The following is an 80,774-nucleotide window of genomic DNA, read 5'->3' as shown; positions in this document are numbered from 1 at the left end:
CAACCAGGTCCAGCGCATCGTCATGGCCCGCAACCTCCCGTAATCGACGTCATCCGACCGTCACTTGACTTTCCGTCACTTGAAAGGAGCCAGGCCGTGACCCTGAGGATCGCAGTCTGTGTGAAGTACGTACCCGACGCGACCGGCGACCGCGGCTTCGCCGACGACCTGACCGTCGACCGTGACGAGGTCGACGGCCTCCTCTCGGAGCTCGACGAGTACGCCGTCGAGCAGGCGCTGCGCATCTCCGAGGAGTCCGACGACGCCGAGGTCACCGTCGTCACCGTCGGCCCGGACGACGCGAAGGACGCCCTGCGCAAGGCGCTGTCCATGGGCGCCGACAAGGCCGTCCACGTCAACGACGAGGACATCCACGGCAGCGACGTCATCGGCACCTCCGCGATCGTCGCCAAGGCGCTGGAGAAGACCGGTTTCGACCTGGTCATCTGCGGCATGGCGTCGACCGACGGCACCATGGGCGTGCTGCCGGCGCTCCTCGCCGAGCGGCTGAACCTGCCCCAGGTGACGCTGCTGTCCGAGGTCTCGGTGGAGGACGACCTCGTGAAGGGCCGTCGGGACGGCGACGCCGCCACCGAGCTTCTGGAGGCCCCGCTGCCGGCCGTCGTCTCGGTCACCGACCAGTCCGGCGAGGCGCGTTACCCCTCCTTCAAGGGGATCATGGCCGCCAAGAAGAAGCCGGTCGAGGAGCTGGACCTGGACGACCTCGGCATCGACGCCGACGAGGTCGGTCTGGCCGGGTCCTGGACCCAGGTCGGCGAGGTCACCGCGCGCCCGGCCCGTACCGCGGGCACGATCGTCACGGACGAGGGCGACGGCGGCAAGCAGCTGGCCGCGTTCCTGTCCTCGCAGAAGTTCATCTGACCGCTCACCGTTCACCGTTTCAGGAGCAATGAATCATGGCTGAGATCCTGGTTCTCGTGGACCACGCCGACGGTGCGGTCCGCAAGCCGGCGCTCGAACTCCTCACGCTGGCCCGCCGCATCGGCGAGCCCTCGGCCGTCGTCCTCGGCGCCGGCGAGGCCGCGGCGTCGATCGCCGCCACCGCCGGCGAGTACGGCGCGGCCACCGTGTACGTCGCGGACGGCGCCGAGTTCGCCGAGCAGCTCGTCGTGCCGAAGGTCGACGCGCTCACCCAGATCGCGAAGGACAAGGGCGTCGCCGCCGTCCTGGTGACCTCCTCCGGCGAGGGCAAGGAGGTCGCCGCCCGCGTCGCCCTGCGTCTCGGCTCCGGCCTCATCACCGACGCCGTGGAGCTGGAGGCCGGCGACAGCGGCCCGGTCGCGACGCAGTCCGTCTTCGCCGCCTCGTACCAGGTGAAGTCGACCGTCTCGCACGGCGTCCCGGTCATCACGGTCAAGCCCAACTCCGCCGCCCCGGAGGCCGCCCCGGCCGCCGGTACGGTCGAGAACGTGGCCGTCGCCTTCACCGGCAACGCCGCGAAGGTCGTCTCGCGCACCCCGCGCGTCTCCACCGGCCGTCCCGAGCTGACCGAGTCCGCGATCGTCGTCTCCGGCGGACGTGGTGTCGGCGCGGCCGAGGGCTTCGGGGTCGTCGAGACGCTCGCCGACTCCCTCGGCGCGGCGGTCGGCGCCTCGCGCGCCGCGGTGGACGCGGGCTGGTACCCCCACTCCAACCAGGTCGGCCAGACCGGCAAGCAGGTCTCCCCGCAGCTCTATATCGCGGCGGGCATCTCCGGCGCGATCCAGCACCGGGCCGGCATGCAGACCTCGAAGACGATCGTGGCCGTCAACAAGGACCCGGAGGCCCCGATCTTCGACCTGGTCGACTACGGCGTGGTCGGCGACCTGTTCGCCGTACTGCCGCAGCTGACGGACGAGATCGGCGCCCGCTAGGGACTCCCCGCAAGCTCTTGCCGTGCGCCGGAAGAGTGGGCCCGCACCGTCGGTGCGGGCCCTTCGAACGGTCGCCGATCAGCAGACGAGAACCGGCCCGGTGGCACTCTGTGCCACCGGGCCGGTTCTCGTCTGTCCGGGGTCAGATCCAGCCGTCGAGCGGGACCTCCTCGCACAGCCGGACGACCGGCTGGCCCGGCGCCCCGCCGCCCGAGGCGAGCTTGACCCGGACGCCGGGGCGTACCGCGTGCAGCGGCCCGTCGACCCGGCACCGTACGACGAAGCCCTCGGTCATGTGCACCGGCCACAGGTCGGCGTCGGCCGCGGTGACCCCGCGGCGTACGGAAATCACGCCCTCGCCCTCGCTGCGCTCGGGTGCGAGGTCGGTCGACCCGCAGGTCGGACAGAGCAGTCGCTGGAACGTCGTGGTGTGGCACCAGCGGCAGCGCTGGAAGTAGAGTTCGGCGCCGGCGGCCGATTCCTCGGTCCGGACGGCGCTTGCGTTCCTCAGTCCCGTGGATCCCGTGTGGAACACGATGCCTTCTCCTTGCACTCGGCGGCTCAACCGTGCATGGAGCAAAGATATGGCACTGAGTGCCATATAATAAAGACCTCAGTTCCCTCAATTGAAGATACTGAGAACCCTGACGCCGCTCCTCAGCCCTCGCCGAGGCTCGACTCCACCTCGCGCACCACCCGCCACATCGGGGTGGAGCGCTTGGTGATCACCACCACGACGTCCTCGGTCTCCTCGCCCGCGGCGCCGACGCCGGCCCCGGGGCCCGCCTCCGGGCTCCAGGTCTCGCGGACGAACTCCAGGGCCCGGTCCACCTCGGCCAGCGGGTCGCCCTCGCCGCCCGAGCGCAGCCAGTGCCGCAGCGCGTGGTTGTGGGCGGCCACGACCGCGGCGGCGGCCACGTTGGCGCGCAGGGTGCCATCGCGGCGGTCGGCGAAGCGGGTGCGCAGATAGTCGCCGAGCGTCTTCTCGTACCGCCAGACGACCGAGAGCTCGTACGTGCGCAGGCCGGCTACCTCGCGGGTGAGGCGGTAGCGCTGCACGGAGAAGGTGGGGTTCTCGGCGTACATCCGCATGACGAGCCGGGCCGCGTCGCAGACGCGGACCATCGGGTCGTCGCCGTCCCCGCTCGCCGCCAGGAACTCGGTCATGTCGGCGAGGCACTGTTCGTGGTCGGGGAAGACCACGTCCTCCTTGGAGGGGAAGTAGCGGAAGAAGGACCGCCGGCCGACCCCCGCCGTCCTGACGATGTCGTCGACGGTGGTCTGCTCGTACCCCCGCTCCAGGAAGAGCTCGAAGGCCGCCGCGACGAGGGAGTCACGCATCGAGGGCTTTGCGGGGTTGGTGCTCATGCCCCGAACCTAACACTCGGACCCCTCGCACGGCGGCACTTGGTGCCATGGGCCAGGTCAGCGCGGACGGGAGCCACGGTCAGCGCGGACCCGGGAGCCAGGTCAGCGCGGAGCCATGGGCCAGGTCAGCGCGGAGCCATGGGCCACGTCAGCGCGCCGCCATCCGCAGGGCGCCGTCCATCCGGATCGTCTCGCCGTTGAGATAGTCGTGCTCGGTGACCATCGTGACGAGCCGGGCGTACTCGTCAGGGCGGGCCAGGCGCTGCGGGAAGGTGACGCTCGCGCCGAGGCCCGCCCGGATCTCCTCGCTGAATCCGGCCATCATCGGGGTGTCGACGATGCCGGGGGCGATGGTGACGACCCGGATGCCGAACTGGGCGAGGTCGCGGGCGGCGGTGACGGTCATACCGGCGACGCCCGCCTTGGAGGCGGCGTAGGCGATCTGTCCGACCTGGCCCTCGAAGGCCGCGATCGAGGCGGTGTTGACCACCAGTCCGCGCTGGCCGTTCTCGTCCGGCTCCTGACGGGCGATGGCCTCGGCGGCCAGGCGCATCACGTTGAAGGTGCCGAGCAGGTTGACGTTGAGGACGGTACGGAAGAGGTCGAGGTCGTGCGGGCCCTTGCGGCCCAGGATGCGGGCCGAGGGGGCGATCCCGGCGCAGTTCACGGCGAGGCGCAGCGCGGCGCCGTCCGCCTCGATCCGGGCGAGGGCCTCGCGGACCGGCCCTTCCTCGGTGACGTCGGCCGCGAGCAGGGTGACGCCGTCGGGCCGCGGGCCCGCCGCGGCGACGGCCTTGTCCAGGTCCAGGCCGTAGACGGTGGCGCCCCGGGCGGCGAGGGCGGCGGCGGTGGCGGCACCCAGGCCGGATGCGGCGCCGGTGACGAGCGCGGCGGAGCCGGCGATGTCCATGGAACTCCTCGTGCGAAGGAAGGTCGGGCGGTGGTCAGCGGGCGAGCTGGCGGCTGATGACGAGCCGCTGGATCTGGTTCGTCCCCTCGAAGATCTGCATGATCTTCGCTTCGCGCATGTAGCGCTCGACGGGGAAGTCACGGGTGTAGCCGTACCCGCCGAGGACCTGCACCGCGTCCGTGGTCACCTTCATGGCGGCGTCGGTCGCGATGAGTTTGGCGGCGCTGGCCTGGCGGCTGAAGGGGCGGCCGAGGTCCCGTCGGCGGGCCGCGTCGAGGTAGGTGGCGCGGGCGGAGTCGACGGCGGCGGCCATGTCGGCGAGGAGGAAGCCGAGCCCTTGGTGGTCGACGATCCGCCGGCCGAAGGTGGTGCGCTCGTTGGCGTACTCGACGGCGGTGTCGAGGGCGGCCTGGGCAAGGCCCGTGGCGCAGGCGGCGATGCCGAGGCGGCCGCAGTCGAGCGCGCTGAAGGCGATCTGGAGGCCCTGTCCCTCGTCGCCGAGGAGCCGGTCGGCGTCGATGAGGGCGCCGTCCCAGTGGGCCGAGGTGGTCGGGACGGCTTGGAGCCCCATCTTCCGTTCCGGCTTGCCGAAGGTGAGGCCGTCCGTGGCGCCGGGGGCGAGGAAGCAGGAGATGCCGTGGCTGCCGGGGGCGGTGCGGGCGAACAGGGAGTAGAAGCCGGCCTTGCCGCCGTGGGTGATCCAGGCCTTGTTGCCGGTGATCCGGTACGCCGAACCGTCCTCGGTGCGCTCGGCCTTGCACGAGAGCGCGGCGGCGTCGGAGCCGGCCTGGGGCTCGGAGAGGCTGTAGCCGCCGATGGTCTCGCCGGCGAGCATCGCGGGCAGCCAGCGTTCCTTCTGCTCCCGGGTGCCGAAGGAGTGCAGGGGGTGGCAGGCGAGCGTGTGGACGCTGGTGGCGACGGCGACGGCTGCCCAGCGGGCCGCCAGTTCCTCCAGGACCTGCAGGTACACCTCGTACGGCTGGCCTCCGCCGCCGAACTCCTCGGGGTACGCGAGGCCGAGGAGCCCGGCCTCGCCGAGGGTGGTGAACAGACCTTCCGGGTACGTCTCGGCGGCCTCGTGCTCGTTCACGCGGGGAGAGAGTTCCTTGTCGGCGATCTCCCGGGTGAGGGCGATGAGGTCCGCCGCCTCGGGGGTGGGAAGCAGGCGGTCGACATCCATGGCGACTCCAGTGACACTCAGCACCGCTGTAGCGGTACTGCAGGCGGTACGGCAGTACCGCTGAGAGTAGCGCAGAAGGGGGCTCCCGTAACCCCCCGAACGGGTCGACCGGCATACTGTTCGGGTGATCGAGACCTCAGCCGCTGACGCTCCGAAGCTGACGGGCCGCGGCGCGGCCCGCCGGTCCGCCCTGTTCGAGGAGCTGGTGGCCCTCCTGGTCGGCGAGGGCTTCGCCCAGCTGACGCTGGACGATCTCGCCGCCCGGCTGCGCTGCTCCAAGCGCACCCTGTACGGACTGGCCGGCAGCAAGGAGCAGCTCGTCAGGGCGGCCGTGGTCCACTTCTTCCGGCGCGCGACCACCCGGGTCGAGGCGGTCCTGGCGGCGGAGTCGGAGCCGGCGGAACGCCTGGCGGCGTATCTGCGCGCGGTCGCGGCGGAGCTGGCGCCCGTCTCCCCCCGGTTCTTCGACGACGTGGCCGCCTTCGAACCGGCCGCCGAGGTCTACGAACGCAACACCCGTGCGGCGGCGGGACGGGTGCAGCAGTTGATCGAGGAGGGCGTGACCGCGGGCGTCTTCCGCGAGGTCCATGTGACCTTCGCGGCCGATGTCATCGCCTCGGTCATGGTCCGTATCCAGCAGCGCCAGGTGGCGGCGGCGACGGGACTCGCGGACGCGGAGGCGTACGAGCAGCTGGCCGAACTCCTTCTGAACGGCCTGCGCAGGGGCTGAGCCGCCTCGGGAGGAGATCGGGGCGTCCGCAAAGTATCGCCGTCCGCCCGAAGGGCGGGGCGCGCGGCGTCCGGTGCATGGGGCCTCCCAAGGCCCACAGGGCCCAGGGGGCGCGATCGCAAGGCGCCGGGATGCCCTCGTAGCGGAGCTACTTGAGCATTTGGGCAAGGCATTTCGGCAACGCGGCGTGGGGGCACCTCCCGTGCCGTAAGGGCTACGGGGGAGGGCGTGCCGGGCATCGCGGGCCAGGCGAGACTTTACGGAGACGACCTAGTAGAACTCGTCGTCGGTGTGCGGGAGCCGGGCCGTTCGCAGCGCCGCGTCGAACGCCTCGGCCGCGCCCGGGGTGTGCTCCTCCACCAGGCCGGCGGCGACCAGGTCCACGACCCGTGTGCCGCCGAGACAGCAGGCGCCGAGGTCCCGTACGTCGAGGGCGAGGTCGGCCGGGTCGGCGGTGGGCTCGTACCGTGCGCGGCCCGCATCCGCGGTGAGGCGGAAACGGCCGGAGTTGGCCGGGATCCGGCTGTCGTGCACCTCCAGGACGAGCTCCGCCCGGGCGGCCCAGCTCCGCGCGGTCAGCACCGCGCGGACGTCGATCAGCCGCAGCCACAGGGCGGGGTACACCCCGGTCACCTTCACCTGGTCGCGGTCCGCGGCGAAGAGGAGCAGCGGGTCGTCGAGCGGCCTGCCCCAGGCGCGGACGGTGCCGGTGAGGTCGATCGAGGCGAGGTAGCGCCAGAGCGCGGCGGCGACCGCTGGGGTGTCGGCCTCCACCTCGTCGACGCGTACCAGGCCGGGGGTGCCGGTCTCCTCGTTCCCGCTCCTGGTGCGGTAGACGGCATAGCCGGCGAGCGGCTCGCCGAGGGCCACGATCCGGGGCGGGGAGAGCTCGTCGTCCTCCTCGTCCTCGTCGACCAGCCACTCCCCGCTCCAGCGCTCCTCGTCGCGCGCGATCCGGCCGGCCCGGTGGGCGCGCGTGGCCTCGTGGTACGGACCGACGACGGCGGGCGCGTCGGCCGGGTCGATCAGCCGCAGGGGGCGGTCGTCCGGGTCGATGCGCAGGGCGAGGGGGCGTCGGGAGTCGATCTCGACGGTGGCGCCCTGGGTGGCGGGCCCGAAGCCGAACCGGCCGTAGATGGCGTCCTCGGAGGCCCAGAGCGCGGCGATCGGCACGGCGCGCTCCGCGCAGCGGCGGTAGACCTCGGCGAGCAGGGCGGAGAGTACTCCGCGGCGCCGGTGGGTGGGGGCGACGGAGACGAAGGTCAGGCCGGGACAGGGCAGTTCGCCGCCCGGTACGGAGAGGGCGAAGCGGTGGGCGGCGACGAAGCCGACCAGCGTCTCGCCGTCGTACGCCCCGATCCGTTCACAGGGGAGCAGGAGTTCGCGGTGGTGCTTGCGCTTCTCCTCGTCGGGACGCTGGTGGAAGACGAGGTACACGAGGTCGAGGGCACGGTCGAGATGTGCTTCCGGTACGTCACGGATGGCCACGTCACGGATGCCAACGTCACGGATGTCCACGTCACGGATGTCCATGTTCCGGACCCTAACGGGCGGGCGTGCGGTCCACGATCGCCGAAAGGCCGGTGTCCGTCCGTCCGACCGTCCGTCCGACCGGCCTCAACCGTCCTCGGCTACGCGACGGAACCTATCCGTCCATCGGGTTCGCGCGGGCCGTCGTGGTGGATCGGGGTGTGGGCGCCGGTGAGGGAGGCGCCGGAGCCGCCGCGGCGGTTGGCGACGATCTCGGCGGCGATGGACAGGGCCGTCTCCTCCGGGGTGCGGGCGCCGAGGTCGAGGCCTATCGGGGAGCGCAGGCGGGAGAGTTCGAGTTCCGTGACGCCGACCTCGCGCAGGCGCTTGTTGCGGTCCTCGTGGGTACGGCGGGAGCCCATCGCGCCGACGTAGGCGACGGGAAGCTTCAGGGCCGCTTCGAGGAGCGGGACGTCGAACTTGGCGTCGTGGGTCAGGACGCACAGGACCGTGCGGCCGTCGACCTCGGTCGACTCCAGATAGCGGTGGGGCCACTCGACGACGATCTCGTCGGCGTCGGGGAAGCGCGGACGGGTCGCGAAGACCGGGCGGGCGTCGCAGACCGTCACGTGGTAGCCGAGGAACTTGCCGACCTTGACCAGCGCGGAGGCGAAGTCGATCGCGCCGAAGACGATCATGCGGGGGGCGGGGACGGAGGATTCGACCAGGAGGGTGAGCGGCTGTCCGCAGCGGCTGCCGTCCTCGCCGATCTCGACGGTGCCGGTCCGGCCGGCGTCCAGCATCGCGAGGGCCTCGCCAGCCGCGGTGCGGTCCAGCTCGGGGTGGCCGCCGAGGCCGCCCTCGTACGATCCGTCGGGGCGGACCAGGAGCGCCCGGCCCCGCAGGTCTGCGGGGCCGTCGACGATCCGGGCGAGGGCCGCCGCCTCCGCCGAGGCGGCGGCCGCCAGCGCGGCGGGGAAGACCCCGCCGCGGACCGGCGTGACGAGGATGTCGATGACACCGCCGCAGGTCAGACCCACGGCGAAGGCGTCCTCGTCGCTGTATCCGAAGCGCTCGACGACGGTCTCGCCGTCTTCGAGTGCCTGTTGGCACAGGTCGTAGACCGCGCCCTCCACACATCCACCGGAGACCGATCCGATCGCCGTGCCGTCGCTGTCGACGGCGAGGGCGGCGCCGGGCTGCCGGGGCGCGCTGCCGCCGACCGCCACCACGGTGGCGACGGCGAACTCGCGTCCCTGCTCGACCCACCGGTTCAGCTCTTCGGCGATGTCCAGCATCTCGAACTCCTCGGTATGTGTGGAGGGCGACGGTACGGGCGTCAGCCGACGCCCAGCCAGCTCTCGATCGGATGGATCGCGAAGTACACGACGAAGATCGCGGTGAGGCCCCACATGAAGGCCCCCACTTCGCGTGCCTTGCCCTGCGCCACCTTGATGACGGCGTAGGAGATGACACCGGCCGCGACACCCGTGGTGATGGTGTACGTGAACGGCATCAGGACCACGGTGAGGAACACCGGGATCGCGACGGAACGGTCGCTCCAGTCGACGTGCTTGGCGTTCTGCATCATCATCGCGCCGATGACGACCAGGGCCGCGGAGGCGACCTCGGCGGGGACGATCGCGGTGACCGGGGTGAAGAAGAGGCAGGCCGCGAAGAAGGCGCCGGTGACGACGGAGGACAGGCCCGTACGGGCACCCTCGCCGACGCCGGTGGCGGACTCGACGAAGACGGTCTGGCCGGAGCCGCCGCCGACGCCACCGATGACGCCGCCGGCGCCGTCGATGAACAGGGCCTTGGAGAGGCCCGGCATCCGGCCCTTGTCGTCGGCGAGGTTCGCCTCGGAGCCGACACCGATGATGGTGGCCATGGCGTCGAAGAAGCCGGCCAGGACCAGGGTGAAGACGATCATGGTGATCGTGATGTAACCGACGTCGCCCCAGCCGCTGAACGACACTTCGCCGATGAGCGAGAAGTCCGGTGCGGAGACGGCGCTGCCGTTGAGCTCCGGCGCGCCGGAGAACCAGGCGCCCGCACCCTTGGCGGGGACGTCGCCGACGGCGTTGACGATCATGGCGATGACCGTGCCCGCGACGATGCCGATGAGGATGGCGCCGGGGATGTGGCGGGCCTGCAGCGCGAAGATCAGCAGCAGGGTGACCGCGAAGATCAGGACGGGCCAGCCCTGGAGCTCGCCGGCCGGGCCGAGGGTGACCGGGCCGCCGCCGGGCGAGGGGTTCTCGTGCACGAAGCCGGCCTTGACGAAGCCGATGATCGCGATGAAGAGGCCGATGCCGATGGTGATCGCGTGCTTGATCGCCAGCGGGATCGCGTTCATGATCATCTCGCGGAGGCCGGTGACCACCAGGAGACAGATCACCACGCCGTAGGCCACACACATGGCCATCGCCTGCGGCCAGGTCATGACGGCGATGACCTGCGAGGAGAGCACACCCGAGACGCTGAGACCGGCCGCCAGGGCGAGCGGGACCTTGCCCCAGAAGCCCATCAGGAGGGTGGTCACGGCGGCGGCGAGAGCGGTCGCGGTGATGAGGGCGGGCTGGCTGAGGACGTTGCCGGCCACATCCTTACCGCCGAGGATCAGGGGGTTGAGCAGGAGAATGTACGCCATCGCCATGAAGGTGGTGACGCCGCCGCGGATCTCCGTCGCGACGGTGGATCCTCTCTCCGAGATGTGAAAGTACCGGTCGAGCCAAGACCTGCCGGCGGGGACGTTCGAGCCGGAGCCCGCGTCCTCCGATGCGGTCTTGGGCTCCACTGACGACTGGGTCATGGGGCCTACTCCCAAGGTTCAAAGGGGCACCCGCATAAGACTTGGAGGGTCAGAGAAGCTGCGGGATTTGGGATGCTGCGTGGGCTGCACGACCCGGGGGACGGCCCGAGACGAACTGGGATGAATCAGGTCAATCTGATGATGCTCGGTACTGCGGGGTGGTGCTGGTACTGCGGGGTGGTGCCGGGGCTCCGGGCGGCGCGGGCGGGAAGTGTGACGTTCCTGGGAGGCACGCACCGCCCGGAGAGTCCTACAGGGTGCCGGTGAGCGCCTCGGGGCGGACCGGCGTCTTGTTGAGTTCCAGGCCCGTCGCGTTCCGGATCGCCGCGAGGACGGCCGGGGTGGACGACAGGGTCGGGGCCTCACCGATGCCGCGTACTCCGTACGGGGCGTTCGGGTCCGCCAGCTCGAGGTAGTCGACCGGGATGGTCGGCGTGTCGAGGATGGTCGGGATCAGGTAGTCCGTGAAGGAGGGGTTCCGCACCTTCGCGGTCTTCGGGTCGACGATGATCTCCTCCATCACCGCGACGCCCAGGCCCTGGGTGGTGCCACCCTGGATCTGGCCGACGACGGAGAGGGGGTTGACCGCCTTGCCGACGTCCTGGGCACAGGCCAGTTCGATGACCTTGACCAGGCCGAGCTCGGTGTCCACCTCCACCACCGCGCGGTGCGCGGCGAAGGCGTACTGGACGTGGCCGTTGCCCTGGCCGGTGACCAGGTCGAAGGCCTGGGTGGGGCGGTGGCGCCACTCCTCCTCGACCTCCACGGCCTGGTCCTCGAGGACGTCCGCGATGGTGGCGAGGGCCTCGCCGCCGTCGGTGACGACCTTGCCGCCCTCGAGGAGGAGTTCGGCGGTGGCCCACGCCGGGTGGTACGAGCCGAACTTGCGCCGGCCGATCTCCAGGACCTTCTCCCGGACGATCTCGCAGGAGTTCTTGATGGCGCCGCCGGTCATGTACGTCTGGCGGCCCGCGGACGTCGAACCGGCCGATCCCACCTGGGTGTCGGCGGGCTGGATGGTGACCTGCTGGACGCCGAGCTCCGTGCGGGCGATCTGCGCGTGGATGGTGACACCGCCCTGGCCGACCTCCGCCGCGGCGGTGTGGACCGTGGCGACGGGCTCGCCGTTGATGACCTCCATGCGGATCCTGGCGGTCGAGTAGTCGTCGAAGCCCTCGGAGAAGCCGACGTTCTTGATGCCGACGGCGTAACCGACGCCCCGCACCACACCCTCACCGTGAGAGGTGTTCGACAGGCCGCCCGGCAGCGCGCGGACGTCCGCGCCCTCGCCGGCGGCCTCCCACTGGCGCTCCGGCGGCAGCGGGCGGGCCTTGACCCGCCGCAGCAGCTCGGCGACCGGGGCCGGGGAGTCCACGATCTGGCCGGTCGGCATGGTCGTGCCCTGCTCCATGGCGTTGATCTGGCGGAACTCCACCGGATCCATACCGAGCTTGGCGGCCACCTTGTCCATCTGTGCCTCGTACGCGAAGCACGCCTGGACCGCGCCGAAGCCACGCATCGCGCCGCAGGGCGGGTTGTTGCTGTAGAGGCCGATCGCCTCGATCTCGACGTCCTCGACGACGTACGGACCGACCGAGAGGGAGGCGGCGTTGCCGACGACCGAGGCCGTGGACGACGCGTACGCGCCGCCGTCGAGCACGATCTTGCACTTCATGTGCGTGAGCTTGCCGTCCTTGGTGGCGCCGTGCTCGTAGTAGAGCTTCGCCGGGTGCCGGTGGACGTGGCCGAAGAAGGACTCGTAGCGGTTGTAGACCATCTTCACCGGCTTGCCCGTGCGCAGCGCGAGCACGGAGGCGAGGATCTGCATCGAGATGTCCTCGCGGCCGCCGAACGCGCCGCCGACGCCGGCCATCGTCATACGGACCTTCTCCTCGGGCAGGCCGAGGCAGGGGGCGATCTGCTTGAGGTCCGAGTGCAGCCACTGGGTGGCGACGTACAGGTCGACGCCGCCGTCCTCGGCGGGCACCGCGAGGCCGGACTCGGGGCCGAGGAAGGCCTGGTCCTGCATGCCGAAGGTGTACTCGCCCTTGACGATGACGTCGGCCTTCTTGGCGGCCTCGTCGGCGTTGCCGCGGATGATCGGCTGGCGGTGCACGATGTTCGGGTGCGGCACGTGGCCGGAGTGGTGGTCGTCCCGGTTCTCGTGGACCAGGATCGCGTCGGGAGCGGTCGCCGAGGCCTCATCGGTGATGAGGGGCAGCTCCCTGTACTCGACCTTGATCTTCGCGGCGGCGCGGCGCGCGGTCTCCGGGTGGTCGGCGGCCACGAGGGCGACCGGCTCACCGTGGTGACGGACCTTGCCGTAGGCGAGAACCGGCGTGTCCTGGAACTCCATGCCGTAGTTCTTCGCGGCCGGCAGGTCCTCGTGCGTCAGGACGGCGTAGACGCCGTCCATCACGAGGGCCTCGGAGGTGTCGATGGACACGATCTCGGCGTGCGCGACCGTGGACCGCAGGATCTGGCCCCACAGCATGTCCTCGTGCCACATGTCCGAGGAGTAGGCGAACTCGCCGGTGACCTTGAGGGTGCCGTCCGGGCGGAGGGTGGACTCGCCGACGCCGCCCTTGGTGTGGTTCTGGGTGACCTCGGTGGGCGTACCCACCGGAACGGTGCGTGTGTTCTCAGCCATCGTCAGACCGCCTCTCCCTGGCGCTCCTGGCGAGCGGCCGCGAGGCGGACCGCGTCGAGGATCTTCTCGTAACCGGTGCAGCGGCAGAGGTTGCCGGAGAGCGCCTCGCGGATGTCCGCGTCCGTCGGCGACGGGTTGCGCTCCAGCATCTCGTCGGCCGCGACCAGCAGGCCCGGGGTGCAGAAACCGCACTGCACGGCACCGGCGTCGATGAACGCCTGCTGGATCGGGGACAGTTCGACACCCTCGCCGGTCTGCGAGTCCTGACCCGGCTTGGCTTCCCACTTCTTGGCCGCGTCGAGCGAGGTGCCGCAGGCGCCGGAGGCACAACCGCCGTGCTCCTCACGCTGCTTGGCGTACTCCGCCAGGCCCTCGACGGTGACGACCTCGCGGCCCTCGGCCTGGCCGGCGGCGACCAGACACGAACAGACCGGCACACCGTCCAGACGGACCGTGCAGGAACCGCACTCGCCCTGCTCGCAGGCGTTCTTGGAGCCGGGCAGCCCCAGGCGCTCACGCAGGACATAGAGGAGGGACTCGCCCTCCCAGACGTCGTCGGCTTCCTGCGGACGACCGTTGACCGTGAAATTGACGCGCATGGTTATGCAGCTCCCTCAAGCGTGCGGCCGGTGCCGCGGTACTGCTCCCAGGTCCAGCCGAGCTGGCGGCGAGCCATGATGCCGACGGCGTGGCGGCGGTACTTGGCGGTGCCTCGGACGTCGTCGATCGGGTTCGCCGCACCCGAGCACAGGTCGGCGAACTGCTTGGCGATCGAGGGGGTGATGATCTTGCCGCTCTCCCAGAAACCGCCCTCCTCCAGAGCCGCGTTCAGGAAGGCCTCGGCCTCCTTGGCGCGGATCGGGGTCGGTGCGGCCGAACCGATGCCGGTGCGGACGGTCCGGGTCTCCGGGTGGAGCGCCAGGCCGAAGGCGCAGACGGCGATGACCATCGCGTTGCGCGTGCCGACCTTGGAGTACTGCTGGGGGCCGTCCGCCTTCTTGATGTGGACGGTCTTGATGAGCTCGTCGGGCTGCAGCGCGTTGCGCTTCACACCGGTGTAGAACTCGTCGATCGGGATGAACCGATTGCCGCGCACCGACTCGACCTCGACCTCGGCCCCTGCGGCGAGCAGCGCGGGGTGCGCGTCACCGGCGGGCGACGCGGTGCCCAGGTTGCCGCCGACACCACCGCGGTTGCGGATCTGCGGCGAGGCGACGGTGTGGGAGGCGAGCGCCAGCCCCGGCAGCTCGGTCCGCAGCTGCTCCATGATCTGGGTGTACGGAACGGAGGCACCGAGGCGGACGTTCTCCTCGCCGACCTCCCACTCGCGCAACAGTTCGATACGGTTCAGGTCCAGGAGGTACTCGGGACGCCGGTGGTCGAAGTTGATCTCGACCATGATGTCGGTACCACCTGCGATGGGCACGGCCGTGGGGTGCTCTGCCTTGGCGGCGAGCGCCTCCTCCCAGCTGGCGGGGCGAAGGAAGTCCATGGTGGCTCTCTTCTTGTGCTTCTAGTGATCGGGGGTCCGTCGCGCGGGCCCGGGGGAAGGCCGGCCCTCGACTTCGATTTCGTGTTCATGTGCTGTTCACGTGGTGTGGCCTAGTACACAAGCCAGGTCTCGCCCGGGTGCAGTCACCGAAAACATGAAGGAGTTGGCTGGTGACCTTCCTCGTCTTGTAGATTCGAACGAAAGGCGGGGCTCAGTAACCTCGCCGTTTTCCCCTGGAAACGGTGGCACCACGCCACCGACGACAACGCGACAGTTTTCGCGAATGACGAGAAGGAACGGCGGCGACGAGATGCGGCTGCGCGCACTGCTGGAAACCGACGCGCTGGGGCTGCGCCTGCTCGGCGGTGAGGACGAGCTCGACCGCACCGTCCGGGGCGTGATGACGACGGACCTCAAGGACCCCAGCCGGTATCTCTCCGGAGGTGAGCTGGTCCTCACCGGCCTCGCCTGGTACCGGGACCCGGAGGACGCCGAGCCGTTCGTCCGGATCCTGGCCTCCGCCGGGGTCGCCGGGCTCGCGGCCGGCGAGGCCGAGCTCGGCGACATCCCCGACGATCTCGTACAGGCGTGTTCGCGCCATCGGCTGCCGCTGTTCGCTGTGAACGAGTCCGTTGCGTTCGCGACGATCACGGAACACGTTGTTCGACAGGTCTCCGGCGAGCGTGCGGGCGACCTGGCGGCCGTCGTGGACCGCCACCGGCGTCTGATGACCTCCGGTCCGGCGGGCGGCGGCCCCGAGGTCGTCCTCGACCTCCTCGGCTCGGACCTCGACCTGCGGGCCTGGGTCCTCTCCCCCACCGGGCGCCAGATCGCCGGCGCGGGGGAGCCGCTGGACAGCGGCCTCGCCGCCACCCTGGCGGGCGAGCACCTGGCCGCGACCAGGACCGGACGGCGCGGCCCCCACCGCCTGTCCACCGGCGGAACCACCTTCTCCCTCTTCCCGATCCGCAACACCGGGCGCGGCGCCGCACCGGCCTCCCGCGACGTGCGCGAGACGGTGCTCTCCGACTGGCTGCTGGCCGTCGAGGCGGACGCGAGCGACTGGCCGGCCGCGCGGCTCGACCTGCTCCAGGGCGTCACCCAGCTGATCGCCGTGGAGCGTGACCGGCGCGACGCGGCCCGTACGGTACGGCGCCGGCTCGCCCAGGAAGTCCTCGAACTGGTCCAGGCGGGCGCCGCCCCCGCCGAGATCGCCGCTCGCCTGCGGGTGGCCGCCCCCGTCCTGCTGCCGGGCCTCGGGACCGCGCCGCACTGGCAGGTCGTCGTGGCCCGCGTGGAATGGGAGCCCGAGGCCGGAGCGGGCACCGTGGACACCGGCCCGGTCGCCCAGGCGCTCCTGGAGGAGATCCTGGTCGACCCGGCGACCGTGGGCGCCGACTCCGCCGACCGGATCGCCGTCGCCCACCACGGCGACGAGGCCATCGCCCTGGTCCCGCTGCCCGCGGGCCCGCTCCCGGACAGCGAGGACGAGGGCCAGGCCACCGGCGTCGGCCTGCACGCCGACGCGCTGCTCGCCGCCGTACGGGACCCCCTGTCGTCCGGCCTGGCCGACGACGGGCGCCTGACCCTCGGCGTCAGCGCCGCGGTCCACTCCGCGGAGGGGCTGCGCGGGGCGCTGGAGGAGGCCCGTCACGCCCGCCGTGTCGCCGCCGCCCGCCCCGGCCGCGTCTGCGCGGCCGGTCACCACGAGCTGGCCTCCCACGTCCTGCTGCTGCCGTTCGTCCCGGACGACGTCCGTCGCGCGTTCACGGCCCGTCTCCTGGACCCGCTGCGCGACTACGACCGCCGCCACCGGGCCGAGCTCATCCCGACGCTGGAGGCGTTCCTGGACTGCGACGGCTCCTGGACCCGCTGCGCGACCCGTCTGCACCTGCATGTGAACACCCTGCGCTACCGGATCGGCCGGATCGAGCAACTGACGGGCCGGGACCTGTCACGCCTGGAGGACAAGCTGGACTTCTTCCTGGCACTGCGGATGAGCTGATCGGGGTTCGGGGCTCGGGGCTCGGGGAGGGGGCGGAGGCCCCCCGGCCCGGCCCTGGGCCGCCCCGGGGTGTCTGGGCCGTCTGCGGCCGCCCCGGGCCGCCCCGGGCCCCCGCCACGGCGTACACGGGCCACGTCACCGGCGTGACGGGGCCCGTCACGGCGTGCGGGTCAGGAGCGAGGTGAACCGCCCGCCCCGCGCCGTCAGCTCGTCCCACGTGCCCGTTTCCACCACCCGGCCCCCCTCCAGGACCGCGATCCGGTCCGCCCGGCGGATCGTGGACGGGCGGTGGGCGATCACCACGGTCGTGCGGTCCCCCGCACCGTGCGCGGCCGCCAGCGCCGCCGTCAGTTCCGCCTCCCCCGCCGCGTCCAGGTTCGCCGTCGTCTCGTCGAGGACCAGGACCCGCGGCGAGGCCAGCAGCGCCCGTCCCAGGGCTGGGGCACGCGCAGCCAGATCATGGACCCGGTGTACGCGTCCACGAAGTTCTACAAGGCACTCAAGTCGGTCAAGGACTGGGAGAGCATGCCGCTCACCGTCGCCGCGCAGAAGGTGCAGAAGTCCGGCTTCCCGAACGCCTACGCCAAGCACGAACCGCTGGCCACCGCGCTGCAGCAGGCCATCGCTCCAACGCTCGGCGGTGCGGCCGCAGGCCCCGCTGGCACGCCCGCGTTCGCCAGCAGCTTCGGCGCCGACTGTGTCACCCAGGCCGGCATCGACTACGGCGACATCCCTGCTGGCACCCTGCCCGAGGGCTACCAGATCCCTGTCACTGCCCCTCTCCAGGTCCGCAACGCCATCCGATGGGCCCTCGGACAGCTCGGCACGGCGTACCAATGGGGAGGCACCTGCACCAACCCGCACGGCACCAACCCCCGCGACCGATGCGACTGTTCCTCCCTGATGCAGCGCGCGTACGGCATCGCCGGCGTGAAGATCTCGCGCACCACGTACACGCAGATCAACGACGGGCGGGCGGTACCAGCGGGCGCTCTGCAGCCGGGTGACCTGGTCTTCACCGAGGGCAGCGCCTCCCGCCCTGAGCACGTGTCCATGTTCATCGGGGACGGCCTGGTCGTGCATGCACCACGGCCGGGGCGCGTCGTGGAGGTGGCCAAGCTCGCGGGACACGGCAAGGTCCTGGTGGCCCGCCGGGTCGTCGGCTGACCGCACACGGCGCCGCCGTCGCACATGCGGGTGATCGGACTACGCCGGCCGTGACGGGCGCCGGGGGCCCTGTCGTGGGTGGTGATCTCCTGGGCCTGCGTGGCCAAGGAGAGTATCCGTTCTGCTGTCCGCCCGGCGGAGGCGGTGGCGGCGGCCCCGGCGGCCCCGGCCTGGTGGGCTTCGCCTACCGGCTGTGCCTGTGCCCGCCTGACAGCGGGACCGGCGGAGGCGGCGGAGGCGGCGGAGGCGGACCGGACACGGTGAGCAACACGGGGGTTCGGCCGTGCGTCTGCCCTGGCGAGGGTGGTGGCGGAGGGGGCGAAGGCCCCCCCCGTGCTGACGTGGCTGTCTGGGCTGGTGGATTTCCTCGTGTGTCGTGAGCCGGGCGGCGGAGGCGGGGGCCCCGGCACCTGACCGGGCCTATAAGGCTCCGCGGGGCGGTGCTCTGCTGCCTTTGGCCCGCGTGCTGGGTTGACGCGTCCGTGTCGTTAGTGGGGCGCGGCGCGTTGACGGGCTGACGCGCCCGTGCGGGTGTGTCGGCGGCCCGCTGTGTGTCCGCCCGGCAATGGAGCAGGCCGTGTCCCCTCTCACCTGGTTCAATCGGCCGGTGAAGAGTGGCCCCGGGACGTCATGGCTGATCACCCGGGGCCGCAGCCATCCTCTGCTGGTCTGGAGGGTTTGTGCAGGCCGTTCCCCATCACTCACCACGAGCTGGGAGACACGGGTCAGGCGGCGGCCGGCGAGATCGGAGCCTTGGCGACCAGAGCCGGTCAGCCACCCTTCGTCCTACTCCACGGCCAACGTCGTCTGGGCCTGCTGCCCCTGTGACGGCGGCGTGATTTGTCCGGCGACAGCGGGTTCGGCCAACGCTCCGCAAGCAGCAAAAGCGCACATGGCCGACGCCGCGCGCCTGCGTATCACGACCTGCATAACTCCACCCTGTTTCGATGTCCCTCCCCCCGACGTTGCTGGGGGTGTTCAGGATTCCTTCTCCCCAGCGAACTATCGACGGTTGCATCGCGCACCAGTCATTGAGCGCCGGCGGCTGACGTACGTGGCACCATCAGAGCAGGTGCGACCGCCCTTCCCCGGCGCGAGGGCGAAGGCGAAAGAGGGAGGCCGTAATGATTGCTGAGCGGCTCTGTCAGGCGATCAACAATCATGATCTAGATGCCTTCGTGGACTGCTTCCACCAGGACTACCGCAGCGAGCAGCCAGCGCACCCGGCCCGCGCGTTCCACGGCCGGGAGCAGGTCCGCAGAAACTGGTCGGTCTTCTTCCGCACGCTCCCAGACCTGCGGGCTGAAATTCTGGCGTTGGCCATGGCTGAGGCAGACGGTGTGGAGTGGACCGAGTGGCGCTGGCAGGGGAACCGAGAGAACTCCACGCGATTTGAGATGCGAGGTGTCATGATCCTCGGTGTTCAGGAAGAGCGCATTGCATGGGCCCGTCTCTACATGGAGGAAGTCGATGCGGCCAGTGAGGACATCGACTCCGCCGTCCGGAACCTCACCACGCCTAATCCCGCACGCGGCGAAACCTAAGCCCTCGCCCTCCCTAGTGACTCGTCTGCCCCCCGGTACCCGCCAGGGCTGTTCCGGCCCTGCCCTGGCGGAAGCCGGCCGTTCGCCGAACGTCTCACGCACCCGGCACCCGCAGGCACGGTCACCGAGAAGGGGACCCCTTATTGCAGCCGACTGCCAACTCCTGCTTGCGAAGCTCGAACAGATGGCCCAAGCCGTGCCCGGCGACCGCTGGTGATCTTCCCCGGCGCCAACCAAGGGCCAGAGCTACACACGGGGCTACTCTCACACGCAGCCGTAACCGGCCGGTGGTGCGGCATCGAGGAGCCCGGGTTACGCCCGGCGCCCCGGCATGCCCTGCCCTCCCCGCTGCCCTGGCGCGACCGGCTCACCTTCGCCTTCGGCCTGCCCGTACTCGCGATCGGCACCCTCGGCGTGACGACGCAGGCCCGCGCCGAGCCCGCCGCAGCCGTTGCCCCCGACCACCCGCCGACGGACGCGGCCCCGGCCCGACCCGACCCGCACACGGACCGGTCCGGCAGGCCCTGCCGCTGCGCACCCCCTGAAGCCCGGCAGCCCGGCCTGCACCTTGGCTTCTGGAGGAGACCGAACCGCGCTTCGGTCTCCTCCAGAAGCCGGTCGGCGAGGGTGAAGTCGCCCAGCTCGACCGCGAGCGCGGCGCGCACGAACGCGGTGAGCGGGATGCTGCCGGTGCGCACCTCGAACGACCGCAGGTCCCCGCCCATGTACGCGGCGCGATGCCGGCACTTCGCCTGGATGCAGTAGGAGGCCAGCCGGAATACGCCGGAAATAGGGCTGGCTCGCCGGGGCATACGTGAAACCCGACGGCCAGGAAGTCCGCGGCCGCACCTGGGACGAGGACACCCGATACCGCTACGGCCTCTACCTCGCCGGGACCGACGCCCCCAACGGATGGGCCAGGACTGGTTCACCTACATAGGCGATCTCGTCTGGCACTTCGAACCCCTTGACGTCCAGGACTGGGCCTTGAGACTCACCGCCTTCGCGGGCGGCGCCGAGGTCGCCTCCGCGCCGCGCGCTCGCCGGTCCCACCCCGCACTGGGGCGAGTGAGGCACCTGGTGTCACCGGTGTCTTCCGGACTGGGCAGCCCGCCGAATGTAAAGGCATTGCAAAGTCTCACGGTCGGTGTCTGAATCGGCCGCACGGCCTGACTTGGTCCAGGTGAAGGGAGTTCCACCCCGCACCGATCAGGAGGCCACCGTGCAGGACACCCCAGCGCTCCGGATGACCGCCCGGCGGCCGGCATGAACATCGCCAACCTGCCGGCCGCCGACGAAGTCCTCGCCAACCTATGCACCTGGGCCAGTACCGCAGCCCCGTACCTGGCGGCCGCTTCCCCGGTCGCCCTGGCCGTGTGGATCTGGTGGGCCATCCGGCGCGCCCGCCTCGTACGCGCCGCCCTCGCCGACCGGGTCACCTTGGAAGTCGTGCCCACCAGCACCTTCGACCCGAGCGAAGGGGAAGTGGGCCGCTGGGCACGCCAACTGGGGCGCGTCCACCATTCCACTCAGGGCGTCCCGGCCCGCGGCTCGGCCGCCCGGCTGCGCTACAGCGCCGAGGACGGCAAAATGCGCTGCTTCCTCGAGGGCCCGGCCACTGCGGCCGCCGTCCTGGCCATGCCAGGCTTTGCCGAGGTCGAAGTCCGCGCCCACCGCGCGCAGAAGGACATCCAGCCCGTCCGCTTCCCCGCACCCCGCGAGGGGGCAAAGTGACCGCCACCGTCGACTTCACCAAGCCCACCGCCGCCCCCCGGCCGCCCGCCCGCCGCTACGTGCAGCGCGCCGAGCTCACTGTGGCCATGGGCGACCAGAAGCCGCTGGCATCCCTCGGCCTCAACCCCGATCCGCTCCAGCAACTGGCCGCCGCCATGGCTTCGGTACGCACCGAGGCCGGCGAGCGCGCCGATGTCGTCCTGGACGTGGTCCCCGTCCGGGAACGGCATCTCGCCAGGCGCCGGCGCCGGCTGCTCGCCCAATCCAAGCGCCGCGGTCCCTCCGCGTACGGCGAGCGCCTGACCGGCGGCCTCGGCGGGGGAGGAGTGTGGGGCTCGGTCACCGCCGCCTGGTCCGGCGGCAAGACAGCCAGCGGCCGCGGCGAGCGTCTGCCCCGCATGACCGACCTTCGCGACGGCGTCGGCAAGTTCGAGCCCTCGGCCGGCGCGGTGTTCGCGGTACAGCTGCTGCTGCGCACCGAGGCCGCGCACCCGCAGGCCGCTCTGGCCCGCATGAACCAGCTGCTCGCCGCGTTCGCCGCCACCTCCGGGGAGAACTACCTCAAGCCCCGCCGCCCGCGCACCCGCTGCCGGATCGCCCACTTCGACCGGCGCTTCGCCACCGGCGAGTTCGCCCCCCGCAAGCGGCAGTGGCTGACCGTTCCGGAGTTGGCCGGCTTCCTCAAGCCGCCGACCGTGAAGTGCCGCGCCTCCAGCGTGGTGCGCTCCGGCGGCCTGGTCCCCCCGGCGCCGTCGGACCTGCCCGTCTACACCGGCCAGCGGCACCTGGTGCCGCTCGGCGCCGTCATCTACTCCGACGGCCGCGAGCGGATCGGCGCCGCCCGGGTGAAAGACCTCCTTTTCGGCCTGCAGCTGGGCAAGTCCGGCCACGGCAAGACCGAGGCCGCGCTGGTGCAGTGCATCGCCATGGCCCACTCCGGATACGGAACCTGGTTCCTCGACCCGCACGGCGAGGGATGGGTGCGGGCGAAGCCGTACCTGGCCCACCCCCACATCGCCTCACGCGTTTGGGAGATCAACCTGGCCCACTCCGAGCCGGACCAGCTGGTGGCGTCCTGGAATCCGCTGTCCATGGAGGGCCGCTCCCTCAGCGCCGTGAAGGACGTCGTCCGCTCGGTCACCGAGGGCATCGCCGCCGCCCAGGACTGGGGCGACAGCGCCCCGCGCGCCCGGACCATCCTCGCCCGCGGCGCCCAGGCCCTGGCGCTCCTCAACCACCAGGCGGTCCAGGCCGGTGAACTCGACGCCCAGTGCACCCTGTTCCAGCTGCGGAGCTGGCTGACGGATGAAGAGTGGCGCGAGGCCCTGCTGCCGAAGCTGCCGCAGCGAGTGCGCGACTACTGGGAAAAGACGTTCCCGAAGCTCGCCAATGACGCCGTGCCGACCGTCACCTACGCCATCGACCGGCTCGACACCTCCCAGGCCCTGCAGGCCTTCTTCGGCAGCCCACGCTCCGCCTACGACGTCCGCACGGCGATGGATACCAGTCGTGTCGTGTTCGTCTGCCCGTCGGGCAGCGAGAGCGACGCTCTTGTCTCCTGCCTGCTCATCCACGATCTGCACCGCGCCGGCCTGTCCCGCCAGGACACCCCACGCGACGAGCGCAGGACGTTCTGGGCCTGGGGCGATGAGCTCACCGCCCTGGACTCCTCGTCGAAGGGCTTCCTCGCCGCCATCGCCGAGCAGCTGCGCAAGTACGAGGTGCGGTTCATCGGCATGACGCAGATGGCGCTGCGCCTGTCGGCAATCACCCGGCAGTCACTGCTGCAGAACCAGTCCCTGCTCTCCACCTGCGCGGCCGACTTCGACGAGGCCGCTTTCGTCGCCCGGCGGTGGAACGGACACGTCACGCCGGAGACCATCACCGGGCTCCCGAAATACCACTACGTCATGTCGATCAATTTGAACGGCACCCCGACCAAACCCTTCCGCGTTCGCGGCCTGCCGGTCGAGGAACTGTTCGCCCACTACGACAACCCCGCCGGCGTGCCCGACCTGGACCAGGCGATCGACACCAACCTCCGCCGCCGGCCCGTCGGGGAAATCCTCGCCGCCCTCGAGGACCTGGACGCCGTCGTGCTCGCCCACCACACCGGCCGCCGCCCCGGCTCCACCGGCGCCGGCGACCCCACCACCCTCATCGACTGAACCGGGAGCACTCCGATGCCGTACCCACACACTGGCCCCACGGGCCTGGGACAGATCGCCCAGCAGGCAACCCAGGTCCTCTACCAGCACCGCCTGGTCTCAACCAGACAGCTACACCAGCTCATCACCCCGCACCACACCCGAGCCGAATACCTGCGCCGCCAGCTCCACACCCTGCGGGAGACCGGCCTGGCCGAGACGGTCGGCCGTCGCGTCTCGGGCCAGACCGAGCTGCTGTGGTGGCTGACCGAGAAGGGCGCCAACGCCGTCGAATCGGTCGGGCTGCTGCCGCAGCGTCCATACCGGATGAGCCCGGAGGCGGCTCTCGGCCCGCTGCAGGAACACACCCTCGCCACCGTGGAGACGGGCCTGGCGTTCGTCGACTGGGCCCGCCGCCTGGGCCACGAATGCGGCCCCCTCGACTGGTCACCCGAGACCGCGCACTACTACCGCGACGACTCCCGTCCCGGCGAGGACCTCAACCTCGTCCCCGACGCCGTCCTCAACTACGTCCACACCGACACCGCAGCCCGCCAACGGACCCTGCTCACGTTCTTCATCGAGGTCGACCGCACCCAGATGACCATCGCGCGCCTCGCGCAGAAGCTCCACGCCTACGCCGCCTACTACGCCTACACGCCGCAGCAACCCGTCGGCCGCGGCGCCAAAGCGGGCCGGCGGACCACAACCACGCCTGCCTGGCGCTACCGCTACCCCGCCTTCCCACGCCTGCTGCTGGTTCTCACCGGCGCCTCCGATTCACGCCTAGCCCGGCGCATCGCCGACCTGCGCAGCCTCGCCGCCAGCGACCCCGCGCTCACCAACACCGGGCTGCGCGCTGGCGTCACCACCCTCGGCCTGCTGCAGCACCGCGGCCCCTTCGAACCGATCTTCACCCCGATCCTCGGCCCCGCCGAAAACGCCGACGCCTGGCTACGCCCCGTCAGCCTCGCAGCCTGAGCGCACCGGAAGGACCTCACGTGCTCCTCACCAAGATCCGCCGCACGAAGACCGAAGCCGCCTCGACCGAGCCCCTGGCACCCCACGAGTACCGGCTGTGCGACGAAGCCCAGGCCATCACCCGGCCGTTCTCCCCGCTCATCGGCGAAATGCTTGCCCTGTACTGCCACACCCGGCCCATTGGTGCCCTCTCCCAGAGCGAGACCTGCCCGGAGGAGTACCGCGTGACCGCCCGGCAGATCATCCAGCACATACTCGAAGGCTGGATCAACCAGACCGGCGGCCAGGGAACGATCGAAGACCTGCTGCTTGAACCTCGTCACCGCAGCTGAGAGGCGTGCGTTCGTCGGCCGATGTCCGTGGCTCAGTCGCTTGAGTCGCTTGAGTCGCTTGAGTCGCTTCGGTAGCTGGGGAGAGCCAGCTGCCTCTCGGTGGGTCAGCGACTGAACGTAAGCGACCGAGCAACGCTTCAGTCGCTGAAGAAAACCGCAGGTCAGAGCCCTGTCACTCATGAGGCAGCGACTCAAGCGACTGAAGGTCGGGTATATCAGCTCCTCCTGTGTGCGCGTGTGTGCCTGATAAATAGGGAACTTCAGTCGCTTCAGTCGCTGTCAACGGTTGGGGAATGCCTCTGACCTGTGGTTTCGTGGAGCGACTGAAGGCAGCGACTCAATTGCGCCGAGTGGCTCGGCTCCGCTTCAGTCGCTCCTTCAGGCCCCTCGCCACGCCCGGGGGACAGGTAATCCCCCCGAACGGCCCTTTTCGCTAGGCTGTCTCCGTTCTTGAGTCGCTTCAGTCGCTGATGGGGGAAGAAGATGCCTGCTGACCTGCGGGTTTCCATCAGCGACTCAACAACCGAGCCGCGCCCTACCTCAGTCGCTGGGTCGCTCGCCCTCGCCAGGTGGTGCGCCAGCCACGGATGGCCCGTCCACCCGCTCGCCCCGGGCAAGAAGACGCCCGCGGCCAATTGCCCGGAATGCCGGCCGCGCCACCACGACCGCCGAACCTGCTCCTGCCGGGCGGCAGGCCGCTGGTGCCACGGCTTCCACGCGGCAACGCTCGACATGAACCGGATCCTGCAGTGGTGGGGACAGCGCCCTCAGATGGGTGTTGCGGTCGCGTGCGGACCGGCGAACCTCGTGGTCATCGACATCGACGCCCACCCCGCACCTCCGCCGCCCCGGGACAGGCTCCTCCCAGGCATCGCCATCGCTGACGACATCGACGTCTCTGCGATGACCACCGGCTTCCACACCCTTGCCGTCCTGGCAGCCCTCCGCAACCAGGAGAACCCGGCCACCGACACCAACACCCTGCGCGTGCGCACTCCCTCGGGAGGCCTTCACGTCTGGTACCGCGCCACCGACGCCCGCCGCTGGCAGTGCTCCACCGGCTCCGGTACCGGCCGAGCCCTCGCCTGGCAGGTCGACGTGCGCGCCGACGGCGGCTACATCATCGCTCCCGGTACCACCACGACGGCCGGCACCTACACCCCCGTCGGGCCCGAACGCATCCCAGCACCGCTCCCGCAGTGGCTCGCCCAGGAGCTGGAGCGCACCAACCATCTCCCGCCCGCCCACATTCCGGCGCCTCGACCCGTCCCGGCCCGAGCCCGGCAAGCCGTCGTCGCAGCTGGCGGCGGTGCCGTCCAGGCAACCAAGGCCCTGTCGACGGTCCTTGCCGAGGTGACCGCCTGCGGAGCCCTGGCAGAAGGCGCAGGATTCTCCGAGAAGCTCAACCGCGCCGCCTACACGGCAGGAGGCCTGGCAGCCGCCGGTCACCTCTCCCACGACGAAGCCGAGCGCATCCTGCACGAAACCGCAGACCTAGCCCGCCCCGGGCAGGAGCGCCGCTCCGCACAGATCATCCGCAGCGGCATGGCCGCCGGATCCCGAAACCCCCTCCGTACCGGGAGCCGCCCGTGACCAGCCCCATCGGCGGCAGCGAGGACGTCCTCTTCGACTTCGATCCGCAGGTAATCGCCGAACAGATCATCGCGAAGAACACGGCTCCCGTTCCCGCTCAAGGCGCAACGAAGCCGGCCCCGGTCGACGGGCCCGCCACCGCCCACGGCCTGCTTCCCGACAGCCTCACCGACCGAGGCAACGCCAAGCTCTTCGCGCAGATCTACGCCTCCGACTTCCGCTACGTCCCTGGCCTGAGCTGGTACCGCTGGGACACCACCCGCTGGCAGATGGACGAGGACGACACCGTCCTGTGGGCCGCTGGTGAGATCGGAGAGGAAATCGCCTCCAGCGACCCCCGCGGAGTCCACACCACGGAGGCCCTGAGGAAGCACCGGAAGCGCGCACTGAGCACCTCTGGCATCAACGCGATGCTCGCCCAGGCCAGGACTGCCCCCGGCATGGTCCTCAACGCCGCCCTCCTGGACGCCGACCCCTACGTCCTGTGCACTCCAGCAGGCGTGGTCGACCTGCGCACAGGCCTGCTGCGCACCCCTGACCCGAACAGAGACTTCAACTCCCGATCCACCTTCACGGGCCCTACCCCGATGCCCACCCCGAGGTTCATCCAGTTCCTGACGGACACCTTCGGAGACGGCCCCGAAGGCGCCGAGATGATCGGATACCTCCAGTTGCTCCTGGGCTACTCGATCACCGGAGACGTCGGCGCCCAGGTGATGCCATTCCTCTTCGGGGCGGGCAAAAACGGCAAATCGGTCCTCCTCGACCTCTTCATGAAACTGATGGGCGACTACGCCGACGCCGCCCCGCCCGGCTTCCTGATGGCCCGCCCCTACGAAGGCCACCCCACCGACCTCGCCGAGCTCCACGGCCGACGCATCATCGTCTGCTCCGAGGTCAAGCCCGGCGACAAGTTCGACGAAGCCCGCGTCAAGCACCTCACCGGAGGCGACCGGATCAAGGCCCGCCGCATGAGGCAGGACTTCTTCAGCTTCGAGCCCACCCACAAGCTCTGGCTCCTCGGCAACCACCGCCCCGAAGTCGGGACCGGCGGCTTCGCCTTCTGGCGCCGCATGCGCCTCATCCCCTTCGAGCGCACCGTCCCCGACGACCGGAAGATCGACAACCTCGCCGACATCCTGGTCGCCGAAGAAGGCCCCGGCATCCTGAACTGGCTCATCGAAGGGGCCCGGCGCTACCTCGCTGGCGACAAGGACCTCACCGGCCCCGACAAGGTCCGCATCGCCACCACGGCGTACGCCGAGACCGAAGACCACACCGGACGCTTCTACGATGAGGCCTGCGTCCTCAGCCCGGAGGCCCGCACCGAGCAGAAAACGCTCTACGACGCCTACAGGACCTGGTGCTCGAGCGAAGGCTCCCCGCCGGCGACCAGCCGCGCTTTCGCACAGCGAACCCGCGAGCTCGTCGGCCTGTCATCCCCGAAAGAGATGAAAGTGTCGAATTCGAGGAAGTATTACCCTGGCATCGGATTGCTCGCCGACGAGGAGATGGCATGAGTGCCCTGATCAGCGACGACGAGATCAAGCACGAAATCGAACTGGTCTGGCTCGAGGACATCGAACAGCTCGACTACGTCCGCCAGACCCTTGACCGCCTGCCCACCCGCGGCGGCAGGCCGCCGTACTTCCGCCCAGGCCGCATGATCGGCTACGCCATCCTTGGGCCCACCGCGAAGGCGTCACGAGCCTCCGGGACCTTCCGTCGACGCGTCTTCTGGCTCCAGCCAAACGACCGCGACACAGTCCCCGGCGGGCTGTACCGCGAGGCCGGCCCGTCTGAAGGCATCGACCCCCGGACGCTCGCTCCCCGAACCAAGGGCAGAAAGACCGAACGCTCCGAAGGCGGCCCGCCGTCGACCGCGATGCAGGAGCTCGGAATAACGCTCCCGCTGTAGCCGCAGGGCCCGGCTGCTGCCGGGGGCCTACTCGGTTGCGGGTGCAGATGGTCCTCAGTGAAGGAGAGCGCACGAGCGTTGGTGGGGTACTCGACGCTATGTCCGACCTAGAGTCGCTTGGGTCGCTGAAGGCCTGCCGTGATCGACAGCCCCAAACGGGATCCAATCGACCGGAGCTGTCTCCCACAAGACCGGGCTCTGCTCAAACCCCGGGCGCCCCTGGCGTTGGCTTGGTGTGATCGCGTACGACCCGGACGCGCCCCGGGCCAGGTACGGCCCCTGGGGTCGTTGGAAGCGAAACCTCACCGCTCCAGCTCGTGAAAGCCGTTGGGCCGAAAAGGTGATCTAGCGCCTATTCAGTACCAAGCGTGGGTTCTCATGCCTTATGTGATCACGTGTGACAAGTGGAAGGCACTGGGACGGCAGCCCAGTCGATGAGACAGAAGCATGCCGGTGGGAACGCAGGCACATCTGGATCCACAAGAACAGCGCGTCGAAGACCCTTCGCCGGGATGCGATCAGCCGGTGCCGATACTGCAACCACCCCATCGACTGGTTCCAGCGGCAGGACAACGACGAGTGGCTCCCCATGCTTGTACAGGAGTTTCCGTCGCACCTCGTGTACGAGCACCTTCGATGGTCGATCTTCAACGGGATCGCCCACTACGGCGACGACGGCACGGGGCATTGCCGGATCGCCCATCCGGCGATCTGCCCCGCCGTCGAGCATGACGACGACCTGACAGCCTTCCAGGGACTCAGGCTCCGCTATGCGGTTCAGACCAAGGCCTGGATCGACAAGGGCGAGTTCGTTCCTGCCCAGCGAGAGCGAGAGGTCACAGAGACCGAGGTCAGCGAGCAGTTCATCCGCATCGAGAGCCCTGTCCGGCACATCATCGACTACCCGCCTGCCCGTTTCCTGGCGCCGACGGCGATCGACAAGGTGCAGTGCATCGTGAGGGCCACCACAACGAATCAGCGATGCAACAACACCGTCTTCGACCCGGAGCGCCCGGAAGGCCACTGGGAACAGGTCGACATCCCGATGCCGAGCGGCCGCGCCGGAGCAGCGACGCTCTGGGCAGGTCAGAAGATGTGGGTCTACAGCCTGACCGCCCTCTACACGGATGCATGGCGACGGTGGCGCTACCAGCGCTGTACCGCCCACGAATCCACTACCGCCCCCGACGCGACGATGGATGAATGGCTGCGCTTCGAAACCCTCCGGCACAGCGAGTTCATCGTGTACGACAGGCCCGAAGACCTCTACAAGCGAAAGATCGAGAGCGGCGCGTCGCTGTTCAGGCCGAGTCCCGGCAGGTACAAGTGCGCGAACTGCACGAACCGCAGCTACGAGCCGCAGAGTAAGGACTGGCTGTGCTGGCAGTGCGCGCCGGTAGCGGCCCGCCGGGAGAGGGTCCATGCGAAGTGGAGGAGCGATCCTCCGCCACCCGTGTTCTGACCGACTGTCCGCAAGCGCTATCCGGCAGGGCGCGAGCGGACCGACGGACACCGCGGAACTGAAGGAGATCCGTACGGCCTGCCCTCACCTCGACGCCGCCGCACGGCACGTCCACGACTTCGCCGAGATGCTCCACGGCCTCCAGGGAGACCAGCTCCCGGACTGGATGGACCGTGTCCTTGTCGACGACCTCCCTGCCGTGCACTCCCTGAATCCAGGGAGCCATTCTTCTGCGGCGCGTCACAGAGAGTCCCCGCGGCTGCTCCGCACGTTGGACAGGGATACGTCAGAGCGTATGCGTGCAGGGGAGCGAACGGTGCGGCGGCAGGTTCTTCAACGGCATCGGACATGCCCGTGTCTCCTTCGGAGGGTGTCAGGTGGATGGAGGACCGAGTCGGTCCCACGGGGATGGGGCAGTGGGGGGCCCACTGACCGGCGGCCCGGGCGGCGGCGAGGATCCGAACTGCCCGTCAGGGTGGGTCTCGATCCACTCCAGCCCGCCGAGGTCAAGCTGCTTCCTCGCCCGAGTGACGGCCACGTAGGCGAGCCGGGCATCTTCAAGGAGAATGGGGGCGGGGATGCTGTTTCCTTCGAGATCCCGCTCGCGCGAGACCGGCTCGCGGAAGTCGGCCGCGATGCGGACCCGCGGCCACTCCCGACCCTTGGCCCTGTGGGCCGTCGAGACAGTGACTTCAGCGTCGTCCTCGAGGTGCAGCTCCCTCATCGCGGAGAGGACCATCTCGACGCCGTGGTCCTCGATGATGTCCACAAGGGGCAGTAGGTCCGCCCCGTCCGGGTCCTCCTTCGCGTACTCGACGAGCTCGTCCCAGTTCTTGAAGAGGACCAGGTCGGGATGGGACGGACGCCTGTCTTCCTTCAGCGCGCCGGCGGCGTTCGCGAGTTCGGTGAGTGCCTTCTTCCCGCCGACCAGCGCCACCTTCTTGCCCTCGTCGAGCAGTGTGAAGATTTCCGAGATCGCGCCGGCGTTGGTGCGGCACAGCAGCGCGTCCACTTCGTCCAGAGGCCCGATGCGGGTGTCGATGGTGGGTGTGCCGCGCAACCGCAACGGTGACTCGACGATCGCCAGCCATCGGTTTGCCTCGTCGGCGAGGCGCTGTCCGAACCGGAAGGACTGCGACAGGGTCAGCTGCTGGCCGTCGAAGCCGGTCATCACATCGCGGGCACCTCGCCACCCGTAGATGGCCTGGGCCGAGTCTCCCACCATGATCAGTTGCGCGTGGGAGCGCTGGGCGTTGAAGACCTTCTCCATCACCGGATTGGTGTCCTGCGCTTCGTCCAGGAGCAGGAAGTCTTTGCGGATCCGGGGCTCGGTCAGGGCCCAGATCTTGAGTGCGTGGTTCAGGTCAAACCGGACGAGGTCGCCTTTTGGGTCTTGTACGTCCCGCCAGGCCCGACGGGCGTACGGAAGGACGAACTGCGCCAAGTCGCCCCGGTACATGTCGTCCAGGCCGCGGAGCCGGGGGACGTGCACGGGTAGGATCTCGTCGTCGTCCGAGTGGCAGAAGCGGGCCAGTGTCTGCAAAGCGACGTAGGAAAGGGTCCTGTTCGTGAGGAGCCTCGCCCCGAGGCGCACCTGTGTTCTCTGGCTGATCCCCAGGCGCTCGCCGACTTTCCAGCCCGGCTCACGCGGCTGATTGAGCCGGTGACCGTACCGGTACCGAAGGGCGGTCATAGCCAGGCTGTGCCCGGTCCGGCATTCCACGTGACCTGGAAACCTGCGGGCCGCCTCGTCGACCACCGGCCGGTTGAACGCGAGGAACATGCCTCGCCTGCTCGCCACGGCTCGCGCCAGCATCGCGAGCGTCGTCGTCTTGCCCGTCCCGGCGCCAGCCTGGATTACGAAGTGTTCCCCGCTGGTCATCGCCTCGATCGCCTGCTGCTGCTCGGCCGTGGGATCCGGCTCGGAGCGCGACGAGCGGTACTGCTGCGGAGGAACAGCTACGGGCGGGGGCGGGGTGAACGCCGGGACGCCGCTCCCGTTGCGTGCCAGCATGTCAATGTACTGCTGCGCGAGTTCGATTCCCCGGTCCAGCAGCTCGTCGGAGGCCCCTGACCGGGTGGAAACCCCGAGCTTCCTGTTCAGGCTGTGATTGATTTCGGCGTAATCGCGGCCGGTCTGCCGGGCGATGCCGAGGATCAGTCCATTGAGGATCTTGTTGCGCGGAACCAGGCCGCCTCGACGCTTGGGCTTCGGCTTCGCATCGGCTGTGAACAGCGCCATCTGGTCGTCCGCCGACTCGTCCGGTGAGCCGGACGTCGTCCGCGACTTACCGCCCATCGAGGGCCTTTCTGGAAACACCGAATCGCACGTCAGGTAGCCGCGCAGTAACGCAGGGTTCTACCACGTCCCGCAGCTCCCGTGGCCGGCGCCCGCAAGGATCCGGCCGCGTCCGGAGGAACGGTTCCGCCGTGCGGGGCGCTTGCCTCGACGGGGAAGAGGGACCGGTACACCCCCTGGCTCTCATCCGGGGGTGGCCGAAAAGGCAACCCACGCCTTCGCGAGGAACCGGACGGCGTCTTCACGTGTGTTCGCTGCCACCCGGATGGGAGTTGATCTCTCTGCCGCTCCTGCATCCCTCGCGCGACGCGCGGCGTCACGCACCCGCGCGGCGAAGCTGACGATGCCAGCACCGAGTTCGCTTTGCGCCATGAGCGCATCGTTTCGGACCGCGGCCAGCCCGCACTGCCGCGTTCACTGAAACGGTCTACCTCGGAGCGTGCCATCACGCCGACGGAGGAAGGCCACACCCGTGGATGAAGGGTTCACCGGACAGGGAGCGCCTACACAGGGGCTTGCACGTCCTTGACCAGGAGTGACTCAGCTCCGGCAATGTCGTTGAGACGATCATGAACAAGATCCTTTCAGCGTTCGCAACCGCCGCGCTCCTTAGCACCGGCACGGCCGGTGCCGCTCACGCGGCCGTCGCTCCCGAGCCTGAGGTCGCGAGCATCCTGCTGACCATCAGCGCGGCCGACGGCTCGTGGACCGAAGCCGTCCGGCTGTCATGCCCCGGTGAGCCGGGCGTCGACCACCCCGAGCGCGAGAGGGCATGCGCCGACCTGGCGGAGGCTGATGGGGATCTCGATGCCCTGCATGCCCTTCCGCAGCCGGCTCACGCCCGCACGTGCGTTTCGAGCAACGACGCCGTGATCGCGACCGCGCGTGGCACGTACAAGGGCCACGCCGTCAACTGGGAGCGGTCCTACGAGAACACCTGCCAGCTGGAGGCCGACACCGCGAGCCTCTTCACCTTCTGATTACTGAGCCCCTCTGAGATACCGCTCAGCAGGGTGGGAGACGCAGACGAGAAGGCCGGTGGAAACAGGCGGGTCGCGGAGCTTGCCGAACGCGCGCGCAAGCATGCGGCTGCCCCAGATGATCAGGCGACGGCAGTTCGGCTCGGACCCGGTGGATGAACTCGGAGACTTGCTGGTCCTTTCTCCACGGCTCGTATCTCGGCGACACCACATCAACGTCTTCGCCGCTTCGGGCGCTGTGAGGTTGCTGAGCAGGACGGCGGTCACGCCGATGGTGATGGGCGTGACCGGACTGCTCCCCGGGGCAGCCGCTCGTGCGACTCCGATCAGCCCAGCTGGCTGGGCCGCAGGAGCATCGGGTCGTAGACGGGAGACTCCGGGGCGTGCTTGATCTGCTTGTCGACGACCTCGTACCCCCAGCGCGGGTAGGCGCTGCGCGCGGGCTCGTTGTCGAAGATGCACGTGAGCGTCGTCCAAGATTCGGCGCGGCCCTTCACCATCTCGTCGTGGACCGCACGGCCGATGCCTTGGTTGGTGTACTCGGGGAGAACCATCAGCTCCCGGAGCCAGAAGACCTCGCCGGCCTCTGCGGCCTCCTTGGCATCCGTGGGTAGCACCTCCTCGAGGGCAGCCCACCATGCGCGGTCTGGGGTGAGCGTCACACCGTGGACGTACCCGACGAGGGTCCCGTCGGCGAGGCGGGCGGTGACGACCTCGAAGCCCTTCATGTCGAAGGCGGCGTTGAGCCGGTCCGAGAATGTCTCGACGGAGAAGAACGGGTCCCCGATGTACGGCGGGACGTTGTAGACCCTGGCGTAGACGGCGGTGAGCTCGGGTGTGATCTCCCACGCTGCGTCCGGGGTGATCCGGGCGAACGTCAGGTCCGGGGTGGTGCGGGCGGGCATACGGGGGTCTCCTCGGTCAGGCGATGTGGTGGGTAAGCAGGTCGAAGGTCTCGCAGACCCGCGGGGCGGTCTTGTGCGGTCCGAGGCTGTCGCGGACGACCGAGAGCTGGCGACGGGTCCGGGTGGAGGACTGGCCGCCCTCGATGAGTTTCAGGGACTCCAGCGCGGCGTCGGCCGTGCGGTCGAAGTCCTGGTCGTGGACGGCGGCGTGGGCGAGCTGGGCGAGGCACATGCCGCGGTTGCGGGAGTGCTCGATGTCCTGGAGCGCGGAGGAGCGGTCCAGGAGCCGTACGGCGCGCTTGTGCTGTCCGAGGTCGGCGCGGCACATCCCTTCGAGGCAGACGAGCTCGGCCTCGTTGAGGAACGTAGTCCACTCGGGGTCGCGGTCGGTGCGCCCCTGGTCGAAGGCTCGCCACGCCCGCTTGATGGTGATGGAGGCGTTGACCTCGTCGCCAAGGCGCGCGTAGCCCTGGGCGGCCCGGATCGCCAGCAGCGCGGTCACCCGCGGCGGCGCCCCCCACTTCGCAGCGTACTGCTCGGCCGTGCGGGCGAAGCGCACCGCCTCACGCGGCTTCTCCAAGTCGACGGACTGCCGGGCCATGTTCGACAGAGTCCGAGTGGCCAAGGCGTAGTCCCCGGAGATCATGGCCGTGTTCAGCGCCTCGGAGAAGTAGACCCGGGCCTCGGCCTGCTGATCGGCGTCGTAGCAGAACCAGCCGAGGCTCGTCGTGAGCTGGCCGGCGATTGTGTGGAGCTCCTGGCCGGCTTTCTCTTCGTAGGTGCCGTGGTCTATCACGTGGTGGACCCAGCTCAGGTGCATCTTTGCGCTGCGCCACAGCCGGTCGCCGCCGAACCTCTGGTCGATGGCGTCAAGGTCTGAGGCTGTGGCCTGGAGCGAGCTGATTTCCTCGTCACCGATCCGCAACTCACCCGGGCTGGTACGTCCAGGTGCGGAACTGCTGAGCCAGGGCAGGCCGATGACGGCGGCGCCGGCGGTGAGGGCATTGCGGCGTTTCACAGGCGGGATCATGACGGCGGTATCCGAGGGGATGTCAACTAGGCCGGCTCCTACCAGATGGAAGCCGAGATGCTCCGGCCCCCTGCCGAACGCCGCTCGAATCGCGGTCGCCTGATCCGGGCGAGGCCATCCGGGATTCGCAGATTCCCACCGCCGGTAAGTGCGGACGCTCACCTCGTAGCTTCGGTCCCGTAACGCCTCCCTGCCAGCGTTACTGACGGCCGTGGCCGCATCCTCCTGAGAGAACCAGCCCATCGCCACGCGAGCGGCAAACAGCTCTCTGTTGGCCGGAGTTCTCATCCGACTGCCCCCTCACATCGGCTTCCGTCTCACCGTAGGCGGTAACGGTCACGAGGTCCCCGGAGTGGCGTGAATCACGGATAGCCCAGGTGTTTGCGGCCGCTGAATGGCCGCTGAATGGCCGCTCCATGACCTCGTACGGCCACTTCCACGGAGAGAGATTGATTTCACCGCGGCCGGCCTCTGATGCCCCCAGCAGGGCCCGGCCGCTGGGCCATCCCCCGACCTACACGCCCGGAGATCTGCCATGACCAGCAAGCCGGTGAACGCCACCCGCCCGATCCTGGGGCAGGTCGAGAGCGAAGACTTCGGCCAGCCGTCCGCCGATCTGCTGCAGCGGGCCGACCGCGGCTTGGCGACCTTCGTCGCCCGCACGGGCCAGCTGCCCGGCGAGGAGGTTGGACCGGCCCGAGGCCGAGGAGACCGGGCGGTGAGCACTGTGCAGAAGGCACCGACGGCGTACGACATGACCCGCGACAGCGACCTCGCCGTGACCCTGGCCACCTACGGCATTCCCACCGGCCCCGTCGCCGACCAGCTTCGCGAGCGACTGCGCGGCTACATCGTCGACCACCTGGCCGAGCCGGCCGGGAAGTACGCGGACTCACTGGCGGACAGTCGGGCGAAGGACATCGCCAAGAGCACCGTCGAGCACGCGCTGCGCGTCGCCGGCGACCGGGGCGGCAACCCGGAGGCGAACCTCCGGCTGCTCGGCAAGTCTGTCGGGCTCCTCCTGCGGTACGCCAGCGACCTCGAGAGGCGCCAGGCGCATTGAGCGATCTGTTGCAAGCGCCCCCACCGATCCTTCTGTGCCCCGAGGGAGGCGGCGCGGAGCAGATCGTCGCCACACCAGCACCGAGGTTGAGTTTCAGACTTCCCGTCCCGACCAGGGGCGGGCAGGCGTGCCCGCCGGGCGAACGACGCCAGGGCCCGCGGCACCACGGGTACGGGCAGAAGGCCCGCACCGTCGGAATCGGCAAGAGGAGAAGACCCATGGAGCAGTCCAAGTCCGGTATCGCCGCCGCCAGCACCGCAGCGTCGGTGGAGGGGACCGAGGAGATCACCGGGCCCGTGGTGGTCGCCGTCGACGTCGAGGACGAGGAGTAGTCCTCTCTCGCGTTCGCGTACTGACCTGGGCGTCCCTCCCTCCTCTCGGTCCCGTCGGGGTCCGGGGGAGGGGCGACCCTCGCGCTTTGCCCGTCTGGAGGTCTCAGTGATTCACGTATTCGTCGGGCCGACGCTGCCGGCGTCCGAGCCGCAGCTCACCACGCCGGGCCTGCGAGTGCTTCCGCCGGCACGGCACGGCGACCTGTTCGACACCGCAATCAGCGGCGGTGACACGGTGGTGCTTATCGACGGGGTGTACCACCAGGCGCCTGCGCTGCGGCACAAGGAGATCCTGGCCGTGCTGGGCCGGGACGTCGGAGTGATCGGGGCGGCGAGTATCGGCGCGCTGCGGGCGGCCGAACTGGCGCCGTACGGGATGCTCGGCGTCGGAAGCATCTACGCCGCCTACGTGCGCGGGGACATTGACGGCGACGACGAAGTGGCGGTTGGACAGGCCCCGGACGGCGCAGGGGATGTGCTGACCTGGCCGCTGGTCAACGTCCGGCACGTCCTCCAGCTCGCCCAGTCAGCCGAGATCCTCAACGGTGAGCGGGCCGCCGGGCTCCTGGAGGCGCTGCGCGCGGTCTACTACCCCCAGCGCACGTGGGCTGCGGTCCGGGCGGTCTGCCGCCGCCAGGGCGAGCCGGAGTTCGCCGGGTGGCTGACCGAGCAGCGTCAGCAGGACTGGTACTTCGGTGACCTCAAGCGCGCCGACGCACTCGCCGCCGTACGTGCCGCGCTCGACGGCGCCGCGACGAAGGACCGGGCCGTTGTCGAGCCGCAAGTGTGGGAGACGGCCTACTTCCACCGCTGGTCCAACGCCGCCGCGCGCAACCGCGTGGACGGCCTGGAGCTCGCCGCCGAGGACCGCCTCGTCTACCAACAGGTCTTCGACCCCGCGTTCCGCGAGAGGTGGGCGGCCTACCTCGAACACCTCTCCCACCACCCGGCCGACGGCGGGCCCGAGCTGCCGCTCGCCGAGCGCCTGGCCCAGGTGACCGGCGGGGACCTGCCCGCCCACCGCGTGTTCCACCCGAGGCCCGATCTACGCGACAAGCAGACCGTGGCGCTGCTGCTGGCCAGCGAGACCGCCGACGACCGGTACGCGGTCGCCCGCTACGCCGAGGCCCTCGCCTGGGCCCGCCGCAGCCGGCCCGGCTTCTCCACGGAGGCAGTCCGAGACGAGGTGACCCGCGGTCTCCTGCTGCGGGTGTGGCGGTGCTCTGTGCGGGACTTCGACGCGGAGGCGTCCGCGCGGGGCCTGGTGAGCGGCGCCCGCGCCGCCGAGGCCGCCAAGCGGCTCGTGCCCGGGTTCCTGGAAGAGACCGAGAGGACGGAGACGGCCCATGGTGGGCGTTGACGAGCTGGTGGCGCTGCCCGGCACGGTACGGACCCGGACACCGGAGGAGACATGGGAGGTGGTGGCCGGCCACCTGCCGGAATTCGGTATCACCCGGGTCTCGGACCTGACCGGCCTGGACTGCGTCGGTCTACCGGTGTGGACGGCGGTCCGGCCCGCGTCGAAGACTTTGTCGACGTCGCAGGGCAAGGGCGCCACCGCCCTGTTGGCGAAGGTGTCCGCGGTGATGGAGGCGATTGAGTTGTGGTACATCGAGCAGCCGCTGCCCGTCGCCGCGTACGGCCCGGCCACCGAGGTCGCTCCCGACTGCCCCGTGACGGCGCTGCCGACGACCGCCCCGTACCCCGAGCAGGCCCTGTCCCGGATGGTGTGGGAGTGGGCAGCCGGCACCGCCCTGGTGGGCGGCGAGAAGGTACTGCTGCCGGTCGACCTGGTCCGCCGCCGCGGGCAGCGGCCCGCGTGGACCCCGGACGTGTGGCGGGCGACCAGCACCGGACTTGCGTGCGGCAACTCACGCGAGGAGGCGCTGCTGCACGGCCTGTTCGAGGTGGTGGAGCGCGACGTGCTGTACCGGGACGCGCAGGCCGGCGGTCGACGGCGCACGCTGATCGACCCCCGCACGATCGACGACTTGCACGGCCAAGAGGTGATCGCCTGTCTCGCGGCCGCAGGCATGGCGCTGGAACTCGCTCTGGTCGGCGGCCCGTACGGGCTGCCGGTGTGCGTCGCGTATCTGTGGTCGGAGGACTACCCGGTCGTCTTCGCGGGCGGCGGCTGCCACAGCGTCCCGGGGATCGCGCTGACGCGGGCGGTGACCGAGGCCGCGCAGTCGAGGCTCGCCGCCATCGCCGGAACCCGGGACGACCTCCCCACCGATCCCGGCAGTTTCGACATTCCGTCGTTCCGCCCCGCGCGCAACGGCGCGCTCGCCAACTGGGCGGAGGCGACCGGCCGCTTCGCCCCGGCCAGCGGCGGCTTCGCCGAGCAGGCCCGGGACGTCGCCGCACGCGTTGCGCCCGTCACGGGGCACGAGCCGGTTGCCCTGGACCTGTCCGCCCCTGACTGCCCCATCCATGCCGTGCAGGTCGTCTGTCCCGGCACCCGCTCACGGATAAGAAGGTCAATGCCCCGATGAACCCCACCACCACCACCCCAACCCCGTCCCTGGCGCAGCCCGCGTCCGTGCCCGAGCAGGGGCGCTCGGCCCAGTACGACGCTTTCCACGCCGCACGGGCCCGGACCAAGCTGGTCGCCAGCTTGTACGCCCAGGCGATGGGCGAGGACTACCCGGCCGAGATCGCCGCCTCCAGCTCCTGCGACTGGCCTCTGCTGGGGCTGCTGACCGCGCGGCTGCGACTGCGTCCCGGACAAGTCCTCGTGGACGCCGGATGCGGCGCCGGGGGCATCGGCCTGTGGCTGGCCCGCGCCCTCGCCGTCCGCCTGGCCGGGTTCGACCTCTCACCCGTAGCCGCCGCCCAGGCCACCGCCCGTCGCGCCCGCTTTCTCGGCCGCGCCGCCGACCGTGCCGTTTTCCACGTCGGGGAGCTGGAGCGAACCGGCCTGCCAGCGGGTTCCGCCCACGGCATCGTGTGCGTGGACGCCCTGGGCGGTGCGGCCGACCGCGGGGCGGCGCTGCGCGAGCTCGGTCGCGTCCTGGCCCCCGGCGGCCGGCTGATCGTCACCCGCACACTCCGCCGCGGCACGGACCCGGCATGGCACGAGCAATTCGCCGCAGCCGGACTGACGCAGGAGCACCTGGACGAGCGGCCCGGCGAACCCGCGACGTGGGAGCGGCTCTACCAGCTGTGGATTGCCCACGCCGACCAGCTGCGGCGCGAGCTGGGCGAGGCGGCGGCCGAGAACATGCTCCGCGAGGCACACCAGAAGCTCCCCACCCTGCGCGGCCGACGGGCCGTCCTGCTGACGCTGCGGCGGCTACCGTCAGACCCGGCCGGAATGAGGGCGGCCGATAGGATGGCTGCGCGCGGCCGCGAGACCGGCGGCAGGCCCGTGCCCGAGGAGAGGACCCAGCAGTGAGCCAGCACCGTTCCGCCCGTGCGGCGGTGTTTTCGGCCGGGTCCTGGGGCACCGCCGTGGGCAAGATCATGGCGGACGCCGGCACGAGCGTCATCATGCACGCCCGGCGGAGTGAGATCGCCGGCGCGATCAACACCACGCACCGCAACCCCGGGTACTTCCCGGACGTCGAGCTGCCCCACACGCTGACCGCCACCACGGACCCGGCCGCTGCGCTGGACGGCGCTGACTTCCTCGTACTGTCCATCCCCGCGCAGTCCCTGCGGACGGGCCTCGCCGCCTGGGCCCCGTACATCGGCCCCAACACGGTCATCGTGTCGCTGATGAAGGGCATCGAGATCGGCTCCGGCCTGCGGGCGAGCCAGGTCATCACCGAGGTGACCGGCATCGGTGCCGACCGGATCGCCGTGCTCTCCGGTCCGAACCTCGCCGGGGAGATCATGGCGGGCCAGCCCGCCGCCGCTACCATCGCCTGCCCCGACGAGGCCGCCGCTCACCGCGTCCAGCACGCGTGCCACACCCCGTACTTCCGGCCCTACACGTCCGCCGACGTGACCGGCTGCGAGCTCGGCGGCGCCGTGAAGAACGTCATCGCCCTCGCCGTCGGCATCGCCTCCGGGATGGGCATGGGTCACAACGCACAGGCCATGCTGATCACCCGCGGCCTGGCGGAGACCACCCGGCTGGCCACCGCGATGGGCGCCCACCCGGCCACCCTCGCCGGGCTCGCCGGCCTGGGCGACCTGGTGGCCACCTGCTCCTCCCCGCTGTCGCGCAACCGCACCTTCGGCACCCGCCTCGGCCACGGCCTGACTGTGGAGGAGGCCACCGCAGCCACCCGCCAGACCACGGAGGGTGTCAAGAGCGCTGAGGCGATCCTCGCCCTGGCCCAGGCCCACAACGTCGAGATGCCGATCACCGACGTCATCTCCGCCCTGCTGCACGAGAAGGTCACCCTCGACCAGGCCGCGGCCGCGCTGATGCAGCGGCCCCCCAAGCCCGAGCGCTGACACCTGCGGCAGCCCCCGCCACGGGGCCCGCCGCCCTTCATTACCTTCACCCTCCCGACACGGAGGTCCTCACCCATGCGCGGATCTGTGCTGTCCGCTGTCCAGATCGCCGTCGCCGTCGCCCTCGTGGCGTGGATGATCATCGGCTTCACCGCTCTGCCCGGCCGCTGGCTGCGCTGGAAGATGTTCTGCCGGGCCACCTTCACGATCGTCCAGCTCACCGGCACCACCAAGGACGGCCGCACCGAACCGGTCAACGTCTACGACCACCTTTCGCCCGGCTCCTTCATCCTCGGACCGCCTCAGCTCCAGGCGATCCTCGACCACCTCACCGCGAGCGGCCGGTACGAACGGATCGACGGCGACGGCCGTGTCCTTACGGCCCGCGGCGAGCAGCGTATGGAAGTGAGGGACAGCCGTGTGGTTCTTTGACGCCATTGCCTCCGGCTTCCAGCACCCCACCGACCCCGGCCGGCTCCAGTGGTTCCGCATCCTCTTCGGCACCGTCCTCACCACGCGGTTCGCACTTTCCATCGGCCAGGGCGGCTGGCAGCGGTTCGCCCCCGGCTCCCTCAGCCTCCACCTCGCCGAACAGCGCTTCGGCCCCCGCCGGGCCCGGCTCCTCACCAGCGCCTACCGGCCCGCACTGATCGTCCGCACGATCGCCGCCCTCACCCTGGCCGCCGGACTCGTACCCCGGCTGTCGCTGCTGGTGGTCCTGGCCGGCGCCGCCATGGAGCTCCTGTACCTCAAGAGTCCCAACGCCGTCCGCTACACCCTCCTGACCGGCACCTGCCTCCTGCTTGCCGGAGATCTGGGACACGGCCTGACTGTCACGCACGGCCCGAGCACGGCCAACACCTGGGCACAGTGCCTGCTCGTGCTGATCACCACCGACATCTACTGGAACAGTGCATGGCAGAAGCTCCGCTCACCCCAGTTCCGCAGCGGCCTCTACCTCGCCCAGTGGATCCACACCTACACCCAGGTCAAGGACCAACTGCCCCACCGGCGATTCCAGTACGCAGTCCCCGCCCTCATCCGCCGCCACATGGGCAACCTCACCGACCGGGACGTCCGCCTCTGGCGCGCGGCCGCGGCCTCCGTGATCGCCGCGGAGATCGCGCTGCCGCCCGCGCTGCTCGTCCCGCAGCCGATGCCGTACGCCGTCGCCGCAGGCATCGCGATGCACTCCGCCTTCAGCTGCCTCAAGCCCCGCCAGCTCATCACGTTCTCCGGCCTGACGGCCGGTACCTACGTCGCCTTCTCTTCCTAATGGCCGTCCTCCTGAGGCCGAGCTTCGGCGAGATCCTGGCTGCGGTGACGGCCGAGATGTCCACGACCGTCGGCGCTTGGGCCTGCCGGTCGGGGCTATGGACGGAGCCGGGCCGCGTCGGCGGGAGTGCCTGTGCGGAACCTTCAGGCCCGGCATCCGCAAGCGCCGACGGTCGTCACCCCGGACAGGTGCGCCGGGCGGCTGGCAACCGCATCGTGTGGTGCGCCTCTCGCCTGCCTGTAGCGACTGATGCCCTGTTGGGCGAGTCCGGAGTGTGTACCTCGATTCCGGTCGCCGAACAGGAGCCGTGCCCAAGAGGGTCACCCGTTCAGGATCGATCAACTTTGTCGCCGTTCCAGCCAGTTCCGGTTTTCTCCGGTCCCGGCAGGAGAACACGGGAGGCTGGACCGTCAAGGGGTCGAAGGCGCATCCCACGCGCCTCTGATACTCATATGGAGAGCGACTCACATGACGTCGTCCTTGGACTGGGCCGGGCTCGCCACGGTCATCGCGGCCGCCGTGCAATCGGCGGCCGCCGTGGTGCAGGTGTACTGGGACCGGCAGCAGCGCGGTGCCTGGATGATGCAGAACCCTGTCTTCGGCGAACCCGTGCCGGCGCGCGTCGAGCACCCGACGCACGGATCCCTGTCCGTCCACGTTCAAATCGGCGTGCTCCAGCCCTCCCGCCCTCCTGTGTCGGTGACTGTGCGCGTAGGCGAGGCCGGCGGCATGGACGCGCAGTCGCTGCCGTCGGCGAAGGAGCATGGCCCGTGGTAGCGGATGACGAGGCTCCGAGTGAGCCCTGCCCGGTCGTTGATGTGGGCTTGGTCCAGCGACTGCAGGACTGCTACGAGACATTCATGGCGGCGGAACCGCGGATCCTGCGCAGGAAGACGAACCGTCGGCTCTCGTACCAGGCGTGCCAGGACGTGGCTCACGAGGCGTACCTGAGGGTGGCGAGGAAGGTCATGAATGGCGAGCTGGGTCCCGAGGTGCAGCTTGCGGGCTACCTGCGCAGAGCGTCGAGAAATCTGGCGATCGACACACTGCGGGCGCAGGCGCGGCTGGACCCATTGGACGACACCGGGCTCGTCGTGGCCGTCCCCGGGCAGCGGCGGCCTGCCGACGACTTCGATCCGTTGGAGGAGCTGGTCGTACCCACGATCGACGCCATGCCGCTGAGCCGGCCCCGCAAGGTGGTGCAGCTGCAGAGCCAGGGTCTGAACGACAAGCAGATCTCCAAGGTCCTGGGCATAGGCACGGACCGCGTTCACCGGGACCGGTACACGGCCCTGATCGAGCTGCGCGGAAGGCTCGGCGGTTTTATCCGGGACGGGCATCGGAAGAAGACGACACGACGCGTGGAGAAGGAAGGGTGAGGGCTGTGAGCCGCTTCAACGAGGACAGCGGCGGCCGCCCGGTGCCGGAGGTCGGGGCCGAGATCCTGACGCTCATGCGCCAGCTTGCCGGGCCACCGGACTTCTGGGATCGTCCGGACGGCGCCTTCGGACCCCAGACCCACCTGTACGACCTGGACGCGGAGGGACGGGAAAGGGCGAACTCCCTGTACCGGCTCGGATCGAAGGCGCTGAGCCGAGGCGAGCTGCCCACCGCCGCCGACTGGCTGGGCGAAGCTGCCTCGGCCGGGCACCCGGGAGCGCTGTTCCGGCTCGCCCTGGTCGCGCTGCGGGCCAACGCCATCTGGGCGGACGACGCGTGGTTCCTCATCGAGGAGGCTGCTTGGCACGGACACGGCGACGCCGAGCGGCTGCTGGCCGCGGCCGCAGGCCGCCTTCCCGCCTCCGGCGCGCCGCCGCAGACCGAGGACCCGTCCTTTTTCGAGGAGGTGCGCCGCCTGCTCGGTATCCCTCCTCACCTCCTTCAGCCGGACCCGCACCCGGCTCTGCCCGATCCCGGCAGTCAGCCCGACACCGCTCAGGAGGCCCCGCTGGCCGCCGAGCCGGAAGATGAGGAAGGGCAGCAGCCGGGGCGGACCGGTCTCGTCCTTGTCCCCGCCCCCGTGCTGCCCACGCAGTACGGGCCCGTCCCGGGCTCCCGCACGGTGCCGGAGCGGCCCCGACTGACCGCGCTGGCCGGCGGGTTGGCTCTGGCCGTGCCTGACCTGAGTTCGGTAGCCTGCGCGACACGCCGTGTCCGCCAGGTACCCCGCGATTCCCGGGGCGAGCCGTGGTGGTCGGCCAGCGCCCTGCGCCCGGCGGTACTCACTGACATGGCGCGCCACAGCATCACCCCCGCCGTGGTCCCGGCACGGTGGCAGACCACGCAACGCGCACGCGACATGCTCCTGCTCATCCACGACGCTGAGGGCATTGACACCCGTACTCTCGCCCGGCGGACCCGGATGCCGATGAACTCCGTCGTCAGGCTGCTGGACTGGCTGCGCGGCGATCGATTCGTCGACACCGTCGCAGGCGCCCACTTCCCCGGGCCGCTGATGGCCCTGGCCACGCGGGCCGACCCGGGGCAGTCGCTCCTGAAGGACACGCTCGCCTCGCTGCGCGACGAGCTCGGCGCGGCGGTCTACCTCAGCACCTACACCGACGGCGAGATCACAGTCCAGGCGTCGGCGTTCAGCACGACCGCGCCCCCTGTTGAGGAGGTGGCGCCGTTCAGCGACACCGGGCACGCGAGCGCGAACGGCAAGAGCCTTCTGGCCCAGCTCGACTTCGCCTCCCGCATGGACCACCTCACCCGATACCCCTCGGTCCAGCTCACCGGCCGGACCATCACCAGCCGGCGCGCGCTCATCGAGGAACTCGACGGGCCAGGCCCGCACTCCGCCCAGTTCGACCTACTCGAATACTCGGACACAGTGCTCTGCGTCGCCTTCTCCCTCGGCCTGCCCGGCCGGGCCTCCAGCGTCGCCCTCTCCCTGCCCGTCCACGAGCACCTACGCCTCATCGACACCGCCACCATCCTCAGCAGACGTGCCACCGGACTCCTCCTCGTCCACCTGCTCGCTGACGGCATGCAGCAGAACGAGGGGAGTGCACGGTCGCAGGCAGAGCCTCTACCTCGACGCGCCCTCCCGTAGGGCAGTGTTTCTGGGCCCGGCCGCGACGCGCGCCGGGCCCAGTTGGGTCACCTGACCAGCGGCGCGCTCGACCACCGCGCGCCCTATCCGTCCACCAGCCCAGACGCCCCGGGAAGGAGGAGCGGGCCTCGCCGGTGCCCACCGGGACCGGTCTACCGTTTAGCAGATGACAGCTCTGATCATCGGCGCCAGCGGCTTTCTGGCGACCGAACTGATCCGGCAGGCGAGAGCGGCCGGGCACACAACCGCCGCGACGTACGCGACCAAACCCGGCGACGCCTCCCAAGCCGAGTGGTACGCCCTCGATCTGCGGGATGCGGGACGCCTGGACGCCGTCATGGCGCGAAACCGAACCGTCGGCGGCGCGCCAGGTGCGAGCTGTCCTGTGGCGAGCGCGTGCTATCGAGGTTGAACGCGTGCAGTCGAATTCGACGCTGCCACCGTTCCAGAAACGGAGCCCGAGCGTCGGGCCCGATCAGCCTCCGAAGGTGTGCTTCGGATCACCAAGGGGCCCGCCGGTGAGTTGACAGACTTGATGTCGTGAATCCCCGCAGGCCGAGAACCAGTGGCTGAACCTGGTTGAACTTCCTCCAGCGCGTGCAAATATGGCGGTTTCGAAGCTGACGGCGGTCTTGAACTGCTCAAACGGACTGGGCCGTTGGAGAATCCGTGCGTAACGTATGGGAACAGAGCAGCTACCTGTTGTGGTTGAGACCACAACAGGCGGAAGGTCGCGGGCTTGAAGACGCAGGTCGGCAGACCAAGGCGAAATCACGGGGAGGCGCAGTGGCACGGTCGGCGCGAACGAAGCGAGCACCACTTCGCGGGAATGGCACAGCAGTCGCTCTGCTGCTAGTGGCCAGCGCCCTGACGTCTGTCTCAGCGTGCGGTGACAGCGAGCCCTCCGACAAACCTTCCGCTGCGCCCCCTGCCAGCGAGCCGGTGACTGAAGCGCCCACGCCCACACCATCGAACACCGCCGATCAGACAAAGACCCAGCTGATCCACCTTTACGAGAACTACTGGGCCCAGATGGAGCGCGCCTACGCCACCGGCACCACCAAGGGCACAGACCTTGAGAAGTACGCTGCCGGCCTGGCATTGGCAAAGGCGAAGAAGGATGTCGCCAGTGTGCACAATGCCGGCCAGGAGATCACGGGAGACGTCAAGGTCGGGGACTCCGTCGTCACTGCCCTCGATCTTCAGCAGAAGGTCCCCAACGCCTCCCTTTCGAGCTGCCTCGACATCTCCGACTGGATTGTCCGCAAGCGCGACACGAAGGCGAAGGTCGAACTGCCTGCTGAGAGGCTGACCAAGTTCGTCACTCACACGACCTTGGAGCGCTGGCCCGAGGGCTGGCGCGTCGTCAAGACCGAGCCCCTGGAGCAGGCGTGCTGAGACTCCGCCACGTTCCTGTTGCCACTGGGCTCCTCGCCGTGCTCGTCGCCGCCCCAGATGCCATGGCCGCGGGGGAGCCTGGGGTCGGTGGCTGCCAGTCCGAATGGGTATGCGTCGACATCAAGGTCCCCAGCAACAGCGGCGGCAACGGCGGGAGCAGCGGCTCAGCCGGGGGGACCGGGACAACACCTGCGGAAACCCCCGCCAAGCCTCCGCCTTGTACGTACTTGCTCGCCACCCCGCAGCCGCCAGCCGGCAGCGCATTCTGGGAGGGTCACGATCCTTCCGAAGGCGGAGCGGTCTACGAACGGACCTGCGGACCCCTCACGAGCTTCGTCTACGGCGGTCCCGGCGGTCCCCCGGCAGTAGCAGTCGACCCGGCCGTTCTGGCCCAGCAGGCCCTGGACAAGATGCGGCTCCGTGCCCCGGAGATCGGCATCACCCCCAAGCCGGGCGGCAAGGGAGTGGTCGGGATGCCGGTCTACATGTGGACCGCGAAAGGCCCCGAGACCTATGGTCCGAACGTGGCCAGCGCCTCGGCAGGCGGCATCACCGTGACGGCTACAGCGAAGGTCAGCAAGATCGTGTGGCAGATGGGCGATGGGAAGACGGTCACCTGCACCACTGCCGGTACCCCCTACAAGGCGGAGTACGGCAAGAAGCCTTCGCCTGACTGCGGCCACCGATACACCACCCCCTCCTCGACCACCTCCTCGGGGAAGTTCCACGTGACTGCGACGTCTACCTGGACGATCGACTGGACAGCCACCAGCGGTCCGACCGGCCAGCTGACCGAGGTCCGTAACAGCGCCGTGGACATCGACGTCGCCGAGGTCCAGGTCCTCAACTAGAACTCCCTCTGCACAAGTCGAGAGGCATTTCCCGCATGGAACCCCCCGTCGCGCCGTCGGTGCCGCGCCCTGCGGCCCCGGCACGCCCCGAGATCCCCATCACCACCACCGCCCCGGTCAAGCGGGAGCGACGCTGGTCCGTCGCCGCGCTGTGCGTGGTCTTGGCCGTCCTCGCCGGGCTCGGTGCGGCTGCGGCCGTCACCTCGGCCAGTGCCCGCACGAAGGTCCTGGCCATCGCGCGCGACGTTCCGGCCGGCCAGGCCCTGACGGCTGCCGACCTGATCGTCGCCGAGGTGAGCGCAGATGCCGCTCTCACCCCGGTACCTGCCTCCGACAGAGCCAGCGTCATCGGCAAGCGGCCGGCTGTCGACCTGCGTAAGGGCGGCCTGCTGACCACCTCTCAGCTCGTGGCCGGCACCGGTCTCGGAGACGACAAGCAACAGGTCGGTGTTCAGGTGAAGCGAGGCCAGGCTCCGGCCGGCACGCTCGCCCCCGGGGACAAGGTCCTCGCCGTGACCACCCCCGGCCAAGGAGAGCAGCCCACCGGCAAGGACGCCGAAGCGCCGCCGTCGACCGTCAGCGCCGTCGTCGTGACCGTGTCCCGGCCGGACGCCTCCGGGAACGTGGTGGTCAACCTGGCCGTTTCCCCCAGCGACGGGCCGCTGCTGGCCACCCGCGCCTCCCAGGGCCGCATCGCCCTCGTGCGTGAACCGCGGAGCAGCTGATGCCGGTCACCGCCCTCGTCTCCGCGAAATCCTGCGGCGTCACCACCTCCGCGCTCGCCCTCACCCTCGCCTCGAAGCGCCCGAGCCTGCTCGCCGAGTGCGATCCGGCAGGCGGCACCCTGCGGGCCGGATTCCTCCAGGGCGAAGTCGGCGCCGGCTACGGCCTCTACCACCTGGCGGCCGCCGAACGCACCGGACCGGACGCGCTCGCACAGGCCTTCGCGTCCCACCTGTGGCCGATGGACGACGCCGGACACCGCAAGCTCCTGCCCGGCCTGACCGACCCCGGGCAGGCAGCCGCACTGGGCAGGACCTGGCCGGCCCTGTCGGAGGTCATGCACGTCCTGGCCGAAGAGGCCGGATACGACGTCTTCGTCGACGCCGGCCGCCTCGCGCTCGAGTCCGGCCGTCTCCACACCACGCTCACGCCCGCACCGCTGCTACACAAGGCCGATCTGGTCCTCCTCGTCGTGCGAGGGACTGAGCAGTCCCTCACTCTGGCCCGTCACGTCATCGATCCGTTGCGCGCCGAGCTCGCCGAACGCGGCAGCGGGCCGGACGCGCTGGGTCTGCTGCTCATCGAGGACGGTCCTTACCGCGCCCACCAGGTCACCGAGGCGTTGAAGGTGCCGGTCCTGGCCGGCCTGCCGTACGACCCCGCCACGGCCGGGTACTTCACGGCCGGCGGCCCTCCGCCCCGCGGCTACGGACGCAGTGCCCTGTTGCGTCATGCCCGGACCGCGACCGAGCAGTTCGAGGCCGCCGCCTCCCGTCGGGCGATTCAGCAGCAGTACCCGCCCCGCACAGCGAACCCGCAGCTGGCCGGTGTTCTGCAGCGCCTGAGCGAGAGAGGTGGGGCGCGTGGCTGACACCCACCAGCGTCCCGGCGTCAACGGCCACCCCGCGCCGATGGGTCGCGAGGACATCGCCGGCCTGCTCGTCGGCCGGATCGGCCAGAACCGCCCGCCCACGCCCGCGGCCTCCGCGCAGTCATCAGCGGTTGCCGTTCCCATCCCTGCGGCTCCGACGGGTTCCGTCGGCCCGGCGGCGATGCCCCGACTGGCCGGTATGCCGGGTGAGATCCCTGTCGGCTGGGAGGTGATCGAGGACCTGCAAGCCCAGGTGTCGAAGCAGCTCAGCGCGGAGGACCCCAACAAACTCCTCGAGGAGGTCGACAGGCGGGCACTCGCCAAGCGCCTGGTGCGCAACGCGGTCGCGGACTGGGCCACGAAGTACGCCCAGGGCAACACCCCGCTCACCGCGGAGCAGGAAGCCGCGATCGGCACCGCGGTCTTCGACTCGATGTACCGGGGCGGGCGGCTGCAGTCGCTGCTGGACCAGGAGGGCGTCGAGGACGTCATGGTCGACGGCCTGCGCGCTCATGTCGAATACCACGACCGTCCTCGCCAGACGATCGAGAAGGTCGCCGACTCCCACGAGGAGCTGATCACCTGGGTCAACAGGATGGCCAGCCTGTCGGGACACGGCGAACGATCCCTGACGCAGGCCACCCCGATGGTGGGCTTCCGCATGCCCGACGGCAGCCGAGTGACTGCGAGCCTGCTCACCACCCGGCCGTCCGTCGTGATCCGCCGGCACAGGATCCGGCAGCACGGCATCGCCGAGCTGGTTCAGTGGGGCTCGATCAACCCGATCCTGGAGCGGTTCCTGGCCGCGTGCGTGCACGCCAAGATGAACATTCTGGTCGTCGGCGACATGGGCGCCGGCAAGACGTCGCTGCTGCGCGCGCTGGGCCGGGAGATCCCGCCCTCGGAGCGGCTGGTCACGTTGGAGTCGGACCGTGAGCTGTATCTGGACGAGCCCGGCCCCAAGCCCGGTCCGGTGACGTACGCGTTCGAGGCGCGGCAGTCCAACGGCGAGGTCCGCGGCGGCGCCGCAGCCGGCGAGGTCACCATCTCCGATATGTTCGCTACGGCCTTGCGCTACAACGCCACCCGCGTCATCGTCGGCGAGGTCCGCTCCACCGAGATCGTGCCGATGCTGCAGGCCATGAGTGCGGGCGGATCCGGCTCGATGTGCACCCTCCATGTCCGCCGTCCGCACGCCATCATCAGCCGCCTGGTCCAGCTGTGCACCGAGGCCGGCATGCAGACAGAGGCCGCGCACCACCTCATCGCTTCCTCCATCGACCTCGTGGTCTACCTGACCTACCTGGACGAGACCGCGATCGGCGGCCGCAAGCACCGCTTCGTCTCCAACATCTACGAGGTCCATGACGTCGTCGGCGAAGGCGGCCGACCCGTCACCACCGAACTCTTCACCCCTCAAGGCGGAGAACTGCGCGCCATCTACAAGAACATGCCCAGCTTCATCGACGACCTCGAGCGCACCGGCTTGTTCAACCGGCAGTGGCTCAACGACAACCCCTTCGGCGCCTGGCTCGGCCCGCTGCAGACAGTAGGCCGCCGATGACCACCTCCCAGCTCGCCCTCGTCGCCGCCTGCTGCACCGTCCTGACCCTCCTCGCGCTCCTCGCCGCGGCACGGGAGCTCCGCGGCCGCATCCCCGATCCGACGAAACCGACGTCCCGGATGACCGGCCGGATCCAGCGCGCGAAGGCGGAACTCCCCGAGGCGTGGCAGCGCCGCTGGCGGCACCTGGTCACGACCGCGGGCATGGTCGGCCTGGTGATGTGGGCGTGGACCGGCTGGCCCGTCCACGGCCTCCTCGCGGGCACCGCCGTCCTCGGACTGCCCTACGTCCTCAACCCCGGCACCGCCGCCACCCAGCGCATCGAGCGCCTGGAGGCGCTGGGGCAGTGGCTCAACCACCTCGCCGGAGTTCACCAGGCCGGCATCAGCCTGCCGCAGACCATCCGCGCCTCGGCCAAGGCCGCCCCGACCCCTATCGCGCCGAACGTGAGGGCGCTCGCCGACCGGCTGCGCTCGGGCATGGAAGCCCACGACGCCTTCGCCCAGTTCGCCGACGAGCTCGCCGACGGCGTGTCCGACCACGTCGTCCTGCTCTTCCAGTCTCACGCCGTCTACAAGGGCCCCGGCCTCTCGGCCGCGCTCGAGGCGCTGGCCGTCACCATCCACCAGCAGGCAGCCGACGCCCGCGACATCGAGGCCGACCGCGCCAAGGTCCGCAAATCCAGCCGCATGGTCAGCGCCGTCATCTGCTTCGTCGTCGTCGGCTGCATGCTCAACGACGCCTGGTCCGGCTGGTACCAGTCCCCGCTCGGCCAGATCGTGCTGGCCGTCCTCGGCGGCCTGTTCGCCTACACCCTGCGCTGGCTGCGGAAGATTGCCCGCACCGCACCCGACCCGCGCCTGATCGACCCACTGCCCGCCGCGCAGGTCACCGCCGTCACAGGAGGCGCCCGATGATCCCCATGGAGGCCGTCCTTCCTGCGGCCGCCGCCGGCGCCCTGATCGGCCTAGCCGTCCGAGCACTGCTCCCCGCCCGCCGCGACCTCGCCTCCGTCCTGGACCGCCTCGACGTCAGCAAGACCAGCGGACCCCTCCTGCCCACGGCCGCACCCAAGTCGACCGGCACCCTGCAAGAGAAGGTCGGGGCCCGACTGCTCGGCGAGTTCGGCAGCAGGATCACCCTGCCCGTCCGAGACCTGAACCTGCTGCGCATCAGCCCCGCCGCACACCTCGGCAAGCGGTTCCTCTTGGCCCTGTACGGGCTGCTGGCGCCCCAGCTGCTCCAAGCCCTGCTCGCCCTGGCCGGAACCCCCTTCCCCTACACGGTCCCCGCGGTGATCAGCCTCGCTCTGGCCGGACTGTTCTGGTTCCTGCCCGGCAAGGACGTCGCCCGCGACGCCGCGGCCGCCCGCCTCATCGTCCGACACGCCGCCGCCTCCTACCTGGAGCGCGTGGCCCTGGCCCGCATCGCCAACTCCGGCGCCGCCCAGGCCCTGACACAGACCGCCGAGGTCGGCGACGGCTGGATCTTCGTCCGCATGCGCCAGGTCTTCCACGAGGCCGACCTCGCCGGCGTCACCGTCTGGGACGCACTCAAGCAACTCGGCGACGAACTCGACATCCCCGAACTGACCCGCCCGGCCGACACCCTCGCCCTGGCCGGCGACGGCGCCGCCGTCTACACCACCCTCCAGGCACAGGCCCGCCAGCTGCGCATCGCCCTGCTCAGCGATGCGAAAGCGCAGGCCAATGAGGCGAGCGCCGCGATGATCCTGCCGGTCACCTTCGGCGTCATCCTCATGCTCGTCTTCGTGATGATCCCCATCACGATCACCATCCTCGGAAGCTGAAGGAGAACCAGCGCCATGGACATCCAGACCCTGACCGTGTGGATCCGCACCCGTTACCACCACCTGAAGGACCGGCGCGACCGCGGCGCGACCAGCACCGAACTCGCCCTGATCACCGGCGCCCTTCTGGTCGGCGCCGGACTCCTCGTCGTTGCCGTGCGGAGCAAGCTCCTGGAGAAGATCGGGATCATCAACGGCGGCTGAGCAGAGCGATCCACCAGTAAACAGGGGAGGGAACAGCGTGAGAGCACGGGCCCCGAGAGGCCTGCGGACCTTCATCCGGAACCGTCGGCTGCGCGGCGAGCGTGGTGCGGCCAGCGTGGAGTTCGCGGTCCTGGCGCTCGTCGTGCTTGCGCTGGTCTTCACCGCCATCCAGGTCGGCCTGTACTTCCACGCCCGCAAGGTCGCCCAGTCCGCCGCGCGGCAGGGCGTCGAAGCCGGGCGTCAGTTCGGTGCGAGCGAGGGGGACGGCGTCGCCCAGGCGCAGACGTTCCTGAACCGCTTCGGCAGCAGCGTCCGGGGCGCGAGCGTCTCCTCAGCAGGGAGCACCACGGAGGAGATCCGCATCACCGTACGCGGCAGCGTCGCCACTCTTGTCCCCGGCGTGACGCTCGACGTAGTTCAGCACGCCGACGCCCCCGTCGAACGGTGGACCAACCCGTGACCGTCCCCTCCACCTACGAGCAGCGCCTCACGCGGGCGTTGCGCTCCGACCGGGGCTCCTACGCCCTGGAGACCGCGGTCCTGGCCCCGGTGATGATTGGGCTGCTCCTGCTGATGATCGCCTTCGGCCGGGTGACGGACGCCGACGGTGCGGTGGACTTTGCGGCCCGCGCGGCGGCCCGCGCCGCCTCGCTCGAGCGCGACGCCGGCAGCGCGCAGGCCGAGGCACAGGCCGCGGCCACCCGGAGCCTGCAGGGTGAGGGCATCACCTGCCGGACCTCCAGCGTGGCGGTCGACACCGCCGGCTACAGCCTCGACCTCGGCGTCGAGGCGAACGTGACCGCGACGATCTCCTGTACGGCGAACCTCTCCGACATCGGCCTGCCGGGGCTGCCCGGGTCCAAGACGCTCACCGCATCGTGGACCAGCCCCATCGACACCTATCGGGGTCGACAGTGAACATCCGCATCCACCACCCGGGAGCCCGTCGGCGGGCGGCCGGGCCAGCGCGCGGCCGTGACCGCGGCTCGATGTCGACCTACTTTGCTCTCTCCACGCTCGCGATCCTGATGGTGATGGGCCTGCTCGTCGACGGCGGCGGAGCGCTGAACGCCGCCAACCGTGCGACCTCCCTCGCCCAGGAAGCAGCCCGCACCGCCGGCCAGCAGATCGACCCGGCCCAGGCGATCGAGGGCACCGCCATCACCATCGACCCCGACGCGGCCGTCGGCGCGGCGCAGGACTACCTCGCCGCCGCGGGCGTCCAGGGCAATGTCACCATCACCGACGGTGGGCAGAGCCTGACCGTCACCGTGAACGACACCTACGACACGTTCTTCGCGCAGTTCGTCGGCAAGGGCACGATCCACGTGACCGGCACCGCGACAGCACACCTGCAGACCCAAGCTGGAGGCTGAGCCGCATCATGGCCCACCGCACCCCCGCCCCGCTGCGCGCCATCGGCGCCCTCCTGCGGGCCCTGATCGGCCTGGCCGCCCTGGTGGGCCTGGTCGGCGGAGTCCCGTACCTGCTGCTGAAGGTGGGCCATCAGCCGACGGAACTCGCCAGCGGGTTCAGCCTGCTGGAGCAGGACGATGGCTCCCTCTTCTTCGTCGTTCTGACCTGCATCGGGTGGGCCGCCTGGGTGGCTTTCACCTTCTCGGTCCTGGTGGAGCTCTTGGCCGTGCTGCGGCGCCGTTCCGCACCGCGGATCAAGGGCCTGGGCGGACTGCAGTCCCTGGCGTCGTTCCTCATCGGTTCGATCGTGCTGCTCGCCCCCACTGCCGCATCGGCCGCCACAATGGGGCCCGCGGTCGCGGCCATCGCCGTCCACACCGTGGGCGAGAGCGGTACCGGCGCAGTGCCGAGCGCCAAGGCGTCCGCTCTCGCCGACGAAGCCGACTGGCCGGAGCACACTGTCGCCTCCGCCACCGAGCTGCCGTGGGACCTGGCGGAGGAGTATCTCGGGGACGGCAAACGCTGGAAGGACATCGCAGCGCTGAACCCCGAGATTCCGCAGCTCGCCGCGGGAGACCAGTACCTGCCCAAGGGCGCTGTCATCAAGCTGCCGGCCGACGCCCGGCCCGTCGCCTCGGCCGCCAGCCCCGCCCCTGCGGCGAGCAGCAGTTCGCAGACCAAGGCCCCCGAGAAGCACGTTGAGGACCAGGCCCAGGACGGGAGCGACAGCGACACCACCGCCGGCGAGTACGAATCAGAGCGGCCGGCCAGCGTCACGGTCCGCGATGGCGACAGCCTCTGGTCGATCGCCGACGAACACGGCGACCCGGAGGACTGGCCAGCCATCTACGAGGCCAACAAGGGAGAACCCACCCCCGGCGGCGGCCGCTTCACCAACCCCAACCTGATCTACCCGGGCCAGGAGCTGGACCTGCCCCAGGCCGATACGGACGAGCCGCCCGCAGACCACAACACCACCGGCCCGAAGACGCCGGAGAAGCCCAAGGACACGCAGCACGAGAGGCCTGCGCCCGATACGACTCCGGAGAAGGACGCCGACAAGGACGCGGAGGCCGGAAGGCCGACCACGCCAGCCGCCACCCCCGCACCCGCCCGTACCGCACAGCCCGCCCCAACCACCCCAGCCCCCGCGCCCAGCGCGGACAGCACCCGGACCCAGGCACCCGCCGTACAGTCCAGCAGCGACGACGACACCGCCCTGGCCCCGGTTGCCGTATGGGCCGGTGCCGGAGCCCTGGCGGCCGCGCTCGTGGGCACTCTGACGACCCGCCGGATCCTGCAGCAACGCCGCCGCCGCCCCGGCCGCCGCATCCCCATGCCCAAGGGGCGCGCCGCCGCGACCGAGCAGGGCCTGCGCGCCGCCCAGCACCCCACCGGCTTCGACCTGCTCGGCACCGCGCTGCGCACCCTCGCCCTCAACCTCGCTGCCGTCGGCCGCGAACTGCCCGTCGTCGAAGCGGTCGTTCTCCACGACGCCAAGGTCGAGCTGCACCTCGATCAGGACACCGCGCCCATGAAACCCTTCACCGCGGCGGCGGGTCGCCAGGACCTGTGGGTCTGCACGGCCTCCAGCCCGGACCTGGCCGACGACGAGCAGCTGAAGGACTCGGACGCCCCGTACCCGGCGCTGGTCTCGATCGGCTGGGACGGCGCCGGCCACCTGGTCCTGGTCGACCTGGAGCACGTCGGCATCCTCAACCTGGCCGGCGACGCCGACTTCAGTCGCCACGTCCTGCAGGCCATCGCGGTCGAGCTGGCCAGCACTCCGCTGCCCGGCCACCTCGAAGTCACCGCCCTGGACGACGCAGCGCCGGGACTGGACGCCGCCGCTCCTGAGCGCGTCGTCCGGATCGACGACCTCGCTGCCGCCACCGCCGAACTGGCTGGCCACACCGCCGACCAGCGCCGCGCGCTGGCCGCCGTCGGCGCGGACAGCCTGCGCGCCGCCCGGCTCATGGACGACGCCGCCGGCGCCTGGACTCCGCACATCCTCCTCGCCGCAGAGCTGCCGGACGGCACCGACCGAACCGCGCTGTTCGACACCCTCACTGAAGAACCCCGCGCTGCGGGGGCGGTCATCACCGCCGGCGCCACCGCCGACCTTCCGGCCGCGGCGTGGACCCTCGTATGCGCTGGCCCGGACGACACGATCGCCCTGCCTGGCTCCAACCTGCCCGTCCAGCTGCAGGGCCTGAGTGACGAGCACTTCGCCGACGCCATCGAACTGCTCACGCTCGCTGCCAGTGACACCGACGTCCTGGCCCCCGCCTGGACCCGCATCGACGACCTCTGGGACGACGACGAGCCCGAGCTGGACGAACGGACGCGCTCTGATGGCACCGCAGACAGCGACGTCAGCACCGAGGAAGGTCCCGAGATCCCAGCGGACGAGGACGGGCTGCCCGCCGAGTACGCCGAACTCGATCTGGATGAGAACGCCGAGGATGACGGGCCGCCGCAGCTCACCGACAGCGCCGCGGACGACACCGACTCCGCGTCGTCGAGCGACCTGATCAAGCCCGAGACGGGACACGAGGACCACCCGCAGGGTGAACCTGTCTCAGGGCCCTCGCTCGCCGAGGTCCTGGCCGGCGAGGACGAGGACGACGCGGTCGCCAGCGAGCCAACGCCCAGCGGTGCGCCGGCCGACGAGCCCCCGCTGGCCGTCGGCCCGGCGGACGTCCCACTCGCCCTGACCAGCCCCTGCGCCGCCCCTGCCGCGCCGGCAGTCCACATCACCATCCCCGCACCTGCACCCGACGCTGAGACCGACCCCGCCGCAGCCGACGAGCCGATCGCACCGACGGCAGTGGCCGCCACCCAGCCGGCCGAGCCGGCCGCTGACGCAGTTACCGAAGCCGGTCCGGCCGTCCTGCTGCTCGGACCCATCAGCATCGAAGGCGCCAGCGGTCGGATCGACTCCAACCGCCTCACGGCAGCCACCGAGCTGGTCACATTCCTCGCCCTCAACCCCGGCGTCGACCACCACGCCATCGACGACGCCCTCTGGCCGGGCCGCCTGGTCAACAAGCAGATGCGCAACGCGGTCATTTCCCGAACCCGCTCCTGGCTGGGCAAGGACGCCGACGGCCAAGCCCATCTGCCGCGCGTCCAGGACACCGGCGACAGCCGGTACCGCCTCGGCCCCGCCGTCACCTGCGACTGGACCCGCTTCCAGCGCTTCGCCCGCACCGGACTTGCCCGCCACGACGAAGACGGCGACCTCGCCCTGCGCCGCGCGCTCGCTCTGGTCCGCGGCCGGCCCTTCACCGGTATCGACCCTCAGCGCTACGCCTGGGCCGAGCCGGCCATCCAGGAGATGGTCTCCGCGGTCGTGGACGTCGCGTACGAGCTGTCTGGGCGGTGCCGGGAAGCCGACGACATCCCCAGCGCCCTGTGGGCCGCTCGCCGTGGCCTGCTCGCCGCGGAGGAGAGCGAGATGCTGCACCGGCAGATCTTCCTCGCCCACCACGCCGCCGACGACATCGACGCGCTGCGCGAGGCCGCCGCCCGCCTCACCCGCATCAACGAACAGCTCCTCGGCGGCGTCGACATGGAGGCCGAAACCGCGGAACTGCTGCGGAACCTGCTGCCCCGCCCTGTGACCCGCGCCCGCTGACGAAAAGGACTCCAGCGTGCCCACTGCGACGACCGAGCTGTACGACGGGCCAGCCCGCCTGTGCGTGGTGCCCGGCCACCGGGTGCCGCTGGAGATCGCCGCCTCGCCCAGAGCCCGCACCCGCGGGCTACTGGGCCGAGACGGCATTGACGGAGCGATCCTGATCACGCCGTCCAGCAGTATTCACACCCTGCGCATGCGCTTCGCCATCGACGTCGCGTACCTCGATAGGCAACTGCGGGTCGCCGACGTCCACACGATGAAGCCCAACCGCATCGGAATGCCCCGCTGGCGCGCCCGCCATGTTCTGGAGACCGAGGCCGGCGCCCTCGCCCGTTGGAGCATCCACCCCGGCGTGCAGCTGTCCATCGACCACTGATCATCCGGAGCGGGGCAGTAGATGAAGAACGCACGGGAGAAGCGTCCGAATGGTCCGGGCCGACTCGTTTCCGCTGACGAGATCGGACCCGTACCCGAGACGTTCAGACGCCCGCTAATCTGCGAGTTCTGTGACAGCGCCGTCGGCCCGGTCCGCGGCTACAAGAACGTGCCGAACCTCTTCCGCCTGCTCAAGGGAACACTTCACCAGCCCCGATGCGCCCTGAACCCCACCGAGTTCATCCGTGGCATCGCCCACGGCTCCCACGGCCTGGCCCACGTCACAGACCAGGGCATCCTCCGCCTCGAGCTGCCTGAGCGAATCGACGCGATGCCGCCCTTCACGCCCCCGGACGATGAGATGGGCCCCGACGGCCCAGTCCGCAAGCGCGACACCACCACCGTGCGGCCCTACCTGCCACCAGCCATCACCAGTGCCGCGAAGATCGCCCGCTTCCTGCAGATGCACGGCTTCGACCCGAACACAGTGGATCGCTTCCGGGCCAAGCCCCACGGGCAACGGCCCATAGCGTGGAGCAGCTTCTGCTACGGGCCCACAGAGCCGTCCTACGCCGCGCTGTACCAGCGACTACGCACGGGGAAGACAAGTGCCCACCCGATCGCCCTACAGGGCACCGTCCAACGCATCACTCGTGACAAGAACGACCGCCCCTACGCCACACTCGCGGTCAACGTTCCCGCCGACGACGAACGCTTCCACATCCTGCTGCGCTCGAACTTCGACACCCTCATCCGCCCGCTCGCTGTCGGCACTCACGTCCTGGCCGTCGGTGACTGGAGCATCTTCGACGGCGGCTTCACCCCTCAGCTGAGACTGTTCGCCGAACATCACTGGCAAGTCGCCTACTGGACAACCGATGAGGGCACCGGCCAGCTCACCGAACCGTCCAGCCCACCCCCCACCACTGCACGCCAGCGAGTCATCGTTCAGACGGAAGCCCGCAAGCGACGCATCGAAAAGCAGCGCCCGGCGGCACCGGCCGCGCCGACCACGCCGCCTCTTGTCCCGCCCGAACCGCTGGCTGGCTTTGTCGGCGAGTCCACCTCAGCGCCCGCTCCCGCGAGCCCGCGTGAGGAACCTGTCATCGAAACTCGAGCCAGCCGCGTCGACCCCCCGGCCCAACCCTCACCAGCAGCCGAGCCGATGCCGGAGGCCCCGCCGCAGCCCACAGCGCCAGCGCTACCGCCGATGCCACCGGATCCGCCGATCCCCCCGCGGCCAGCTGCCCCGCCCGCCCGTCGGCGAGGCCTGCGGCGCTGGTTCGGCCGACAGAGCTGAAGAGCGGCAGATCGGAAGCGCCCCCCAGACCTCCCTGAAAGCGTCCCGGTCGTGCTTGGCCTCCCAGGCTGAGTTCCCGCCGCCCGAGGTCCCGCCCCGGCCGCCGCGTAGCCCCGTGCCCCGTCCACTCGTTGAGCAGGGCATGAACCCCCTGCCAGAGACCGCCGCGCCGGGCGTCGTCGAGAAGGCCGCCGCCGTGGCCGACCAGGCCGCCGAGCTCTACGACCTCACCGCCGGCACCCCGAGCTGGAGCAAGGACGCGGCCGAGGACGCGATCGAGGTGGCCGAGACCGTCCTCATCGCGCTCCAGAGCTCCCACCCGGACGCCGCCCTCTACATCATGCCGACCGGCTACAACCTCAAGGAGCTCCGCCGTCTGCTCGGCCTCCCGCTCGGCAGCGAGGAGGAGATTCCCGGCGAGGAGCCGGCCCCGGTCGAGGTCCCAGTGCCCCGTCGAGCCCGGCCTCGACGACGGGGCCTCGGACCCGGCGGGTGCAGGCACCTGTCCGGTACGACCAGCGGAGGGAAGTAGCGATGGGCCGGGAGAAGGCGCGCAAGCCGCGTAAGCCGGAGAAGCAGGTCCCGCGGATCGTCGACATGCCCAACGTGTCCGCGGAGACGAAGAAGAACGTCGTGTTCGCCTGCATTGCCCAAGAGGAGGTCTGGCCGTCCCTCCGCGCGATGCTGGCGATCAGGTATGGGGAGTTCACCGTCGAGGAGTGCGACCTCCTCGACCTCCCCGCGCAGGCACGGGCCGACGCGCTCAACGACCTCACGTTCTACGCGTCGGCGCAGATCCCCGTGCAGGCGCCCATCGCCGCGAGGGAGGCCGCCGTCCGCACGGCGGCGAACTGCCGACAGGCACTTGACCGCCTCCTCCCGCTCGTCGAGCAGCTGCCCGCGACGTGACGAGAGGGCCGGACACCCAGCCGGTCCGTCCGGTCCCTTCGCCGTACGATGAGCACGTGAACCGCCGCACCCTGGGCCCCGGGCAGGAGAACGCCGCCCGCGTCGGCGCCACCGACGCCGACCTGCACGACGTCATCCCAGGCGACCGCTTCCTCGCCCTCGACGAGTTGCGCGAGCGCGGAGTGTTCAGCCCCCATCCCACCCCCGCCCCGAGCAGGCGCCGCACCCTCGGCGCCGGCGCCCGCGCGACGAGCGGGACCGACGGCACCGACTGACCCGTGCCGACCGGTCACCGAGACCACGGGACGTTCCAGGTGCACGTGCCGAGCGGGACGGCGAGCAACTGGGCGGTCTGGGCTTGATCCGGGCCGCGTTGCGCAAGGCGGCGCGTCAGCCGGGCTGGACGTTCGGTACGTACGGCTTTGCAGGCGGTCGGAAAGGCGCAACGACGATCATCGGCATCCACGACTCGCGTGAGATCCCGGAGCCGTACGCGCGGGTCGTGGAGGAGCACCGGCAGCGGCAGATGCGGGCCGCGGTCGACCGGGTGTCCGCGAGGTACTCGGCTCTGGATGGCTCGCCGCCGTCGTCTCCGCCTTTGCGGGGGACGCCGGTGGTGCAGACGAAGGAGTTCCTGGCGGCCGTCGCCGATCACGGCCTGGTGAAGTAGCGCGTCACCCACTCTGCGCGCCCAGCGGGCCGGAGTCACGTACCAGCGTTCGCCTGCCGCTCGCGGTACTGCTTGAGATCCCGGTCGCGCTCCTCGATCCGCCGTACGAGGTCGCGGGCGTCGTGGATGGACATACCGAGGGCGAAGGCGACCTCCTCGACGGTGGCGCCGGTCCGCACGGCCTGGCGGACACCGTCCCATCGGGCGGAGTGGTAGAGGTTCGTGGTCAGAGCGAGCACCGCGAGGGCGTCGTCGACCGTGCCGGCGTCACCGCGCTCGCGCTGGGCCAGGCGCCACGCGTGCTTGTAGAGCCACGCGGCCTGCCATACCAGCGGGGTGCCGTACGGGATGTGGGCGAAGGACCGGATCGTCCGGGGCCGTCCCCGGCGCGGCCAGTTCACGGCGGCGGCGTCGCGGGGGGCTCGACGGCCCGGGCCGTGGTCGCGCTGGCCAGCGAATCGGACTTGTTCATGACGGCGGCCTTGTTGGCGGCTTCACGTACCCGCTGCGCGGTGACGTCTTCGCGGACCCGCTCCCTCCAGGCCGCCGACGGCAGGACGGCTTGTCGTACTTCTGATCCCGCCGCCGGGGATGACCTGGGACGAAGTGCTTCCCGCACACCGGGCAGGCCCGTGCGCCCTCGGCCCCATGACCGTCGAGGATGATGGCGAACCCGATCGCGACCGCCTCGGCACGGTGGGCGCGCGCCCTGCGCGCCGCGGCCTTGCACGCCCGGCCGCAGAAACGCGCCTGCCCAGGCGCCGGCCCGAAGCGGCCTGCCGCACTGACGGCACCGGCGTACGTCTTCCTCGCCCGCCCCCGTCTCTACGGGGCCCGGGCTGGTCACGGCCACGTCTTCACCGTACGCCCGGGCACCCGGGCCGTCAGGTTCAGCGGCCGACGGCGGCTTCGAGGGCCCGGCGGAGCTGATCGGTACCGGGGGCTCCGGCCGGGCCGGAGGAGGTTCGGTAGATCCGGCAGGACAGCGACGGTGGGGCGTCCGGTTCGGCGAAGGGGTCGCGGCCGTCGATCAGGATCGTCGGGGAGCCGGTGAAGCCGGACCGCTCGCCCTCGGCCTGGTCGGCGATCACCCGGATGGTGATGCCGGTGTCGGACAGCCCGGCGGCCTGTAGGGCCTGCCGCAGTCGCTTCTCGGCGAGCTGCTGGTGGGGGCAGTCGGGTACGACCAGGACCTCGATCTCCATGTCTCCAGGATCGCTCGCTGTGGCGCCGTTGCGGCCTCGGGAACATCGGTACAGGGGTTATCGGCGGACCGTTGTTTAGGGGGTGAAAGGTCACCATGCAGGTCAGGCGCACGATCAGGAGTGCAGGCAGGTAGGGCATGTGTGGGAAACGTTTCGGGTGAAACGTTTCCCACACGTCCGCCCGATCTCTAGACCAGCCCGCACTCGCGGGCGAGCCAGCGGGCCACGTTGAAGCCGTTCACGGGGCGGCCGTGCGGTCGAACTTCGTGATGCGCAGTTTCACATCAGCGGTCTCAAGGGTGGTGGGGGAGCCGCCGATGGTCTTCTCCCCCGGCCGCACACCAATAGCGAGCTCAGTTCCCTTGGCGACGCGGACACCATGCGTGTCGACGGCCTCCCACTCCCACGTGTAGTTCGCCTTCCGCGAAGTGCTGTTGACGACCGTCCACACGACCCAGATGCGGTCGGCCCCGAACGCCCTTGAGTCATCGATCTCGAAGCTCTTGAGTTCCTCTCGCTCGTTGCCCGGCTTCAGCGACGGCGTTGCCGACCGCGTCTGTTTGTCGGCGGGAGCGGGAGTGGTTGGAGCCGACGCCTCAGTCTCTTGTGTCCGTACAGGATTGGCCGTTTCGGCTCCGGAATCACAGGCGACCCCGCCGAATGCGAACGCGCCGATAGAGAGCGGCAAGCATTCCATGTCGACCATTCATGGGTAAAATGGTACGACTGGATGTCGGTGTCGACGTCCCGAACATGCCAGACGCACCTTAACAACTCGGTGATATCTGTCAGGCACGAGCCGAGCCCCGAGGGCAAGTTGCCTTACATGCCTTCTCCGAACTAACGCCAGAGGTTGGCTGACGTTCGGGCGGTGTCGCAGTTATGCGACATCCAGCGAGTTCCTCTGAACCTCATTGAGCCCCACGGGCCCGCGGCCAGGGGGGTCAGTCATCCTTCGGGTACTGTGTGGCTCTGCGAACTTCGGGATTCTGAAGCTTTCTCACTTCGTCCGACCGATCAACAGTCGGGCTGAAGAAAGCTCCGGTAGTGCTCGTCGGAAAAGAAGCGGAGTAGCCTGACCTCGCCCGTTGCTCTGAAGTCGGTGGCTCGTTGGGTTGAAACGTTAGATCAGTAACCTGGGTCCCGGTACGGGTTGTAGTGGGCGTCAGTGGACAGCTGTCGCAGGCGGGCGTTTTCGATCTCCTGCCGGGCCCTCTCCGCTACGCCACCCATCATGCCGGTACGGCCGTACGGGATGGAGGGTTCGTACTTGCGTTCCGATGTCTGCTCGTACAGAGCCTTGCGTTCGGCTTCGCGTTCGCGTTCCTCTTCGGCTTCAAACTTCTTCAGCTTCTGCTCGGCTTCCTTCAGCTTCTGCTCCGCGCTTTGGCGCGCCCAGGTCTCTCTCTGAATCTTTTGCTCGGCATCGTAGAGTCGGCTCATAAGCTTGCCATTGCGGTCTAGGGCCCCTTTGAGCTTCTGCTCGGCTTCCTTGAGCTTCCCCTCGGTTTTATTGAGCTGGCGTTTGGCAAACTCGCGGTCGGATACTTCCGTTGTGACGATAGTTCCGAGATGGCTACTCCAGCGTTCGGCTTCGTGGTGGGCATGGACCGCACCCTCTTCGCCCAGCAGCTCTTCTATCTGGGTGATGTGAACATGGTAATCCTTCAGCTCATAGCCCAGTTTTACCTTCCATGCTGCCCGATACTTTCTGACTATGTCACATTCTGGACTCATCGCCTTTCCGTCCCAGAATTCGACGAAGCGCACGTCGTGGTAAATCTTCTCGGGGCAGACCTCGGACCACCACGTGATTCGGCATGGTTTGATCGTGTGCCGGCTATCCATCGCAAACCCTTGCCCTTCTTCATGTGATTGTTGGTCAACGCGTTGCGTGCGGCCGACAGGGCGGGAAAAACAACCCCTTGCCGTCTGGGCCGTAGAGGCGTGTCCGCCCTCGCGTGTCACCGCCGAGTGGGTGCCGTTCCAGATCCTCGGCGCATCGCCGAGTTCGGGCACGCGCTGATGGCCGAGTGAACGATGGACGGCCTCGCCGCTGCCCACGCCGGTACCTGTGAGCAGAAGCCCAAACTCGAACCCCGCCAGGACGAGCTCATACCCGAAATGTACGACTCCGGGAACTGTATCGTCCAGCAGGTCGCCAACGTTCCAGGGCAGGCCCAAGCGGCCCGCGTAGCTCAGCATCGCCCCAGGTCAGGGCCTATTTCTTTGTTCTTTCGGCGAGAACTACGGGAACCCGAGTCGGTCCGTCTTATCCCGGTTCCCGGCTTCCCGAACCCGCCGGAGGGCTACTGCGGGCTCCTGTCGCTGGCCGAGTTTGACGAGGCGAACCCGGACGTGAAGGCCAAGCGCTCTCAGCCTCTCAAGGACGCTGCGGAGGACGTCTCCGCAGGTCAGTCCGGAGGTGGGAAAAAACCCACCTCCGGTGGTGGGAAAAAACCCACGTCGCGTGGTGGGGAACCGCCCACCGCCCAACAACCACACCAAGAGCAACCAGACCCATCTCATCCAGAGAAGGCGCCTCCGGCGCGTAGCGCCCCTGGAGGCCGTCAGGCATCTACCGGTAGTAGGGGCACGCGTGAAGGCGGCTCCGCCGCGTCCGGCAAGAACGCAGCTCGGTTGTCGAAGGAGCAGCGGGACCAGGTGACGGCCGTACGGGCCCTGCTGCCCCGCGAGCTGGACGCCGCCCTCGCCGCAAAGACCCCGTCGAACGTCTCCCGGGCGATCCTGGACGCTCTCGCGACTGGCGAGCCGCGAGAGCGGACCGCGCAGCAGCTCGTCGAGCGTCGTGTGCTGCCGCGCTGGAACGGCTACTGGGCCGAGCATCTGCTCCCCGCGTGGAAGGCCGAGCGGGATGCCGGCCGGTCCCCGCGGGCGCCGTTCGGGCCGCTCGTCGCGATGCTGAAGGACACCGCCGAGTGCGGGAACCTCGCCTGTGATGACCGTGTCGACGTCCACACCCTGGGACCGTGCACCGCGTGCGCGACTCGGAAGCAGGACCGGCGTGCCGACCGGAAGACGCCACAGGACCACTCGCCCGTCATGGATGAGCCTCCGGTCCTTCCGGCTCAGCGGGAGCGGGTCGTCGTCGACCACTCCGCCGGCCTGCGGCACGAGTGCGATGACTGCGGGCGCCCGTTCCCGCTCGGGACCACCGACACACTGTGCGTGGACTGCCGCCCCAGCACCGCTCCCGCCCCGTTCTGACCGCGTTGTGGCGTACGGCAGTGACAGCCGTACGCCACCATTCAGGCACCTCCCGGCGCCCAGCGTCGGCTTCGAAGGAGCGTAAGTGGCCATCCCCCACATGATCCCGTACACGCATTGGGCGTACTTCACCGACGAGGAAACCGCCCTACGATGCGCCCAGGATCTCCCCGACTTTGTAACGAGAATCTCTGAGACAGTCCATCCGGACTACGCGAGGCTGCTGTTGGCCGGCCGAGATGTCGACGTCGAGTTCCTCGAGGAACGACACCAAGAGGTTCAGGCGATTGTCACCCGCAACGGCGGCCACTACGACGGAGGCGAGGCCACGTACTTGGACGGCGTACCCCTGGCAGACCCGACGCTTCTTGGTGGCACGCCGTAGGCGGCAACCTGGGGATCGTGGTCTCGGCTGTGTGAGCGGAGACCAGGATCCCGACTTCAAGGGGCCAAGCCCTCTGTGTGGTGGAGGCGGGGACGGGTGTCTACCCCCAGTTCCATCAGGGCTTCCACCACAACCGTGACGGGGTCACCGAGCGGTGTCAGGTCGAACCATTCACCGCGCAGTCGGTAGTCCTCGAACCGTGTGTGCAGCGATCGCTCGTAGTCACCGTCGACTTCGAGGAGCGGCTGCAGGGCGGCCGGCTGACCCGTCTGAAGCTGAGCCACCCGGCCCTTGAGGGTGTCGGTCGTATGCCCGATCTTCGTCAGCGCGGAGCCCTCCATGCCGAGAAGGTACGTCCGCCAGCTCCGAGGCGCTGGCACCTTGGCCGCCTGTACTTCGGCGGGCGGCAGCAGGGCATCGTCGTCCTCGACGTCGGCGGCGTCCTGGTAGAAACGGAGTTCGGTACTCCCGCCCTGCACCGTGAGCGACTTGCCGATAGGCGTGCCGTCAGCCCGGAACGTAGTCCGCACGATCTGCGTAACGACGACGGGTCCCTTGTACCCGAATGCCTCCAGCTCGGCGTCTGTCGCCATTCGGGAGGTGACTTCAGCTTCCTCTCGTAGGGCATCACTCGGGGAAGTCTGTAACGGCTGGTCACGGCGTGGGCCGGTCAGGTTCTCCATGGTTCGAGACTGTACTGACGGCCTCGGACAACGAAGGGGGGTGGTCTCGGCTTCTTCGGCTGAGATCACCACCCCTCGGGTTCAGCGCCCCGCCTCTACCTGAACCACGGGGGCAGCAACGTCGGCCCGGCCCCCTTGGCTGTCTGCCAGATTCGGCTCCGTGCTGGGATGACCTGGTGCATGATCAGCCCATGAAGCCCAGGTTGTCCTTTGAAGAGCACGTCGAGATGGGGCGGGCCCTCGCCTCGATGCGCGACGAAGTCCAGAAGCGTTGGATCCAGCTTGAGAACGCGTACCCCAGAAGCGGCCAGCAAGGGGTCCCGGCGAAGAAGCTGGAAGCCGCGTTCAACGCCCTGGAGACGGCTCGAACCGAGCTGGATCATCTGATGTTCCAGGAGCATCCCGAGGAGGGGACGACAAAGGTCTACTACCCCGACGCTGAGGACCGGATTCGTTTCAGGTAGGTCGCCCACCGGGCGCACCACGCCCGCGTATCCGGCGGAGATCCTGGGTGAGCGGCCCCGCATCGCCCCCGGTCCGCGCTCTGGACGGGGGGCGTTGGCGTTCCCGGGCCCGTGACCCGGCCTGCGCCCGGGCGTTGTACGGGTGGCGCGTGCACCGTCCCGTCGCCGGGACGCGCCCCCCTGGGGCCCGGATCCTGCCCGGCCCGGGCCCCACCCCCACCTGGAAGGCAGCGCCCTGTGACGGACCGGCTCGACCACGACCTGCTCGAGCAGGTCTACGCCCGCGGCGGTGCGACCGCGTTGGTGCGCGCGCTGGAAGACTGCGCCGGCATGACCGAGGCCGAGAAGGACGCCGCGGTCGACGCCGTGATCGTCAGCATCACTGCCAGTGGGGCGGCCCGAGTGGACCAGCTCGAAGCGCGCGCCGCAGAGCTCGAGGTAAAGGTCCGGCAGCAGCAGGTCGAGATCGACGAGCTGGTCGACGCCGAAGTCGACCGGTTCATGGCCGACATAAAGCCCGGGTCGGACCCGCTGCGCTGACAACAGCGAGGGGTCGTGATCTCGGCTTCGAGAGCGGAGATCACGACCCCTCGGGCCTCAGCCCGCCTCCGGCCAGGCCCCCCTCCTCGTCTCGCCCCCGGTCCGCGCTCTGGATGGGGCGAGGTGTTTCCGGCCGGCTGTCGGCCGGGTCCGCTACCGTGGTCCTTGCACGACACGGCATGTCGCGAACCGCCGTTTCCGCTGCCGCCCCGCGCCCACGCCGCACGAGGGCGGCGCCGCCGGACAAGGACCGAACCAGGGTCCCGCGCAGCACACCTGATGCATCGTCCTGCCCGGCAGTCCCTCATGTGACGTCCGGCGGGAAGCGTGGGATCCCGCTGTGGAGACGACCATGACCAAAACCGGCAGCGACCACCTCAAGCGCCGCGCCCGCCAGCTCGCCCGTGTGACCGGCCGCCGCTACCCCGACGTCCTGGCCGAGCTACGCCGCACACCCCGGCCCGCCGCGGCGCCGTCGAAGGAACTCGTCCGCGTCTGCAACGGGCTCGCCCACCCCATCGACATCGCTGACTGCGCCCGGACCGCCGGCCACGAACGGTTCGACGGAACCCCGTGGAGCTCCTGCGAGGTCGACCCGCATTATCCGGTCCACATCTGGGCTGGCTACTTCCACGCCCGTAGCGAGGCCTACCGCGCGGAGTACGACGCATGGTGGAACTCCCTCACCCCGGAGCAGCGCGAGGAAGAGGAAGCACGCTACTGGGACGAGATGGCCGCCGACGCTGCCGAGCCGGTCGACCCGGGGTTCTATGCGGACCTGGACGACGAGGACTACCTCGACGAGGACGGCGAGTGATGGGCCCGGCCGTGAAGACCATGAACATGGCGCAGATCGCCCGCGAGGCCAGAGTCCCGGGCCGCGGTCGCGAACTGGCGCCGCCGCCACGACGACTTCCCCCAGCCCGTCGGCGGCACCCCCGAGAGCCCTCTGTTCCGCGCCGACGAGGCGATCGTGTGGCTCCGCGACCATGACAAGGTCGCCATCCCCGAGCCGACCCCGCCGCCGGCCACGGTCACCCTCGCCAACGGTCGGACCGTCGAGCTTCACTTTCCGCACCTGACGACCCACGATGACGGCTACGAGCAACTCGGCGGGTATGTCGCCATCGACACGAACTTGCCCTGGCCGCGCCTGACTATCACGCACGCCGCCGTGGACAGGCTCGAGCCGTTCGCCGTGGACGACGCCTCCATCGACATCAGCTACACCGGCTCCCGCAGCCACAAGTTCATCCTGATCGGCTGGCTGCGGGCGGAAGTGGCTGACCCGACCGCCCAGGGCAAGTAGAGTCGGCGCAACGGTCCGCGGAGGCCCGGTACCGATGTCAGGGTCTGCCCTGGCCGACAGAGGGTGCGGCGCGCCCACTCCGCACTCTCACGCCCAGACCACGGAGGCCCTGGATGGCGCACCTGACCTTCGACGAGGCCGAGCAGCGCGAGCTGCGTGAGGCCGCGCGGGCCGAGTTCCCCGGGAACCCGGCGCTTGCCTACGTCCTGGAGAACCTGGCTTCCGAGGGCATCGACCTGGACCGGTGCCGGGACTGGGACGACATCCGCGCGGAGCAGGGTCTGCCCGAGCGGAACGACGAGGCCCCGAACGTTGCCTAAGCACTCCCGCGGCGGCCGCCGGCCCCGGATCGTGTTCATCGAGCCGGCCGAGACCCAGGCCCGCCTGCTCACCCCCGCGCAGGCCGCGGTCCTCGACGGCACGCTCAACGCGATCGCCGCCGACCCGGACGCGGTCAAGCCGCACGCCACCGCATCGGCGTTGCGTGACTACCAGCACGACGGCATCCGCGTGATCTTCTACGCGACCGCCCTCGGAAGCATCCTGATCGTCACCTACGTTGAGGTCGACTGACCGTCCCCTTCTTTCAGCCACGGCTTCTGATCCACGGTCCCCCACCCCCGTTCCAGGGGCCCGGCACGCAGGTGACCGTGGTTCTGCCCGAGCAGCGGGTGGGCAGGGTTGTGCTCGCCCTGCCCGTCGAGACCGGCGAGGGGCACAAGTACGGCCACAGCCTCGCCGAGATCGGACGGCTCCCGGCTCACCTGCGCGACGGGACCGTCTTCGCCGCACCGACGTTCAGCGATTCGCCCTGGCTGGTCAACCACGCCACCCGGGCCGACTGCCAGCAGGAGGACCACCTCGTCCGCGTGGTCGTACCGACCGTCCTGGCCATGCTCGGCACGCAGGCCCGGCCTCCGGTGCACCTGCTGGGATTCAGCAAGGGAGGCTTCGCCGCCCTCAACCTGCTGACCCGGCACCCCGACCTCTTCGCCGTCGCCAGCGTCTGGGATGCCTCACTGCTCAGTGACCGGTCGCCCACCCGCAGCTCGTGGACGTCGCCGGCAGCGCCGCACGACTCGACGAGTACGACGTCCGGCACAACCTCCGCCGCCACGCGGGCAGCCTCCATGGAGCCCGCCGCATCAGCACTCGGAGGCATCGGCACCCTGGGAGCCGACTGGACCGCGGGACGCCAGCTCCTCGAAGACCTCGGCATCCCCCACACCGCCTACCGCAACGCAACCGCGGTCCACCGGTGGGCACCCGAGTGGCTCGCTCCCGCCCTACATCACCTGCTCACCCTCGAAAACGAACTCCTCCCGGACGCGCGCGTCCGGGAGGAGTGAAGGCGGGAAGGGACGAGTCAGTCCTTCAGCCGCTCGTCGCGCACCGGGATCCACTCCAGGGCGGACCGGATGCCGTCCTCCAGGGACAGCTTCGGCGTCCACCCCAGCAGCTCGGCCGCCCTGTCGCTCTTGGTGTAGCCGCCGGCCACGTCACCGGGCCGCGGATCGGCGTCGACGGTGGCCAAGGGGGTGCTGACGACGTTGTTGAACGCCTCGCACAGCTCCCGGACGGTAGTGCCGGAGCCGGTGCCCAGGTTGATCGCGATCGAGCGCTTCGACCCCGTGAGAACGGAGTCGAAGCGCTCGATCGCCGCGATGTGAGCCGCGGCGAGATCCCAGACGTGCACGTAGTCCCGGATGCCGGAGCCGTCTCGCGTCGGGTAGTTCGTCCCCGTGATCGGGAACGGACGGCCTTCCTGGTGTGCCTGGATGAGCACACCCAGGGCATGACTGGGCCGCTTGAGCTGGAGACCGGTGCGCAGCTTGGGGTCGGCCCCGACCGGGTTGAAGTACCGCAGCGACAGCACGCGCGGCCCGGCCACGGCGATGTCCGCGAACATCTCCTCGCACACGGCCTTCGTCCGCGCGTACGGGCTCTGCGGCGCCAGCGGCGAGTCCTCGTTGACGGGCGCGCCGTCCTCGGCCTGGTAGATGGAGGCCGAGCTGCTGAAGATGATGCGGTCGCAGCCGTTGCGGTGCAGGTGGCTGACGAAGGCCAGGCTCTTGGCCACGTTCGCCTCGTAGTAGCCGATCGGGTCCGCGACGGACTCGGGCACCACGATCAGCGCCGCGCAGTGCACCACGGCGGAGATGTCCGGGTGCTCCGAGAAGATCCGGTCGACCAGTGCGCCGTCCGCGATGTCGCCCTCGTAGAAGGCGCGGCCCTCGGTGAACTCGCGGCGGCCCCGAACGAGGTTGTCGAGGACCACGGGGGTGATGCCCGCGTCCAGGCAGGCCGAGGCGACAGTGCTGCCGATGTAACCGGCTCCCCCGGCGATAAGGACCTTCACCACGATGTTTCTCTCCCAGCCTCGTTCCAGCACCCCAGTAGGCGACCGGCAGCAAGGCTAGCGAAGAAACCAGGCGGGGGAGGGCGGCCTCCCGGCTACCCCGCCGGGCCCGGATCACTGACGCCAGCGCCACCGGGGTCCGTGAACGTTCGTGCCCGATGCCGGTGCCCGGTCCGCAGGTTCCGGCGGATCCGCTGGAACCGTCGAGCCTGTACGTGCGCGTTCCGGACGCGGCCGGGGAGTGGCAGAACTGCCGCTACGCGATGGCCGGCCTGGCCCTGCTCAGCACGCTGAAGCAGCGCGACTGGCCACCCGCACAACACGCCCTCGACACCCTGCTGCTGCTCTACCAACTCGGGTAGTTCCAGCGGGCTCGACCACCTCGTTCCCGGCTGCCAGTGGCACCTCCTCGACACCAAGAGGCTGATGCCGCCGCCCACCCGCGAACTCCTCCAGGACCTCATCAGCCGGCACGCGCCCCGTGCCGGGGCTGGGGGCCGATGTCAGACCCGCCTCGTAGCGTCGAAGGCGAGGGTCCGGACCGGGACCGCTGAGGACGTGAGGGGTAGGCCATGGGCGAGATCAGTGTCGGCAGGCAGCACCTTGACCGGCTGCTGGCCGACAGCGCGAGCACGTACGGAGCCCCCTACCAGCGGGCCTTCACCGAGCTCGCCGAGGCTCGTCGCGGCCGGCCCGTCGCCGAGATCCTTCCGCTGCTTCGCAGGGCCGCCGATGAGGCGCTGCTCGGTTTCACGGAGGCAGACCTCCGGGAACAGGCGCAGGCGATCAGCACGGGTGAGCCGTACGTCCTGCGGGTCACGGTGGCCTGACCGCGATCCGCGCAGCGCAGGACAGCCCGCCCCGGCCGGGTCAGGCCTTGCGCCGGCTGCGGCCGGTGTGGGCGAGGGCGTCGGCGAGCTGGTCGTGGTTCATGGACGAGCGCCCCGGGATACCGGCCGCGGCCGCCTTCTCGTACAGCTCGGCCTTCGTCAGCGACATCAGCTCCTGACCTTTGGCCGCTGGGCCGGAACGCGCCCGCTTCTTCGGGTCACCACCCGACTAGTTCGAGACGACCTGGCCCTCTCCGTGCAGGTTTGCTGTCGAGTGGTCGGAGACCCTCCGGTTTCCAGGGAACCCCAGCACTATGGTCGTCGTGATCGCGAAGATCAGGAGATGGGGGAGAGATGGGCACAAGAGCTAGGACGCGGCGATGGGCCGCTACCGCGGCAGAAGTCACGCTGGCGGCAACGGTGTTGGTCGCCTGTGGAGACGGCGGCTCATCGGACGCGAAGTCGTCCGGCGAGTCCGCGGAACCTTCCCATGCGACTTCCAAGGGGCCAAGCCGTCCGGCGTTCGACCCGCCCGTGCGCTTCGGCGGGCCTACGGTCGAATTGCCGAGTGCCACCCAGCCGAGTACGACGAGCGGGGAAGCGACACGGCCGGCGGTCACGCTTGCCGACGGGGTTGCCTACATCACCGCCGAGGGGGGACTGGAAGCGATCGACACCGGGACCGGTGCACCGCGGTGGAACGTGAATACGAAGCACGCCTCAGAGGCGGGCGGTTTCGGAAGCCGCCGTGCCGCTCCTCTGGTCTCGGCTGACGGCAAAACCGTGTACGCCGCCTGGAACAGGGATGTGGAGGGTGAAGGGACAACGCCGGACCGAGCTGTGATCGAGGTGCTGGCCGTCGAGACGGCCACCGGCAAGACGGCATGGTCGGCCGAGATCGCAGCCGCTCCCAGCGCCACCGGGCTCAGCGCCATCCCCATCGGGGCCGACGAGATGCTCGCGCCGCAGGTCATCGGAGTCGATGCCGGCACAGCGGTCGTTACTGCGGCCGACACCACGTATGCCGTTGAACCCTCCGCGGGCACCGTCCGCTGGAAGAAGCCCGACTTTCGTGCGGTGACCCTCGCCGACGGCGTCGTTGCCGGCGGTGAGAAGACGGGGTTCGGCGAAGGCAGGCTGTTGGGACTGGCTGCGGCCACGGGCGAACAGCGGTGGACCGTGGCGGAGGCGCGGCAGCCGGCCGCAGCCGCGCCGCGGTTGCTGAGCGGAAGCCTCAATGACAAGACACTCGTCATAGATACGGTCAGCGGTGAGCGGCGAGTGGCGCTTGATGGCGAGGGCTGGCGGTGCCGCCACGACGCACAGTCCCTGGTCCTGTGTTCCAAGTACGGGTACAGGGCGGCAGACCGCGGGATCACCGTGTTTGACGCCGCTTCGGTTCAGAAGCAGTGGGCGTTGCCCGACGGTTCCGGACGGACGGTGCCGAAGGTCGCCGGCTTCTGGCACGGTGCCCTGTACGGGGAGGTGGGCGACGAGCCGATCGTCCTGGACGGCAAGACGGGACAGGATCGACAGACTTCTGCCGGCGCCGCGCCAAACGAGATCGATCGGTACGGCGGTGTGGTGGGATCCACGTTCCATCGTGCCGCAGGCTGACATGGACGCTCTCCGCCAGTTGTGGTGCGCTGGGGCGGAGCCCGGGGCCGCTGGACATCTGCTGCGCCGCCTCATTCGCGGTCGAATTTCTATAACCGCCGCAGGTCACGGCGGCGCAGCCCGCCCCCGGTCAATCGATGGCGCCGCCCTCGCGGGCCGCGTGCACGGTCGGCCTCACGTCCCGAGGCCGGCCACCGTCCCTCGGCGCCGCCCGGCACATCGCCCCCGCGGCCGCACCGCAGCGCCGGCATGGCCGGCGGAGAGCCTCCCGGTTGCGTTCCATGTCGTACGAGGTCAGGTTCGCGTACCGCGCCGCGTGGGCGCCGCGGAATCGCCGCGCTCGAGGCAGCGGCAGACACAGCTCACCGACCGGCGCTCCGCATTGCCAGCACGGCCGTACGTAGACCACATAGCTCTCACCATTGACCGGACCTTCGCCGGGGCCCAGCCGGGCAACGACGTACAAATGCCAGTCCGGCGGGTCGGGACCATCCCAGTCGTCCATACCCTCAGCATGAAGTCGCGGACACAGGTCCCTGGACAGCCGGCCAGCCGTCGAAGTGGCCGCTTCGCGGATCCCCGGAGCCTACCCGCCCCTCGGTCAATGCCGGCCTCTTGTGTTCACCGCAGCGAGTGACGCAACAGAGCGCAGCACCTTCCTTGACGGGGCCGGGGCACGGCGCGCCGACCGACGACGGCCGGGGTGTGGCCCGCTTCGCGGACCGCACCCCTTGCTGCGTGCCGGGCGCTCCGCTGCGCTGCGGCCCGGACCGAGCGCTGCGCGCCCTCACGCACCGCGGAGGCCGTCAGCCGGTCACTGAAGGCGCTGCGCGCCCCGCTCCCTTGCTCCGCACTGCCCGACTCCTTGCCCTCGGCGCTGCGCGCCACGGGCGCCGCCGCCGCCCGCCGCGGCGTGCCCCGCCCTCGTCGCTCATATGCCAGGTGACCAGCGGAGATTCCCCTTTCGTGGCCCATGGGTGGTATAGTTGTCTTGTTGGTCGGCGGTGGCAGCCGGCCAACGAACCGAAAGCACACCCAATCCCAGGGAGAGTCATGTCCCAGCAGGTCACCACCGCGAAGAACGCCGAAAAGAAGCCCGTTAAGCCGACCGCGCACTTCGCTGGAATGCACGCGCAGATCACCGAAGCGTTGAACATTGCCGAATTCGGGGTGCCGACCCAGGCTCAGCCTCTCGCGCAGCGCGGCGTGCTTATCGAGACGAGCCGGAACCGGCTCACCCTCAGCACCTTCGACTTCTGGACCGCCGTGTCGGTCACGGTTCCCGTGGGAACCCCCGTCGCGAAGGGATATTCGCTGCTCGATTTCGTGGAGCTGAAGAAGGCGCTCGCGGCCATGGTGGCCGGTGAAACCAAGACGGTCGCTGCCCGCACGCCCGTCTCGCTGGCGGCGGACCTGCTGGCGACCGAGCACATCACCCTCCCGATCACGACGCTCGACATCCACGAGTTCACACACCCGCCGCAGGCGGTGCCCGCCATGGCCACCATGGACGCAAGGGAGTTCCTCGCCCAGCTGAACCGGGTGCTGCCCACCGCGGGCCGCGACGAGACCCTGCCGACCCTCACCGGCGTCCAGATGACCCTGGAGGGCGAGAAGCTCACCATGGCGGCCACCGACCGCTACCGCTTCGCCGTCGCGGAAGTCCCCACCAGCGCCACGGTCAAGCCGCTGGAGAAGCCGCTGACCACCCTCATTCCCGCCGGCATCCTCGCTCCATTGGCCAAGCGCCTGAAGTCGTACGACGGCCCCATCGGGATCGGCATCATCGAGAACGGCAAGGACGTCGTCGCCCGCGCCACCGTGTCGATGGGCGACACCACCGTCACGATCCGCCCGCTGGAGGGCAGTCTGCCCAAGCACAGCAGCCTGTTCCCCACCGTGTGCGACACGTCCGTCACCGTCGACCGCGCCACGGTCGTACGGGCCGCGAAGAAGTGCCAGGCCCTCATCAAGGCCAAGGGCGACACCGGCATGCCCGTCAGCTTCGCGTGGGACACCGACGGAACCCTCACCCTTGCCCCGCGCATCGGCACCACCGACGACCAGGCCCGCACCAAGGGCATGGCCATCCCGTCCACGATCACCCACGGGAGCGCCGACACCCTGCAGGGCAACGCGCTCGCCCTCAACCCCGCCTTCCTCCTGGACGCGCTCGGCACCTTCACCAGCAACACGATCACCCTGCACATCCGCGAGATGAAGGACGGGCAGACCACCAAGCCGGTACTGCTCACCGACGGCCCCGACATGGTCGGACAGGACTACCGGCACCTGCTGATGCCCATCCGGCTCGACCTGACCAAGTAGCTCGCTCGGCGGTCGATGCGTCCGCCAGACCCCGTCTGCGCTTCCTTCAGGGTCTGGCTCGCCTGCTGCGCTCCGCGCTCGCAGTGTCGCCGACAGATCAGACAGAGGGCCGGGGAGCTTTGCGCTCCCCGGCCCTCCTCTCGTCCTGCCTGACCGGCGCGCCTTCACGCGCCGACCGGCCGCCATTGTCCGCGATTCGCCAGCAGACGGCTCCGCTGCCTGACAGAATTCCGCGGTCGGGTTCGGGTGGAGCGCCTGGGTGCGAGGGGAGAGCTCTTGGCACTTTTCAGGCGTCGGAGCGGGGACGCGGGCACGCGGCTGAGCATGGAGTTGCCCGGCGTGAGCAGAGAGACCCGGCGCTTCTTGCGGAAGCTGGTGGAGCACCACCAGAACTCGGTCACTTTGCTGGCAGCCCAGGGCGCGGGCCCAGAGGCCACCTGGGATCAGGTCGAGAGGACCGCTGCCCTGCACGACGGTGCCGTCCGGCGGACACTGCGTGATCTAGGCCCCCGCGCCGACATGCTTCAACCGGAGATTCAGCGCGCGATCACCGTCGCCCTGGACCAGTTCGCGGGCGCCTTGGGCGTCCGCGGCACTCTGGTCCAGGCGTGGGGGACGGCCATCGCCATGAACAAGGAGACCCAAGCCGGTAGCCCGGCCGACCGGCGCGTCTTCTGGTGGAAGGACAGGCCCATCGCCTTCGCCTGTATCCTCCACCCGGCGGCGGAGGGACAGCCGCTGGTTGACGGCCTGCTGCTGTATGACGGCCTTCGGTACCAGTTCACGCCCGCTCTGGAAACCCTGGAGCAGACGAGTTGGGACAAGTGCCAGGTGCGCGCCGAGGACCGGGCCCCCATGACAGCGGTCTTGCACCTCGATCCCTCCACCGGGCGGCGACGCGCCGATATCGCCTGCCGCACGGTCGTGAGCGATGGATTCTTTACCCGGTAGTCGTTCCTCGCCGGCTGCCCACGGTGTGGTGCTGTCGGTGGCCGGGGAGGACTGGTCTTCCTCATTCCGCTGCTCGACCGGCCCGAGGCCGTCCAGGGGTGCTGGGAGGGGGACATGGTCGGCGCGGTAGCGGGCACCGACCAGGACTGTGAGGCCGTGCTCGCGCAGGCGGCGCACACGGTGACCGGGCACCTCGGCCGAGCGCCTGAGCGGCCGATCCGGTCACCTGCGGCCGTGGTGATGTCGGCGCCCGTGCTGACGCACCGCCTCTGGCGCACCGCGACCCACGCCCTGGTGCTCGGACCGGCGTCTGACAACGGCCCCTACGGCTACCTCACCCACCTGCAGCTCTCGTACACGCCGCTCTCCTGCGGTCCCGACCTGCCGTCCGCGGACGACGAAGACGGCCTGGCCGACTGGATCAGCGCGCACGTCGATTGGTAGCAGCCGACCGTGTGCGGCGTCGTGGAGGCGCAGCGCTGGACGCCGGACGAACTCGACACCCGCGCCGCCGTGCTCACCGAGCTGCACAGTTTCCCGGCGGCCGGGCGCTGTACGACCGACGCTCCGGCCAGACTGGCTGCTCTACTGCTCTGGCGATACGCCCTGACCGGCTCCATACGCAGAGCCACTCCACGGGGACCGCCTCTCGGAGGCGTCTGAGGGCAAGCCCCAAGGCGGCCCGCTCTTGCTCGCCCGGGGCCGGCAGGGGCCGGTCCTCACCGTTCTCGCTGCTCCCGTCAGGGGAGCAGCCCCCGTGCCGGCCAACGGTGGCCCCTGCATGTGCTGCTCTGTCGTTTCCGGGTTGTTGCGTGCGATCGGGGTGCGGCGTGGTTGGGGCGTGGCGTTCGCTTTCTACGCCTGCCGGGTGGTGGGGCGCGTTCCGTGTCGCCGGGTGGTGGGCGCGGTGTATAGCTCTTTCGCGCCTGCGGGGCGGGGCGTGGCGTGGTCGGTGCCGCTGGGTGGCGGGCGCTGTCCGCTTCGCTTCCCGCGCCCGCCACGTGGCCCGGGTTCGCTTCGCTTCCCTCGGGCCACGCACGCGTGCCGGACGCTGCGCTGCGCTGCGGTCCGGTCCGAGCGCTGTGCGCTCTCACGCGCTGCGGGTGGCGGCAGGCGGGCACGGGGCGCGCTTCGCTTGCCGGTGCCCTCGCTTCGCGCTGCCGCCTCCCTTGCCTCTGCCGCTTCGCTGGCAGAGGTGTGGCGGCGCCGACCGCGCCATGCCCCGCCCCGCAGGCGCGAAACCTGTTGTGAGCTGCGGAATTGTTGGTCCGTCAGCACACTTTCCTCTTGCGCTGGTGAAGCATGGGGGATATAGTTGTCTTGTTGGTCGGCGGTGGCAGTCGGCTAGCGAATCCCGAAAACACACAAGAGGAGTTGATGTTTCGTGTCTACGAAGTCGCACCCGGGTGACGGTCAGTACGCGAAGGGCTCGAAGGGGGCCCTGTACGACGCGCCGCGCCGCAGCGTGGTGGCGGCGGCCCGTGCCATCGTCCGTAACCTGATGGCGCTCCGGCAGCGGTGATCTCACCCCTGGTAAGGGGCTTCCGGGGCGGGGACGGACGGACAGCGGCGAACCCGCTGGATCTGTCCGGCCCCGTCCCGGGGGTCGACCTGGAAGCGGTGGGGCTGCTTTTGGCCCCGCCCGCGCTGACGGGGGAGTTCTACCCCCGCAGCCTGTGGCGCGGAGTCGAACGGCTCCCCATGCGCCCCTTCACGCCCGTGCCCCATCCCGGGGGTCTGCGTGCTGCGTTCGCCGCATCCGTCCGGTCGCTGACGGCGGACGCGGACACGATCGGTGTCGCTCTGTCGGGTGGGCTGGATTCCCTGGCCACGCTCCTGCACGTTTGCGAGGCCGTGGACGGCCGCCAGGTGATCGCGTTCACCGGCGACCACCGGGATGACCGGGGCCGCTCGTGTGTCCCGGTTGTGCGGCGGCTGCTGTCGGATCTGGGGCTGTGCGAGCGTGTCCGGCTGGTGGTCGTCGATCCGGTCAGGCACCGTGCGCAGCCGGTGTGGTCCCCTGTGGGGCCGAGGCTGGATTCACTGCCCGAGGTCAATGCTGCGCTGTCGGAGATGGCTGACGGCCTGGGTGTGGGTGTGCTGTTGTCCGGGGTGGGATCGGATGAGCTGCTGGGGGTTCCGCGCTACGCGACGGCCGAGATCGCGCGGCGTCACGGCGTGCGGGCCGCGTGGCGCTATCTGCGGGACGTGGGCCGCTCCGGGCCTGGCGCCGCCGGGGAAGCCGCTGCCGTCCTGGCTCGTCTCGTGGCCGCCCGTGCCAGTGCACGCGCCTACTGGGCGGTCAACTGGCCGGAATGGACCGCACCCAAGCCCAGCCGTGCCCTGGCCGAGCCGTACCGGCAGCACGCCACGCAGTGGGGCCGGGCGTGGGTGGAAGGGAGGATCAGCAGCCATGCGGCCGAGGGCCGGTCATGGGCACACGCTGACGCGTACGACGCGTTCTGGCCGCATGAGGTGATCGGCCCGGCAGGACCCGTACCGGAGGCGTCACCGTTCCTGACGGAGGAGTTCTTGTCGGCCGCGTTCGCGGTGCCTGTCGCGGCCCGCTACCGGCCCGACGCCCCCACGGCCTACTGGCGGTGCAAGTGGCTGGTGCTCTCGCTCATGCCCCGGCACGCACTAGCCGCACTGCCCCGGCGGAAGTCGTACTTCACCGCCGCCCTGGCGAGTGAGGCGGCCTTGCTGGACGCCCGTGCCCCGCTCCTGGCGGTCGAGTGCGGCCTGATCGACCGGGCCGCACTGATCCGGGAGAAGGACACGGCCTTCCTGTTGGCCCTGTCCGCCGTCGAGCAATGGATCATCGGCGCACACGAGAGAGGGGTCATGATCGGCTGACCATCAGCCACCCAGGGGCAGGGCACCCCCGCCAGGGGCTGCCCTGCCCGCCCGGTTCGTTCTGGACACGAAGGGAGAAGCCACGCATGGTCATCACTGTGAGCCCCGTACTTGACGTGACGCTGCGCCTCTACACCCCGGCCGACGAGTCGGCGGTCGTGGAGCTGATCAACGCCGACCGGCTGCCGGGCCAGCCGCACGCCACGCCCGGAATGCTCAAAGAGGCGCTGAAAGGCCGCTCGCCGGTGGACGCGGGCTGGTGGGCGGAACTGGACAGCCCCGTCACCCAGGTAGCCGTGTACAGGGCCGGTGCCGTCATCGGCGCCGTCTCGTACGCGCTGCGCCCAAAGGACCGCACGGGACAGCTCCTGTGGCTGCACTGCCGGGAGCGGCAGGACGTCGCCGACGCGCTGATCCGGCACACTGTGGCCGCGTTCGAGGCGTGCCCGGTCCACGCGTTCCACTTCGCCTCCGCTCTGTCCCTCGGGCTGGAGGCGCTGCCGGTTCGTCACCGGCCCGCCACGGTCGCGGCGGTGGAGCGTGCTGGGTTCACGGGGCAGAGGCTGTGGCGGTACATGCGGGCCGATCTGCCCGCACACGGCCTGCCCCACCTGACGCATGTGAAGGTAGGCCCCGACCCGGGCGGCAAGGACGCCCGCCGACTGGAAGCCCGGAAGGGGCGCCGTACGGTCGCAGAGGCGGTTGTCGGCCTGCCGGTCCAAGGCACGGGCGTGCTGTGGTGGATCGGCGTTGAGCCGCACGCGCGCGGACAGGGACTCGGCCGCGCCATGCTCGGTTCCGCACTCGACGTACTTGCCGGGCTCGGCGCGACAGAAGCGATCCTCTACGTGGACGATGACGCCCCGCCCGGTGACGAGAGGGACCGAACGGCGGCGAACGCTCTCTACGAGTCGGCAGGATTTGCAGAAGTCGACCGACTGCATTCCTATATTCTGTCAACTTCGTCTTAAGAAACGTCAGTTGAGAGAGGGCCCCGAAAGGGGCCTTTTCCTTTTCTTGCCTCTTCCTTATGTCTTCTCAAGGGGTGCCAAAATTCTTTATCCCCATCCCTGACGCAGCGTCAGATCTCGTAGTGGGTGAGGGGATGTCAGGCGATGGCTTTTGCTTATTCTGGATGAGGGATACGCCCCTTCCGTAGAGCATTTTTCGGGCTCCGAATTTTCGGCCGTAAGGCCGTGTCGTAATTCCGGCATCTGACCCCTGAATGGGGGACTTATGGCGCGTGCTGGAAATAGGGGAGTGATCCGCCCGTCAGGGTGCGGGGAATCGCTCCGTGCCGCGCCCCGGAACGGGGCGGCGGCTCCCGAGCAGGTACCGCTCTACCGGTACCGTCACCCACCCCCGCCCCCCTCGGCCCCGACAGGGGCCCCCACGCTGCGCCCGATACCCCGTCACCCCGCCTAGCAGGGAATGGACATGGGGACAGAGCCCAGACTCTAGCCACGCCACCACTACGAAACACCCCCGCACCCCCGGCCCCGACAGGGGCCCAACACTCCCCCCCACGTGTCCGCCCCCGGCGGACCCCCCCCCCCCCCACACACC

The 80,774-nt window shown here is 70.0% G+C and carries 83 protein-coding genes and 2 pseudogenes; 63 read left to right on the top strand and 22 right to left on the bottom strand.

Annotated features, from left to right (window positions below; all coding sequences use genetic code 11):
* Window positions 1-96 precede the first annotated feature (96 nt).
* Both J7E93_RS07695 and J7E93_RS07690 read left to right on the top strand, forming a co-directional pair.
* Window positions 97-882, top strand: a complete 786-nt coding sequence (locus tag J7E93_RS07695; protein WP_215066725.1) for an electron transfer flavoprotein subunit beta/FixA family protein — start codon at window positions 97-99, stop codon at window positions 880-882.
* A gap of 35 nt (window positions 883-917) precedes the next feature.
* Complete coding sequence (locus J7E93_RS07690; protein ID WP_215066723.1) at window positions 918-1,874, top strand: electron transfer flavoprotein subunit alpha/FixB family protein; 957 nt, start codon at window positions 918-920, stop codon at window positions 1,872-1,874.
* Window positions 1,875-2,016: 142 nt separating this feature from the next.
* Here J7E93_RS07690 and J7E93_RS07685 read toward each other — a convergent pair whose 3' ends face one another.
* From J7E93_RS07685 to J7E93_RS07670, 4 genes are all read right to left on the bottom strand, one after another.
* Entirely contained in the window at window positions 2,017-2,409 is a 393-nt protein-coding gene (locus tag J7E93_RS07685; protein ID WP_215066721.1) for a zinc ribbon domain-containing protein, read from the bottom strand.
* Window positions 2,410-2,531: 122 nt separating this feature from the next.
* Window positions 2,532-3,242 (bottom strand): TetR family transcriptional regulator, encoded by a 711-nt coding sequence (locus J7E93_RS07680; protein ID WP_251066191.1) that lies wholly within the window; start codon window positions 3,240-3,242, stop codon window positions 2,532-2,534.
* Between the two features lie 148 nt (window positions 3,243-3,390).
* On the bottom strand, window positions 3,391-4,152 hold the full coding sequence (locus J7E93_RS07675; protein WP_215066719.1) for an SDR family NAD(P)-dependent oxidoreductase: 762 nt from the start codon (window positions 4,150-4,152) through the stop codon (window positions 3,391-3,393).
* A 34-nt stretch (window positions 4,153-4,186) separates the two neighbouring features.
* Window positions 4,187-5,332 carry an acyl-CoA dehydrogenase family protein gene (locus J7E93_RS07670; protein WP_215066717.1) on the bottom strand — a complete coding sequence of 382 codons (1,146 nt, stop codon included), beginning with the start codon at window positions 5,330-5,332 and terminating at the stop codon, window positions 4,187-4,189.
* A gap of 124 nt (window positions 5,333-5,456) precedes the next feature.
* Between J7E93_RS07670 and J7E93_RS07665 the strand changes: the two genes are divergently transcribed.
* Window positions 5,457-6,062 (top strand): TetR/AcrR family transcriptional regulator, encoded by a 606-nt coding sequence (locus J7E93_RS07665; RefSeq protein ID WP_215066715.1) that lies wholly within the window; start codon window positions 5,457-5,459, stop codon window positions 6,060-6,062.
* A 270-nt stretch (window positions 6,063-6,332) separates the two neighbouring features.
* On the opposite strand, the gene J7E93_RS07660 is transcribed toward J7E93_RS07665, so the two are convergent.
* From J7E93_RS07660 to J7E93_RS07635, 6 genes are all read right to left on the bottom strand, one after another.
* A complete protein-coding gene (locus J7E93_RS07660; RefSeq protein ID WP_215066713.1) occupies window positions 6,333-7,595 on the bottom strand; it encodes a GNAT family N-acetyltransferase in 1,263 nt (420 codons plus the stop codon).
* Between the two features lie 98 nt (window positions 7,596-7,693).
* Window positions 7,694-8,830, bottom strand: a complete 1,137-nt coding sequence (locus tag J7E93_RS07655; RefSeq protein ID WP_215066711.1) for an XdhC/CoxI family protein — start codon at window positions 8,828-8,830, stop codon at window positions 7,694-7,696.
* 41 nt (window positions 8,831-8,871) lie between these two features.
* A complete protein-coding gene (locus tag J7E93_RS07650) occupies window positions 8,872-10,347 on the bottom strand; it encodes an NCS2 family permease (protein WP_215066708.1) in 1,476 nt (491 codons plus the stop codon).
* 250 nt (window positions 10,348-10,597) lie between these two features.
* Window positions 10,598-12,997, bottom strand: a complete 2,400-nt coding sequence (locus J7E93_RS07645) for a xanthine dehydrogenase family protein molybdopterin-binding subunit (protein ID WP_215066706.1) — start codon at window positions 12,995-12,997, stop codon at window positions 10,598-10,600.
* 2 nt (window positions 12,998-12,999) lie between these two features.
* Window positions 13,000-13,596 carry a (2Fe-2S)-binding protein gene (locus J7E93_RS07640; protein WP_215066704.1) on the bottom strand — a complete coding sequence of 199 codons (597 nt, stop codon included), beginning with the start codon at window positions 13,594-13,596 and terminating at the stop codon, window positions 13,000-13,002.
* Between the two features lie 2 nt (window positions 13,597-13,598).
* Entirely contained in the window at window positions 13,599-14,489 is an 891-nt protein-coding gene (locus tag J7E93_RS07635; protein ID WP_215066702.1) for a xanthine dehydrogenase family protein subunit M, read from the bottom strand.
* A 310-nt stretch (window positions 14,490-14,799) separates the two neighbouring features.
* On the opposite strand from J7E93_RS07635, the gene J7E93_RS07630 reads away from it, so the two are divergent.
* On the top strand, window positions 14,800-16,494 hold the full coding sequence (locus J7E93_RS07630; protein ID WP_215066739.1) for a PucR family transcriptional regulator ligand-binding domain-containing protein: 1,695 nt from the start codon (window positions 14,800-14,802) through the stop codon (window positions 16,492-16,494).
* A gap of 156 nt (window positions 16,495-16,650) precedes the next feature.
* Here the strand turns inward: J7E93_RS07630 and J7E93_RS07625 are convergent.
* Window positions 16,651-16,932, bottom strand: a pseudogene (locus J7E93_RS07625) (ABC transporter ATP-binding protein); the annotation flags it as partial.
* Here J7E93_RS07625 and J7E93_RS07620 point away from each other — a divergent pair.
* Together J7E93_RS07620 and J7E93_RS07615 are read left to right on the top strand one after the other, a co-directional pair.
* Window positions 16,912-17,661 (top strand): annotated as a pseudogene (locus tag J7E93_RS07620) (C40 family peptidase); the annotation flags it as partial. The pseudogenes J7E93_RS07625 and J7E93_RS07620 overlap by 21 nt on opposite strands.
* A gap of 1,124 nt (window positions 17,662-18,785) precedes the next feature.
* On the top strand, window positions 18,786-19,205 hold the full coding sequence (locus tag J7E93_RS07615; RefSeq protein WP_215066699.1) for a nuclear transport factor 2 family protein: 420 nt from the start codon (window positions 18,786-18,788) through the stop codon (window positions 19,203-19,205).
* A 140-nt stretch (window positions 19,206-19,345) separates the two neighbouring features.
* On the opposite strand, the gene J7E93_RS36845 is transcribed toward J7E93_RS07615, so the two are convergent.
* Complete coding sequence (locus J7E93_RS36845) at window positions 19,346-19,930, bottom strand: DUF6420 family protein (RefSeq protein ID WP_251066202.1); 585 nt, start codon at window positions 19,928-19,930, stop codon at window positions 19,346-19,348.
* A 541-nt stretch (window positions 19,931-20,471) separates the two neighbouring features.
* Here J7E93_RS36845 and J7E93_RS07610 point away from each other — a divergent pair.
* The 8 genes from J7E93_RS07610 (at window position 20,472) to J7E93_RS07575 (ending at window position 29,372) form a co-directional block, all read left to right on the top strand.
* Window positions 20,472-20,939: a hypothetical protein gene (locus J7E93_RS07610; protein ID WP_215066697.1), complete on the top strand. Its 468-nt coding sequence runs from the start codon at window positions 20,472-20,474 to the stop codon at window positions 20,937-20,939.
* The gene (locus J7E93_RS07605; protein ID WP_215066695.1) at window positions 20,936-23,107 is read left to right on the top strand and encodes an ATP/GTP-binding protein; all 2,172 of its coding nucleotides are present in this window, start codon (window positions 20,936-20,938) and stop codon (window positions 23,105-23,107) included. The genes J7E93_RS07610 and J7E93_RS07605 overlap by 4 nt, the downstream gene beginning before the upstream one ends.
* Before the next feature lie 15 nt (window positions 23,108-23,122).
* Window positions 23,123-24,067: a replication-relaxation family protein gene (locus J7E93_RS07600; RefSeq protein WP_215066693.1), complete on the top strand. Its 945-nt coding sequence runs from the start codon at window positions 23,123-23,125 to the stop codon at window positions 24,065-24,067.
* A 20-nt stretch (window positions 24,068-24,087) separates the two neighbouring features.
* Window positions 24,088-24,399: a hypothetical protein gene (locus J7E93_RS07595; RefSeq protein WP_215066691.1), complete on the top strand. Its 312-nt coding sequence runs from the start codon at window positions 24,088-24,090 to the stop codon at window positions 24,397-24,399.
* Between the two features lie 483 nt (window positions 24,400-24,882).
* The gene (locus J7E93_RS07590) at window positions 24,883-25,992 is read left to right on the top strand and encodes a bifunctional DNA primase/polymerase (protein WP_215066689.1); all 1,110 of its coding nucleotides are present in this window, start codon (window positions 24,883-24,885) and stop codon (window positions 25,990-25,992) included.
* On the top strand, window positions 25,989-27,512 hold the full coding sequence (locus J7E93_RS07585; protein ID WP_215066687.1) for a phage/plasmid primase, P4 family: 1,524 nt from the start codon (window positions 25,989-25,991) through the stop codon (window positions 27,510-27,512). Before J7E93_RS07590 ends, J7E93_RS07585 begins: the two co-directional genes overlap by 4 nt.
* A complete protein-coding gene (locus tag J7E93_RS07580) occupies window positions 27,509-27,910 on the top strand; it encodes a DUF6009 family protein (protein ID WP_215066685.1) in 402 nt (133 codons plus the stop codon). Before J7E93_RS07585 ends, J7E93_RS07580 begins: the two co-directional genes overlap by 4 nt.
* A 397-nt stretch (window positions 27,911-28,307) precedes the next feature.
* Window positions 28,308-29,372, top strand: a complete 1,065-nt coding sequence (locus J7E93_RS07575) for a DUF6083 domain-containing protein (RefSeq protein ID WP_308368012.1) — start codon at window positions 28,308-28,310, stop codon at window positions 29,370-29,372.
* 373 nt (window positions 29,373-29,745) lie between these two features.
* Here J7E93_RS07575 and J7E93_RS07570 read toward each other — a convergent pair whose 3' ends face one another.
* Entirely contained in the window at window positions 29,746-31,614 is a 1,869-nt protein-coding gene (locus J7E93_RS07570; protein WP_251066190.1) for a UvrD-helicase domain-containing protein, read from the bottom strand.
* Window positions 31,615-32,240: 626 nt separating this feature from the next.
* On the opposite strand from J7E93_RS07570, the gene J7E93_RS07565 reads away from it, so the two are divergent.
* Window positions 32,241-32,651 carry an SSI family serine proteinase inhibitor gene (locus tag J7E93_RS07565; RefSeq protein ID WP_215066681.1) on the top strand — a complete coding sequence of 137 codons (411 nt, stop codon included), beginning with the start codon at window positions 32,241-32,243 and terminating at the stop codon, window positions 32,649-32,651.
* Window positions 32,652-32,977: 326 nt separating this feature from the next.
* Here the strand turns inward: J7E93_RS07565 and J7E93_RS07560 are convergent, their stop codons facing one another.
* Together J7E93_RS07560 and J7E93_RS07555 are read right to left on the bottom strand one after the other, a co-directional pair.
* The gene (locus J7E93_RS07560; RefSeq protein WP_215066679.1) at window positions 32,978-33,556 is read right to left on the bottom strand and encodes a GNAT family N-acetyltransferase; all 579 of its coding nucleotides are present in this window, start codon (window positions 33,554-33,556) and stop codon (window positions 32,978-32,980) included.
* Between the two features lie 16 nt (window positions 33,557-33,572).
* Window positions 33,573-34,574 (bottom strand): hypothetical protein, encoded by a 1,002-nt coding sequence (locus J7E93_RS07555; RefSeq protein WP_215066677.1) that lies wholly within the window; start codon window positions 34,572-34,574, stop codon window positions 33,573-33,575.
* Window positions 34,575-35,121: 547 nt separating this feature from the next.
* Between J7E93_RS07555 and J7E93_RS07550 the strand changes: the two genes are divergently transcribed.
* The 29 genes from J7E93_RS07550 to J7E93_RS07410 all read left to right on the top strand — a co-directional run bounded on the left by J7E93_RS07550 (window position 35,122) and on the right by J7E93_RS07410 (window position 60,453).
* Window positions 35,122-35,649, top strand: coding sequence for a hypothetical protein (locus tag J7E93_RS07550; RefSeq protein WP_215066675.1), 528 nt, complete (start codon window positions 35,122-35,124; stop codon window positions 35,647-35,649).
* A gap of 438 nt (window positions 35,650-36,087) precedes the next feature.
* Entirely contained in the window at window positions 36,088-37,341 is a 1,254-nt protein-coding gene (locus J7E93_RS07545) for a TfuA-like protein (RefSeq protein ID WP_215066673.1), read from the top strand.
* Window positions 37,328-38,476: a YcaO-like family protein gene (locus J7E93_RS07540; RefSeq protein ID WP_215066672.1), complete on the top strand. Its 1,149-nt coding sequence runs from the start codon at window positions 37,328-37,330 to the stop codon at window positions 38,474-38,476. The genes J7E93_RS07545 and J7E93_RS07540 overlap by 14 nt, the downstream gene beginning before the upstream one ends.
* A complete protein-coding gene (locus J7E93_RS07535; RefSeq protein WP_215066670.1) occupies window positions 38,473-39,378 on the top strand; it encodes a class I SAM-dependent methyltransferase in 906 nt (301 codons plus the stop codon). The genes J7E93_RS07540 and J7E93_RS07535 overlap by 4 nt, the downstream gene beginning before the upstream one ends.
* The gene (locus J7E93_RS07530) at window positions 39,375-40,388 is read left to right on the top strand and encodes an NAD(P)H-dependent glycerol-3-phosphate dehydrogenase (protein ID WP_215066668.1); all 1,014 of its coding nucleotides are present in this window, start codon (window positions 39,375-39,377) and stop codon (window positions 40,386-40,388) included. The genes J7E93_RS07535 and J7E93_RS07530 overlap by 4 nt, the downstream gene beginning before the upstream one ends.
* A gap of 75 nt (window positions 40,389-40,463) precedes the next feature.
* Window positions 40,464-40,820, top strand: coding sequence for a hypothetical protein (locus tag J7E93_RS07525; protein ID WP_215066666.1), 357 nt, complete (start codon window positions 40,464-40,466; stop codon window positions 40,818-40,820).
* A complete protein-coding gene (locus J7E93_RS07520) occupies window positions 40,807-41,664 on the top strand; it encodes a hypothetical protein (RefSeq protein ID WP_215066664.1) in 858 nt (285 codons plus the stop codon). Before J7E93_RS07525 ends, J7E93_RS07520 begins: the two co-directional genes overlap by 14 nt.
* Window positions 41,665-42,132: 468 nt before the next feature.
* Complete coding sequence (locus tag J7E93_RS07515) at window positions 42,133-42,441, top strand: hypothetical protein (protein WP_215066662.1); 309 nt, start codon at window positions 42,133-42,135, stop codon at window positions 42,439-42,441.
* Window positions 42,442-42,524: 83 nt separating this feature from the next.
* Window positions 42,525-43,043 carry an RNA polymerase sigma factor gene (locus J7E93_RS07510; protein ID WP_215066660.1) on the top strand — a complete coding sequence of 173 codons (519 nt, stop codon included), beginning with the start codon at window positions 42,525-42,527 and terminating at the stop codon, window positions 43,041-43,043.
* 5 nt (window positions 43,044-43,048) lie between these two features.
* The gene (locus J7E93_RS38000) at window positions 43,049-44,719 is read left to right on the top strand and encodes an IclR family transcriptional regulator C-terminal domain-containing protein (RefSeq protein WP_215066658.1); all 1,671 of its coding nucleotides are present in this window, start codon (window positions 43,049-43,051) and stop codon (window positions 44,717-44,719) included.
* Between the two features lie 166 nt (window positions 44,720-44,885).
* A complete protein-coding gene (locus J7E93_RS07500) occupies window positions 44,886-45,131 on the top strand; it encodes an NAD-dependent epimerase/dehydratase family protein (protein WP_251066189.1) in 246 nt (81 codons plus the stop codon).
* Window positions 45,132-45,661: 530 nt separating this feature from the next.
* Complete coding sequence (locus J7E93_RS07495; protein WP_215066656.1) at window positions 45,662-46,117, top strand: secreted protein/lipoprotein; 456 nt, start codon at window positions 45,662-45,664, stop codon at window positions 46,115-46,117.
* Window positions 46,118-46,344: 227 nt separating this feature from the next.
* A complete protein-coding gene (locus J7E93_RS07490) occupies window positions 46,345-46,968 on the top strand; it encodes an ATP/GTP-binding protein (RefSeq protein ID WP_251066188.1) in 624 nt (207 codons plus the stop codon).
* Between the two features lie 35 nt (window positions 46,969-47,003).
* Window positions 47,004-47,693, top strand: a complete 690-nt coding sequence (locus tag J7E93_RS07485; RefSeq protein WP_215066654.1) for an SAF domain-containing protein — start codon at window positions 47,004-47,006, stop codon at window positions 47,691-47,693.
* Window positions 47,693-48,562: a hypothetical protein gene (locus J7E93_RS07480; RefSeq protein WP_215066652.1), complete on the top strand. Its 870-nt coding sequence runs from the start codon at window positions 47,693-47,695 to the stop codon at window positions 48,560-48,562. Before J7E93_RS07485 ends, J7E93_RS07480 begins: the two co-directional genes overlap by 1 nt.
* Window positions 48,555-50,126, top strand: coding sequence for a CpaF family protein (locus tag J7E93_RS07475; RefSeq protein ID WP_215066650.1), 1,572 nt, complete (start codon window positions 48,555-48,557; stop codon window positions 50,124-50,126). The genes J7E93_RS07480 and J7E93_RS07475 overlap by 8 nt, the downstream gene beginning before the upstream one ends.
* Window positions 50,123-51,043 (top strand): type II secretion system F family protein, encoded by a 921-nt coding sequence (locus tag J7E93_RS07470; protein WP_215066648.1) that lies wholly within the window; start codon window positions 50,123-50,125, stop codon window positions 51,041-51,043. Before J7E93_RS07475 ends, J7E93_RS07470 begins: the two co-directional genes overlap by 4 nt.
* Entirely contained in the window at window positions 51,040-51,936 is an 897-nt protein-coding gene (locus J7E93_RS07465) for a type II secretion system F family protein (protein ID WP_215066646.1), read from the top strand. Before J7E93_RS07470 ends, J7E93_RS07465 begins: the two co-directional genes overlap by 4 nt.
* A gap of 15 nt (window positions 51,937-51,951) precedes the next feature.
* Window positions 51,952-52,140: a hypothetical protein gene (locus J7E93_RS07460; protein ID WP_215066644.1), complete on the top strand. Its 189-nt coding sequence runs from the start codon at window positions 51,952-51,954 to the stop codon at window positions 52,138-52,140.
* Window positions 52,141-52,177: 37 nt separating this feature from the next.
* On the top strand, window positions 52,178-52,600 hold the full coding sequence (locus J7E93_RS07455; RefSeq protein ID WP_308367999.1) for a TadE/TadG family type IV pilus assembly protein: 423 nt from the start codon (window positions 52,178-52,180) through the stop codon (window positions 52,598-52,600).
* Window positions 52,597-53,058, top strand: coding sequence for a TadE/TadG family type IV pilus assembly protein (locus J7E93_RS07450; RefSeq protein ID WP_215066642.1), 462 nt, complete (start codon window positions 52,597-52,599; stop codon window positions 53,056-53,058). Before J7E93_RS07455 ends, J7E93_RS07450 begins: the two co-directional genes overlap by 4 nt.
* Window positions 53,059-53,129: 71 nt before the next feature.
* The gene (locus tag J7E93_RS07445; protein WP_215066640.1) at window positions 53,130-53,516 is read left to right on the top strand and encodes a pilus assembly protein TadG-related protein; all 387 of its coding nucleotides are present in this window, start codon (window positions 53,130-53,132) and stop codon (window positions 53,514-53,516) included.
* Window positions 53,517-53,524: 8 nt separating this feature from the next.
* Window positions 53,525-57,196 (top strand): LysM peptidoglycan-binding domain-containing protein, encoded by a 3,672-nt coding sequence (locus J7E93_RS07440; RefSeq protein WP_215066638.1) that lies wholly within the window; start codon window positions 53,525-53,527, stop codon window positions 57,194-57,196.
* Between the two features lie 37 nt (window positions 57,197-57,233).
* The gene (locus J7E93_RS07435; protein ID WP_251066195.1) at window positions 57,234-57,575 is read left to right on the top strand and encodes a DUF192 domain-containing protein; all 342 of its coding nucleotides are present in this window, start codon (window positions 57,234-57,236) and stop codon (window positions 57,573-57,575) included.
* A 21-nt stretch (window positions 57,576-57,596) separates the two neighbouring features.
* Window positions 57,597-58,874: a hypothetical protein gene (locus J7E93_RS07430; RefSeq protein ID WP_215066636.1), complete on the top strand. Its 1,278-nt coding sequence runs from the start codon at window positions 57,597-57,599 to the stop codon at window positions 58,872-58,874.
* A 142-nt stretch (window positions 58,875-59,016) separates the two neighbouring features.
* Entirely contained in the window at window positions 59,017-59,406 is a 390-nt protein-coding gene (locus J7E93_RS07425) for a hypothetical protein (RefSeq protein WP_215066635.1), read from the top strand.
* A gap of 2 nt (window positions 59,407-59,408) precedes the next feature.
* The gene (locus tag J7E93_RS07420) at window positions 59,409-59,783 is read left to right on the top strand and encodes a hypothetical protein (RefSeq protein ID WP_215066627.1); all 375 of its coding nucleotides are present in this window, start codon (window positions 59,409-59,411) and stop codon (window positions 59,781-59,783) included.
* A gap of 56 nt (window positions 59,784-59,839) precedes the next feature.
* Window positions 59,840-60,058 (top strand): hypothetical protein, encoded by a 219-nt coding sequence (locus J7E93_RS07415; protein WP_215066625.1) that lies wholly within the window; start codon window positions 59,840-59,842, stop codon window positions 60,056-60,058.
* Window positions 60,059-60,141: 83 nt separating this feature from the next.
* On the top strand, window positions 60,142-60,453 hold the full coding sequence (locus tag J7E93_RS07410; RefSeq protein WP_251066187.1) for a hypothetical protein: 312 nt from the start codon (window positions 60,142-60,144) through the stop codon (window positions 60,451-60,453).
* 35 nt (window positions 60,454-60,488) lie between these two features.
* On the opposite strand, the gene J7E93_RS07405 is transcribed toward J7E93_RS07410, so the two are convergent.
* The 4 genes from J7E93_RS07405 to J7E93_RS07390 form a co-directional block, all read right to left on the bottom strand.
* Complete coding sequence (locus J7E93_RS07405; RefSeq protein WP_215066623.1) at window positions 60,489-60,854, bottom strand: hypothetical protein; 366 nt, start codon at window positions 60,852-60,854, stop codon at window positions 60,489-60,491.
* A 489-nt stretch (window positions 60,855-61,343) separates the two neighbouring features.
* Window positions 61,344-61,658, bottom strand: a complete 315-nt coding sequence (locus J7E93_RS07400) for a hypothetical protein (protein WP_215066621.1) — start codon at window positions 61,656-61,658, stop codon at window positions 61,344-61,346.
* A gap of 238 nt (window positions 61,659-61,896) precedes the next feature.
* Window positions 61,897-62,364 carry a hypothetical protein gene (locus J7E93_RS07395; RefSeq protein ID WP_215066619.1) on the bottom strand — a complete coding sequence of 156 codons (468 nt, stop codon included), beginning with the start codon at window positions 62,362-62,364 and terminating at the stop codon, window positions 61,897-61,899.
* 422 nt (window positions 62,365-62,786) lie between these two features.
* Window positions 62,787-63,863, bottom strand: coding sequence for a hypothetical protein (locus J7E93_RS07390; RefSeq protein ID WP_215066617.1), 1,077 nt, complete (start codon window positions 63,861-63,863; stop codon window positions 62,787-62,789).
* A gap of 435 nt (window positions 63,864-64,298) precedes the next feature.
* Between J7E93_RS07390 and J7E93_RS07385 the strand changes: the two genes are divergently transcribed.
* The gene (locus J7E93_RS07385; protein WP_215066615.1) at window positions 64,299-64,886 is read left to right on the top strand and encodes a hypothetical protein; all 588 of its coding nucleotides are present in this window, start codon (window positions 64,299-64,301) and stop codon (window positions 64,884-64,886) included.
* Between the two features lie 85 nt (window positions 64,887-64,971).
* The gene (locus J7E93_RS07380; RefSeq protein ID WP_215066613.1) at window positions 64,972-65,271 is read left to right on the top strand and encodes a hypothetical protein; all 300 of its coding nucleotides are present in this window, start codon (window positions 64,972-64,974) and stop codon (window positions 65,269-65,271) included.
* Window positions 65,272-65,327: 56 nt separating this feature from the next.
* Here the strand turns inward: J7E93_RS07380 and J7E93_RS07375 are convergent, their stop codons facing one another.
* Entirely contained in the window at window positions 65,328-65,954 is a 627-nt protein-coding gene (locus J7E93_RS07375; RefSeq protein WP_215066611.1) for a GIY-YIG nuclease family protein, read from the bottom strand.
* 191 nt (window positions 65,955-66,145) lie between these two features.
* On the opposite strand from J7E93_RS07375, the gene J7E93_RS07370 reads away from it, so the two are divergent.
* The 7 genes from J7E93_RS07370 to J7E93_RS36835 all read left to right on the top strand — a co-directional run bounded on the left by J7E93_RS07370 (window position 66,146) and on the right by J7E93_RS36835 (window position 69,616).
* Entirely contained in the window at window positions 66,146-66,418 is a 273-nt protein-coding gene (locus J7E93_RS07370) for a hypothetical protein (RefSeq protein ID WP_215066609.1), read from the top strand.
* 237 nt (window positions 66,419-66,655) lie between these two features.
* Entirely contained in the window at window positions 66,656-66,958 is a 303-nt protein-coding gene (locus J7E93_RS07365; RefSeq protein ID WP_215066607.1) for a hypothetical protein, read from the top strand.
* 352 nt (window positions 66,959-67,310) lie between these two features.
* Entirely contained in the window at window positions 67,311-67,775 is a 465-nt protein-coding gene (locus tag J7E93_RS07360; protein WP_215066605.1) for a hypothetical protein, read from the top strand.
* A gap of 156 nt (window positions 67,776-67,931) precedes the next feature.
* Window positions 67,932-68,267: a hypothetical protein gene (locus tag J7E93_RS07355; protein WP_215066603.1), complete on the top strand. Its 336-nt coding sequence runs from the start codon at window positions 67,932-67,934 to the stop codon at window positions 68,265-68,267.
* Between the two features lie 113 nt (window positions 68,268-68,380).
* Window positions 68,381-68,587: a hypothetical protein gene (locus tag J7E93_RS07350; RefSeq protein WP_215066601.1), complete on the top strand. Its 207-nt coding sequence runs from the start codon at window positions 68,381-68,383 to the stop codon at window positions 68,585-68,587.
* Window positions 68,580-68,840 (top strand): hypothetical protein, encoded by a 261-nt coding sequence (locus tag J7E93_RS07345; protein ID WP_215066599.1) that lies wholly within the window; start codon window positions 68,580-68,582, stop codon window positions 68,838-68,840. Before J7E93_RS07350 ends, J7E93_RS07345 begins: the two co-directional genes overlap by 8 nt.
* 71 nt (window positions 68,841-68,911) lie before the next feature.
* Entirely contained in the window at window positions 68,912-69,616 is a 705-nt protein-coding gene (locus J7E93_RS36835; RefSeq protein WP_215066597.1) for an alpha/beta hydrolase-fold protein, read from the top strand.
* A gap of 17 nt (window positions 69,617-69,633) precedes the next feature.
* Here J7E93_RS36835 and galE read toward each other — a convergent pair whose 3' ends face one another.
* Entirely contained in the window at window positions 69,634-70,629 is a 996-nt protein-coding gene (gene galE / locus J7E93_RS07335; RefSeq protein WP_308367991.1) for a UDP-glucose 4-epimerase GalE, read from the bottom strand.
* Between the two features lie 155 nt (window positions 70,630-70,784).
* Between galE and J7E93_RS07330 the strand changes: the two genes are divergently transcribed.
* Together J7E93_RS07330 and J7E93_RS07325 are read left to right on the top strand one after the other, a co-directional pair.
* Window positions 70,785-70,988 carry a hypothetical protein gene (locus tag J7E93_RS07330; RefSeq protein WP_215066595.1) on the top strand — a complete coding sequence of 68 codons (204 nt, stop codon included), beginning with the start codon at window positions 70,785-70,787 and terminating at the stop codon, window positions 70,986-70,988.
* 210 nt (window positions 70,989-71,198) lie between these two features.
* Entirely contained in the window at window positions 71,199-71,456 is a 258-nt protein-coding gene (locus J7E93_RS07325; RefSeq protein WP_215066593.1) for a hypothetical protein, read from the top strand.
* Between the two features lie 40 nt (window positions 71,457-71,496).
* Here the strand turns inward: J7E93_RS07325 and J7E93_RS37775 are convergent, their stop codons facing one another.
* On the bottom strand, window positions 71,497-71,625 hold the full coding sequence (locus tag J7E93_RS37775; RefSeq protein WP_285440888.1) for a hypothetical protein: 129 nt from the start codon (window positions 71,623-71,625) through the stop codon (window positions 71,497-71,499).
* A gap of 185 nt (window positions 71,626-71,810) precedes the next feature.
* Here J7E93_RS37775 and J7E93_RS07320 point away from each other — a divergent pair, with 185 nt between their 5' ends.
* From J7E93_RS07320 to J7E93_RS07285, 8 genes are all read left to right on the top strand, one after another.
* Window positions 71,811-73,073, top strand: coding sequence for a PQQ-binding-like beta-propeller repeat protein (locus J7E93_RS07320; protein WP_215066591.1), 1,263 nt, complete (start codon window positions 71,811-71,813; stop codon window positions 73,071-73,073).
* Window positions 73,074-74,126: 1,053 nt separating this feature from the next.
* On the top strand, window positions 74,127-75,401 hold the full coding sequence (locus J7E93_RS07315; protein WP_215066589.1) for a DNA polymerase III subunit beta: 1,275 nt from the start codon (window positions 74,127-74,129) through the stop codon (window positions 75,399-75,401).
* 339 nt (window positions 75,402-75,740) lie between these two features.
* Window positions 75,741-76,352 carry a hypothetical protein gene (locus J7E93_RS07310; protein ID WP_215066587.1) on the top strand — a complete coding sequence of 204 codons (612 nt, stop codon included), beginning with the start codon at window positions 75,741-75,743 and terminating at the stop codon, window positions 76,350-76,352.
* 114 nt (window positions 76,353-76,466) lie between these two features.
* The gene (locus J7E93_RS07305; RefSeq protein WP_251066186.1) at window positions 76,467-76,796 is read left to right on the top strand and encodes a hypothetical protein; all 330 of its coding nucleotides are present in this window, start codon (window positions 76,467-76,469) and stop codon (window positions 76,794-76,796) included.
* Window positions 76,797-76,805: 9 nt separating this feature from the next.
* The gene (locus J7E93_RS07300) at window positions 76,806-77,015 is read left to right on the top strand and encodes a hypothetical protein (protein ID WP_215066585.1); all 210 of its coding nucleotides are present in this window, start codon (window positions 76,806-76,808) and stop codon (window positions 77,013-77,015) included.
* Between the two features lie 721 nt (window positions 77,016-77,736).
* Window positions 77,737-77,874, top strand: coding sequence for a hypothetical protein (locus J7E93_RS07295; protein ID WP_215066583.1), 138 nt, complete (start codon window positions 77,737-77,739; stop codon window positions 77,872-77,874).
* Entirely contained in the window at window positions 77,871-79,208 is a 1,338-nt protein-coding gene (locus J7E93_RS07290; RefSeq protein ID WP_215066581.1) for an asparagine synthase-related protein, read from the top strand. Before J7E93_RS07295 ends, J7E93_RS07290 begins: the two co-directional genes overlap by 4 nt.
* 86 nt (window positions 79,209-79,294) lie before the next feature.
* Complete coding sequence (locus J7E93_RS07285; RefSeq protein WP_215066579.1) at window positions 79,295-80,179, top strand: N-acetyltransferase; 885 nt, start codon at window positions 79,295-79,297, stop codon at window positions 80,177-80,179.
* The last annotated feature ends 595 nt before the right edge of the window (window positions 80,180-80,774 follow it).

The organism is Streptomyces sp. ISL-36, from assembly GCF_018614205.1.
Classification (GTDB): Bacteria; Actinomycetota; Actinomycetes; order Streptomycetales; family Streptomycetaceae; genus Streptomyces.
Note: the sequence above shows the minus strand (reverse complement) of the source record. Positions and strands in the feature narration are given on the sequence as shown.

Excerpts from the sequence above, each read along its gene's own strand:
- J7E93_RS07690 (WP_215066723.1), top strand. The coding sequence starts at position 918 with ATGGCTGAGATCCTGGTTCTCGTGGACCACGCCGACGGTGCGGTCCGC.
- J7E93_RS07680 (WP_251066191.1), bottom strand. The coding sequence starts at position 3,242 with ATGAGCACCAACCCCGCAAAGCCCTCGATGCGTGACTCCCTCGTCGCG.
- J7E93_RS07675 (WP_215066719.1), bottom strand. The coding sequence starts at position 4,152 with ATGGACATCGCCGGCTCCGCCGCGCTCGTCACCGGCGCCGCATCCGGC.
- J7E93_RS07670 (WP_215066717.1), bottom strand. The coding sequence starts at position 5,332 with ATGGATGTCGACCGCCTGCTTCCCACCCCCGAGGCGGCGGACCTCATC.
- J7E93_RS07660 (WP_215066713.1), bottom strand. The coding sequence starts at position 7,595 with ATGGACATCCGTGACGTGGACATCCGTGACGTTGGCATCCGTGACGTG.
- J7E93_RS07655 (WP_215066711.1), bottom strand. The coding sequence starts at position 8,830 with ATGCTGGACATCGCCGAAGAGCTGAACCGGTGGGTCGAGCAGGGACGC.
- J7E93_RS07650 (WP_215066708.1), bottom strand. The coding sequence starts at position 10,347 with ATGACCCAGTCGTCAGTGGAGCCCAAGACCGCATCGGAGGACGCGGGC.
- J7E93_RS07645 (WP_215066706.1), bottom strand. The coding sequence starts at position 12,997 with ATGGCTGAGAACACACGCACCGTTCCGGTGGGTACGCCCACCGAGGTC.
- J7E93_RS07640 (WP_215066704.1), bottom strand. The coding sequence starts at position 13,596 with ATGCGCGTCAATTTCACGGTCAACGGTCGTCCGCAGGAAGCCGACGAC.
- J7E93_RS07635 (WP_215066702.1), bottom strand. The coding sequence starts at position 14,489 with ATGGACTTCCTTCGCCCCGCCAGCTGGGAGGAGGCGCTCGCCGCCAAG.
- J7E93_RS07630 (WP_215066739.1), top strand. The coding sequence starts at position 14,800 with ATGCGGCTGCGCGCACTGCTGGAAACCGACGCGCTGGGGCTGCGCCTG.
- J7E93_RS07615 (WP_215066699.1), top strand. The coding sequence starts at position 18,786 with ATGATTGCTGAGCGGCTCTGTCAGGCGATCAACAATCATGATCTAGAT.
- J7E93_RS36845 (WP_251066202.1), bottom strand. The coding sequence starts at position 19,930 with ATGGGCGGGGACCTGCGGTCGTTCGAGGTGCGCACCGGCAGCATCCCG.
- J7E93_RS07610 (WP_215066697.1), top strand. The coding sequence starts at position 20,472 with ATGAACATCGCCAACCTGCCGGCCGCCGACGAAGTCCTCGCCAACCTA.
- J7E93_RS07600 (WP_215066693.1), top strand. The coding sequence starts at position 23,123 with ATGCCGTACCCACACACTGGCCCCACGGGCCTGGGACAGATCGCCCAG.
- J7E93_RS07590 (WP_215066689.1), top strand. The coding sequence starts at position 24,883 with ATGCCTGCTGACCTGCGGGTTTCCATCAGCGACTCAACAACCGAGCCG.
- J7E93_RS07580 (WP_215066685.1), top strand. The coding sequence starts at position 27,509 with ATGAGTGCCCTGATCAGCGACGACGAGATCAAGCACGAAATCGAACTG.
- J7E93_RS07570 (WP_251066190.1), bottom strand. The coding sequence starts at position 31,614 with ATGGCGCTGTTCACAGCCGATGCGAAGCCGAAGCCCAAGCGTCGAGGC.
- J7E93_RS07565 (WP_215066681.1), top strand. The coding sequence starts at position 32,241 with ATGAACAAGATCCTTTCAGCGTTCGCAACCGCCGCGCTCCTTAGCACC.
- J7E93_RS07560 (WP_215066679.1), bottom strand. The coding sequence starts at position 33,556 with ATGCCCGCCCGCACCACCCCGGACCTGACGTTCGCCCGGATCACCCCG.
- J7E93_RS07550 (WP_215066675.1), top strand. The coding sequence starts at position 35,122 with ATGACCAGCAAGCCGGTGAACGCCACCCGCCCGATCCTGGGGCAGGTC.
- J7E93_RS07540 (WP_215066672.1), top strand. The coding sequence starts at position 37,328 with ATGGTGGGCGTTGACGAGCTGGTGGCGCTGCCCGGCACGGTACGGACC.
- J7E93_RS07535 (WP_215066670.1), top strand. The coding sequence starts at position 38,473 with ATGAACCCCACCACCACCACCCCAACCCCGTCCCTGGCGCAGCCCGCG.
- J7E93_RS07525 (WP_215066666.1), top strand. The coding sequence starts at position 40,464 with ATGCGCGGATCTGTGCTGTCCGCTGTCCAGATCGCCGTCGCCGTCGCC.
- J7E93_RS07515 (WP_215066662.1), top strand. The coding sequence starts at position 42,133 with ATGACGTCGTCCTTGGACTGGGCCGGGCTCGCCACGGTCATCGCGGCC.
- J7E93_RS07510 (WP_215066660.1), top strand. The coding sequence starts at position 42,525 with ATGGCGGCGGAACCGCGGATCCTGCGCAGGAAGACGAACCGTCGGCTC.
- J7E93_RS07500 (WP_251066189.1), top strand. The coding sequence starts at position 44,886 with ATGACAGCTCTGATCATCGGCGCCAGCGGCTTTCTGGCGACCGAACTG.
- J7E93_RS07485 (WP_215066654.1), top strand. The coding sequence starts at position 47,004 with ATGGAACCCCCCGTCGCGCCGTCGGTGCCGCGCCCTGCGGCCCCGGCA.
- J7E93_RS07480 (WP_215066652.1), top strand. The coding sequence starts at position 47,693 with ATGCCGGTCACCGCCCTCGTCTCCGCGAAATCCTGCGGCGTCACCACC.
- J7E93_RS07470 (WP_215066648.1), top strand. The coding sequence starts at position 50,123 with ATGACCACCTCCCAGCTCGCCCTCGTCGCCGCCTGCTGCACCGTCCTG.
- J7E93_RS07465 (WP_215066646.1), top strand. The coding sequence starts at position 51,040 with ATGATCCCCATGGAGGCCGTCCTTCCTGCGGCCGCCGCCGGCGCCCTG.
- J7E93_RS07460 (WP_215066644.1), top strand. The coding sequence starts at position 51,952 with ATGGACATCCAGACCCTGACCGTGTGGATCCGCACCCGTTACCACCAC.
- J7E93_RS07445 (WP_215066640.1), top strand. The coding sequence starts at position 53,130 with ATGTCGACCTACTTTGCTCTCTCCACGCTCGCGATCCTGATGGTGATG.
- J7E93_RS07440 (WP_215066638.1), top strand. The coding sequence starts at position 53,525 with ATGGCCCACCGCACCCCCGCCCCGCTGCGCGCCATCGGCGCCCTCCTG.
- J7E93_RS07430 (WP_215066636.1), top strand. The coding sequence starts at position 57,597 with ATGAAGAACGCACGGGAGAAGCGTCCGAATGGTCCGGGCCGACTCGTT.
- J7E93_RS07425 (WP_215066635.1), top strand. The coding sequence starts at position 59,017 with ATGAACCCCCTGCCAGAGACCGCCGCGCCGGGCGTCGTCGAGAAGGCC.
- J7E93_RS07420 (WP_215066627.1), top strand. The coding sequence starts at position 59,409 with ATGGGCCGGGAGAAGGCGCGCAAGCCGCGTAAGCCGGAGAAGCAGGTC.
- J7E93_RS07400 (WP_215066621.1), bottom strand. The coding sequence starts at position 61,658 with ATGGAGATCGAGGTCCTGGTCGTACCCGACTGCCCCCACCAGCAGCTC.
- J7E93_RS07395 (WP_215066619.1), bottom strand. The coding sequence starts at position 62,364 with ATGGTCGACATGGAATGCTTGCCGCTCTCTATCGGCGCGTTCGCATTC.
- J7E93_RS07390 (WP_215066617.1), bottom strand. The coding sequence starts at position 63,863 with ATGCTGAGCTACGCGGGCCGCTTGGGCCTGCCCTGGAACGTTGGCGAC.
- J7E93_RS07375 (WP_215066611.1), bottom strand. The coding sequence starts at position 65,954 with ATGGAGAACCTGACCGGCCCACGCCGTGACCAGCCGTTACAGACTTCC.
- J7E93_RS07370 (WP_215066609.1), top strand. The coding sequence starts at position 66,146 with ATGAAGCCCAGGTTGTCCTTTGAAGAGCACGTCGAGATGGGGCGGGCC.
- J7E93_RS07360 (WP_215066605.1), top strand. The coding sequence starts at position 67,311 with ATGACCAAAACCGGCAGCGACCACCTCAAGCGCCGCGCCCGCCAGCTC.
- J7E93_RS07350 (WP_215066601.1), top strand. The coding sequence starts at position 68,381 with ATGGCGCACCTGACCTTCGACGAGGCCGAGCAGCGCGAGCTGCGTGAG.
- J7E93_RS07330 (WP_215066595.1), top strand. The coding sequence starts at position 70,785 with ATGCCGGTGCCCGGTCCGCAGGTTCCGGCGGATCCGCTGGAACCGTCG.
- J7E93_RS07325 (WP_215066593.1), top strand. The coding sequence starts at position 71,199 with ATGGGCGAGATCAGTGTCGGCAGGCAGCACCTTGACCGGCTGCTGGCC.
- J7E93_RS37775 (WP_285440888.1), bottom strand. The coding sequence starts at position 71,625 with ATGTCGCTGACGAAGGCCGAGCTGTACGAGAAGGCGGCCGCGGCCGGT.
- J7E93_RS07320 (WP_215066591.1), top strand. The coding sequence starts at position 71,811 with ATGGGCACAAGAGCTAGGACGCGGCGATGGGCCGCTACCGCGGCAGAA.
- J7E93_RS07315 (WP_215066589.1), top strand. The coding sequence starts at position 74,127 with ATGTCCCAGCAGGTCACCACCGCGAAGAACGCCGAAAAGAAGCCCGTT.
- J7E93_RS07305 (WP_251066186.1), top strand. The coding sequence starts at position 76,467 with ATGGTCGGCGCGGTAGCGGGCACCGACCAGGACTGTGAGGCCGTGCTC.
- J7E93_RS07285 (WP_215066579.1), top strand. The coding sequence starts at position 79,295 with ATGGTCATCACTGTGAGCCCCGTACTTGACGTGACGCTGCGCCTCTAC.